Origin of the sequence: Sporosarcina sp. P1 (assembly GCF_002743155.1) — a bacterium.
Classification (GTDB): domain Bacteria; phylum Bacillota; class Bacilli; order Bacillales_A; family Planococcaceae; genus Sporosarcina; species Sporosarcina ureae_B.
The window spans coordinates 461247-570547 of sequence record NZ_PDYS01000001.1 but is presented as its reverse complement, the minus strand read 5'-3'; the positions used below and the strand labels follow the sequence as shown (position 1 = coordinate 570547).

Below are 109301 nucleotides of genomic sequence, written 5' to 3'. Positions count from 1 at the left end.
ATCATAGCACTCGTGATAACTCCTACAACTAATGAAAATAGTAGTAAACCCAACATACCCAACACTCTTTTCCAGTTACTAGATTTTGTTACATACTATGTATACGGATAGGGTAGGAAATCGTTTCATATTTATTGAAATTGTAAAAAAAGTACCTTTGCACGAAACCTTCATGGATGTTTATACATTCACGTAAGTTTCTCACATAGGCACTCATTTTTAATATATATCTGAGAATTCATATTTTATTATCTCAACTCGATCAATATCAGTCGTATCTTCTTGGTTACTAGTTGTAGTATCTATTGTCTTAATAGGAAGTTCAATAGTAAATGTACTCCCTTTATCGAGAATGCTTTCTACGGTTAGACTCCCTCCATGAAGTTCAGCCATAGACTTAGCTAGAGGCAAACCAAGCCCAGTGCCTTCAGATATACGATTTAAATTTCTGTTTAATTGTATAAACTTTCCGAATATAGCACCCATACTCTCCTGAGCTATACCAATGCCTTCGTCTGTTACAGAAATTCTTACTGTTTGATAATCTGTTACCTCTAGCTTTATAAATATAACTTTACCCGTAATAGAGAATTTTATTGCATTTGAAATAAGATTGAGTAAAATTCTATCAAATTTATACACATCCAATGCGATGAAGAGTTCTTCCACATCTGGGTCAAATATAATTTGAATATCTTTAGACTTGGTGTACTCTGAAACTGATTGTACAATGCTATCTATGATCTCCACAATATTGTAATTGCATAAGTGTAATTCATTTAGTCCCGATTCTATTTTTGAAATATCTAATATATTATTTATGAGTTTGATTAGTCTAAAACAATTCCCTATTGTTGTCTTATTAATATTCAAAATATCGTCTCTACATTCTTCCAGGGAATCGTTTTCCAAATATAAATTCAGTAATTGGGCTCCACTAAATATTACACTTAATGGTGTCTTTAGTTCATGAGATGTGTTGATGAATAATTCTTCTTGGGCTGTAAGAAGTTTTTCCATTCTTTTGTTAGCTAATTCTTCATCGGAAATATCTAACCCCAAGGCAATAATCTTTTCTACTTCATTATTTTGATTGAACATAGGTTGAAAAATGGTTTTTGTATAGTGAGGAGTCCCATCTACACAAAAACTAAGTTTATGTGTATACGAGGATTTGTTTTCAATAGATTTATAGATTTCTTTTATCAATTCATCCACATCATCAGTTTTATAAAAATCAAAAAAACTTTTCCCGTATACATCTAATTCTGTATGGACTTCCGGTATTTCCCTTTTAAAGATTTCAAATGCATAATCATTAATATAAGTTATTTTGAAGTCTTTGTTAGAGAATGACGCATAGTAAAGTGAAATATCTTCTACATTTTCCTGCAAGGCTTTATATTCTTTCGTCTTATAAATATTTTCTATATTTTTATAGATGGGAATATCACTGTCTACATTTCCTTGCCCAGTATAGTTAGGCGTTCCATCACATCCAAAATAAGTAGTGAAAAATTCACTTTTCACATATGCCATTTCACTAGTTACTGAGTGTATATCCGGAACCTGCTCTGGGATAGGTTGGGATAGGTTTTGCCTGCCGACTTTATTTATATCGGTAGCTCGTCCGTCTCTATCTATGCCAGGTATAATAGTTGACATATTATCTACTCTATCTACAGTACGTGCAATATCTGGTGTATGGCTAACTAATAGTTCCATTTCGCCTCTTTGTTTAGTAGTAAGTTTTCTTTCACGGGTCCTGTCTGTCACATCGTAAATAGAGAATAGTACATACTTGTTGTGATCTCCACATATCATTTTTACATTTATATCCCAATACGTCGGTACTCCATTTGAACTTATTGATTCTACCCCAAATTCATGCAGAGAAATGCCTTGTTTTAATAAATCTATAATATTATTCGAAAACGAAGGATGTTTACCTAGTGGATTTTCCGAAATCATGTTCATTAAGGATAATGTATGAATATAGTTCTCATCATGTTGTAGAAGAATACCCTCCGGATAGCTAAATATTGCTACAGATCCATGTTTATAAGTATCAGTACAAATAAAGTTATCTAATGTGAATTTTAATGCTGAATCTTTTATCTCTTTAAAGGAATAGATTTTAACGTCTTCTTTATTGATGATTTCAATACTTATTTCAACTTCCATTGGCAAATTATTACTAGTGAAAATATATAAATAATCTGTCGCTTTAATCTCCTGAATAGATATTTGGTGTTCAGATCGTAATAATGCGTCTATATCAGTAAGGGATTTTCCTACTACATCACACTCTTCATATCCAGTTAACTCGAGGAATCCATTGCTCACGTAATGAATTATATGGTCTTTAGTATATAGATGTGGGTTTTTAACTACTCTCTCTACGTCATTTTTCATAACCTCTCACCTCCATGTTTTATATTTTACTGCTATTTGGTAATATTTTGAAGTATTCAAATTAAGTTTACTTATTATACCATTAAACGAGATGAAAAGGTACCAGATCCCTTCATTTGCGGGATGCTGATACCTTTTATTTTTACATATTTGCTGTTGCCAGGCTCACGTACTTTATTAAAAAATACACATTACTAAAGCCATGCTCTTTTATACTTCCTTAGTAGGAGTTTCTTTCTTGCAAAAAGTAGCCAACACAGGCTTCACTTCCAACTCCGTCTCATCATCCACTGCATGCGCGTTCATTCGAATTGTCAGCAAGAACGCCAAAGCGAGTAATACACTGCACATAATTAGCCCGAGAGGAATTTGCTCGAAGCGGTCGATGATCCAACCACCGATACCCGGTCCAAGCAACTGTCCTGCCGCGAAGAAGAACGTTACATAGCCGAGAGCAACGGGTGCATACGTCGGATGTACTTGTTCTGTAGATAACGCTTGGCAGAGCGACAGCATCCCGACAATTGTCGCACCCCAAAGGAATTGACTGACGATGAGCCCGCTATATACGGGGAAAATAACCGGAATGATAAGTGACACTGCACCAATTCCAAGTGTCGCGAGCAACGCAGATTTTCGCCCGATACGATCAGAAACTTCGCCCCATAACGGACCACTGAAAATCGCCATGATTCCGCTGATCGCCATGATCTGCCCTGCTTGGAATGTAGACAGCCCGACTTCGAGAATATAGCTAAACAAGAAACTTTGTGGTACCAAATACGCAAATCCAACCAATCCATAGATGATTGCGACTCGAAGTACACGTGTATTGAAGTAGACTTTCTTCCAAAATGAATGTTCCTGCGTTTCCTTAGCTAGTAACGGTATCGGTGGATCACGTAAAATAATCAGCGCGATTATGATAGATACGATCGACACAACACCATAGAAGAACCATAAATAGCGCCAGCCCATATCGCCAAACCATGTGGTGAAAAACGGAATTAACGCGCTGGAAATCAGCGTTCCTAGCCCCATGCCGCTAACGAGAAAGCCGATCAGCATGCCGCGCTTCCTCGGAAACCAGCCGACGAGTATCGTAATGAGCGGCGTATAGGTGAATGCAGTTCCTATTCCGAGCAGAAGCATGGCGAAAAGTGTCCAGTTATAGCCTGCGACGAACGATAACATAAACAGTCCAAATGAAACGAGTCCCGTTCCAAAAATCACAAGCTTTTTCGCCCCGTATTTGGTCACGAGCAATCCTACAAAAATCACCATCAGCAAATAGCCAATTGACACCGTTGTGGCGAGCAGTCCTGCTTGTTTATAAGACATCGCGAGGTTCTCTTTCATGAAAGGCATAATGATTCCATATGACATCCGTCCAAAGCCGAGAGAACTGACCGTGACGGCGACGCTTGCAAATGCGTATTTCCAAATGTTTTGATCATGTTCTTTAGCTAGCATACAAATCCCACCCTTTTTAGCGTTCATTATAAATTTTCTAGTAATGGTATTTGCTCAGAGTGATGTCAGGGTGTTAAATCGTAGTAGGTTTGGTAACATTTCTGAGGCCTTTCATTTATGTCTAATGTGTGAACTCTATCATTCACACTATAGCATTTCTGATAGAATATTCCAACTTCTTTATAAAGTAGTTTATTCTATTTTACATAATATTATTATTTGTGGATCTAGGTGAAAAGTAAGTGGGTTGGCACCGTTGATCGACGTTCCAGGCGGACGCTTTCCCGAGGGCGTGGCTTGAGCCGCTTCCTTCGCTTCGCTACGTCCAGGGTCTCAAGGCGCACGCTGATCCTCTGGGAGTCGCCTTCCACTTACGATCAACTACTTTATTATTCTATCGATAAATACATGTAAAGAATGTTGCCAGAATCAAACGTCGGCCATTTTCCAGCATCATAGTGAGTCCTATTACGTAACGTATTTTTATTTCCCATTTCAAAAAACACTGCCGCCACAAGTCGTATCATAACGACTTGTAGCAACAGCGCTCTCCATACAATCTTACTTTTTATAGAAAAACGGTTTCCCGATGGTTTCGACTACGCTAGGTGCCAATGCGTAGAGTCTACTTGTCAGACCGGTGATTTTTGGCAAGTTCACTTCACGTCTAGGTCGCTCGATTGTTTCCATAACGGCACGCACAACTGTATCAACCGACAGCAACTGGCTGCCCATCGCTTGCTTGTAGCCGCCCGTGACGTCTGCTAGCTCGATGAACGGTGTATCGATCGGTCCTGGATGGATGACGGATACATTGACGTCATAAGGCGCCACTTCCATACGCACAGCATTCGTATAGCCAATTAGCGCGTGTTTTGTTGCGGCATAGACCGATGTTTTGGGTGTCGCAACCTTCCCTGCTTGTGAACCGATATAGACGAGATGACCGTGCTTGCGCTCGATCATAGAAGGTACCACACGAGCGGTCAGTTGCATGGGTACGAGTACATTCGTTTCAAGCATCGCATACGTGTCTTCATCGGTCGTTTCATGCGCCAAGTGAAACTTCCCGACCCCAGCTGAAAATACGATGAGGTCAGGTGTTCCTACGCAAGATACAAGCCAATCGAGTTGCTTCGTATCTCGTAGATCGGCACAATATCCTTCTGCACCGAGTACGCGTAACTCTTCTAACGCCTTCGCATTGCGACCTGTCGCGATGACGCGGTAATTGTTCAACACTGTCATGCGCTTCGCCAGTTCAAACCCAATTCCGCTCGTCGCTCCCGTGATCAGCACGGTTTTAGATGCGGACATAGTGATGAACTCCCGCTGAATCGGCCGTTTCTGAGATTAATTCTGCTGCCACTAGGTAATCCAGCTGCCCGATGGTTTCAGACAGCGTCAGCCCCAACTCTTTCTCATATACTGCTGGGAATAGGAGCTTCGTCACGTCAAAGACTGTTTTAGATTCGTCTAACATAGCGAGAACTTTCATGGCGCGGTCGTGCTGCTTCCCCAAGCGTTCGGTTATCAGCTCATGGGCTTGGGTAATCTCACTGCCATGACCTCCGTAAACGAGTGACACCGGTAAATCCAACAAACGTTTTAGTGACGCATTGTATTGAAGCAACGACTTCGGACGTCCTTGTTCTTTCTTAAAGGGTGGCTCAATTAATGGATTGGATGACACTTTCTCTAACAATAAATCGCCACCGATCAGAATACCTTCTTTTTCATTGAATAATGATAAATGACTTTGTGCGTGACCTAAAGACTCTTGGACTTTCCACCCTGGATGTCCTGGCAGCTCGTCACCTTCATTCATCATGCGATCGACGGGACGCCCTCCCATCAAGTCGACGGATCGACGGAATCGTTTCACCCATTTCAAATATTGTTCCGGCACACCTTCTTCTACTAATGATTGTTCATAGAAACGGTCATGACGATCCAAAAACTCTTTATCGCGTGTTAGCCAATAGTTTAAATACGGATGACCGAGAATTTCTGCACGATCAAACATCTCGACCAATCCACAGTGATCGGGATGGTGATGCGTGACAAATACTTGCTCTATATCTTGGAATGTATAGCCCATTTCTTTTAATTTCATCTGCAACACTTCACGTGCTTCCGGCGTTTTCGTCGCCGCATCTACTAACGTCAGTGTGTCGCCTTTTAGTAAAAAGCAGTTCACGTCACCTACCGCAAATGGTGTAGGTGTACTAATTTTTGTGATCATATACTGTTCCCCCTATTAAATGAATGACTGTTCAGTCTATTGTACTCTTTCTTTCGATGTACGTCACGTTTTGATTGTTCATTTACCGAAAGATATTTCGCGCAAAATGAAACCATTTTGCCTATTCTTCGTATGGTATACTACATGAAATCGCATGATTTACATAATGACGTCGAGTTGGAGGGATTACAGTGGGATTTTTTAATATGTTCAAAAACCAATTTATCGAAGTAATCGAGTGGCAAGCACAGGATGCCAATACGTTAGTTTATCAGTTCCCCGTGCATAATAATGAAATTAAAATGGGGGCAGAGCTGACGGTCAGGGAATCACAAGTCGCGGTCTTCGTCAATGAAGGGGAAATTGCGGACGTATTTGGACCAGGACGTCATATTTTGTATACACAAAACATGCCCATCCTGACGAAGTTGAAATCTTGGAAATACGGCTTTGATTCGCCGTTTAAAGCGGAAGTATATTTCATTAATACGAAACAATTCGTCAATCAAAAATGGGGCACATCGAATCCCATTATGATGCGTGATCCGGATTTCGGCATGATACGGCTTCGGGGTTATGGGATTTATTCATATCGGGTATCTGAGCCGACCATTTTCTTGCGCGAGTTGTTTGGAACGAACAGTTCGTATGATACGAATTCTATTGAAGGTCATCTAAAGAAAATGATTATTTCTGGATTATCCGATTTATTCGCAGAATCTCAACTACCTGCGCTCGATCTATCTATGCATTACGACGAATTAAGTGAAAAAGGCAAAGAGAAGATGATGTCTCGTTTCGCTGCATTCGGTTTCGAGATCACATCACTCTATATCGAAAACCTATCGTTACCAAAAGAAGTAGAACAAGCGATGGACAAGCGGACCTCTATGGGTGTACTCGGCAATATGCAGCAATACCAGCAATATCAGGCGGCTGAAGCGATGCGGGATGCCGCTCAGAATGAAGGTGGCATGGCAGGCGCAGGTGTCGGGATGGGGGCTGGTATGGGCATGGGTCAAGTCATGGCAAATGCGATGAATCAAAACCAACAGCAACCTCAAGCACAAGCCGCGACAAAATCCTGTCCGCATTGTCAGGCTACGATCAACGCCGATGCCAAGTTCTGTGGTCAGTGCGGAAAATCTGTTGAAACCGATAAAGTACCTTGCGTGAAGTGTGAGACCATGATTCCAAAAGACGCGAAGTTCTGTAGCGTTTGCGGTACATCTCAAGCCACAGAGAAAATTTGTCCTGCATGCTCACATGCCAATCTGCCGGGTGCGAAATTCTGCGCAGAATGTGGTGAGACGTTAGACGAAAAGTGAGGGATGGACGTTGACTTCATTTGATGAACAACACACAGTAGTAGAAGATACTGAAAATATCAAATGCCCTTCTTGTGGCGGCAACACAGAATATAATCCGGAAACACGGGGCTTGAAATGTCCTTTCTGTAGTCATGAAATGCCGATTGAAGCAACGTTCGACCATCATGTGGAACTGGATTTCAAGGAAGCGGGAAATAATCTTCAACATCTATGGAATGAAGAGAAACGTGTTTTTTCCTGTGATAACTGCGGAGCGGAATCCGTACTGGACGCACATATCGTTGCGGATTTCTGCTCATTTTGCGGATCTTCTCACATATCCGTCACGAATCACGACGCCGGCATACAACCGGGGTTATTGATTCCGTTTCAAGTTTCCGAGGAACAAGCACAGGCGAAGTTCAAGGACTGGATCAAAGGGCACTTCTTCGCACCGAACGCATTAAAAAAAACGTATCGAATGAATAAAATATCTGGTGCCTATTTGCCTTACTGGACGTATGATAGTCAAACACAGTCACACTATGTCGTACGTGTCGGAAATTACTATTATGTCACCGAAACACGGACCGTCTATGAGGATGGTAAGGCGAGACAAGTAACCGAGCAAGTACAAAAAATTCGTTGGCATCAGGAAAGCGGCAATTACCGTGAATTCTTTGATGATATTCTAATCAAAGCGTCTAACACTGTCGACCCGAAATTATTGCAGAAAGTACAGCCTTTCCAATTAACGAGTCTGACCGATTATAAAGTGGAATATATGTCTGGTTTCCTTGCTGAGCGCTATTCCGTTTCATTACAACAAGGATTTTCGCAAGCAAAGGACGTGATGACTAAAGGAATCGTCAACGGGATCGAACACAGCGTTGCCGGAGATATCGTACAAGTGGTCAATGTCTCGACAGATTATACCGCTATTACATATAAACATATTTTATTGCCGATTTGGATTTCCTCTTTTCATTTCAAAGAAAAAGTCTATCAATTTATCGTCAATGGACAAACGGGGAAAGTGTCCGGAAATTATCCGCTAAGCACGATGAAGATCGTTTCGTTGGTCATCTCGATTCTGATCGTTTTATTCATCATCTACTTGTTCGCCAGTAGCTAATGGCAGTTTGACATTTCAATTAGTACATGACATAATCATGGAAATAGTATGAAACGGGCATTGAGGAAGATCAGTAGACGGGTGATGGATAGAAGAGAGCATGGCCGAGGCTGCAAGTCATGTATCCCACTCCCCTTTGAACCTCCTTCCGAGCTGTCGTGGAAACACGACCGTACCTTCTGCGATAAAGAAGACTTGAAGTTGTGCTGTCGTAAACAGCAAATTTAGGTGGCACCGCGGAAACCGAGCGTTTTCGTCCTGAAACACAGGACGGGAGCGTTTTTTTATTTTGGGAGGATGTTAGACATGGAAAAGATTTTATTTGTAGGCGCCGGTCAAATGGCAGAAGCAATTATTGCGGGGATTATTAAGAAACGTGTCATATATGAAGATAATGTCTATGTCATGAATCGTTCAGATGCAGAACGTTTAGATGAACTGGAGTCGCGTTATGGTATTACGAAAGTGTGCGAAGACCGAGATTTCATTAAAAAAGTCGACTTAGTCGTGCTCGCAACGAAGCCGAAAGATGTAGCGAAAGTGATGGAGGATATTGCACCCTACCTTGGAGAAGATACGACAGTCCTCTCTGTCATCGCAGGTATTTCCATCGATACATTTGAAAAAGGCCTCGGCAAACGTCCGATTGCACGCTCGATGCCGAATACGTCCGCAACAATTGGAAAATCAGCAAGCGGAATTGCGTTTAATGACGCAGTTTCAGAAAGAATGCAACAATCTATTTTGAGCTTGTTGAGTGCAATCGGTGTCGTCAAAGTCGTCGAAGAAGATCATCTGCACGCAGTCACAGCCCTTTCAGGTAGCGGGCCAGCGTATATCTACTATTTAGTAGAAGCAATGGAAGAAGCAGCGGTAGCGCAAGGCTTAAAGGCGGAGGATGCACGCGAATTAATCGTTCAAACGATCTACGGTGCTGCCTCCATGTTGAAGAAAACTGGCGAAGAGCCTAGTATACTGCGGGAAAATGTAACGAGCCCTGGCGGTACAACAGCGGCAGGTTTACGATCGCTAGAAGATCACAACTTCAAGACCATTATTTCGGACTGCTTGATCAGTGCAGAAAACCGTTCACGTCAATTGGGCGCTGTGAAATAATATAGGAATACGACACTCGAGGAAAATGATTTCTTTGAGTGTCTTTTTTAATGAGCGGGACACGGGCCGTTATGAGCGGTTGCGGGGCTGTATAGAGCGTATAGGTTGCCCGATAGAGCACTCAAGCTGCTTGATAGAGCGCATAGGCTGCCCGATAGAGCGCTCAAGCTGCTTGATAGAGCGCATAGGCTGCCTGATAGAGCGCCAAGGCTTTCTGATAGAGCACTTAGACTTCCGGATAGAGCGCATACGCATCCCCATAGAGCGCTCACACTGCACGATAGAGCGCATACGCATCCCGATAGAGCACTCACCCTGCCCAATAGAGCGCTCCACCGGCTTTATAGAGCGAATACGCGGCAACATAGAGCACTTCATCCCCTTTAACACAATCACAACAATCAAAAAAAGCTGATCACAAAAAGTCACTGGCATTACGACTTCTTGGATAGCTCTTTAATTTTTTGCAAGCTTTATTAATTCTCCGTGTTTCCACTGATAACGCGTAAAATCATCTGCAATCGAAATAGCCTCGAATACAGCGGTTCCTTCTGCTATGAAAGCTGGCATTTCACTTGGCATGAACCGTGCGCTAATATGGTTGGCAATAAGGTTTTTCGCATTCGCTTCCTTCGCGATGGTTGCTGCTTCGACAATCGTTGAATGACCGAATTCCTTGGCACCTGCTGCATACTCATCGGTGAACGTCGCTTCATGGATCAAAATATCGGCGTCTCGTGCCAGTTCAACTGACGCTTGGCAGTACGACGTATCCCCAATAACGGTAATGACGAAGCCTTTTTTCTTATCTGTCGTAACGTCTTGACTGTATACGGTCTGTCCATTCTCAAGTGCCACATCAAAACCATCTTTCAATCGCTGCAACAAAGGTCCTTTCGGAACGCCTTGCTCGATCGCTTTGTCGATCAATAATGTACCGGGTAACTCTTTTTGTTCAATACGGAAGCCAAAACTCTGAATGACATGTTGAACTTCTTTGGCATAGACTTTGAATTCATCCGTTTCGAGAATCATGCCGTCATGAATTTCATGCACATTCAACTTGTAAGGCAAGTACGTTCCCGTTAATTGATACGTATGTTGTAGCCACTCTTTCAAGCCCGCAGGACCGTAAATATCAACCGGATCATCTCCACCTAAAAATGCGCGTGAGCTAAGAAATCCTGGTAATCCAAAAATATGGTCGCCGTGCAAATGCGTGATGAAGATTTTCGTAATCTTCTTCGGCTTGATCGCGCTATGTAGCAATTGATGCTGCGTCGCTTCGCCACAATCGAATAACCAGTTTTCCTTATTCTCATCTGTCAAATCTAGAACGAGTGCTGACGTATTGCGCTGTTTTGATGGCATCCCTGCACCTGTCCCTAGAAATTCTATATCCACATACATGGCCTCCTTGCTATTTCTTCGTATATCCTTTTTTAATAATACCATTTCCGAAACGCTGCGTCAGACTTGACATCAACTGATCCACTTCGTATTCCTTTTGTTGTTGCTCAAAGTTTTCGAATGTCAGTTGCTTGACCATTTCAGATCGTTCGATGACATTCGCCACCGTAATACCTAGCAAGCGGATGGGCTCATAGTTCCAATGTTGCCGAAATAATTGAATGGCTACTTCTGTAATGTCTTCCTCCAGATAGATAGCTTGTTGGAGCGTTCTACTTCTTGTGGTATTTTGCCAGTCGGCATAGCGCATTTGAATGCTGATTGTTATTCCGGCTAGCCGTTTGGTTTCCAGTCGTGCCGCCACTTTTTTCGCAAGCCGTTCAAAAATCGGAATACAATCTTCTAGTTCCGTTAGATCAACAGGCAATGTAGTGGAACTGCCAATACTTTTACGTTCTTCTGCACTTTCGGGGTCGATAGGTCGTGTGTCAATTCCGTTTGCCCGTTGTTTAAGGCGCAAACCATTTTTACCAAGCAACGCTTCCAACGTAATTTTTTCAGCAGTGGCCAAGTCGCCTATCGTTTTAATAGCTGCACTATGCAATTTTTCTTCCGTCCGTTTACCGATTCCGTGCATTTCAATGACTGGTAGCGGCCACAGCATTTTCGACACTTCTCGTTTACGTAAAATGGTAATACCCATCGGTTTTTTAAAATCAGATGCTGTTTTCGCAAGGAATTTATTCGGCGCAATTCCAATCGAACAAGGTAGATCCAGTTCTGCTAAAATACGCATTTGGATTTCCCGCGCCAAGTCGTATGCACGCGTCAATCCGCCAATATCGGTCGTATCGATATAAGCTTCATCAATGGAAACAGGTTCAACCCATTCGGTATAGCTTCGCAAAATATCAAAAACCGACTCGGACATTTGTCGATACAGATCATGCCGTGGCGGAACGATCGTTAAATTCGGACAGAGTCGTTTAGCTTCTCCTACCGTCATCGTCGTGTGCACACCAAATGCCCTTGCCTCATATGAACAGGTGACGAGAATCCCTCTGCGTTCTTTCGGGTTGCCCGCGACTGCTAGAGGAATACCTTTTAATTTAGGATTCGCAGCTTGTTCAACTGAGGCAAAGAAGCTGTTCATGTCAAGGTGCATAATGACTCGTGGATTAGAGATGATCGGACCCGCCATGTCAACACCTATCTTTCCTCGGAATTAATTATGTAATAGGAAAAAGCGGCAAACTGACTTCAGTCTGCCACTCTTTCCATTTTATCAAATGTATGTTCTTTTTGCCTACTAATTTGATTGCTGCTGTTCTTTCATGTAACTGGATATTTCATCCATACCATGGAGTGAATCTGCCATACTATTTGGATCGATAACCGTCACTACACGGTCTTCTAGATTTGCTACTGTTACGAAGTAAGGTGTCTTGGAATACGCTTTTAGTGCAGTAGATGTTAACCGATCTTCTGGCAAGTCAAGGATTTCTTTTGCATCTAGCACTAATAAACCAACTTCCAACTGATCCGTTTTCACGACGACTACGTGAGATTCAATATCCCGCGGTGTTGCCTGATGATAGAGAATCTCACTTAAATCAAGAATTGGCACCAGTTCGCCACGCGATTTCATCAATCCGAGTAAATACGATGGAAGATGAGGGATCGGCGTGACGTACTCCAATTTCTCGATAGATATCACCGATTCTACTGGAAGTGCGTATTCTTCATTGCCTGTCCGCACAATCACAGTTTGCATAATTATACCTTCTTTCAAGGCTCTTTGTTGAGACTGTTACACTGTGTGGATTGCTTGACCGACAATCTCAAGTACTAATTCCGTCAGCTTTTCCAACTCTTTCACCGGCATGCGTTCGTTTTTCGTATGAATCTCTTCATACCCAACAGATAATGTCACAGTAGGAACACCCATCCCGTTGAAGACATTACCGTCACTTCCGCCGCCACTCGTCATAATCTTCGGTTCACGTCCTACGTTGCGGATGGACTTCATCGCGACTTGCACGACTTCTTCGTCATCTCCGATTGAGAAACCAGGATACATGAGTTCTGTTGTCGTTTCAGCTTTGCCGCCGAGCGTTTCAGAAGTCGTGGCAAATTTCTCGACCATTAAGTCGATTTGTTTCTTCATTTTATCGGGATTGATTGACCGAACTTCCGATAAAATGAAAGCCTCTTCACAAACGATATTCGTTGCTTTTCCACCTTCAAAACGACCTATATTGGCAGTCGTCTCTTCATCTATCCGGCCAAGTTTCATGCCCGCAATCGATTTAGCAGCGAGTGAAATCGCAGAAATTCCTTTTTCAGGGGCTACACCAGCGTGAGCTGTTTTCCCATAGATGGTCGTCCATAATTTTGACTGGTAAGGGGCCGCTGTAACAATACCGCCTACTTCTCCGTCACTATCGATCGCGAAGCCATATTTCGCTTGTAAGTAGTCCGGATTCATCGCTTTTGCGCCTACTAATCCGCTTTCTTCACCCGCTGTAATAATGAACTGGATCGGACCATGCGGCTTGTTTGACTCTTGGATTACTTTCGCCATCTCGAGTAAAGCGGCAATTCCAGCTTTGTCGTCGGCACCTAAAATCGTCGTTCCGTCACTGTAAATATAGCCATCTTCTTTGACGATTGGCTGAATGGATTGTCCTGGAACTACCGTATCCATATGGCATGTGAAGAAAATCGGATCCGCATCAGCAACTGTACTTGGCAAGTTGGCAATTAAATTACCCGCACCATGACCTGTCTTTTCCGCTGTATCATCTTCCGTTACGTCAAAGCCCAGTTCTTGCAATTTTTTTGTAAGAATATCTGCAATATTTCGTTCGTTTTTAGTTTCAGAATCAATTTTTACTAACTCCAAAAATTCTTGAAGTAATCGTTGTTTATTCAAGATGAAAGACTCCTTTGATTATAGAGGTATGTTGCCGTGCTTTTTCTTCGGACGGTCTTCGTGCTTATTGCGCATCATTTCAAGTCCTTGAAGCAATTTAATTCGTGTTTCGCGTGGATCGATTACATCGTCGATCATGCCATGTGAAGCTGCAACATATGGATTCGCAAACTTTTCACGGTATTCTTCGATTTTCGCAGCACGAGTTGCTTCCGGATCGTCACTGCTTGCGATATCGCGTGCGAAGATAATGTTCGCTGCCCCTTCAGCACCCATTACGGCTACTTCTGCATTTGGCCAAGCGAAGACTAAGTCTGCACCGATTGATTTAGAGTTCAAGGCGACATATGCGCCACCGAAAGCTTTACGCAAGATCAAAGTAATTTTTGGCACAGTTGCTTCCGAGTATGCATACAGAATCTTCGCTCCGTGACGAATGATTCCGCCGTGCTCTTGCTTAATACCTGGGAAGAAGCCTGTCACATCTTCAAATGTGATCAATGGAATATTGAATGAGTCACATGTACGAATGAAACGTGCAATTTTATCAGATGAGTCAATATCAAGTCCGCCCGCCATCACTTTCGGCTGGTTACAGACAAATCCAACTGTCTCACCTTTCATGCGTGCATAGCCTACTACTGCGTTCTTTGCAAACTCAGGCTGAATTTCGAAGAATGATCCTTCATCCACTACTTGTTCCAACACTTTTCGTACGTCATATGGACGAATCGTTTCGTAAGGTACCGTATCCGCCAAATCTTCACGATAATCATCTTGTTCTTCAACTGGCTGAATGGGTGTCTTTTCCGTGTTGTTCTGTGGCAAATAGGTCAATAATTCGCGTGTTTTTTCCAATACTTCCTCTTCACTTGCCCCACGAAGATGCGCGTTACCGCTGATCGTGTTGTGAACTTTCGCTCCACCCAGATCTTCAGAAGTAATTTTCTCGCCTGTCACCGTTTCAATAACTTTTGGTCCTGTGATGAACATCTGGCTTGTTTTATCCGTCATAATAACGAAATCTGTAATCGCAGGTGAATACACCGCGCCACCCGCACAAGGCCCGAGGATAACAGAAATCTGTGGAATCACTCCGGAATAGATCGCGTTACGGTAGAAAATTTCACCGTATCCATCAAGAGACAATACGCCTTCCTGAATACGTGCGCCACCAGAATCGTTAAGACCGATGAATGGTGCACCATTTTTTGCAGCCAAATCCATAACATTGGCAATTTTCATTGCGTGCATTTCACCGAGCGCTCCACCAAATACTGTGAAGTCTTGGGAGAATAAATAGACAGGACGTCCGTGGATTTTACCGTAACCTGTTACGACACCGTCGCCAGGTCCTTCCAGCTTGTCCATGCCAAAATCACGTGTACGATGAACAACAAATGGATTCAACTCTACGAAAGTACCTTCATCAAGTAGTATTTCGATACGTTCACGCGCAGTAAGTTTACCTTTTTCGTGCTGCTTCATAATTCGCTCATCGCCGCCACCCAACTCGATTTCGCGTTTTTTGTCGTAAAGTTCATTAATTTTGTCGTAAATGTTCATCTATTATTCCCCCTTAGTCTTTTCACATAATTCATAGAGCACGCCATACGATGATTTAGGATGCAAAAATGCTACTTCTGCTCCGCCAGCACCTGGTTTGGGTTCATCTGAAAGTAGTTGAACGCCCTTTTCTTCCAATTCCCTCATTCTTGAACGAATATCCGTTACACCAAATGCGATATGGTGAACCCCTTCACCGCGTTTTTCAATAAACTTCGCAATGGGACTAGTCTCCGTCATCGGTTCAAGTAACTCAATCTTGACGTTATGTGCATCAATGAACGCTACTTTAACCCCTTGGCTAGCAACTTCTTCAATAGCAATGACTGTCAATCCGAGTGTATCTATGTAATAGTTAACTGATTCATCTATACTTTTTACAGCAATCCCTATATGATCTACTTTGTTCATAGCACATTCCCCTTTTACTACGATTCTACTACCTGAACATATAACAGCCATTCTAGTTGTGAAAATCCTTATTTCTGTTAAAATAGAAAGAAACCAATTCCAACGCGTAAGGAGTTTGACTGCATGAGTAATAAAAAAATCCAAAAAACAGTTGTCTACTTGATGATTATCGCCATGATTGCATCTACCATGGTCATGGGTCTCAGCATGTTCTTATAATCTTAATGACAGTTCGCATATTTGCATATGCGAACTGTTTTTTATTACCTTTCAGCGTCTGTCGAGACTAAACGGCGCATTCCGCTTTCGTTTATTACAGTTCCTCGCAGTGTTCTTCAAATTGTTCTTGAAGATTGACAACGACTGACATCGGATCATGTCCTTCGATTTCAAAACGTCCTACTTCACCGATCAATTTGCCGTCTTTTAGCAAAGCGAATGAAGGAGAAGATGGAATGTGATCTACACCGAAGTGCATACGTGCCTGTGCAGTTGCTTCTTTGTCTTGTCCAGCAAATACTGTTACCAAGTGATCAGGGCGCTTGTCGTAATGCACTGCGTGTGCAGCTGCTGGACGAGCGATTCCGCCGGCGCATCCACAAACGGAGTTCACCATGACTAATGTCGTACCAGGTTGCTTGAATGCTTCCTCTACGTCCTCAGGTGTTTTCAATTGCTTGTAGCCGCTCGCTTCCATTTCGGATCTCGCTTGGTTTGTCATATCGTTCATGTAAAAATCAAAGTTCATAGTCATTTTACAGTATCTCCTCTCTTGTACTCTATAATTGTGACAGCCTCTTCAGTTTCGCTTTAACACATCGCTGATAATAAATAGACTATCCTCTTCAATCATAGCATATCCTTGCAGAAATTAAGAAGAAAACAATCGGTCAATTGCTCCAGTTACCGTTAAATGACCGTCGAGCAATTCTTCCTCAAGTGCCTTCACCTGCGTTTTTCGTCCTTGCTCTGAGAAAAATGAATCAATCAAGTGATCTCGGATCATCGCATGGAACCAATCGCGTGTTTGATGCTGACGTCTTGTGTCCCAATGATTCTTTTCTTTCATTTCCTTTTCAAATTCCAAAACCGTTTCCCATACCGCTTCCAAGCCGGTCTTTTCTATAGACGAAACCGGTTGTACTTTCGACGTCCATTCAGGAGAAGCAGGTTGCAGCATATGCATGATTCGTGTATATTCACGCACCGTTTTTTTGACTAACGGCTTATTGGCACCATCATTCTTATGCACGACAATACCATCCGTCAGCTCCATGATCCCCTTTTTCATTCCTTGGAGTTCGTCACCAGCACCAGTCAGCACAAGCAATAAGAAATAATCGACCATTCCGCGGACAATCGTTTCACCTTGACCAACCCCTACAGTTTCAATCAAAATGACGTCATATCCCGCCGCTTCACAAAGCAGCATCGTTTCGCGAGATTTCTTATGTACACCACCCAGTGTACCGGCTGATGGAGAAGGTCGGATAAAAGCATTCTTATGCCGTGCCAACTCTTCCATACGCGTCTTGTCACCCAAGATACTTCCGCCAGTCAGTGTAGAACTCGGATCAATCGCAAGCACCGCCACTTTATGGCCCATATCTGCAAGCATTAGACCGAACGCTTCGATGAATGTACTTTTCCCTGCACCCGGCACACCTGTAATCCCAATACGTATACAATTGCCCGTTTTGGGTAGAAGGCTAGTCAACACTTCCTGACCGACCTTCTTATCGCTAGGCTTCGTACTTTCAAGCAACGTAATACCCCGTGCTAAATACAAACGAGAGCCATTTTCTATTTCCTGTTGCAATACATCCAAGTTTTTATGAGATGGATCTTTCTTAACAAAGCGTTTACGTGAAGAGGCAACAAATCCATCATGTGTGGATTCTATTCCGCGCATCACATGCATTGCTGATTCATCTCGTCCGTTTTGTTTTTCTGTCAATCCGTCACTTCCTCATAGCCAAGCTGTCGGTAAATTTCCTCGATGACTTTTTGAGCCGCCACTGGAATGACTGTACCCGGACCAAAGATTGCCGCTGCGCCATTCTTGCGCAAGAAATCGTAATCCTGTGCCGGAATCACGCCACCTACTACGACTAAAATATCTTCACGGTTGATTTTCTTTAGTTCTTCACGCAATGTTGGCACCAATGTTTTATGACCTGCTGCCAGTGAACTGACACCGATGACATGCACATCATTTTCCGCCGCCTGCAAAGCTGTCTCTTCTGGTGTCTGGAATAAAGGACCGATATCCACGTCGAAGCCTAAATCGGCGAATGAAGACGCGATAACTTTCGCTCCACGGTCATGTCCGTCCTGACCCATTTTCGCAACCAAAATACGTGGACGACGTCCTTCATTTTCCAGGAACTCATCTGTCATATCTTTCACTTCTTGGATTTCTTCTTCATTTGAGAAGTTGGCGCTATATACACCGCTCACTGATCGGATCACCGCCTTATGTCTGCCGGATACCGATTCAATCGCATCCGAAATTTCACCGATTGTTGCGCGCGCTCTTGCTGCGTCTACAGCCAGTGCAAGGAGGTTTCCTTCACCGCTCTTAGCTGCCTCCGTGATCGCCGTAAGAGTAGCTTGAACTACTTTCTCATCGCGCTTGTCCTTCATATCGTTGATGCGGTCAATTTGCTTCTGACGTACCATCGTATTGTCGATGTCCAAAATATCAATCGCATCTTCCGTATCCAAACGATACTTATTGACGCCGACAATCGTTTCCGCTTTCGAATCGATTTTCGCCTGGCGCTTCGCCGCTGCTTCTTCAATTTTCATTTTCGGCAAGCCTGTTTCAATCGCTTCCGCCATGCCACCGAGTGACTCAATTTCACCGATTAATTCCCATGCTTTGTCCATTAACTCTTCCGTTAATTTCTCCACATAGTATGAACCGCCCCAAGGATCGATGACTTTTGTCATCATCGTCTCTTCTTGTAAAAATAACTGCGTGTTACGAGCAATACGAGCCGAGAAGTCTGTCGGTAACGCGATGGCTTCATCCAATGCGTTGGTGTGCAGTGACTGCGTGTGACCCATAGATGAGGCATTTGCTTCAACTAACGTACGGGTTACGTTATTGAATGGATCTTGCTCCGTCAAACTCCAGCCTGAAGTTTGGGAGTGTGTACGCAATGCCAGTGTCTTTGGGTTCTTCGGTTCAAACGACTGCATCATCTGCGCCCAGATCTTGCGTGCCGCTCTCATTTTCGCTATTTCCATATAGTAGTTCATGCCGATCGCCCAGAAGAATGACAAACGAGGTGCGAATGAATCGATATCGATACCCGCCTTCAAACCTGTACGAACATATTCCAAGCCGTCTGCAAGTGTATACGCAAGCTCGATATCCGCAGTCGCGCCTGCTTCTTGCATATGGTAGCCCGAGATTGAAATCGAGTTGAATTTCGGCATATTTTCAGATGTATACGAGAAAATATCCGCAATGATTCGCATCGACATGGCCGGCGGGAAGATATACGTGTTCCGTACCATATACTCTTTCAAAATATCATTCTGTATCGTACCAGAAAGTTTCTCAGAACTTACACCGGACTCTTCAGCCGCTACGATATAAAATGCCATAATCGGCAATACCGCACCGTTCATTGTCATCGATACCGACATTTGATCAAGAGGAATACCCGCGAATAAAATCTTCATATCTTCAATGGAGTCGATGGCAACACCCGCTTTACCTACGTCTCCCGTTACACGAGGATGATCGGAGTCATAGCCGCGGTGAGTCGCAAGGTCGAACGCTACAGAAAGTCCTTTTTGCCCCATCGCCAAGTTTCTACGGTAAAACGCGTTACTTTCTTCCGCGGTAGAAAACCCAGCGTATTGACGAACTGTCCAAGGACGCGCAACATACATCGTTGGATACGGTCCACGCGTGTTCGGTGCAATGCCTGGGAAGTCTTTCAAATGCTCCGTGTTTTCAATGTCTGTTGCTGTATAGACAGGCGCTACATTGATTCCTTCATTCGTTAAAAAATTCTCTTTTGACAATGCTTGCTGTGAGAGTTCATTGAGTGATTGCTCTATATTCACTTTATGAAAATCAGGTTTACTCAACGGAAAGACCTCCTTTAGTTTGCATAATAATAGTATTTAGCTTTTCGATCTTATCCTGTCCTGCGAAAATGAAACCATTCAGTCCATTGGCAATCCACTGATCCGCTGTTTCTGATGGATATTTACCTGCTGTATCGATTGAACAGTTTCCTTTATAGGAAGCTAAGAAGTTGGTTACGGCTTCTTCTGTATCGGCAGCCGATGCACAAATTACTGCATAATCTGGCTGTTGCTGGTCGATCCAACTGAGCGCTTGATCGTTTGACTCGAAAGAAGGACTCCATGTCGCTTCGATACCGCCAACTGCCAAGAATCCACTGACGAAATCTGCACGAGGTTTATAATCTTTCAACGCACCGAAGTTGAGCAATACAGTTTTCGGCAACTCGTCTTTTTGCTTGGAACGAATATGTTCAAATGGCTCTGCCAATCGTTTTGCTACAGTCACGGTCGATTCATCCGCATAATTCACGTCTGTCAACTCCGCGTAGACATTCGTACCAATCAATGTCTTCTTACCCGTGGCCATTTCTTTCTGGCGTTGCGCATAAAGTTTGCTTAATTCACCAGACTGCAAGAAGGCTTGATACCCGCCATTCTCTTCAATCTCTAGGAACTTTGCCCATGATTTGCGAATTAATTCAGTCGTTAACGATTCAATGAAATAGGAACCGCCCGCCGGATCAAGTACTTGATCGATATGCGTTTCTTCCTTCAAAATCAATTGAATATTTCGGGCGTAACGATTCGAGCTTGGAGACGTTCCAGTCAATACATCATGCGGTAATACGGTCAGCCAATCCGCTCCACCTAAAACAGCCGCGAATGCTGAATTTCCACCACGTAATAAGTTTACATACGGATCGAGTTTCGAGTATGAGCGCAGTGAAGTAATCCCGAGCAAAGGCACTTGCTTCGCGTTTTCCACACCATATGCTTCATTGAATAATTTCCATAACACGCGAAACGCACGGAACTTCGCGATTTCCATGAAGAAGTGTGTGTCAGCAGCAAATCGTGCATAGAAGTCGTTTGTAAATTCTTCAAATGAAGCAGCTTCCTCTGCCAGTTCAGCAGCAATTGAAAGTGATAGCGCGAGTTCTGTTACCGCGTCTGCTCCTTCATGATGCACACTCCATAAATCGGCGCCCTTTGTACGGACTCCCGGGAATCCTTCTAGCACTAACGGAATCGCGCTAATACAAATTCCTGTAACGTCCTTACGCTTTGTTTCTTCTATATAATTGAAAGCTTGCAATATCGGATCATCGCTTTGTATTTCAGTGAATAAAATCGGATAGTGTGTAATCAGTTCAGCTACTTGCTTAATGTCTTGTTCCGCCCAGACTAAAGGCTTCAGTCCATTGTAAGCGATTGCTTCATTGCCCCGGGCCAAAGATTCTTTCATCTGCTCTACGAATTGTTCCCCATTTGTTGCACTGACAGGTTGTGCGACAGTCCAGCCGAATGCAGGCTTCGTGACGCGTGAAAGTTCCAATTGGTCCAGATCCTCTTTAGTGTAAAGTGGCTTGAGGTCAATGCCTTCAATCGTTTTCGTGTATAACGATTCAAAAGGCTTTCCTTTTAGAGATAAAACAGCCGCTTCTTTCCATTCAGTAAAGTTGGGGGCTGTAAAAGTAAATGTTTTCATATCATGTATAGGCATACTGGTGCTCCTTCCCCTCTTAAAAACCATTAATAGTTCTAGTGTATCGCAGAGTACGTTATGAAGGAAGAGGAAAATCAGAAGTTTCCGTCTAATTTTATTATACTCATACGAATTGATGACTTTTTATGCGCGGCTATAGACTTTCGCTTAGCAAGTGGTTAAAGGAAACGCGACGCTGATCAACAGTGTATCGTTTTTTAATTGGAAAGGTGAATAATGAATGAATGCCAATTCGTTAGCGCTCATTAATTCGTGTAAGCGATCATTCTTTCTCCGTAACCGCTCTTACCTTCCAACAAGCGCTCATACCTCATCCAAACCCGCTCTATATTCATCTCTAAGCGCTCATAAAGCTTCTCCAACCGCTCATACCACAATAATTCCTCACGTCATCTTGGACATACTCTGCACTTGAACTTACATTAGCAAAAAACACAGCAATCATTCACACACTTCCACAAGTAATTGATCTGCATCCAACCACTAATTTCCCTTTACCATCCAAAAACAACCTCCAAAACAATTTTGGAGGTTGTCGAATTTTAATATAAAGAAGTTTTATCTTTAGCCATACCTTCCAACAACTCTTTCACACGTGCAAGGAAACGTCCACAGACGAGTCCGTCAAGCACACGGTGATCAAGCGATAAACAAAGGTTGACCATATCCCGTGCAGCCATCATGCCATTGTCCATAATAACTGGACGCTTGACGATCGACTCCACTTGCAAAATAGCAGCCTGCGGATAATTGATAATCCCCATCGACTGAACAGATCCAAATGAGCCAGTATTGTTGACCGTGAACGTACCGCCTTGCATCTCTGTTGATTTCAGTTTGCCGTTGCGTACTTTTCCAGCCAACTCATGTATTTCGCGACCAATACCTTTAATGGTCTTTTCATCCGTCCCTTTGATGACAGGAACGTATAACGCATCGTCCGTTGCTACCGCAATCGAAATGTTAATGTCTTTTTTCATGACGATCGTATCGCCTGCCCACATCGAGTTCATTTCCGGATATTCCTTCAATGCTTGCGAAATGGCTTTGATGAAGAAGGCGAAGTACGTCAAATTGAATCCTTCTTTTTCTTTGAATTCCTTTTTGACGCTATCACGCAGCAAGACAAGTTCCGTTACGTCCACTTCTATCATCATCCAAGCATGTGGCGCTTCGGTAACAGAACGCACCATATTGTTTGCAATTGCGCGTCGTACACTCGTTACCGGAATTTCAATATCACCATTTTCAAGTTTCACATTTGACGAGACAGATTGTTCAGGAGCTGACTGTTTCTCCGTAGATGCCACTTGTTGTGGCGACTCTTCTTGAACAGCAACTTCTTGTATGGTTGGTCGCGATTGTACTCCGCCACTTTCAATGAACGCTTGAATATCTTTTCGCGTAATACGTCCTTCGCGTCCCGTGCCACTTACTTGAGACAAGTCAATGCCATTTTCTTGAGACATCTTCAGCACAGCAGGAGAAAATCGGCCTGCTGCCTTGCCTCCCGCTGCGGGTTGTGACTTCGTTTTCGGTGTTTGTTGCAGTGCAGGTTTTTCAGCTGGTGCTTCTGCTTTAGGTGCTGAAACTTGTACAGGTTCTTCGACGTCGCCTTCAATTTCAATCAAACAAACCGTCTCGCCCACTTCAATCGTATCGCCTTCATTTGCGATAATTTCTTTGATCGTCCCCGAGAATGAAGAAGGGACTTCAGCTGTGACTTTATCGGTTGTCACTTCCGCAAGCGAATCATATTTTGATACCGTATCACCGGGAGCGACAAGCCATTTTTCGATAGTTCCTTCTGTTACACTCTCACCCAGTTTCGGCATAGTAATCTTTTCAATGCCCATATCCTTACGCCTCCTTAGTTAAAATTCCGCTAAATCCCTTGCTGCTTTTTCGACCTTTTCAGGATTCATCATAAAGAACTTTTCCATAGAAGGGGCATATGGCATGGCAGGTACGTCGGGTCCTGCTAATCGCTTGATTGGCGCATCCAATTCAAATAAACAATTTTCTGCAATAATCGCAGAAACTTCACTCATGATGCTGCCTTCTAGGTTATCTTCTGTCACCAATAGAACTTTGCCTGTTTTCGAAGCGGCCTCAATGATCGCTTCTTTATCTAATGGATAGACTGTACGTAGGTCCAAAATATGAACAGAAATATCATCTTCAGCTAAACGTTCTGCAGCCTGCAGTGCGAAATGAACACATAGTCCATACGTGATAATCGTTACATCTTCTCCTTCACGCTTCACATCTGCTTTCCCGATCGGCAATACATAATCATCATCCGGAACTTCGCCTTTGATCAACCGATACGCGCGCTTATGCTCGAAGAATAGCACGGGATCTTCATCGCGCACTGCCGCTTTTAGCAAACCTTTCGCATCGTAAGGAGTGGATGGAATGACAATTTTCAAGCCAGGTGTTGAAGCAAACATTGATTCAACGGACTGTGAATGATATAAAGCTCCGTGAACGCCACCACCAAAAGGAGCGCGAATGACGATAGGACAAGTAAAATCATTATTCGAGCGATAACGGATTTTCGCTGCTTCAGAGACGATCTGATTGACCGCTGGCATAATAAAATCAGCAAACTGCATTTCGGCAATCGGACGCATACCATACATTGCAGCACCAATCGCAACTCCTGCGATTGCTGACTCAGCGAGAGGTGTATCAAGCGAACGGTATTCACCGAATTGATCGTATAGACCAGTTGTTGCTTTAAACACACCACCTTTACGGCCAACATCTTCTCCAAGTACGAATACTTGGTCGTCGCGTTCCATTTCTTCTTTCATCGCCAGGTTGATCGCATCTATAAATGAACGAACGGCCATTATGCTTCGCCTCCCTTTTCTTCATAGACATAGCGCAGTGCATGTTCTGGCTTCGCGTATTCCGCCAGTTCCGCATACTCTGTCGCTTCATCGACCTGCAGTTTCACTCGTTCTTCAATCTCATCATACTTTTCATCCGTCAAGACGTTAACTTCTTTCAGATACTGAATGAATGACAATAACGGATCTTGTTTTCTTTCGTCTTCCAACTCTTCTGCATCTCGGTATTGACGTTGATCATCATCTGAAGAGTGTGCAGTCAGTCGATAACATACCGCTTCGACTAATGTCGGACCTTCTCCGTTTCTAGCTCGGTCTGCCGCTTTTTTTACTACTTCATACACTGTCAGCGGATCTCTTCCATCTACAGTGTAGCCTGGCATACCGTAACCAATTGCACGATCGGAGACATTCTCACAAGCTATTTGTTTACTTATAGGTACGGAGATTGCATATTTATTATTTTCCACCATAATCACTGTAGGTAACTTATGCACACCAGCAAAGTTCATACCTTCATGGAAGTCTCCCTGATTGGAAGAACCTTCACCAAGAGTCACGAACGTAATGAAGTCTTCTTTATTCATCTTTGCGGCGAGTGCTACACCGACAGCATGTGGTAATTGCGTTGTAACAGGTGAAGATCCTGTCAAAATACGATTCTTGCGTTGACCAAAGTGACCTGGCATCTGCCGTCCACCGGAGTTCGGGTCTTCCGCCTTGGCGAAAGCCGATAACATCAAATCTTTCGGCGTCATACCAAAATGTAAGACAACTCCCATATCACGGTAGTACGGTGCAATCCAGTCCTTTTCATTATTCAAAGCGAATGAAGCCCCTACCTGTGCCGCCTCTTGTCCTTGACAAGAGATGACGAACGGAATCTTCCCCGCACGGTTTAGCAACCACATTCTCTCATCTAAACGACGGGCCATCAGCATCGTCTCATACATTTGCAACACGTCTTCATCTGTCAAACCCAATTCAATATGCCGATTACTCATTCCATTTCCTCCTTTACATGTGAATGGCTAGCCCTTCAACTGCTAATGCCGCTTCACTGAACGCTTCAGATAATGTCGGGTGAGGATGAATTGCCGAGGATATTTCCCAAGGAATTGCATTCATCACCATCGCTAAGCCTGCTTCAGAAATTAGATCCGTTACATGCGAGCCCATCATATGAACACCGATAATATCATCCGTCTGCTGATCTACGATGAGTTTCACAAAACCATCCGCATGACCGTTAACCAACGCTTTGCCGTTTGCTTTGAACGGGAATTTTCCGATCTTCACCTCAAACCCTCGATCTTTCGCTTGTTGCTCGGTCAAGCCAACTGCCGCAGTTTCCGGGTAGGAGTAGACACAACGTGGTACTAGATCGTAATCAATCGGATCTAGCTGTTTTCCTGCTATATGTTCGATCGCATGCAATCCTTCATGTTCCGCTACATGCGCCAATTGAAGGCCGCCAATTACATCACCGATTGCATAAATATGATCGTCTTTTGTTTGATAATGCGCATTCGTTTGAATCGAACCCTTTTCGACTTGAATATCGGTGTTTTGTAAACCGATGTCATTGATAACTGGAGCGCGTCCAACAGACACCAACATCTTCTCGCTCGTGATGGACTGTTCATCATCACCTAACTTATAAGAAATCGTGACCTCATTGTCATTTTTCTGCAACGACTGCGTCAAAATTTCTGCACCTAATATGAACTTTACACCGCGTTTTTTGAGTGCTTTATACATGGCAACAGCAACTTCATGATCTTCTGTTGCCAATATCTGCTCTAGACGATCCATGACTGTTACATCCACACCGAAATCTACTAGCATAGAAGCCCACTCGATACCAATTACACCGCCACCAATAATCGTAATCGAAGATGGAAGCGCATTCATTAATAAAGCTCCGTCGGATGTCATTACAGACGACTCATCTACTTCGAGTCCAGGTAATGATCTCGGTTTTGATCCAGTAGCAATCACGAGATTTTTTAGAATCAATATTTCATTTTCATTACCATTATCCATTTCCACGGAAATAGTTCCAGGCATTGGAGAGAAAATAGAAGCTCCTAGTATTCTACCTGTCCCCTGATAGACATCGATTTTACCTTTTTTCATCAACCCTTCAATACCTGCATGTAATTGATCGACGATTTTCCCTTTACGTTTTTGTACTTGTGAGAAATCCAATGTGACATCTCCCGTATTCACGCCGAACTCATTCGCTTCTTGACGTGTTACACGATAGACTTCCGCACTTTTTAGCATCGCTTTACTCGGGATACACCCGCTATGCAAACATGTACCGCCAAGTTTGGATTTTTCTACAATTGCTGTTGTCAAACCTAATTGAGCCGCGCGAATGGCTGCTACATATCCACCAGTTCCGCCACCTAATATCACTACGTCATATTCTTTACTCAACGTAAAGGACTCCCTTCGCTTACAGTATTCAAATAATTTTAGACAGGCGAGTGTAGCGGTGGACAGATGACCCTGCCTACCGCTATGACTCATCTACTAAATTATTTATTTGATATAATACTTTTTTCATTACGCAAGAATGTACTTCTCGTTGCACCAACTCTTGCAATTCGCTCTTCTGCCAAACGGTCTGCAGCTTGGTAGGATGGAATGCCGTCTCGTTTTGAGATAGCGAAAATCTTTAGGATCGTATCGTAAATGCCTTCTACTCGCTTCAGTGCACGCTCTTTATTGTAACCAATCAATTCGTCCGCCACATTGATGACTCCACCTGAGTTGATCACGTAGTCTGGAGCGTAGACGATACCCATTTCATGCAAGCGATCGCCATGTTCTGGTTCCTTCAATTGGTTATTAGCAGAACCCGCAACGACTTTTACTTTCAATTGTGGAATCGTTTCATCGTTGATCACTGCACCTAGAGCACATGGAGCAAAGATGTCTGCTTCTTGTGAGTAAATTGCATCCGTCGCAACAGCCGTTGCCCCGAACGCTTCTACTGCACGTTCTACTGCTGCTTCATTGATATCCGTAACAATCAATTTTGCGCCTTCTTCATGCAAGTATTCGCAAAGTGTATAGGCAACATTTCCAACACCTTGAACCGCAACGGTTTTACCGTCAAGTGAATCATCACCGAATGCTTCTTTCGCAGCCGCTTTCATTCCTTTATAAATACCGAGTGCAGTAACCGGGGAAGGGTTTCCTGACGTACCTTCTCCTGAAGAGATACCTGTAACAAAATTTGTTTCCAAATGGATTAAGTCCATATCATATTCAGTAGTCCCAACATCTTCCGCTGTAATATAACGTCCGTTTAGCCCTTCTATGTAACGACCCAAGGCGCGGAACAGTTCATCGTTCTTATCCGTTTTCGGATCTCCGATTATAACTGTCTTGCCGCCACCAAGATTCAAACCTGCTGCAGCGTTCTTGTACGTCATTCCTTTAGCTAGTCTCAATGCATCTTCAATCGCATTTTCTTCGCTAGCATACGTCCACATGCGGGCGCCACCAAGTGCCGGTCCTAGTGTCGTGTCGTGAATTGCGATAACCGCTTTCAATCCAGATGTCTTGTCATAACAAAGCACCAGTTGCTCATAGTCGTGATCTTCCATGTACGTAAACAATTCCATAAGTATCCCTCCAGGCTAGTAAAAGATTATAAAGATTCATGCGTATGGTACTGATTCTAAATTTCTCACGACGAAAATGCAAATTTGACACATTTTGGCTATTGCTTTCGCTGCGAGTTTTGTAAACAATCTACCTATATCGTACATGATGGCAGAGTCCTTGACAATCCATGACCACACGGTAAAATTAAATTGGTAAGGGGTTGAAGGATATGGTACGTCTTGCTGCGTTTATTGTACTGTTGATTCCAGGGATTGCAGCGGCCCTAGGAATAAAATTAATGCGAGATTCATTGTTTGGGCATCTTTTTTCGCCATTCCCATTCATTTGGATGCAATTTTTAGGCGGTTTCATACTTTTCGCCGGAGGTCTGGGATTCTTTGCAGGCTTTTTATTACGCCGAGACCGCCGATCTGGACGGGCAGCTGACAGATTTAAAAAAGACTTGAAATAAAAGGGCCAAGGTACACTACCTTGATCCTTTTATTTTTTTGCGTACACGCTTCGGATAATCCGTAATCCAACCTGTCACTTCGGGGGTATCAGATAAAAAAGATTCCGCCCCAGTTACCCCGTACATTCGTAATATCTTACCACTTTCGAGCAATTGACGTTTAAACGGATCTTTCCACAATCGCTTATGAAAATGAAAGGCATCGACGTCATATACATCAAGATTTTGCCAATCAATCGTTTTTTTTCTAAGCAATAATGCGGTTTCCATATCCGAGTCCAGCTCTTTTACCATCCGCATCGTCTCATAATCAAACGAAGAAAGATGTACGGTAGATAGCGGTTCAACGTAATGTAAAATTTGCTCAAGCGCAGCAACTTGCCCATACACCGTTTCTTTTAATTCGACATTAAGCGCCAAATTATGTTCAGAACAGAAAGAAACCACATCAAATAAAACAGGTATGGTATGACCAAACATTCGCCTGTAACTGTTCTTACCAATTTTGATGTGCTGCAGTTCCTTTGATGTCAATTGATCAATATGCTGATCAATTCCGGCGAGACGTGCTAATTCATTGTCGTGAATAACAACTAACTGTCCGTCGCTCGTTTGTTGCACGTCTAATTCGATTCCATCCGCACCTTTTTGCACAGCCCCTAAAAAAGCACGCATCGTATTTTCAAAATAATGTCCAGACGCACCACGGTGGGCAAATATTTTACTCTCAGACATTTAATACTCCTTCGCTCGTTAGTTCGAAAACACCTTTTGTCACACGACTCAACATACTAGTTTTATTGCCTATTACAAGATGGACACCCGGATGGGCTTCGCGCGTGATTTCAATTGTAGGTGCGCTAGCCACTTGCACAAGTTGCAATTTTTTTTTGATCGTCTGATCAAGCGATACAATTCCTTGCTGTTTAGCAAGCAATGTCTTTTCTAGCATATTCAACTGTCCAGCGGGAAGACTTGCATTGACGCTCTTCAATTTATCTAGCGTCTGCTCAATTTTCTTCAGTTCCGCATGCTCCGCTTTAAGTTTTTCCGCAAGGCGTTGAATTTCTTCGAGCTCCAGTTCTTTATTTACTCCTTTGACGATCAGTTTCGTCAAACGTTCGTGGCTATTGCCAACTGTTGCACATTCGATGGAAAACATCGCTTCCGCCACGCCACCGATGATTCGACCTTTATGTTTATCGATACAAATATGATCACCGTATAATTCAGATCCAAGTGAATAGAGACCGATATTGACTCGTTCCCCGTAGATTTTACAGTTATTCGCATGTTTTACGAAAACGTTTTTCTTCGCTTTAATAATGGTTTCTCCTCCACCAAACACGCCGCCTTTAATATAGACATCGCCTTCTTCAGAGTAGATTTCTTTAGCATTTGTTATACCTTCTTTTCCTTCGATAGAAATATCCCCTGTCGCATTGACAGAAAAGCCGGCAGAAACTGTTCCCATCACACGCACTGAACCATCAAACGTAATCGATCCCGTTTTCGTACCTACGTCGTCCGGAATGATCAATTGCTTGCCGACACTGATGGCGCCGTTCAGTTCTTCGAGTGCACCGCCATGCAAAGCGCGTAAGACCATTTTGCCATCTTCCTCAAACTCCCCGACCGATTTTCGATCATAGACCAGTTTAATGTCCTCACCTTTTTTAGCCGCTATCGGTTCACCAAAGACATTATAGCCTTCGAGCCCCTCTTGAGCAGGCGTTTTTTCACCCAACCATTCATCTTTCACAATCGGCGTCACGAAATTCAACTCATAATGGTCGACAGAGCCGTCATCTCGAAGAATAGGTTTGCGATCTGGCATCGCAATATACTCGACCCGTGCACTTTCCCCTTGAATAGGTTCTTTACCTACCGCAATAATAATTGGATTACTTGGGAGATAGGCCAAATTCAATAGACTTTCTTTGTCGTAGCGAATTTCTCGCTGATCGAGCATTTCTTCCGCCTGTTTCAGAAACTGCTCTTTATTAGCAAGAAACTCTTCGTTTGTTGCATGAATATACAATTCTACCTTCATTTTACTAGGTGATATATATACTTCACAAGGAGCGGAGTACGACCCAATATCATGCTGGCCTTCCGTTTGAAGAGCTTTCATCAGCTCCTTGAATGAATTCAGTTTCAATCTAGGAATATCAGAAGCCAGCGCGTCAAATGACTTTAGCGGATATCCTACTTTTTTCGTGTTCATGATAATTTTATTATTTTCTTCTCGAAGTTCAAAATATTCATTTTCAACTAACAACGAAATCCCTCCCTCTTTAATTACTAGTATAGAAGATTGCAAAGCACTAGAGGTAGCTCTTTTTGTGATTACAACGCGTAAATAAGCATTTTCTCACAGCATTCTCCGATTTTCATATCGTGCAAAGTAAAAACTGACTTTATCCCTATGGTATGTCTATTGCATTGTTTATACATACATCGTTAGCGCAAAGTATGTCCAACAACACATGAGGTAAAGTGATGGAATGAGCGGTTATACAACCTGTATGAGCGCTTGGAGTTGAATATAGAGCGGACGCCAATGAAGTATGAGCGCTTACGGGAAGTTAAGAGCGGTGGCAGAAAAAGTATGATCACTTACACGAATTAATGAGCGCAAATGAATTAGCATTCACATTATTCACTTTTCCAACTAATAAACGAAACAACCAGAACGCGTCCGCCAAGACCGTGCTCCTTAACGTATCCTACTTTACCTATGTACAAACGAAAACCAACTAATACACCCGATTAGTTGGTTTGCATACACTCTTTATCCTTTTATCACGTCAATCAGCTCACCATATGCTCTAAACGGATCTTGTCCGCGATCATGGCGATGAACTCGCTATTCGTCGGCTTGCTTTTTAGATGATGGACTGTATAGCCGAACGTCTTCGAAATCAAATCGTAATTCCCACGGTTCCACGCCACCTCGATCGCATGGCGAATTGCACGTTCCACACGGGATGGAGTGGTATTATACTTTTTCGCAATATCCGGATACAGAATCTTCGTAACCGATCCAAGCAACTCTACATCACTATAGACCATCTGAATTCCTTCGCGTAAAAACGCATAGCCTTTAATATGAGCAGGCACGCCGATTTCTTTGATCATCGATGTAATTGCCGTATCAAGTACTTTCTGAGTAACAACGCCTGTCTGTTGGGCTGACTCCTGCACGACAAAAGAAGGCGCCGTATTTTTTGGTTTTCCGGCTGCTTTAAAGATTTGCCCGATCAAGCGGTCAAATTCAAATGGCTTCAACATGAAGTACGAAGCGCCAAGGTTTGCGGCTTGCGACATAACGTTTTCCTGTCCAAAAGCCGTCAACATCATGATTTGCATATTCCCCATATTATTCGTTTCATTCAGGGTCTCTAATACTCCAATACCATCAAGATGCGGCATAATAATATCCAACAATAAAATATCTGGACGCTCTTCTTCTAACATCGTCAAGCACACTTGCCCATTATTCGCTGTCCAAATCACTTCTATTTCATCGTGCTTCTCAAAATATGACACCATCGTTTTCACTAGTTCTTTATTATCGTCAACTATTGCTACTTTTACATTTTCCATTACACATTCCCCCTGATTTAAGATCGGACATCGATTTCTTTCTCCCGCTGTTTCTCTCCTATTATCGTAAGTCATATATTTGGTGATTTCTACATTTACTTAAAGATTCACGCAAAATGATACTTCTGAACGATGCTTTCTACCTATTTCGACTTTATTCCCTTTTCTTTGTATCGAACACCTATACGAAAAAGCAGCCTGTGCACTTTACACAGGCTGCTTTTTCACTTCTCATTCGTTCTCATCGTCTTTAGGAAAAGCGCGGCCCCTTTTTCCGGCTCATCCACGAACATATGCGTGATAGCACCGACGAACTTGCCATTCTGGATCACAGGACTACCACTCATACCTTGCAGGATCCCGCCCGTCTTACTCAGCAGTTTCTGGTCAGTCAATAGGATGTGGAATTGTTCTTCTTCTATCTTCGTAATTTGGATGGTGAATTTCTCTACAGTGGACCCTTCCACTGTAGTATAAATTTCTGCAGGTCCGATCATCAATTCAAACGGCTGCATAATTTCGAGCGGTTCGGCCAACACTTTATTATAAGCGTTTTTCCAATGACCAAATATTCCATACACATTATTGATTTGAATATTTCCAAGAAATTTATTCTGATCAATAATAGAGGAGATTTTATAACCCGGAATCCCTGGAGAACTCTTCTTGATCTGGCTGATTTCAGATAAATAAATCGCGCCTTTTTCAAAAGATGGAGCAGATTGTAACGTACTATCAATAATTTGATGCCCTAACGCACCATACGTGCCACTTTCCGGGTCGACATATGTCAAAGTCCCAGTACCTTCCGTTCGATCCTTCAGAAAGGGCGTGACGCGCTTAATGAGCGACTTATCTGCTTCAATGGTTTCTTGCTTCCCATTACGCAAAACGTCAAGTATCATCGTAGCGCTGTCTTTTTGCAAAGCCCGTTCGAATTGAACGAGTTGCTTCGTATCCGTACCGTTCAACTGGCGAATTATATCACCTTTTTTTAACCATTCCTGCTGACCTACCTTGACGTCACTCGTTACATAAATACCACTTAAATCCATTTGTATTCCAATGGAGTCACCCATCGGAATGAGCGTTTCTTCATTTGCTAATGATATTCCAGGCACAAGGCAGAGCATCAGGACGAGTGCTAAAAGCGTCTTGAAAGATTTATTCCATCCCATGTTTCACCTCCTCAACGAAAGATACCTTTGGTATGTCCTTTCGAAGAGAAAGTATGAAAGGGTAAAATAAACAGTACCCTTTCCCATGGAAAACGTTGTGAATTCATACTTTATTTACGGAATTCCTTTTTGCGTTGATCAGCTAAAACCAAAAGTTCTTCAGCATGCTGAAGAGTCAACGTCGTAATTTCTGCACCCGAAAGCATGCGTGATAATTCTTCCGTACGTTCTGTTTTCATCACATCATGAATCGCCGTAGTTGTACGGCCATCATGCACTTCTTTTTTGATGAGGTAATGATGATCTGCCATTGCGGCCACTTGAGGTAAATGCGAAATACATAGTACTTGAGAGTGGCTGGAGATCATAGAAATTTTTTCCGCAATAGACTGTGCTACGCGCCCACTAACTCCGGTATCGACTTCATCGAAAATAATTGATGTGACACCTTGATGTTGAGAAAAAATCGTTTTTAGTGCCAGCATCATTCGAGATAATTCGCCACCAGACGCCACTCGTACTAAAGGTTTAAGCGGTTCACCCAAGTTTGTGGAAATCATAAATACCACTTCATCAAATCCGTTGGCATCGAATTGACGAGGTTGTTTTTGGTGAATTTGCACTTTGAAGGTGGCCTTTTCCATGTACAACTGCTTCAACTGCTCTTCAATTCCTTTTTCAAGAGAAAGAGCCGCTTTTTTTCGGATAATTGATAATTCATTTGCTTCTATTTCAAGGTCTTCTACGTATTGTGCCAATAATTCTTGGTTTTGATGCAATCTTTCGTCACGATTGACCAATTGATCAAGTGCGTCAGCAATTTTATCGCGATAAATCAAAATATCTTCTAGTGATTTCCCATACTTTCGCTTCAATGTTAAAAACAAGGCTAATCGATCCTCGACAAATTCCAAACGATCTGGTTGGAATTCCATACCATCAATCATCCTTTTTAAATCATGTGAAACGTCTTGAAGCGCGTAAAACGAAGAATTAACTGTTTCAGACATCGTTTTAAGATCTTCATCGATCGAAGCTGCTTCTTCGAGATCACTCATCGAATTACCAACCCAATCGAGTCCATGCGACTCTAAAGACAATGCTTCATATGAAGTATTCAAGCGATCAAATAACCGATTAAAATGCTGCAGCTTTACAAGTTCAGACTCCAATTCCTCTTCTTCACCGATCCGTAAATTCGCTGCATCGATTTCTTCTAATTGGAATTTGTACAAATCGATTTTCTGCGCAATTTGCTGTTCATCTTGCGTTTTAGCCGCAATGAGTTGTTGGAGTTTTTTATATTTATCATATAACTCGGTATATGTTGCCATCGCACGTTCAATCGGCTCACCAATAAAGAAATCAAGCAAATGAATATGACGCTTTTCATTCATTAATTCTTGGTTTTCGTGTTGTCCATGGATATCGATCAACAATGCGCCGATCTCACGCAATATAGCAATTGTTACGAGTTTCCCATTGACGCGACAAACGGATTTCCCGCTGGCACTAATATCCCGGCGTAAAATCACAATACCTTCTTCTGTATCAATGCCAAATTCAGTCAACTTCCCCATCACATTTTCAATATTTTTATCGATCGTGAAAAGTCCCTGAAGCTCAGCTTTTTTCGCACCGTGGCGAATGAATTCCTGTGAACCACGGCCGCCAGCGAGTAGCTGGACAGCATCAATAATAATGGACTTCCCAGCACCCGTTTCGCCAGTCAGCACCGTTAGACCATCGTCAAACGCGATTTCAAGTTGTTCAATAATAGCAAAGTTTTTAATAGAAAGTTCGCTTAACAAAGAAATCCTCACCTCGCTTATAGCATTGATAATAATTTATCTTTTACGTATTCTGTTTGAGATTCTTCACGACAAATGATCAAACATGTATCGTCACCACAAATCGTTCCAAGCATTTCATCCCAGTCCAAGTTGTCAACTAGTGATCCAACCGCTTGCGCATTACCGGGAAGCGTTTTCAACATAATAAAATGACTGGCACTATCGATGCCAACGAACGCATCTTCTAACATCCGCTTCAATTTTTCTTCCGTATTATAGCGATGAATAGGAGGGAGACTGTATTTATAATTACCTGAAGGTGAAGGTACTTTAATCAAGTGCATTTCTTTAATATCACGCGAAACCGTTGCTTGCGTGACATCGGCCCCAGCAGCTTTCAAACTTTCGACCAGCTGATCTTGTGTTTCTATTTCACTATTCGTAATGATCTCTCTAATTCGTAGATGTCGTTGTCCTTTATTCAATTTTATTCACTCCGATTCTGTTGAGTCCATAAACAAAATTATACTAATCATCTAAAAAACGCGCAACTCATTGCGCGTTATGTTAAATCAGTATGTGCCTGTTTGACTAATTGTTTGAAATCTTCCGTTGTAAAATCAGTGATCGCTCCGTCTTCAGCTACTAAGTAATACAAGAACTCAATATTGCCTTCTCCACCTGTAACAGGCGAGTACGTAGCACCTTTAACGGAAAATCCTTCCGCCACTGCCATCGCAGCGATTTTTTCCAACACTTCTAGATGTATTGCTGGATCTCGAACAATACCTTTTTTACCGACTTTATCTTTTCCCGCTTCAAATTGAGGCTTCACTAGCGCCACCACTTGACCACCCGGTACGATGATGTTTTTTAATGCGGGTAAAATCAACGCTAACGAGATGAATGAAACGTCGATCGTAGCGACTTCCGGTAATCCTTCAGTAAACAAATCGACAGTCGCATGACGGAAATTCTGTCGCTCCATCACGGTCACTTGTTCATGCTGACGAATTTTCCAAGCGAGTTGATTATAGCCAACATCCAATGCGTAGCAATGTTTCGCGCTGTTTTGCAATGCACAATCCGTAAAGCCACCCGTCGAAGCGCCAATATCTAGAACAATCTTTTCTTTCACAGAAATAGGAAAAGACCCTAACGCCTTTTCCAGTTTCAAGCCACCACGACTTACATATTTAATCGCAGGGCCTTTTACAGTCAATGGGGCATCTACTGCAATTTTTTCTCCTGCCTTTTCAATTCTTGCAGTATCGGAGTAAACAAGCCCCGCCATGATGGATCGTTTTGCTTGTTCACGGGATTCAGTCAATCCACGCTCTACCAGCAACAAATCCACTCTTTCTTTTTTCACAGATGTACTCATACTTTCGCTCTTTCTGCCGCTTGCTGAATAGCCGCTGCTGTCACTTCCGCCACGTGATCAGGTGTCATATGGATTTCGACAAGTAGTTTATCGACACTACCGTGTTCAATGAATTCATCCGGAATACCGATTCTTTCGAAAATCGTGCCCGTATGACCTACTTGTTCTGCATACTCCAATACTCCACTGCCGAAGCCTCCTGCCAGAACAGCTTCTTCGATCGTAATAATCGGTTTACCTTTAGCAAATAGCTCATCCAATAAATTCGTATCCATCGGTTTAATGAAACGCGCATTGACAATCGCGACATTTTTGCCTTGTGATTTCAATTGTTCAGCAGCCGAAAATGCCATGGGAATCGTCGTCCCGAACGTCAAAATCGTTGCATCTTCACCTTCTTGCAATACTTCCCATGTACCGATCGGAATCGTATGAAGCGCTTCGTCCATTGGAACGCCATAGCCATTGCCACGTGGGAATCGAAGTGCAATCGGACCTTCATCATAATCGATGGCTGTCTTCACCATATGTTGGCCTTCATTCTCATCTTTCGGCATCATAATGACTAAGTTCGGCAAATGACGCAGGAATGCGATATCAAATACACCATGATGTGTTTCTCCATCTGCTCCTACAAGTCCTGAACGGTCAATGCCGATAAAGACATTGAGCTTCTGGCGCGTAATATCATGCAACATCTGATCGTATGCACGTTGCAAGAATGTCGAATAAATTGCAAGGAATGGTTTCATTCCAGTTGCTGCAAGTCCCGCAGCCATAGTGGTCGCATGTTGTTCCGCAATTCCAACATCGAAGAAACGATCTGGGAATTCCGCTGCAAATGATTCAAGTTTCGACCCTACAGGCATAGCAGGTGTGATCGCGACAATACGTCGATCCTCTCGCGCAAGCTTGCGTACCGTTTCAGAAACCAAAGCACTCCAAGCAGGGCCATCTACAGGGGATTTCACAAAATCTCCAGTTTCAATCTTATAAGGTCCTGTACCATGCCATGTACCGATTTTATCTAACTCCGCAGGGCTATAGCCTTTTCCTTTTTTCGTAATCACATGAAGTAATACCGGCCCTTCCATTTTCTTCGCATATTGAAGAGAACGCTCCAATTCCACAAAGTCATGGCCGTCAACCGGTCCTAAGTACGTGAAGCCAAGCTCCTCAAAGAAGACCCCGTTTACCACTAAATATTTCAAACTGTCTTTGACACGTTCGGCAGCCGTTGCGACTCTACCGCCTACAGCTGGAATTTTACGTAAAATGAATTCCAGTTCATCTTTTACGTTATTGTACTTGCCAGCTGTACGTAATTTCCCGAGAATCGAGTGCAATGCCCCAACATTTGGTGCAATAGACATTTCATTATCATTTAGAATGACTGTCAGATTCGTCTTCTCATGTCCGATATGGTTCAATGCCTCTAGTGCCATACCGCCCGTCAACGCACCATCGCCAATAATCGGGATGACAAAACTTTTTTCTTTTTTAATATCTCGCGCAACAGCCATTCCCATAGCCGCTGACAAAGATGTCGAACTATGGCCGGTTTCCCATACATCGTGTATGCTCTCCGCCATCTTCGGAAATCCGCTCAATCCTTTATATTTTCTAAGAGTATCAAACTCGCCAGCTCGGCCTGTAAGAATTTTATGGACATATGACTGATGTCCTACATCCCATAAAAATTTGTCGGTTGGACTGTCGAAAATTTTATGCAACGCAATCGTCAATTCGACAACACCCAGATTCGGTCCGATATGCCCGCCAGTAACCGATAAATTTTCAATTAGAAAATGACGAATATCTGCCGCCAGTGATTCTAACTGTTCTTTATCGAGCTCTTTTATAAAAGATGGATTGGTAATCTTTGTTAGATCCATCATGATCACACACCTTCATCAAGTAAGTAGGTCTTTCTATTTGCACGTTCGCACTATTTCTTGTTCATTAGCCCAAGTAGTTGCTGTTTGTTTTCTACATTATAACAGTAACAACGTGCGACACAAATATAACGGTTCCAAATTACATATTTCGCTCAATAATGTAATCTGCTAACAATTGCAACATAGACTCCCCTAAGCCGATGGACTGCAACGCATGTAAAGCTTCTTCATGTCGTGCTTTTAATTGCTCACGAGCCCCATCTAACCCTAGCAATGAAGGATACGTCGACTTTTCGCTTGAAGTATCACTGTTCGCTGTCTTGCCTAGCTGTTCAGTAGTTGCTGTCACATCCAAAATATCATCTTGAATTTGGAACGCCAAGCCAATATTGTGGGAGAATCGGCGGAGTTGCTCTCGCTGCTCATCAGTAGCCTGTGCTAACACAGCACCTGCTTCAATACAGTATGAGAGTAATGCCCCCGTTTTATGAATATGGACTTCTTCCAATTCTGCTAAAGGCAATAATTGCTGTTCGCCTTTCATATCGAGTACTTGTCCCTTGACCATCCCTTGTGCGCCAGAAGCCTTCGCCAATAATCCGACAAGTTCAATAGCTGCCGCGGGTGGTGTCTCCCGAAGATCTGCAAGCGCTTGAAATGCCATTGCCTGCATCGCATCTCCCGAAAGCGTCGCTACATCCTCACCGTACACTTTATGATTAGTAGGTTTTCCTCGTCTAAAATCATCATTATCCATGCACGGTAAATCGTCATGGATCAATGAATATGTATGTATCAATTCAACAGATGACGCCACTTTTACTGCATCGACCGAATCCTTTTTCATATCAAATAAAACAGCCATAACCAATAACGGACGAATTCGTTTGCCCCCTGCTTCTACGGAATACATCATGGATTCGTGTAAAACGTCAGGAATGTCAGACTTCGCTAGTTGGTTCGTCAATTCGCGTTCAATTTCAGGAATCATTTCATCGACAAATGCTTGTAGTTTTTCATTCATTCGGCTCACCTACCGTTGGATCAAATTGGGATTCGTTACCTTCTTGGTCAATCATCCGAATCAATTGTTTTTCTGCATTTTGCAATTTCTTCTGGCAATAAGCTGAGAGCTCCATTCCTTGTTTATACAACGTGATTGTATCATCCAAAGGCGCTTCACCAGCCTCCAACTTCTGTACAATTTCTTCTAATTGGTGCATTGCTTGCTCGAATTGCATATTTTTATCTTCTGCCATTCTTACTCGACCTCCTTTGGAATGATTTCTTCTACTATAGTGGAAATAGATCCGTCCGCTAGTTGAAGCGTCACGTGATCTCCGTTCGCTACATCTTTGATCGATTTAATGACTTCATGATTTTTATAACCGATTGAAAAACCTCTTTCCATTACTTGTAACGGATTCAAGGCTTGCATCATGCGCATCAGTGCCACAAAATGTTGCTGCCGCTGTTGAATAGTGTGTTCTGCAGCACGATTTAAACGCATTTCCAATTGCTTCGTCTGTTGCTGTTCGAGCTGGATGCGTCGAATCGGTGTGTAGTACTGAAAACCTGCAAATAAGCGATCGTAGTTCATCCGTTTTCCCTGAACGACTGCCTCACTGCTACGTTGCAGGCGATCTTCGAGGTTGTCGAGCTTCTCGATGAAAGGCCGATATAACCTTTCCGGATATTGTAGCGGATAGGCAGCTTGAGCTGTTTCTAAACGCTTGTTCAACTGTTTAATTACGGTCTGGACCGCCAGATAAATCGAACGTTGCTGATTTTTCAAGTGTTGGAATAATTGAAGCTGATCCGGCACAGCCATTTCTGCTGCTGCCGTCGGAGTCGGTGCACGTAAATCCGCCACAAAATCTGCAATTGTCGTATCGGTTTCATGTCCGACTGCACTGATGATCGGAATCCGACTTGTGAAAATAGCACGTGCTACGTCTTCTTCATTAAATGCCCACAGATCTTCAATGGAACCTCCGCCTCGACCCACTATCAATACATCGACATTCGCCATATGGTTCGCTTGTTCAATCGCTTTGACAATCGAAGGAACTGCTGTGCGACCTTGTACGAGAGCCGGGAAAAGATACATCTCTGCCATTGGAAATCGTCTATTGATCGTAGAGTACATATCACGCAGCGCAGCACCAGATTCGGCTGTAATCAGGCCGATTCGTTGAGGTACTTGCGGAATAGATTGCTTGAATCTTTCTTCAAACAATCCTTCTTGCTGAAGCTTCTTTTTCAACTGTTCAAAAGCTAGATACAGCGCCCCGATACCGTCCGGCTCCATTGTTTGTACATAAAGCTGGTACGATCCTGCCGTTTCAAACACCGTCACATCCCCTGTGATCAGTACATTCATACCATTTTCAGGCTTAAATTGAAGTGTATTGGAACGGGAACGGAACATGGCCGCCTGAATTCTCGTTTTATCGTCTTTCAATGTAAAATAAATATGTCCCGACGGATGCAGCTTAACGTTCGACAATTCCCCTTTTACATAAACGTTTCGTAAATGTGGATCTGCATCAAATTTTCGTTTGACATATTTCGTCAGCGCTTGAACGGTTAAAAAAGTTGGATTGGACATGTTTCCATCACCTGCCCTTTTATGTATAAAGAGGCGCTCATGATGAGCGTCTCTCGTTTAGAATTACTTATTTTCCGTACGTGCTTTTAATTTTTTCTCCGCACTTTCGACGGTATTTTTCAATAACATCGTAATCGTCATGGGACCTACTCCACCTGGCACCGGGGTGATAGCACTAGCCTGCTTCTCCGCTGATTCATAATCAACGTCTCCACATAGCTTACCGTTTTCATCACGGTTCATACCGACATCAATGACTACTGCGCCTTCTTTGATGTAATCCCCTGTGATGAATTTAGCTATACCAATTGCGACGATTAAGATATCCGCTTGTTGCGTGAATTTCTTCAAATCTTTTGTACGGGAATGACAATACGTTACCGTTGCATCTTTTTGCAAAAGAAGTTGCCCCATCGGTTTTCCTACGATATTACTTCTACCGATAATCACTGCGTGTTTGCCTGCGATATCTACGTTGGAACGTTCAAGCAACTGCATGATACCGTATGGTGTACATGGCAAGAAAGTTTCTTGACCGATCAACATTTTCCCGACATTCATCGGATGGAATCCATCGACGTCTTTCTCAGGGCTAATCGCGCGGATGACTTTGTTTTCATCAATATGTTTTGGCAAAGGCAATTGCACCAAAATACCGTCGATCGTATCGTCTTCATTGAGTTTCTCCACTTCAGCTAGAAGATCTTCTTCCGATACTGTTTCCGGCAATTTGGTAAGCACAGATTTCATCCCCGCTTCCTTGCTGGACTTCTCTTTGTTTTTCACATACGTCTCAGATGCTGGATTTTCTCCAACTAAAATAACAGCCAGTCCAGGTTGAACTCCTTGTGCGACTAAAGAAGCGACTTCTTCTTTTAATTCATTCCGGATTTCCCGTCCTATTGCTTTGCCATCAATCTTTTTACTAGACATGATTTTCCCACCAAACTTTTTTTATTTGTAATGAAAGTTTATCGAGCTCAAACTTGCTACTAGTAGGGACGATTTCAGTTATTGGAATTTAGAAAGTACTCCATTAACAAACCGGCCTGACTTTTCGTCACCAAACGTCTTACATAGCTCAATCGCTTCGTTCATGATGACCCGATTCGGAACTTCTTCGTTATGAAGTAGTTCATAGACAGCCAATCGCAATACTGTTCTATCGATCTTTGGCAATCTGTCGATGGTCCAGTTTTCCAATTTATTTGTGATTTCACTGTCGATTTCTGTCAGGTGTTCCGCTGTGCCTCGAACTAGTTGTTCATAGAATGAATCCAGTGGTGCTTCCACAATATAACCGATCGCTTCGTCCACATTCATCTCACTATTGTCCAGCTGAAACAGTGTTTGAATTGCTTTTTCACGTGCTTCTCGTCGTTTCATAATTGTTATCTCCTCTACCGCTCATCTTCAAAACCTAATGATAGCACAAAACGCAGGAAAACAACTAGTGGAATCCGGCGATTTTATGTCATCAGTTTGCATTTTCGGTCAATAAGTTCATAAATATTTAAACAAGGGGTAGTTGATAAAGTTGGAAGCATCGTTATCCATGTTTTAGAAGAACACTTTCTTATAGACTTTTGCACTGTCAATCACTTTTTTATTGAAGTGTAAATTGTTAATAACTGGTGAAGGCAATGTCCGTTTCGCTCATAAATCCGTCCAAGCGCTCATAGTCCATGCGAATCCGCTCTATCACCTCTTCCAACCGCTCTATCAAAGCCCGCACCCGCTCATAACTTTACATCAAGCGCTCTATCACTACCTGTATCCGCTCATTACCCACCGCATCCGAATTCATCTTAACCTATATCTCAAAATAAAATCCAACACCACTATCAAATTCATTTCCACTACAAAAAAACCGAAGACCCACCTATTAGTAGGCGGGTCTTCGGCTATAATGTCATTCACTAAGTCCTGCTCAGTCTTCGAAATGAATGCCAGTTATATGGACATTCACTTCATGCGTTTGAAGCGAAGTCATATTCAAAATCGCTTGGCGAATTTCATTTTGAATTTTCGCTGCAATCGTAGGAATGGAATGGCCATACTCGATAATGCAATACACATCGATTTTCAATCCTTCGTCTGCCCATTCGGTTTTTACACCTTTTCCGTACATCACTTTTCCCAATTTCTCCGCAACACCTGATGCGAAGTTCCCTTGGGTAGCAATCACTCCGTGTACTTCTGACGTGGCGATACCAATGATGACTTCGAGTACTTCAGGTGCCAGTTGAACTCGTCCGAGTGCGACATCTCCAGACGGTGTCATTCCGACAAACGATGCATTTGTTTTATCAGCCATTACACTTCTCCTCCAATTATTTCATGACGTCGTACTTTTCTAAGAACTTTGTATCAAAATCTCCAGACTGGAATATTTCGTCATTCATTAAGTTCGCGTGGAAAGGAATCGTCGTATGGACACCTTCGACTACGAACTCGTCTAATGCACGTTTCATCCGAGCGACCGCTTGCTCACGCGTATCCGCATGAACGATCAGCTTTGCGACCATCGAATCGTAAAACGGTGGAATCGTATAGCCTGGGTACACTGCTGAGTCAACACGTACACCAAAGCCGCCTGGTGGTAGATACATAGTTACTTTACCGGGTGAAGGCATGAAATTCTTTTCAGGATTTTCTGCATTGATCCGACATTCAATAGACCAACCATTGAACTGAATATCCTCTTGTTTAAACGCTAATTCTTCGCCTGCAGCTACTTTTAGCTGTTGTTGAATCAAGTCAATTCCTGTGATCATTTCTGTTACAGGGTGTTCAACTTGAATTCGTGTATTCATTTCCATGAAATAGAATTTTTGATTGATATGATCAAAAATAAATTCTACAGTACCTGCACCGCGATAGTTACACGCTTGAGCTGCTTTTACAGCCGCTTCACCCATTTCTGCGCGTAGTTCAGGAGTCAATGCAGGAGATGGAGCTTCCTCAACCAGTTTTTGCATACGGCGTTGAATAGAACAATCACGCTCACCTAAGTGAACCGTGTTACCGTATTTATCCGCTAGCACTTGAACTTCTACGTGACGGAATACTTCGATATACTTCTCAATATACACGCCCGGGTTACCGAATGCCGCAGCAGCTTCTTTTTGTGTGATTTTAACACCTTTTACTAGCTCATCTTCATCACGTGCTACACGAATTCCTTTACCGCCACCACCAGCTGTTGCTTTGATGATAACCGGGAACCCAAGTTCTTTTGCAATTTCGAGTGCATGATCTGCGTCATCCACAATGCCGTCAGAACCAGGAACGATTGGAACTCCTGCAGATGCCATTGTATTACGCGCAACATCTTTTGTACCCATTTTAGAAATAGCCGCCGCTGTGGGTCCGATGAATTCGATATTTACTTCTTCACAAAGTTCAGCAAAGCTCGCGTTCTCTGCAAGGAAACCATAACCAGGATGGATCCCGTCACAGTCAGTTGCTTTCGCGGCACTGATGACGTTTGAGAAGTTCAGATAACTGTCTGTCGATAGACGTGGACCGATGCAAACTGATTCATCTGCTAGTTGCACATGTAACGCCTCTGCATCTGCTTCAGAATAGACCGCTACTGTTTTAATACCCATTTCTTTGCATGCACGAATAATGCGCACAGCAATTTCTCCACGGTTTGCAATTAATACTTTTTTCATTGGTTACTCCCCCTTAGTTTTCTCTAACAAGGAATAAAGGCTGTCCGTATTCCACAAGTTGACCGTCTTGCACTAAGATTTCAACGATTTCACCATTTACTTCTGATTCAATTTCGTTGAATAATTTCATTGCTTCTACGATACAAACGATGGATTCAGCCGTTACTTTATCACCAGTTTTAACGTACGCTTCTGCGTCTGGCGACGAAGCCTGATAGTATGTCCCAACCATAGGGGAAGTGATTTTGTGTAGTGTTTCGTCAGTTGCTACTTCAGCTACTGGCGCTGCTTGTGCTTCTGGTGCTGGTGCTGGTGTTACCGCAACAGGCGCTACTGGAGCTTGAACTGGAGCCGGCGCTGCTTGTGGTGTTTGCGGTGCTTCTGTAACCGTTGTCACGGCTTGTCCACCATTTTTCTCTAGTTTAATCTTCCCTCCATCTGATTCTAATGAGAACTTCTGGATGGATGATTGATCGATAAGCTTAATAATTTCTCGGATTTCTTGGATTTTCAACATATCTGATTCTCCTAACTAAATTTTCTTGCTATCGTATACTATGATAGTCGTTTTACAGTAAATATGGAATAGCAAAGACACAAATTATTCTATTATTCTTGAAAAATGCCCACTAGTTGCAAATTTTGTGACAATTTATTTGAAAAAACGACGATGTGTTATCCCATACCTTTAATAGGTTTACCTATAAGCGTGAAATTCACATTACACGCTGCACCTATTTCAAAACTTTAGTTATTCTATGTAAAAAAGGAAGCCACATGGACTTCCTTTTGTTGTTATTCTTTTGTTTCTGCAAAATCGACTTTGACAGTTTGCGCGCCATCCCAACTCGACATGACATACTGTGTAATTTCGTCCGCCATTTTCGGTGAGTGGCTTTCATTCGATAATACCGTTACGTTGACTCGATCGCCCTCTCCACGTACAAACACTTCTGGATAGCCAAGTGCTGCGATTTGCATCTCCATCAACGCTTCTGTCGAACTGACTTTTCGTAACTCAGCAATTTCGTTAAAAATTTCATTTTTCTCTTCAGCAGTAAAATCAGAAGATGTCATTTTCTCTGTCAACTGTTGCACTGTCTCACTGCGTTCATTACGTACTTCCATGCGCATATCCTGGAAAATATACGATTCAGCGAAGACCGGTTTCACTTCCTCCGACTTGCCTTCCTTTTCAAGTAGATTCGTTGCGTCCTTTGTTTCTTTCGTGAAGATCGCAATTCCATCAAATGGCATCGGCGCTTCCTTCTTCACGTAGTAGATTGAAATCACTGCGACTAGACTGAGTAATGTTAAAAACCAAACTGTTCGTTTATTGGCTTTCATGTTGATTCCCCCTTTTCTTCATTTCCACGATGACGATACGATGTTCAGGCAATTGTAGGACGTTGGCTAGGAGTTGTGAAAGTCCGTTTCGTATAGCCGGATTTTCTGCCCCTTCCGCTACGACGAGCAACCCTTGCAAAGGTGATTGGCTTTTCACAGCGGACGTGGCAGAGAAATAATTTGCTAACGGACTCTCTTCTTCTTTTTCATCGTAATGAAAATAAACTTTCACATCCCCTAACCCTTCCATTTGTTCAAGTGTTTCTTCAAGTGTTGACAGCATGCGCTTCTCTTCTTTTTTCTGTTTCTCCCCTCCTACATTCGCCGTACTGGTGATGTATAAAACGCTACACACCATAACCATCAAACCGATCATGATCAATCGGGGTTTCCCTGTGGGCTTTTCCAAGTTCCATCACCATCTCAACGTGAATTGACTAAAATGAATTCTACAGTTGCATAATATGTAGCGTCACAGTAACTTATGACTTGCGAATTGTAGAATATATTGCAAAATCCAAATGCCGATTGCCACTTTACACAAAGGAATGATCATTCTTTCCATTTCACGCCCCGCCAGTAACTGAATAATTAAGACTAGGACTACCAAGTTTGCTAACCCTACTAAAAATACTTCCATACATTCGCCTCATTTCCCGAACGTCATTAGTTTAATGAACGTCACAATGAAAATCGTTGTATAGATGAAAGCGAATGTCAGCAAAAATGAAATGGCGCATAAAACAAACAACGTACGACCGATATCATCCAGTAAACCGCACACTTCTTTTTGCGAAAATGGTTCAATGATTGCCGCTGTCCATCTAAATAAAAAGGCCATACAAAGAATCCTAACTGCCGGCAATAGCGCGATCGTCCAGATTGATACGAGCAGCCAAATACTCATATAAGCCGTGGCACCGGAAGAATAACGACCAATTGATCCAAGCGTATCCGTCAATAATGAACCGATGACAGGAATATTATTCTTGATCAGCTCTTTTAACGGCTCGTTCAAAGCGCCGTTCATCGTCCAAGACAACGCGCCACCCGCTGTAATAAAAATGGAATACGCTGCAACCATGGCAGAAACAAACGCAAGCAATGACGTACGCAATAAATCCGCCATCCGCGTGAAGGCAATTTCCGGCACCAATCGCGTAAAGATATCGAACAACAGCGCCGTTAATAACACCGGCAACAGGAACTTATCCGCAAACACGACAGCTCCTTGCGCAAATAACAGCATAGCGGGTTGGAAATTCAAGACGCCGAACGTGGCACCGGATGCCAAAATCATCGCAGCCATTAGTGGATACATTCCAAGGAATAATGAAGCAATCGTGTGCGTGATGACTTGGATTTGCTCGAAACTTTCCCTAGCCGGCTCAATCAGCAATACTAAAATAAGGATCAGTAACAGAAACCTCGTCCACTTTTGAAACGTCGGAAGAAAGAAATCGACAAGAGAAGCGATAAGCAACATGATGAGCAACAAGAAAAATGGTCCGATGATACCCGCGATACTTTCCTGCAGAAAATTCAGCATAGATGTCTCGTCCATTCATTTTTGTTAGGATTCGTTCACCAGGGAATGAACGTGTGGATCGTCTCGATCAATTGCGTGATATACGGCAACCACAATGTCATGATGACTACTTTCATGCCGGTCTGAAACAACTGCCCGAATGCCCCGTACCCCTCATCTTTCATCTGAAGCGACAGAACCTCCGCTACATAATACAGACCCGCACTGACCACTAGTAGCGTTGCGTAAGGCGACGGTAACTTCTTCGTCAACTCCAACAATGTCGATCCGAAAGGTACAAGGACCGTAAATAATACATACACTGTGACCAGTAAGAATAGCGCGGTATGAAGAATGGGACGCAGGGCAGGTGCAGCAAATGAAAGCAAAAGCAGCAAGAGATACACGACAAATAATTGAAAGAGAATCGCCATTTACATCGCCATGGATAGCCAGCTAAAGAATTCCGTGATCTCCGTAAAGAATATTCTGAGGAACATCAGCAGCTCAATCGAGATGTACAGATATGCTAAGAAAAATAGGAAAAATGAGAACTCCTTCTTGCCTGTTTGCTCGAAAAACACGTGAAGTACCCCAATCACCAATCCAACGCCGGCGATGCGCAATAAATCATTCAGTTCCATCCCGCTACGCCTCCTCCATAGTCCACTCTATGAAGCAAGCTTCTTAAATATGCAAAAGTATCAAAGTATCACGGACATTGCGGATTGAAAAAGATAGGGAATAGTTTGTATCGGTGTGGGGATTTGCGCTCTAGGCGGACGCTTTCCCGTGGCCCCGCGGTGAGCGAGCTATATCAATCCCCTTGTACTCTCTAATTTACTTATTATACTTTCTACGTTTCGCTTCAATTTAAGAACTCATTTCCACGCAAAAAAAGGATGCCCCATCACTGGGACATCCTTGATACATATTTACTTATGCGCGGGAAACGTATTCCGCTTCTTCTGTGTTGATGATCAACATATCACCTTGGTTAACGAAGAATGGCACTTGTACAACAACGCCAGTTTCCATCTTAGCTGGCTTTGAACCGCCACTCGCTGTGTCACCTTTGATTCCAGGCTCTGTTTCCGCTACTTCAAGCGTAACGGTTATTGGTAATTCAACGCCAAGCACTTCTTCTTTATACGTGATGACGTGAACTTCCATGTTCTCTTTCAAGAACTTTAATTCATATTCAAGTTGCTTATCAGATAGTTCGATCTGCTCGTACGATTCGTTATCCATGAATACGTGCATATCTCCGTCAGCATATAAATACTGCATTTTACGGTTGTCAATTTGTGCTTTTTCTACTTTTTCTCCCGCACGGAATGTTTTTTCATTCACGTTTCCTGAGCGAAGATTACGCAGTTTCGAACGAACGAACGCTGCCCCTTTACCTGGTTTTACGTGTTGGAAATCCATTACGCGCCAAATGTCACCATCAACTTCAATTGTTAATCCTGTACGAAATTCGTTTACTGAAATCATTCGTATTCCTCCATTTTCAACCGATTATAAAATAAGCAGTTCTTTAGTAGACTTTGTCAAACGTTCATTACCTGTTTCTGTGATCAGTATATCATCTTCGATCCGCACTCCGCCAATACCAGGAAGGTAGATTCCTGGTTCCACTGTTACCGCCATATTCGGTACAAGCACCGTTTCGGAGCGGAATGATAAGGCTGGTGCTTCGTGAACTTCCATGCCAATGCCATGACCGGTTGAATGACCGAATGCCTCTCCATACCCTTTGGACTTGATGTAGTCGCGTGTAATTGCGTCGGCTTCGATACCTGTCATGCCGGGCTTAATCTTTTCTACACCCAGTTCTTGGGCGCGTAACGTGACTTCATAGATTTCACGAAGTTTAGCAGAAGGCTCACCGATCGCAACTGTTCTCGTAATATCAGATATATACCCATTATAAAGGGCGCCGTAATCCATTGTAACTAAATCACCTGTCTCAATCACTTTATCAGATGCTACCCCATGTGGTAAAGCCCCTCTTTCACCAGAAGCAACAATTATGTCAAATGAAGACGAAGTCGCGCCTTGTTTCCGCATGAAAAACTCCAATTCATTGGCGATTTCCAACTCCGTTTTCCCTGCTTGGATGACTGAACAAATATAGACGAATGCCGCATCCGCAATGGCTGCCGCTTGCTTTAACACTTCGATTTCTTCCGGGGTCTTAATTAAACGTAGTTTCTCTATTAAACCAGCGACAGGCACTAGTTTTGCTTTTACATGTTCGTTATACACTTCAAACTGACTATAGCTCAGATCCTCTTTTTCGAAGCCTAGTGTATCAATCTTCATTTCTTTTACTTGGTTCGCAACTTCTTGAATCATCGTGCCCGTATGCTGGACAATGCGATAGCCTGTTAGTTGGTCATTCGCTTGCTCCATATAACGGAAATCTGTAATGAATACTGCATCAACTTGTGAAACAATTGCAGTCCCTGCAGATCCCGTGAAGTTTGTCATGTAGCGACGATTGTACGGATTTGTGATTACTAATGCATCGAGTTGCTGTTCTTTCAATAATTTTCTTAATTGCTCTATTTTCAAGATAGTCTCTCCTCTCGTTTTAACAAAAACGCTTGGAAGGCAAGATCATAGCCCGCTGTTCCAAAACCGCATAATTGTCCTGCCGCTACAGGAGCAATGACAGACGTGTGTCGGAACTCTTCACGAGTATGTATATTTGAGATGTGGACTTCAATTACAGGAACAGAAATAGAAGCGATTGCGTCGCGAAGCGCAATGCTGTAGTGTGTAAATGCGCCTGGATTGAAGATGATGCCATCAATTTCTCGATCCCCTGCATCATGAATCTTGTTAATGAGCTCACCCTCTATATTGGATTGAAAACACGACAACGCGATATCTGATTCATTCGCTAAACGCCGAATTCGACTTTCAATATCTGCAAGTGTCTCTGCCCCGTATATATCCGGTTCTCTTTTGCCTAGCCTGTTCAAGTTTGGGCCATTTAAGAGTAACAGTTCCATTTAATCCCCCCCACTCATTTTTCTTCCCTATTTTAGCACAATGAGTAAGCGGGACATACTAATACTGTTCTAGCCTATTGTTTTTTTCATGTAAACAGAAGTTCCGATGACGAAACGGAAAATCATCGCAAACAAACAAGCAAACGGTATCGATATTTTTTTTATGAATTGTGTCATGGTCAAATCTGCTTTGACGTGGATCATCCATTCAATGAAGATAATCACGATAATTGTGACGATCAATGAAGAAACAGTGGGTGGAATCTTAAACGTCAGACGAGCAATAAAGTACAGGATAAAAAATAGCAAAAAACAAATGACTCCTAATAGCACCCACTTAAGCCAGCCGGGAAAAGTCGTAAGCATATGAAGTTTTTTCGTCCAGCCGATTGGTGACCATTTAATAAATTTAAAAACGTGTAGGAATTTTAGTGAAATTATAGATAGTACCGCAGCCATAACAGCTGTCCAGAAATGTGTTGAAGTAATTTTCATGACAATACCTCCCATTCCAGTGTCGGGCAATTTACACTTTTTTAAACATCTCAATGGTGCAATTTCACTTTTTTTAGTACAATGGGGATATCGTTTCTTACGACAGAAAGTGTGGGTATGTTATGAGCCAACAGAAAACTCCTCCAGCATACGGAGGTCAAGCACTTATAGAAGGTGTAATGTTCGGTGGAAAGAAGGATACGGTGACAGCCATTCGCCGGAAAGATGATACGATCGAATACTACCATGTACCGAGAGAATCACATCCTATACGCACTAAATTAAAAAAAATTCCTTTCATTCGGGGTATTGTCGCGTTAATTGAATCGGCTGGTAATGGTTCTAAGCATTTGACGTTTGCAAGTGACCGCTACGATGTGATGCCTGGCGAAGAAGAAGAACATGCAAAAGAAGAAGAGACGTCGAAACTAGTAATGGTTCTTGGAGTGGCGGCAGTCGGAGTATTATCGTTCATTTTTGGTAAGTTCGTCTTTACACTCGTTCCCGTTTTCTTAGCGGAGTTATTTCAATCGGTAGCACCTAGCAAAACGGCACAAATTATGATCGAAAGCTTCTTTAAACTCTTCTTGTTACTGACGTATATTGGATTGATTTCTATGACACCGCTAATCAAGCGGGTTTTCCAATATCATGGCGCAGAGCATAAAGTCATCAATAACTACGAAAGTAATATGGAAATGACAGTGGAAAACGTACAGTCGCAATCTCGATTGCATTATCGATGCGGTAGCAGTTTCATTTTGTTCACAGTCATCGTCGGAATGTTCATCTACTTCTTAGTTCCAACCGATCCACTTTGGTTACGCGTCCTCAATCGGATTTTGTTAATTCCGGTAGTGCTCGGCATATCATTTGAAGTATTACAGTTGACGAATGCGGTGCGCAACGTACCGGTACTTCGTTATCTAGGCTACCCTGGGCTTTGGTTGCAATTACTAACAACAAAAGAGCCAGACGACAAGCAAGTAGAAGTTGCAATTGCTTCTTTCGAAAAATTATTAGATGTGGAACAACATGGAGTTGGTGTGTTGCATCCTCAAGTTGCAGCAGAAACAGAAGAAACCAATGAGCCGAAACCTCTTCTGTCATAAAATTAAACAAAGAGCCTCGAATGTGTTTTTACATATTCGAGGCTCTTACCTTTTCTACAAAATTTTGCACACCAGTAAAAAGGTCCTTAGCACATTCGCTAAGGACCTTTTCACTATTGTTCGCTTACAATCGCCGGGACTTGTTTTGATTGAATGACTTTCAGTATGTAAAACACACCGATCGCAGCTGAAACTGCAATTCCCGTGCCTACAGATACGGCATAGTCGAGATGCAGACCTTCAGGAGCATACATCCAGTACGTCACGACAACAGCGGTCATGAACATTGCAGGAATGCCCGCAATCCAATGGGCTCGTTTTTCTCTGATTAAGAAAGATGTTGCCGTCCAAAGCATGACCGCTGCTACTAATTGATTCGTACCGCCAACATAACGCCACAAGAACGAGTAGTCGATTGTCGATAGATAGAACATCGGTACGCCTAATAGCAATGTAGTAGCCAAAACCACCCACTTTTTATTGGGATTCAACCACTTGGAAGTCGCTTCAGTAAAAATCATACGTGCTGAACGAAGAGCTGTATCGCCTGTTGTAATCGGTAAAATAATAACACCTAAAATAGCTAACATTCCACCAAACGAACCAAGTAATGTGCTCGAAATTTCATTTACTGCACCTGCTGGACCACCCGCAGCCAGAGCGCCTTGTAATCCTGCCGTACCACCAAAGAATGTCATGCCCGCTGCAGCCCATACCATTGCGATGATACCTTCCGCAATCATTGCGCCATAAAATACTTTCCGGCCCTCCGACTCTTTTTTCATCGTTCTAGAAACAATTGGACTTTGTGTACAATGGAATCCAGAAATAGCTCCACAAGAAATCGTCACCATTAACAACGGCCAAATTGGCAACTCTCCAGGATGTAAGTTCTGTAAAGTTAAATTCGGGATTTTCTCAGGTCCAAATAATAAAGCCCCACCAATCCCAACTGCCATAACGATCAACACTACTCCAAACACCGGGTATAAACGACCTATAATTTTATTGATTGGCAAAATAGCTGCCAACACGAAGTAACCAAATATAATAATTAATGACACGATAAATGAGAGCGGTGTAATGGATGAAATAAGTTGCGCCGGCCCCGCAGTGAAGGCAGCCGCTACAAGAACCATTAAAACAATTGAAATCACATTGATGAAACGTCTGGCGATATCACCTAAATACTCTCCCACAATTTTAGGGAATTGAGCACCACCGTGTTTCAGTGACAACATTCCAGAAAAATAATCATGGACAGCTCCTGCAAAAATACTACCGAACACAATCCAAATGAATGCAACAGGTCCATATAACGCACCTGCAATCGCCCCGAATATCGGACCTAAACCTGCGATGTTCAGTAATTGGATGAGCCAGCCTTTCCACCAGCTCATCGGCACGTAATCCATCCCATCAGCCTGTGTATAGGCGGGCGTTTTCCTTGCATCGTCAATCACAAATACCTTTTCGACCACTTTTGAATACGTTAGATAACCTATAACTAGCAAGACGATGGATGATAAAAATGTCAGCATGCAACCCCTACTTTCCCGTCTTTTAATATATTTGTCTGATTGATTAATAATGAATCAAACAATTTTTTCTAGTATATAATAGTTTGAAAATTATATCAACATAGACTTTTAGAATAATTTAACTTTTTTTCCTACTACATTTACTTCTAAAAGAAGATTGTGAAATTTTACCTATGAAAGCACGAAACCCCAAATGCATAAGCATTCGGGGTTTCGTTAGTATTAAATTATAATCCGCACTTCAATTGCGCTTGGCAATTGGTACACGTGTTACATCCACCTATTTCTTCTACTGTACCTTGTCGGCAAACTGGACATGTGTCGCCCACTTCTGAACCGATCGTGACGTTTGTCGAACGCAATGCTTGGATCGTATTTACGAGCACAACTTTCGGCTGATCTGTCACTTCAACTACTTCTTCTGTATCCGGAATATTATCTTCCGCTTTCAGAGTCAGTACTTGTGCATCGCGGCTACCGTCGACGTATACTGTACCGCCTTTCGCCCCGCCTTTATACAATCTCTCATACACACTTTCAACTTGTTCCACTGTATAGCCGCGTGGTGCGTTAACTGTTTTAGAGATCGAACTGTCGATCCAGCGCTGAATGATACATTGCACGTCCGCATGCGCTTCCGGTGCTAATTCCATTGAAGAAATAAACCAATCAGGCAATTGATTTGGATCAGCATCAGGATTAGCCTGCAAATACTCTTCTACAATCGCCGCTTTTACTTCGATGAATTTACCTAAGCGTCCGCTACGGTAATATGTGAATGAGAAATAAGGCTCTAATCCAGTTGAAACCCCTACCATGGTTCCAGTGGATCCAGTTGGCGCAACAGTCAATAAGTGAGAGTTTCTGATTCCATGTTCCAAAATCGATTCGCGGATATCTTCCGGCATGCGCTTCATAAAGCCAGAATTAATGAAAGCCTGACGTAATGCTTTCGTTTCTTCATCCGTTTGACCAATAAGGAATGGGAAACTTCCTTTTTCTTTCGCCAATTCAATCGATTCGCGGTAAGCAGTTGTCGCAATTGCTTCAAATACTTCATCCACTAATTGATTTCCTTCAGGCGAGCCGTATTCTTTTTCACAGTAGATGTGAAGATCAGCAAGCCCCATCACACCCAGACCTACACGGCGTTCTCCAAGGGCTTGTACTTTATTATCTTCAAGGAAGTACGGTGTAGCGTCGATGACGTTATCTTGCATACGTACACCAGTCCGTACCGTCTCTCTCAACTTTTCAAAGTTAACCGTCTTCGTATTTTTGTCTGCCATCTCAGCAAGATTGACAGCAGCCAAATTACAGACAGAATATGGTGCAAGTGGTTGTTCACCACACGGATTTGTTGCTACAACTTGCTGTCCGTACGCTTTTGCATTCGTGTCGTCATTTGCATTATCAATGAAGAAAATGCCTGGTTCCGCTGAATACGTTGCACAAATATTAATTAAATCCCATAGAGCGCGGGCTTTAATCGTACGATACACACGAACTTCGTGACCTAGACGTTCCCATTCGCGTACATCGCCAACTTCATGCCACTGTTCATTATAATACTTCATCTGTTCAGGGGAATAATTTTCGACTGCCGGGAAACGCAAATCGTAATTCGCGTCTTCTTCCACCGCTTTCATGAAGTCATCCGTTAAGGTTACGGAAATATTCGCTCCTGTCAGGAATTCTGGATTATGAACGGTGTACGTTCCGCCATCCTGCAGCTTCAGCTCAGCGTCACGGATAATCGCTGCGTTAAAACCACCTTGACCTGGAATTTGTTTATAGTTTGTGATGCCTTGATACATCGCTTCTTCTTGTGCTGTCAACGGTTTGAAATTCAATTTCTCATCGGCCAGCTTCTTGATCATTTCATCTTCTGTGTTTTCTATCAAATAGCGCAAAATTCGCGGATTCTGCATTTTGGAGATGATGAATTCATAAATGTCCGGGTGCCAGTTTGATAACATAATCATCTGTGCCCCACGTCTTGATCCGCCCTGCTCGACCAAATGAGTCAATTTTGCAATATCATCCAACCAAGAAACCGATCCGGATGACTTACCGTTGACACCACGCGCCAATGTGTTGCGTGGACGCAATGTCGAACCGTTCGTTCCTACACCGCCACCACGACTCATGATCTCCATCACTTGCTTACGGTGATCGGATATCCCTTCACGGGAATCGGGCACAAACGGCATTACATAACAGTTAAAGAACGTGACATCCGTGTCTGATCCTGCGCCATACAGCACGCGACCAGCCGGAATGAAGTTCAATGCCTTCAACTGATCATAAAACATGTTATACGACTGCGTTCTTCTATCTTCCGTCTTTTCAACAGAAGCAAGTCCGGTCGCATTACGTTTTGCGATCTGCTCGTAGAACACTTCTAGTGGCTTCTCAAGCACTTCAAGGGGACGTGTAATAACACCTTTTTGCTGCTCATCCATATCGTCGATTGATGAACGATATTCTGGTTCGATCCAGATCTCCGCTTTCCCGTTCGCTTGATCAAGTTTCGTAATATACCCTAACCCACGAGCGGGGAACTTTGGATCTTCTCTCACTGTTAGAACGACAAAATCGCCTTCTTTCAGTGTCTTCTTTTCCATATCTTTAAATGAATATCGATCGATCATTACTAGACGCGATACTCCACTATGTGTTAGCTTCATATCCTCCGTAACCGGGTGAACTTGAGGGAACTTCGCAATATCCTCATTCAATTGTTGTTTATCGAGCATCGGTTCGCCTTGCTTCGACATCGTAACCATATAACATCCTCCTCATAACGCTACAAACACTATATATAGTGTTTGTCTTATTAAATAATCTACTACATATTGAATAGTATATCAATCGACATTTATTCTTCAAAAACATAAAATCATTGATATCACGACATTTCGACAAAAAAAATAAAACCAAAGTACCAATTTTATTTTTTAAAATTCCAGTCATCATTCGCATATTTATCTTTCTCGATTTGGCGGACTAAAGCGAGCTGTTCATGCGTTAATTCTAGAGGTTCCAATGAAATATCGAGCGACGTTTCAAACCCTTTAGAAAAGGCTTGTTTGCATTCCTCCACTGAAATCTCTCGGTCCGTCAATCGGTCAATCGCAATTGCACGGTCTGGTAATGTTTTACGTACACGTTCTTTCAATGCGGGTGATGAATACGTGAAAATAGACGTCAATTTATCGACATCTAAGCTCATCAAAATTGCTCCATGTTGCAAAATCACGCCTTTTTGACGCGTTTGTGCACTACCCGCAACCTTTTTACCTTCGACAACGAGTTCATACCAGCTCGGTGCATCAAAACAAACACCGCTCTTTGGGCTACGCAATTGCTCCGTAACGTCTTGATCTGGAATCGAGAACTCTGCCTGAAGTCCGAGATTACGGAAGCCTTGCAGCAATCCACCAGAAATCACACGGTATGCTTCGGTTACTGTTTCCGGCATATCGGGATACTGCTCGCTCACAATGACACTGTATGTAAGCTCATGTTCATGCAAGACACCGCGGCCACCTGTTGGTCTTCGGACAAATCCGAGCCCTAGTTCTTTTACTTTTTCCATATCGATATCTTTTTCAATACGTTGGAAGTACCCGATAGATAATGTAGCGGGTTCCCACTCATAAAAACGTAGAACTGGCCCGATTTCTCCTCGGCTATGTAAGTCAAGAAGCGCTTCATCGAGCGCCATATTGAAGGAAGGACTACATTTCCCAGAGTCTACATAATGCCATACGGCTTTTGTCATAATCTATTCTCCTTCGTGTTAATACTCCACCTATAGTATAGGAAGTCATCAATGAAAAAAACAATAACGCATTTCATTTTATCATTAGGATTGAACTGATGCCAGATAATCTTTATAATAGAGATATTGATGAAGGGGGAAGTTTTTTTGAGTTATTATATTTTAGGAGCAGCTGTGCTCGCGGTCATTTTGTATTTCGTCATCACATACATACGTGTCGGAAAAGCATTGACTACATTAACGCAAGAAGAGTTTATTAAAGGATATCGCAAAGCACAATTGATCGACGTGCGCGAACCAAAAGATTTCGATGCTGGACATATTTTAGGTGCGCGTAATATTCCATTTACACAGTTCTCACAGCGCTATAAGGAAATCCGCCCCGACAAACCCGTTTATCTTTATGACCAAAACACAAGCCGTACAGGCCGTGCTGCGTTATTCTTGAAGAAAAAAGGTTGTACAGAAATCTACCAGCTACGCGGTGGATTTAAAAAGTGGTCAGGTAAAATCAAAACAAAATAATCATTGCGGATCCTCCTTTTTAAGGAGGATCTACTTATTTATAGGGAGAGTGTTAAATTAATGAAATCATCTTTTTTAATTCCACTACAGTCCGCACAATACGAGAAGCTGACACATTATCAATATTATGGCGTCGTCATTGAAGCGATTCTAGACGCACTTCAACAACGTTCACCGGCTGATTGGAAAATTATCCAAGTGGATGAGTTTTCCTCTTATACAGAAACCATGCTTCCTGAGTTGATTCATCGTAAACAATTGCCTTACGAATCACTTAGTCATATTTACGCCACATTGCCGACACAAAAAATTCAACAAGACGTATCAACTGATGCTTTTTCCTTACAAGGTGCTGAAACAATCGACAATCAGTTGCTATTCTTTCCTGAACATCAAATTGCCATCGCCAACATTAGCTATTATGTCGCAACCGGCTCTACTTGGTCAGAACATACTGTATTCGCGCCATCGGCCAGTCACGTCAAAGATTTCATCGAAGTGCTCAATCAACTTCAACGAGACGCGATGAAAACGAATATTACGTACTTAGTGGATACCGAAGAAGGCATGGAAAAAAAGACGTATGGCGCCGGCGCACAAATTGAGCGCAGTGACGTTCTGCTGGATGAAAGTTTGAAGAATGATCTATTTCGTTCTATCGATGAATTCTTCCGAGATGGCGGGGCTTTCTTTAAAGAATACGGACTACCATATAAAAGAGGAATCTTGCTGTATGGATCTCCCGGTAACGGTAAAACGACACTCGTACGTTCCATTACCGGAACAACTGACGCACCTGTTGTCTATTGGCAAATCACGGAATTCACAGGGAGTCATTCCGTACAAGAAGTGTTCAATATAGTCGAACGGCTCGCACCCGCTATCCTTGTAATCGAAGACATCGATTCCATGCCGGAACATATGAGAAGCACATTTCTAAACATCCTAGATGGCGTACATGTCCGTGATGGTTTATTCATCATCGGGACGACTAATTACCCTGAACGCATCGACCCTGCCCTCATCAACCGTGCAGGCCGCTTTGACAGCACATATGAAATCAAGTCTCCGACACTGGAAGTCCGTAGGTTATACATGGAAAAACTGGATCGCAAAAAGATACTTTCTCTAGAACAAGTGGAGGAAATAGCCAAGCAGACAAAAGGCCTTTCTGTATCACAGTTGAATGAATTATATATGTCAATTGCGCTCACCTACCATTATGAGGCGAATATTCAATATGAAGAACGAATCCGTCAGTTGCAGAAGCAACATAGACAAACTACTCGACATGACTGGGAAACCGATTCAACAATTGGTTATTAAGACGCAAAAGAGGTTGCCTTGAATCTTTCAAGGCAACCTTTTTTGCTTGATTGTGAATAGGTTTACGCAAAGTCACTCATTCTAGTTATTGATTTTTATCCAGCTACTTCTAGCTTTCGTCAGGGCTACTATTATTTTGTTATAAGCCCCTACCTTCGCGCCAAATAGAAGCTCATTGCCTTTAAGGACTGTCATAATTTGTATATTAAGCAATTATTTATTATGACAAATATCTAATAGTACGTTTCTTTTATTCACGAAGATTTAAAAATAAAACAACACACGTGTCGATTCAAGGATTATTTTATCCTACCCAATGTAATTGAATTTTCAATCATTATACACATTTATGCCATAATCTATAAACAATATAGGAGTCAGTCAAAAAGCGACACACTTTTCAATTCGCTTTATATATGATAAGAAAGTTGCTTCCAACCTAGCAAGTTAACCGCTACATGACGTGAAGCGTAATATATATTACGGAGGAAAAAATGATTAAAACTATTGAAAGAAACTTACTATTGTTTAGAATTGAAGTAAAAAGAATTATCATGTATAAGAAAGCTGAATTCTTAGGAATCGCACATCCGAGCGTTGTAAGAAGCAGCCAACGACTAGATAGCTTATTGAACAGAGTACAAGGAATTTATTCTTAACTATTGAAGTTACATCTATAGTATCAATAATAGTTCCAAAGAAAAGACAGTTCCCGTTTTGGAACTGTCTTTTTGTATTGTCTGAAACATTGTCATTCAACACTTCTATAAAATCCGACATTCACGATCACTTGATTTTTTGGAAATCGCTAGGCTGCCCATTGCGTGAAGGAAAATAGTTTAGTAAATACCAGTTATATTCGCTTTACTACCTTTCTATAATCCATATGGAGTGCAAAGCTTAATAGCAATAATACACCTACCATTGAGAGAGGAATCATCCATAGATTGTCTGCCGTTGTATAAAGGCCTAAAAACATTATGCCGATCGCAATCATTGGAGCCGATATATAATAAGGTTTTGCATTATAAAACCATCCGTACGTAAAAAAGTGCGCCCCTGTAATAATGGCAAATATCATAATTGCATCCTGCGGACTTTTTAACATACTCCAAAAAAGTATCGGAAAATAGAGAATCTGTGCTAGATTCAAATATAACCCTAGACTACCTAAGGCGTTATTTTTAAATTTCCAATCGGCCTTTAGTATATATGAAATACCAACTGAGAGAGGGAACATTAAACCTGTCGAAAAAAGCATCCCGATATTTTTCTGCGTTATTTCTAATGACTGCATAAATATAATGGTAATAATCAACCAAATCACACTAGCAGATAGGATAAATGAGATCCCATTTCTCCCTTTAATCGATAAATCATTTTTCATCTCATATATCGTCAAAGAAATCTTCCACCTTTCCTCTTCTTTTGTAAAACAGTATTGCTAAATTAGGCAAAGTATATCTAGTACACGTACTCCGCTCTATAGTTTTTCTGTATTTGGATAGATTTCTTTAATAAAGTCCGCAGATTGTTCTATTAATTTCTTTAGTATCTCTATTTCAATATCCGCGATTTTGTTGATATATATACAAGATTTACCTGTTGTGTGTTTCCCAAAATCTTTTAACAGTTTCTCTCGCTGTTCATTTTCAAGCGTTACATATAAACTGATTTTAGCTTTTCGTGGGGAAAAACCTACGATTGGCGCGTCCCCTTCATGACCAGAACTATATTTGTAATGATATTTGCCAAAACCTATAATACTCGGTCCCCACATTTTCGCTTTATACCCCGTCGTCTCGGTGAAGATATCCAGTAAACTAAAAGCATCTTCACGCTTTCTAAGTTGATCAATGTTCTCAATAAATTCAATAACACTACTATCGGTTTCTTTAGTTTTTAATTCGTACATTGAATTATCTCCATTCTACTATTTTTTGGTTTGCGCGAAATTCATATTGATTTCTAGATCATAATGCCAGAAAGGACGACTGATTACAGCACTGGTATCGTCTATTGATTTTATGGAAACGTCATCGCACTGTCGTCCCGTTGACGTTAGTATCACACATATGCCTTTGTATTATTTAAATACCAGAAAAATTAATCTTTTTTACAAGCACTTTCCTAATCGTCGCGTCTATAAACAGATTATCTAACATGAATAATGTTTCATCTTTCATTATGTTTTATTAAAGATACCAGTAACAGGTAGCATTCTCAATCCGCTTGTGGAAAGGACGATTAAAGTGTATATTTTAACTACTAATAATCATAGCTGTCTTAGGAATATATAACTAAGCCACTTCGATTATTGCAGAGGGTTCGTAACCATCCCCTCTAAAAACAAAACTATGGAGGAATGTAGAGTGAGTAAAGCAGTTATAGTATTTAGTGGCGGACAAGATTCTACCACTTGCCTGTTATGGGCAATGGAAGAATTCGACGAAGTAGAAACCGTCACATTTTTGTATGGGCAAAGACATAAGTCAGAAGTTGATTGCGCTACAAAAATCGCGAAAGACTTAGGTGTTAAACAAAAAATTATTCAAATGGACGTTCTCAATCAGTTAACTTCGAACGCATTGACCCGAGATGGTATGCAAATCGAAGTAGAAGAAGGAAGTGTACCCAATACATTTGTAGAGGGACGGAATCACATATTTCTTTCATTTGCGGCAATCTATGCCAAAACTGTTGGGGCAAAAGCGATTATTACCGGTGTAAGTGAGACAGATTTCAGTGGATACCCTGATTGCCGAGATGAGTTTATTCGTTCATTGAATACGACTTTGAATTTAGCAATGGACTATCCATTTGATTTGATCACTCCTTTAATGTGGAAAGACAAAGCAGAAGTTTGGGCAATGGCCGATCAAATGGGACGGCTGAAATATATTCGAGAGAACACGCTAACTTGCTATAATGGGGTTATTGCAGATGGTTGCAAGGAATGCCCCGCTTGCCAGTTGAGAAATGATGGGTTAGCGAAATACTTACAAGGACAGCACGTCTCATGATCCGAATTACGATTTATTTACTATCTATCATTCTTGCCAATGTAATTACAGCACGATTTGCTCCACTTGAACTTGGTCCATTAATTATCCCCTACGGTACTTTGTTCATTGGATTAACACTTGTCATGAGAGATATGGTCCAAAACAGATTCGGAAGACGTCAAACATACATATTGATTGCAGTCGCACTCTTATTATCCGCTGTTACCAGTCATTTATTAGGAGATCAATTATGGATCGTCTTTGCAAGTACGCTTAGTTTTATTGTTTCAGAAACAGCAGATACTGAAATTTATACCCGCTTTAAATTACCTTTTGTAAAAAGAGTACTGTTCTCGGGTGTGGTAGCTGGCTTTTTAGACTCAAGTTTATTTGTAATTATTGGAATTGGTCCACTAGGGCTTAACTTCGTCCCATGGGAGTTAGTTCCATATGCAATACTCGGACAATGGATAGCGAAAGTGTTGATGCAGTTGATCGTTGCCGGCGGGATTAGACAAGTTGTGATTAAGTTAAATATATATGAACCAAATATTTCAGAAGCACATTAAAAGGAGTTTGGAAAATGCCAGAAAACAGTAAAAACAGCCTTACATTACTCGGAAATCAAGAGACAACATATAACTATGAATATGATCCAGACGTTTTAGAAACGTTTGAGAATCAACATCAAAGCAATGATTACTTTGTTAAATTTAACATTCCTGAATTCACTAGCCTTTGTCCAATCACTGGCCAACCTGACTTTGCTACCATATATATATCCTATATTCCTGATGTAAAAATGGTAGAAAGTAAATCATTAAAGCTATACATGTTCAGTTTCAGAAACCATCCAGGTTTTCATGAAGATTGCGCAAATCTGATTATGAAAGACTTAATTCATTTAATGGAACCACGATATATTGAAGTGTGGGCCAAGTTCACTCCGCGTGGCGGAATCTCCATTGATCCGTATTGTAATTACGGAAAACCTGGAACGTATTTCGAACAAATGGCTAAAGAAAGACTTTTTCAACATGATATATATCCCGAGAAGATAGATAATAGATAATTTTTTATGCCAGGCACAGAGACAATTTGAAAATGTCTCCATGCCTGGCATTTTACTATACTAACCGAATCACATGTCAAAAAAGCTATACTACTATAAATCCTTTCTGAGCCCTTCCACTAAAATGTATTCTTTTTTATTCCTTAATGTAAATGAGCGGGCTTTTTATCATCACTTATACATACAGTATAAGTGAGATGTGAAGTTTTCATCATCATATACTAATAAACGGAGGGAATTTCTTGAAAGATGAATCGGCAAACGAAAATATGAATAGAGAAAAGAATCGAAAAGTTCAGCAGTTGGAACAATTTAAAGTTGACAATAGAGGGAAAAAGCTTACGACCAATCAAGGAGTGAAAGTGTCCAATGATGAAGAGTCATTGAAAGCAGGAGTACGTGGGCCTACATTAATGGAAGGAATTCATTTAAAAGAAAAACTCATGCACTTTGACCGTGAACGGATTCCTGAGCGGGTTGTTCATGCGAGAGGATATGCAGCACACGGTGAGTTTGAGTTATATGAATCAATGAAAGACTATACAACAGCTGCCTTTCTCCAGAAAGCAGGACAGAAGACACCTGTTTTCACACGCTTTTCTAACGTAGCAGGAAATTTAGGATCTGTTGATACAGCAAGGGATGTCCGAGGTTTTGCGGTGAAGTTTTATACAGAAGAAGGAAATTACGACTTGGTGGGAAATAATTTACCTGTGTTTTTTGTTCAAGACAGCATGAAATTTCCCGATCTTGTTCATGCAGTAAAACCTGAACCGGACACAGATATGCCCCAAGCGGCTTCAGCTCACGATACGTTTTGGGATTTCATAGCTAACAATCAAGAATCCGCCCATATGGTGATGTGGCAAATGTCAGACCGGACCATTCCTAGAAGTTGGCGAATGATGGAAGGCTTTGGTGTCCATACATTCCGGCTGATTAATAGTGAAGGTCAAGCTAGTTTCGTAAAATTTCATTGGAAACCAATACTCGGCGTGCATTCATTAGTATGGGATGAAGCGCAGAAAATCGCTGGAAAAAATGCAGATTTCCAGCGCAAAGATCTATGGGAATGTATTGATAAAGGATATTTTGCTGAATATGAATTCGGCGTTCAATTGATTGCAGAAGAAGATGAATTCATGTTTGATTTTGATATTCTCGATGCAACAAAACTGTGGCCCGAAGAGATCGTGCCTGTTAAAATCATTGGGAAAATGACGTTAAATCAAAACGTAACAAACGTCTTTGCTGAAACCGAACAAGCCGCTTTCCATCCTGGTAACGTAGTGCCCGGAATAGATTTCACTAATGATCCACTTTTACAGGGCAGACTTTTATCCTACCTCGATACCCAACTATACCGTCTCGGTGGACCAAACTTTACAGAAATACCGATTAATCGTGCAGTCTGTCCATTCCATAACAATCAGAGAAATGGATTCAACCGACAGCGCATTGATGTCGGCAAAGTAAGTTATCATAAAAATTCTTTGGCTGATAATACGCCTGCCACTTCCACAGCAAAAGAAGGCGGATTTGTTCACTATGCTGAAAAAGTGGAAGGGCGCATCATTCAAGCACGGAGCGAATCATTCAAGGATCACTTTTCTCAAGCCCGACTTTTCTGGAATAGTATGTCACCGCCCGAAAAACAACATATTATTAACGCGTTTAGTTTTGAAATTGGAAAAGTGAATAGTATAAGTATTAGACAACAAGTAGTGGATATGTTCGCTAACGTTGATCAGAAAATGGCTACCATAATCGCAAACAATGTAGGAGTTAATAAACCAACTGGTGAACAAGTCAAAGTTACAGCGTCATCCCCTGCGCTGAGCCAGGAAAATACTCCCCGCTACCCATACAGTTTGAAGGTCGGTATTCTCATTGGTGACGGATTTTCTGACGAGGAAGTGAAATCGACAATTGAACATCTAGCAAAGTATGGAGTTTGGGTATATACAATTGGTGAAAAACTTGGTACGGTGAGAGGAAAGAACGGCCTGGAGATTCATGTCAATGAAACGTTTTTGACTACAGCCCCCGTTTTATTCGATTCTCTTTATGTAGTAGGCGGAAACGCAGCGGATCAAGCAAAGTTCAATTCGGATAGCGTCTATTTCATCAATGAGGCATTCAGACATTATAAACCGATTAGCGTTGCCAAAAGCGGAAACGCTATTTTCACAGCATCTGACGCAAAAAAGGGACCTGGTATTGTGTTTGCGGAAAATAACGCTACTTTTAACGATGATTTTATACTCGCTATTACCCAGCAACGTTTTTGGAAACGAGATATTTACTAATTCTTCCTGGAAAGAAGCGTCACTCTGAATGATGAGTGACGCTTCTTTATATTCTAATCCCTTATTATTTCTTTCAAAATACAACATATTAATAAGATTACGTTGTCATTTACGAAAAGATAGAAACCTTAAGCCTTTTGCGCTTACATATGTCGTGCTTTTCATTACCTGGGAAATTAAGAGTCTAGATGAACTATATATTTGATTCGTTAGGTCTTTATTTTATAGTCCGATCGAAAACAGAATGACTGCTAAGGCTGCGCCTAGTATTGGTACAACGACAGACAAAGCTCCAAATGCCGGATATGCGTCTTTATGTGTTTCGCCAGCAATAGATCGAATTGTTGTTACAACATATCCCCCTTGAGGAAGTGAATCCAACGATCCTGAAGAGATGGATACCGTTCTATGCAATGCTTCGGGATCTACGCCTAGATCTAAATAGTGTGGTGCTAATAGTGGCAAAGCAATTGCTTGTCCACCTGACGATGATCCGGTTAATCCAGCAATGACTGCTACCGCAAGCGCTCCACCGATTAAGGGACTTCCCGGAATATCTGTCATGACATTTACTGCTGCATCAAAAGCCGGTGTCGCCTTGACTACCCCGCCAAAACCAACGACTGCAGCTGTATTAGCAATAGCAATAACTGCACCCATCGCACCTTCTCCTACTGCATGACCAAAATTTTGGAAGTACTTTTTATTCAAAATAAATGTTGCTAATATACCGCCACTTAAAGAGATAATTAGTGCCGAGGTTCCGAGAGATTTGTGCAATAATAACGTGATTCCAAGAACTACTACTAATGGAATCATACTCAGTATTGGATTCGGAAGAGCTCTTTGCATATCTACTTCCTTATCCGTATCTCTTGCAACAAACCTTTCCCCTTTGGATACAGCTTTGGAAATCATTCGCTTCAGCCACCAATAGCCGAACAAGAACATGAAGACTGCTACGAGAATACTGACTTCCCATCCCGCATATGGACTCGTGCCAAGGAACTCAATTGGAATCCAGTTTTGAATTTCAGGAGATCCTGCAGATGTCATCGTAAATGTTGTAGAACCAAATGCTAGTGCAGCTGGAATGAATCTTCTTGGCAAATCAGCTTGTTTAAACAGACTTAACGCCATCGGATAGACCGAGAACGCAACAACAAACAAACTTACCCCGCCATACGTTAACACTGCACAAGCGATAACGACCGCCAAGGCTGCTCTTTTCATACCAATTTTACTGACAATCCACTTTGAAATACTATCGGCACCACCACTATCTTCCATAACTTTACCGAATATAGCTCCAGTTAAGAACATTAAATACCAGGAAGCAATAAATCCTGTGAATCCACCCATATAGTTGGTTAAGAAATTAACCGCGCCTTCTTCTGCCAACTGTGGGAAAAGCGGGATGCCATTCATAATTGCGATCAACAGTGCGGTAATGGGTGCCGCAATGAGAAGGTTCATACCTCTCATTGTTAAATAAATCAAGATCGCAAGTCCCCCAAAAAGGCCGATCATTCCTAACATACTCATTCCTCCTAATTACCTTGTTCCTTTATTACGTACTTTATTATTTGCTATAACGATCTACACGTAGTTGCGCTTGTCTAGCATGTCCTTCAAAGTTCTCTAGAAGACAAAGGCGTGCTGCGTACTCACCGATATATGCAGAGGCTTCAGGAGTTACCTTCTGATAAGTGACCGTTTTGATGAATTTTCCAACCCACAATCCGCCTGTGTAACGAGCAGCTCCCTTAGTCGGCAAAGTATGGTTTGTTCCAATTACTTTATCTCCGTATGCTACATTCGTCTCCGGTCCCAAGAACAAGCAGCCGTAGTTCGTCATGTGCTCTAGGAAGTAATCGGGATTCTCTGTTAAAATCTCCACATGTTCGAATGCTAGGCGATCTGCTTCGATCCGTGCCTCTTCAATAGAATCCACAACCAATATTTGACCATAATCTTCCCAAGACACACTTGCTACGTCTGCTGTTGGAAGTGTTTCCAACTGACGTTCAATTTCTTTAATTGTTTCGTGTGCAAGTTCTTCTGAAGTCGTAATCAACGCTCCAGGAGAAGTAGGTCCATGCTCTCCTTGACCAAGAAGATCAATTGCAATCATTTCTGCATCTGCTGTATGGTCTGCTACAACCAGTGTCTCTGTTGGGCCTGCAAACAAATCAATTCCTACGCGACCGTATAATTGTCGCTTCGCTTCAGCAACAAATGCATTACCCGGTCCGACAATCATATCGACAGATTCAATTGTTTCTGTCCCGATAGCCATTGCCCCCATCGCTTGAATGCCACCAAGTAAATAAATTTCGTCTGCACCTGCTAAATACATTGCCGCAATGGTCGCTTTTGGAATTTCGCCATTGATTGGTGGTGTACAGGCAATGACCCGCTTCACTCCTGCAACTTTTGCAGTCAATACACTCATATGTGCAGATGCAACCATCGGATAGCGTCCACCCGGTATATAACAACCTACGCTGTTTACTGGAATATTTTTATGTCCTAGAATAACACCAGGAATATTTTCCACTTCCACATTGTGCAAAGAAGCAAGCTGCGCTTCTGCAAACGCTTTTATATTAGTTTGAGCAAATTTAATGTCTTCGATTACACTGTCAGGCACTTGCGCAACAATTTCTTTAATTTCTGATTCACTAAGTCTGAAGGATTCTGGGGACCATTTATCAAATTTCTCCGAAAGTTCACGTACCGCTTGATCTCCACGATTTTCCACTGCTTTTAACGCCTCAGAAACTATTTCAGATACCTTCGTATCATTTGCTACTACTTCTTCTTGTGTTTTACCCGCTTTGATTACTTTTACCATGATTTTGCCTCCTATTTTTAAACGCTTACATTTTGTTTGATCTACACACTAACTTGGGTAATATTTAGAATGCGTATGCGAATTCCGTTTTGCATACGTATGCAAATAACTCTACGTTAAAATAATAGTCTAAATATTCGTCAAAGTCAACAACTTTATGTAGTTTTTCTTTCTATCAATTTGCCATCCACTTCTATCGTTTGCACAGATCCTGTATAAGATGTCACTTCTTCCAGCAAATACGTTACGGTTGCTTCAATCATTTCTTCAATAGGCTGTTCCCATGTCGTCAATTCGTATGCAGGCCAAGAAGCCATACCGATATTATCAAATCCAACTACCCTTGTGTATTCAGGTACTCGGATTTCATGTTTGCGAAGTGCATCTAATACCCCTAGTGCCATAATATCATTCGCCACGAATATAGCAGATGGTAATTGATTCTCTTCAATCAGAGTGGTAGCTGTGTTATATCCCCCTTCATACGTATAGTCCGAACTATACGTGCGATACACAATATTTTGCTGATCCAAGACTTCGCAAAAACCTTTTTTACGTTCTATACTTGTAGAGGTATCTTCATTTCCCGTGATCAATACTAGTTCCATGGACCCTTTTGCAATTAAAAAGTAAGCAATAGAACGTCCAGCTTCTAAATTATTGCAACTTACTGAATGAAAAACTTCAGTCTTAGGCTTTCTATTAAAAAAAACAAGAGGTATGTGATTCTTTTTGAATTCATTTCCAACTGTTTCTGATATCGTAGCATCTGTTACAACTACGCCCGCTACATTATAGTTAAGTAATGTTTCCACATCTTCCTCTTGAATTTCATCATTATTAGTGGAGACAAATAAGATGCTATAACCTTGCTGTTTGAAGATTGAACTAAATCGTTTTAATACGTGTGTATAGAATGGATTGTGAACACTTTTCATCACAAGTCCAATAATTTTAGACTGGTTTGTTATTAGACTTCTGGCATATACGTTGGGACGATAGCCGAGCTCTGCCGCTGCCTCAAGAACCCGTTTTCTAGTTTTAGCCGAAACAGAAGCACCTTCAAAATATACTCTTGAAACCGACGATTGTGAAACGCCCGCTAGCTTAGCAACATCCATCGCCGTTACCGTTTCTCTCATTTAATTCAATCCTTTGCAATGATTTTAATTTTATGTGTTATTCTCAATACTGTTTTTTATTTTATTCAATTTAGTAAATTATATAGTATATATTCAAAGATTTAAAATGAAACTTTTTAGTGGCTAGTTCACACTAACAATTCGTTTACTTTTTATAGAAATTGTATGGTACTGAAAATGATGATCCGCAATGTATTCGCTTATAGCCACTTTTTATTCTATACACTGTAAGTTTCTAATCACTTGAAACGTTCTCGTTAGCCTGTTAAATGCTATATCAACAGAATAATTGAAAGATGAAAAACTGCCAGGTACCAACACAGTCCTCATGTGCTCGTACCTGGCAGTTTTATGTGTAATTTTCTAAAGCACTTCGGCTAAAGTGACTTTACTTGTTAACGTAAAGAGCCTTCTGCTTCCGGAATATTATTCATGTCAATAGCGTTCAATTTACAGAAATAGCTCATAAACTCTTGCGCTTCTTTGATTTGCTCTTCATCCGTTTTTAATGCAATAATATCGTTTAAAATTTGAGCAGTCCAAATATTATCAAAATAACGGAATGTACCTGAATTCCATGAAGTACGATCAGGATAGTTCTTATTTTTATAGTAATTCCAGAAAAGCATTTTCTCAGCTTCTTCTTCAGTAAGTTGAATTCTATATTCAGGGTGGGTAGGCACCAAACCATCCTCACCGATACTTCCAGTAAACGTATCACCAACCATGAAGAGACCAATAATAGTTCTTTCAGTTTCTGCTTGATCTGCGGTTCTAACAGTTAGAACACCTGCACTGTTCGGACGCAAACGAGTCACCGGGTTAGGTAATCCTTTATTCTTCCCACTTTGTATACTTCCAGTCGATATCTCCCAGTCGCCAAGTACTTCTGACTGTCTTTCTTTATCTAACCAGAAAACAATTTGTGAACTTTCATGAATTTTATGGTTCTTTAATATTTCTCTACGCTGCTGCTCAAGCACCTGGATAGCCTTTTCTTCTTTACGCTTCTTTTCCAATATTTTTTCTTCTGCTTTTCGTTCCACAAAGACCTTCTCTAAAGACTCTGCCATACTTCGATTGTTTAACGTAATAAAATTCTCGAATGCATCGGGATAGACAAATCTTTTAAGATCCTTATTAAAATCAACAGTGATGAATGACTCCTCGTGTTCCACAATATTTCCCTCACCAAACACGTTATGAGTAATTTCTTCATTAATTAAATTCACTAGCCAATCTCCTCCTATAAATTCCTTGATAAATACTTTACAGCAAATCTAATTAAAACATTCTGTGTTTTCACACTTTATTTCATTGAAATGGAACAACCCATTTTTCGAATTCAAAAAAATGCGCCCTTCATTCCTTGCTGGAATAAGTTGCGCAGGATTGTTACAGCCGTCCTGATTACTTGTACATATACAGTATAACACATTGTTAGAAATTTCTCAAATTTACGGTTGACACGGATCATTTGTTTATCGTATAATATACGATTTTGATTTTACAAGACTGTGTTTAGAACTAGTTTTAGTCTTAATAGTATTGATATGTAGGCTTCACATATTGCAGGATATCTCCATGATTCATGAAGTTTATCACATATATAAATCGAATCATTAATTCTCCTTCAACTAACTATGCACTCTTAATATAGTATTCTTCAAACGGAACATGTATAACAGAAGAGTTATTAAATGGTTAAATTATTTGCAATTCAAAGAGCACCGCTAACTTTTAGCGGCGCTCCATTCAATCTATTTTATTATTGTACCGTTTCTTCTACTGGTGATTGTTCTTTTATATAACGCAACACCGGCTTACGTGCTGCCTTTGTTTCATCTAGGCGGCCGATGACTGTTGTATGTGGTGCTTCTTGAACGATTTCAGGATTTTCTTCTACTTCTTTGGCGATTTGAATCATCGCTTCAATGAAGTTATCCAACGTTTCTTTTGATTCTGTTTCTGTCGGCTCGATCATCATGGCTTCTTCCACGTTCAAAGGGAAATAGATTGTTGGCGGATGATAACCAAAGTCTAGCAAACGCTTCGCCATATCGAGTGTACGTGCGCCAAGTTTCTTCTGACGACGACCGGATAAAACAAATTCGTGTTTACAGTGCTGTGTATAGGGAAGATCAAAGTATGGTTCTAGGCGACGCATCATATAGTTGGCATTAAGCACTGCGTATTCCGTAACCGCTTTTAAGCCGTCTGGACCCATTGAACGAATATACGTATATGCACGTAGGTAAATACCGAAGTTTCCGTAGTACGGCTTCACACGACCAATGGATTGTGGCACGTCATAGTTCAATATGAAGCGATCATCTACTTTTTCAACAACAGGTTTTGGCATGAAAGCAGCCAATTCCTCCGTTACTCCAACTGGACCTGAACCTGGTCCGCCACCACCGTGAGGGCCTGTGAACGTCTTATGCAAGTTCAAGTGAACCGCATCAAAGCCCATGTCGCCAGGGCGTGCTTTAGACATAACCGCATTCAAGTTCGCTCCGTCATAATACAGCTTTCCGCCCACTCCATGAACCACTGCCGCCATTTCTAAGATATCTTCTTCGAAAAGACCAAGCGTGTTCGGATTCGTCAACATCAACGCTGCCGTGTCAGGACCTACTTTTGATTTCAAATCTTCAAGATCTACTAAGCCTTTTTCATTCGACTTCACTGTCACGGTATCAAAGCCAGCAACCGTTGCAGAAGCCGGGTTTGTTCCATGAGCGGAGTCGGGTACAAGTACTTTCGTACGCTGCGTATCACCATTCGCTTCATGGAAAGCACGAATCATCATCAATGCTGTCCACTCTCCGTGCGCGCCTGCTGCAGGTTGTAATGTAACTTGTGGCATACCCGTGATTTCAGCCAAGTGTTCTTGCAAATCGTACACTACTTCAAGTGCACCTTGTACAGTAGATTCGTCTTGCAGCGGGTGAACGCGTGCGAATCCTGGGAAACGTGCTACTGCTTCGTTGATCTTCGGATTGTATTTCATCGTACAAGAACCTAATGGATAGAATCCTGTGTCGACACCGTGATTACGATTGGACAATGCAGTATAGTGACGCATGATGTCCAACTCAGATACTTCGGGCAGTTCTGCTTCTTCCGTACGAATTACACCTTGAGATAAAATGGATGTAACATCTACTTCAGGTACATCTAATTCAGGTAAGCTATAACCGATTCGGCCAGGTTGGGATAGTTCAAAAATGAGTGATTGATTGTCCTTATGCATGGATAGCCTCCAGTTCTTGCACGTATGCATCGATTTCTTCTTTCGTACGTTGTTCTGTAACAGCGATCAGTGCGTGATTCGCTAGACTTTCATCTACTAGACTTAGATCATATCCACCAATAATTCCTTGTTCAAGCAGGCGTTTATTGACATCTTTAATAGGTGATTTACAATCCACTACAAGTTCATTAAAATGCGCAGAACCAAATTTCACTTCGAATCCAGCTTTTTCAAATGCTTGTTTCGCGTAGGCCGTTTTCGCGATGTTCTGATATGCGATTTCTTTAATTCCTTCCTTACCAAGAGCTGTCATCGCAACAGATGCCGCAAGAGCGTTCAGAGCTTGGTTCGAACAAATATTGGATGTTGCTTTGTCACGACGAATATGTTGCTCACGCGCCTGCAATGTCAGTACGTATCCTCTACGCCCTTGATCGTCATTCGTCTCACCAACTAGACGGCCAGGAACTTTACGCATCAACTTTTTCGATACTGCGAAATATCCACAATGTGGTCCACCGAATGATTCTGCGATTCCGAATGGTTGTGCATCTCCAACTGTAATATCCGCTCCAAGCGCTCCAGGCGGTGTCAATAGCCCCAGTGCAAGTGGATTTGCTGAGACGATCGATAGTGCACCATTGTCATGTGCAATATCGCTGATTGCCTGAAGGTCCTCTACTTGTCCGTAGAAGTTCGGATATTGAACGAGTACTGCTGCAGTCTCATCATCAATCAGTTCTTTTAGCTTATCGATATCCGTTACACCGTTTGTATGTGGGATCGTTACGACTTCAATGTATTGTCCGTCAGCGTATGATTTCACGACTGCGTGTGATTCATTGTGAACAGTAGCGGACACAAGTAACTTCTTACGGCGCGTATGCCCTGCAGCAAGTGTTCCTGCTTCTGCAAGTGCCGTTCCTCCGTCGTACATGGAAGAGTTCGCTAGTTCCATCCCTGTCAATTCACAGATCATCGTCTGGAATTCGAAAATCGCCTGTAACTCACCTTGTGAAATTTCGGGCTGGTATGGTGTGTACGCTGTATAAAACTCAGAACGTGAAATGACATGATCTACGATAATCGGACGATAGTGATCATAAACTCCCGCTCCTAGGAACGATGCATACTCTTGAGCGTTGACATTTTTCGCAGCCAAACGCCCCAGTTCTTTTAGAAGAGATGTTTCGGATTTGGCTGGTTTAATTTGATATTCGCCTTTAAAACGTACCTTTTCCGGAATATCCGAGAAAAGTTCATCAATGGAAGAAACGCCGATTGTTTCGAGCATATCTTTCTGGTCTTGCTCCGTCATAGGTAGATAACGATGCTTCATAATTTTTTACCCCTTTTCACTTATGATCTTTTATAGAAAGGTGTTGCAATGACTTTTGCTTTCAGACGTTTTGCGCGGATTTCGACTTCTACTTCCGTGCCAAGTTCCGCAAATTCTGTAGATAGAAGCGCAAAACCGATGTTCTTTTTTAATGTAGGAGATTGCGTACCAGTTGTGACTTCGCCAATCTCTCGGTCACCCTCAAACACTTTATAACCAGTACGCGGAATTCCTTTATCGATCATTTCAAGTCCGACAAGCTTACGTTCTATCCCTTGTTCTTTTTGCTTCACAAGAATATCTTTACCAATGAAATCCTCTTCTTTCTTCACTTTTACGACGAAACCAAGGCCTGCTTCTAATGGAGAAATATCCTCTCTCAGTTCTTGACCGTAAAGAGGGAGTCCCGCTTCAAAGCGCAATGTGTCTCGTGCACCAAGGCCTGCAGGTACCACACCGTCTTCTTTGCCTTCTTGTAAAATTTTTGACCACAGGTTCTGGATTGCTTCAGGTGTACCGTAGATTTCAAACCCATTTTCTCCTGTATAACCCGTACGTGAAACAAGTACATCTTCTCCGCCCACTTGAACATGTTCTTTAAAACGGAAAAATTTGATTTCTTTAAGCGACTCATCCGTCAGTTTCTGTAATACCGACTCCGCCACCGGTCCTTGCAGTGCAAGTAAAGCGTAATTGGAAGATTGGTTATCAATGACGACATTGTCAATTTGTTGTTTTTCCATCCAAGCTACATCTTTTTCAATATTCGATGCATTGACTACCAATAAATAGCGCTCTTCCTCTAATTTATAAATTAAAAAGTCATCGATCGTTCCACCTTGCTCATTACACATCACTGTATACTGTGCTTGGCCAATCGTTAGTTTGGATACGTCATTCGTCACGAGCTTCTGCAAATAGTCGAGTGCTCCGCTACCACTAACAAACACTTCTCCCATATGCGAGACATCAAACAAACCTGCTTTTGTCCGAACGGCTTCATGTTCTGCTTTAATACTAGAAAACTGCACAGGCAACTCCCAGCCGCCAAAATCGATTGTTTTACCTCCGTACTCTTTATAACTTTCAAATAACGGCGTGCGCAATAATTGATTCGTCAAACTGTTTCCTCCTTTTTGTTCTGATCAAAGAACGATCAGTATGTATTTCATCAAAAAAAGGACAGGGGTCTCCTATAAAAGAGAACCCCTGTCCTTTTGCCTGAAAGCTTTACAGTTTCCATACTTTCTTCGGCCGCTGATTGCTCAGCACTCTCCAGAGATGCGTCATGTATGCGTTTTGTTACCTGAGAGATTCATAACATTCGTTACTTGCTCCTTCGGCGGCGCCTAATGCGCGCTCTCCCCATACAATCATTCGCATTATTGAGTTAATTTTTTCTTCACTGATATCTTAACATTTCATAGAAGTAAGCGCAATCTATTTATTAAGAAGGCATAAAAACGAATGATATTTTGATTATAAACCAAATCATTCGCTTTTTCAACGAATTATTGATATCTCTCAATTTGAAAGATAATATATTCTGCAATGTCCGTTAAAGATTTGCCCGTAGTCTCCACAGTGAAATGAGCAGACTGTAAATACTTCGACTTACGTTTTTTATAGAGCGCTTCTAATTCTTGCCGCGAAGATTGTTGTACAATAGGGCGATTGACATCAGTCGAGATTCTGCGCCAAATATCGCGGAATGATGCATTGAGGAAAAATACGATGCCCGTTTCACGCATCAATTGTATATTTTCTTCCTTTACCGCCACGCCTCCACCAGTGGCTACAATACAAAATTCTTCTGGAAATTTTTCGAGGAATTCCGTCTCCAACTGCCGGAAATACAACTCTCCGTACTGATCGAATATCTCAGGAATCGTCATTTGCATTTGTTCTGAAATTTCATGATCCATATCAAAGAACGGAATGCCTGTTAACGTATGCAGCCGTTTACCGATTGCGCTTTTTCCACATCCCATGAATCCCACTAAATAAATCCTTTTCATTTTCATCCATCCCGTTTCATTAATTCAACTGCTTTACGCTCATAATAGATTTCGAGCCAGTCGTATATTCTGTAGATACTATCATGCCATGAAACGAGGGAGAAAAGAAAGAGACTTACCAAAAATAATAAAACAATCGCGAAAATAAATGATCCTCCCTTCTCATTCTTGATATAATCCAATAGCAAACGTCCTTTCTTTACGCATACCATCCTTCATTTCGACAGCAAGCTTCAATTCGCTATCCTTCACAGTAAATTTACTGGATTTCACATTCATCAACAAAGGGACATGACCTGTTCCATTCACAACCTTACGAAGCATTTTATCGTATTGCTGTATAGTAATGCTTCCTTTTTGGGTATGGAACGTAATGAGCGTAGATTTCACTTCCTCCACTACAGTTACTTTTTCCAATAATTCCTGTAATTCCAAAGAAAATAACTCCCACTCGCCAAGCAGATCTCCGTGGTAAACATTATCTACGGGTGCTTTCCAGTAGAAAAATAAAACTGTTAATTGAATTAGCATCATGAATATAAGTAGATGAATGATACTCTCAACTAGTGAATATCCCTTTTCATTCAACTGCATCATAGACTCACACATTTATGATTTGCGACTTGTTGTATTTCATAGCCCACACAAATTCGACTATCGCTAACGATCCAATCATACTGTAGATCTTCGTGAAATCTGCTCCCTGTCACTTGTCCCGATGCTTTGTTTAGAATAGCTGCTTGGTAGGCTGTTTGACTGGCAATCATCGCTTGTTTTTTTCCGGTGGCGGACGATGTCAATATGTTGGCCATCGGTATTAGAGATCCAAATATCACCATGGCAACGAGTAACGACAACATAGCTTCCGGCCACGATTGCCCTTTTTCATTCATTGACTATCATCCTTCCTCTCTCAAACTGAAACGAGATAAAAATTTCACCTTTGCTTTGTGTAGAAAAATACATCTTTCCTGTTTTCACCATGTATCCTGTTTCAGAAAACTCTATTCTTTTAAGCGGAGAATGTTTAGTCCTGTACATGCCTTCAGGAAATATTCCACGTATTAGCGTTTCTTTCATATCAATTTTTTCCGCCTTATAAGTTGCTCCACTTTCACCAAATGTCAAAGCAACACTTTCTTTATGTGTCATTGCATATAGCTGCATCTCATGAACAGACGCAATGAATTGCTTCAGTGCATCCTTTTCGGATTCTTTTTCCAGGTGTTTTTCACTAAAAGGAAGAATGATGGCTGTCAATATCGTCATGATGGATAGGACCAACAAGAGTTCCAAAAAGGTGAATCCATGTTGATCATTGAAAATACGCTTAACCTCCACTATTTGCAGCCTTTACTTTTCCTTCCATATCGATCGAAATTGCACTGCCATTCGGACACGCAGGTTCAGCTGGTAAATACCCTTCTGTAGTTAGTGATGAAATCGTTGGAATCGTTTTTTTATCCATCTTGTATGCCTGCACTTGGCCTTCTACCATTTTGACATACGCTTCACAGCCCTTTTCATCAATCGATTTAGAATGCTTCGTAACATTCGGGATTGCAATCAAGATTAAAACAGTAATTATTAGCAACACGATCATCATTTCAATCAACGTAAAACCTTTTTCATTCTTCAGCAACACTTTCCCTCCTTTTAAATGTTGTCGATCATTTTATAAACAGGCAATAAAATAGATAAATAGGACAATAAAATACAAACCGCCAAAACACCAAATAAGGCAGGCTGTAAAATCGTTATCCATTGATTAACCTTCTCCTCCAATTGTTCACTCGTATGTTCGCTATATAGCATAAGTTCTTTCGGTAAGTATCCCGTATCAGCCCCGTGTTTTGCAAAATCTGCGAGACGTGGCGATAGACCATCTGTTAAACGGATTGCTTCGTGCAATGATTCACCATAAATGACATGTTCACTTAATTCGTTTGTGATGACCGCTAATATAGGATCCTCTGTCTGCTCCGCTAGAACAGCTAATGCGCTTTGCATAGAAAGTCCAGACTGCAACAAACTTCCGAGCTCACTGGCGAAATCTCTAGTTTTCATTTCACCGTAGAATGTTTTGATTCCAGGTATTTTTAATATATGGCGTAAAATTTCAGACGGGGACAATCTAGTTAACCACATTCGAACTAAAAGAAAACCAACAGCACATATAATAGCCATGGACAATAAGAGATCTGGTATAGATGAAACGAGTTTTGGTAATAAGTGAACGATTCCTCCATTGTCATCCGCCCGCATTACAGTCAATGCTTCAAAATTCGGTAAGAAAAATTGCCGAAAAGCGACTAACAAAATCAATAAGAAGGAAAACAGGACACTTGGGTACGCCAACAGTTTACGAACTTGTTTTTGCTTCTCCGTCTTTCGATTGACACGATCCGCTACTTCTTTCAAGGCGCGTATCAAATTGCCATCCACTTCCGCAATAACGATCGGCAACATCGTACTTTTGCCAAAACCTAAACTCTTCAAAATATGTGAAACACCATACCCCATCTTCAACTCTTCTTCTACTTGTCGAAGTTTTTCCTCATACTCTTTCGTATGATAGGGCAATATTAGAATGAGACCTTCATGAAAGGTATATCCTTCTTGTAATAACACCGAAAGTCGTACTAGAAACTCCGCTGGCTTTATAATTTTTTTATTGGAGGATGGACCGAAAAATTTAATCCGTTCCATATAGCACCTTTTCATACAAAGCTTGCTGCACTTCGATTTTCTTATTAACAGGAATCGTAAACCGTAGGCCATTCACCATTGATTCCGTAGCTAATTGTAGATCCGACTCCTGCAATATTTCAAAAACTGCTGCCGTCTCTCCTGACTGTTGTGTAATAAGACGCTGAGCAGATATCGCGATAATGGTCTGTCTTAGCTCTTCTACATGAATACCGAGGTCTAGTAAACGATACAAGCAACCCACAGGATCTTTCGCATGGATTGTGCTAAGAACTAAGTGTCCTGTCAACGCAGCTTCAACTGCAATTTTGGCTGTCTCAGCATCACGTATTTCACCAATCATGATGACATCGGGTGAATGTCGTAAAATCGCTTTTAATCCAGCAGAATAGGTAATACCAGAACGTTCATTCACTTGAATTTGTAGCAGATGACTATGATTATTCTCTACAGGATCTTCAAGTGAAATGACATGACGTTTGAGTTCGGATACACAATGAGAAGTCAATGAATATAATGTGGTCGTTTTACCAGAACCAGTTGGTCCGGTGACGAGAAACAGTCCTTGCTTATAAGCAGCAGCTTCAGCCAATTGCTGTGTCCAGTCAGGATCGAGACATAGCTGGTTGAGCGGAACGATTTTATCGTGTTTCTGAATGCGGATCGCGACACTTTCCTTTAATTGGATAGATGGGATTGTCGAGACGCGAAAAGAGAAGTTGCAGTCTAAGAAAGACCGGTGGAAGGAACCACTTTGCGGGCGTCGTTGTTCACTAATATCTAAAGAAGATAAAAATTTATAAAATGAAATTAACCGACCGCCTAATGTATGAGGATATTGACCGATTTTCGAAAAATAAGAGTGCTTGCGAATTGTCACGTCATATCCTTCTATCGTAGGTACAAAATGAATATCTGTCGCTTCAGAATGAATTGCTTTCTCAAGCAACTGTAAACACGTTTTTTCTATAGGGTTCTGTTCAATTTCCATAGTTCTCTCCTTTCTCTATTCGACAAAAGACCACTTTTTATCTTAGAAAGAAGTATATATGGGAATTAAATTGTTTAAAAATGCACTACATTTATGTTAATTCATTTTTTCATCATGATATTGGGTCAAAATTCAGTTCTTTACGTCAATTCAATATCAAAAATCAATTTTCATATTATTTTCATTGTAGGTTCTGTTATACTGTAATCAGCTACTATCTGAATCTGTTCGTACAAGTACACTCTTTTGACACAATGTGAAATCGATTGGAGTTTACTTTTAGGCTGACGTTCTATTATAATGGATAAGAGCTTATTGTAATGTTGTGAAGGAGGGATTCTTAGATGGATAATATGTTTAAACTTTTAGGATTCTGGTCAGGTATTTTTGCGGTAATGTTCTATGTTGGGAATATGGTTCCAGCTGCTTTACTTATGGTAGCAGGCACAATTTTCTTTGTTCTACTTGGATACTTGAAGCTTTCAGAGCGTATGTATGTTTACCTATTCGGAGCATACCTGATGATCTTCATGGTTGGTTTTAGTTACTATTCTATTTTCATTCATGTACCTGGTGGAGGACACTAATCCGCACAAACAAAAACAGCTTCCTCAACGGAAAGCTGTTTTTTGTTTGCTTGATTTTGATCAAAATCCGTGTAAGTACGGGTTTTGGTCTTTTTCGACTCCAGGTGTTGTCGCAGGCCCATGTCCGGGATAAAGTAACATCTCGTCGTCTAGCGTCAATAACTGTTCGTGAATCGCTTTGAGCAATGTTTCCGTATCACCGCCTGGCAAGTCGGTACGGCCTACGCTACCTTGGAACAATGTATCCCCTACAATTGCGAATCCTTCATCTTCAAAGATATAACAAACGCTTCCTGGCGAGTGTCCTGGCACATGACGCGTCTCCATCTTAAACGTCCCCACTTCCAAATGTTTTTCATCATGAAGTAGCACGTCAGCAGGGTTACAAATGACGTCAGGCAATACGGGGTATTTGGCTGAACCATTTAACTCAGGATTCGCAAGCCATTTCTTTTCCGCCACATGCAAGTACACAGGGATATCAAAAGCAGTTCGAATCTTTTCTACTGCCCCGATATGGTCAAAGTGTGCATGTGTCAGCAAAATGGCAACAGGCTTCAGAGATAACTTTCGCAATTCTGATAGTAACGCCTCTCCATCTTCGCCTGGATCGAATACTAAACAATTTTTCTTTTCATCTTCCACTATGTAGCAATTTGTCTGAATTGGACCTAATGGATGTATATGTATCCTCATTTACCTCACCTCTATGTCTAATATTAATGATTGTGGACACAAACTTCAAATAATCGTCATTATTTAATCTCGACAAAACGATTCATTAACAGTACAATAGAGGAGGAATATCGCTTTATGGCATTCATTTTTTCAATGTTGAAAGGAGTGTCTACTCAATGAATTTATTAGTCATCATTTTTGGATTGATTGCAATCTTAGCAGTCTTTGGAACGGTCCAAGCTTTTAAAGAGCGGAATCTGTTAAGTATAGTATTCAATGTGGTAACGGTTGTAGTTATCGGAGGATTTACGATCGCTACTGTCATATATTCTGGATACCCGCCACAACTACACAAATAAGTTCCAAAAAATAAGGACACCCTTTCACAGGGGATGTCCTTATTTTTTATTGTTTTCATCGATATACGTAGAATTGATACTTCGGCGGAACGCATTCCAGCTGGCGTTTCAAACTCCTCCTAGATAGTAATTCACCACTTATAAGTAAAGCTTATTCTAGCGGTTCAATTTCCAACCACTTTACCCTCTCGCCGGTTTCTATATTAATCCAAGTATCTAGACTATACCCTATTAAACACTTGTCGCCTTTGCAATCTAAAGAACCGCCTTCTGGTAACTTTTGGCGCTTTACTTCCTCACCGTCTTGTATCTTCACTAGAAAACTAGTTGGCTTCATCTCAGTTTGATCGGTAATAGTCATCATCAATGTATTCTCATCTAAAAATACAGCTTGTTCCATCACGAATGAATGATCTTCAACAAACCAAGAGTACTTCTCTTCTCCGATTGCATTTAATACTGTATATCGTATCCGCTCACCTTCAAATGATTCAATCAATACCTGATCTGTAGCTGAATGGAATTGGTTGGCATTATTCGCAAGCGTAGTCTTTTCCCCTGTAGAGAGTAATTGTTTTACTACATCTAGGTCTTCCATATATACCAATTCTTCTGCACCTAGCCAACTAGAAAATGGATCAGGGAGCATTACTGCTACCAATGTATCGTCATTCGCGTCATAGCGCATGATTTCGTAACTCCAATCATCAGAGAAAGCGGTGATTAGTAATTGTGAAGCGTCGATATCATTCCATTGAATTTCAAGTTCCGAGGATTCTATCGACACTTCATTTAGTAGAGTACCTGCATGATCAAGTATATGTATGATAGCCTCCGTTGAGTCGTCTGCTGTTTTGACTAGTAATTGCGAAGCGCTAGGATGAACTTGCACTTCAGAGATCGTTGCAGTGGACGTAAATAAGGTATGTATGTCTCCTGTCTTTAAATCAAACGACAGTAACCGATCTTCATCATCTTTGTGATCGACGAACAAAATTGCCGTTTCATTCAACCAACCTGCAACAAAACGAATATCTTCTTTAGAAGCTGTAAGGGTTTCTACTGGCTCTGTTTCATTTTCTACTCGTTGTTCTTCGTTTTCAACTTCTTCAGATGGCGTACATGCTATTAAAATACATGCGCATACTACTGGGATCAATATTCTCTTCACTTTTTCACTTCCTCTTCTTTTGGTTTTAAAAAAGCTGCGCGGCATAGGCAGCCGCGCAGCTCATCAACTTATTTGCTTTCTTTCATTTCAGGACTGCCATCTGGTCGTTCTTTGAATCGCAGCAAGTCACCATTGATGATTGTATCTGAATAATTCAATTCAGTATTAGCACGCTCAATATACGGCTCACATTGCGTTTCATCTTCTGACGGTTCCCCAGTTTCGATGTCATAGCAAACTTCTTGTGCATAAATGTTTTTGTCTGTGACGAGACGACCGTCACGGAAAATAACAAATGGTTCATGATCCGGTGAGAATAAATCCGAACCGAACTGCATATCTGCTTTCGTATCAATTCCCAGTAGGTGAAGAATAGTAGGACGGATATCTATCTGTCCGCCAAGCTCATGCATTTGCTTACCTTCACCAGACCCAGGCATATGAATGAACAATGGAACCTTTTGAAGTTCCGCATTATCAAATGGTGTAATTTCTTTGTCCATATACATACTCATTGCTTTATTGTGATTTTCGGAAATACCATAGTGATCTCCGTACATGACGATAATTGAGTTTTCATACAAACCACTTTCCTTTAAGTCGTCAAAGAATTCCTTAACCGCTTCGTCCATATATCGAACTGTTTGGAAATACTTATTCAACGTATTGGAATTTGATGTGTATTCAGGAATTAATTTATCCTGTTCATCCAAATCAAACGGATGATGGTTTGTTAGTGTAATCATTCGTGTAGCAAATGGTTGCTTCATATCTTTCATCAAATTAACAGATTGATGGAAATACGGGATATCTTTCATTCCCCAGTTAACTGCTTCATCTTCACCGATTGTGTAGCTATCTACATCATAGAACTTCTGCACATCAAGCGCTTTGTACATAATGTCGCGGTTCCAGAAGCTCTTACTGTTGGCGTGCATGACACTTGTAGCATAACCATTCTCACCTAGTCGTTCTGAAAGTGAGTTATATGTGTTACCGCTGTGTGTGAAGAATACTGCACTACCGTTACGTCCATATAATGAGTTCTCTACGATAAACTCGGAGTCGGACGTTTTCCCTAATCCAGTTTGTTGATAAAAATTGTCAAAGTAAAATGTATCTTTATCGTTTGTTAATTCATTCAAGAATGGGGTAATTTCATGTCCATTCATATCGTTATTAATAACAAAGTTTTGTAACGATTCAAGTGAAACGAGAATTACGTTTTTACCTTTTGCAGTACCGAACATTTTCGGATCCGGCTGCGCGTGGTTCGCTTTGACATAGTTCTCTATTTCGGTCAATTCCGTGCCATCAGCAAATGTACGCTGAGCATGGGATTTGGATTGGACAAATAAATCATATAGATGATAATTATACGTACCAATGTTTTTAACGAGCAATTCACGGTCGAAACTTCTTGTCAATAACTGTGGACGTTGAGCTTCTGCAAGCGCTAAGTTGAACATCATCAACGTAGCCGCCGCCGCAAAATACACTTTGCGTCCCATTTTATGGTTGGACTCTTGAACTGGTTCTTGCTTGAAGAAACGTATAGCCACTAAAATAATCAAAACATCGGAGAAAAAGAATAGATCAAGAAGTCTCAAATTCTCTGTAATTGAAGAACTTAAATCCGCAAAGTTACTTGTTTGGAACAATAGTGGCAGTGTAATAAAGTCTGTAAAGAAACGATAGAACACCGCATTGGCAAACATGACAAAAGATGTGATGAAACTAACCGCTAAAATATATCGGTTACGTGTTTTCGTCTTTTTAATAAATAGCGCAACCCCATAAACAAACAATATAAATGCTAGAGGGTTAATTAGTAAGATAAACTGTTGCATAGCATTATCGATCTTCATATTGAAACTGGTGAAATACCCGATGTAGGTAGTCAACCAAGTTGCGATTACGGCGATAATGAGTACGGAATGCTTAGGCCATGAAAATTTTCTCATTCCATCTCTTCCTTTCGTTTCGTTTAGATACTGTTTTTATAGTCATCATATATTTAGACGTTTGAATGCGTGAAAAGTTTCACATGAGTCGAGGAATGAGTAGTTCGTATAGTATTAACTAGTGGTTAGCTAGTTTGTTCCCTTCTCAAAACAAGCAATGCTTGAATATATGTTTGTTGGTCAATAAATTGATGGTCATACAGTTCTTTCACTTCGGACTCCATTACCATGCTGTCCTGTTTTTTATTTCCCGTATAAATGATTACACCAAAACGTTTAAGCAATTTCATCACGTCATAAAATTCATTCATTCGCTTCACGTGCTTTCTGACAATCTATAATATGTTCGTCTGTGTAAATATAGGACACCGGAATATCATGCGGCTCCCTAGCTATATTATGGCGGATTTGACAATCAAATGCCAGTGAAATCGTTTCAAATGGAAAATTTATCAAATAACGATCGTAATACCCACCACCGAATCCAATCCGGTATCCAGTCTCTGAATACACGACACCTGGTACGATTTGCAAGTCTATTTCTTGTGGATTTATAGACTCTGTTACTTCTATTTTCGGTTCTTTTAAATCCATATAGACTACTTCGGTCTGATCAAATGAATCAATCAAACGAAAATCCATTTCCCTCGTAGAAGAAATACATCGTGGAATCGCAACTCGCTTCCCGGATTGCCAAGCGATTTCTATCAAACGATGCGTATCCACTTCCGGAAATCTCGATAATGTGATTCCGATGGTCTTTGCATACTTAAATTCATCCGAAGCAAGAACTTTCTCTACTATAATAGCGGATTTCCGTTCGTGATCAGATGGAGTTAATTGATGTAATTGCTGTATAACCTGTTTTCGAAGATGCTGCTTTTCCACTGCACTACCTCCCGTAAGAAAAAACCAAAACCGAAGCAGGTTTTGGTTTTAATGATTATTTCGTTTCACGGTGCAAAGTTTGCTTTTTTTCACGTGAGCAATATTTCATCATTTCAATACGTTCTGGATTGTTACGCTTGTTTTTCTTAGTAATATAATTACGCTCTGCACATTCTGTACAAGCGAGTGTTACGTTTACGCGCATTACTGTCCCTCCCACTCAATAGCTATAGATATAAGTAAAACATGAGCATGATTTATACGACTAATATATTATACCATGGATTCATTCATTGTACAGCAAAAACTTTCAAATATCATTCATTATGTGCTTATGGTATTATGAAGGAAATTCTAGTTATTTTGGAGGGAAACAGTATGGATATCCCCTTAATTTTACTCAGTATTGGTGTACTGGCTGTCATTACTTCGTTTTTTGTAGGAAATAAGACGCGTGCTATGGATGATGAACTGGAAAATATTTCGATCAGTCTCCATCAGGAAACAAGTAATCTCAAGAAGAGAATTCGTTTGCTTGAAGAAGAATTGATGGTTGCATCCCCTTCTTCAGAGCCCCCTGCACCAGCACCACAAAAAACGATACACGCAATTATTGTCAATCAAATTACGTCACTTCACAAACAAGGCTACACGATCCCTGAGATTGCAAAGCGCGCTTCACTTAGTGAAAAAGAAGTAACGGAAGTGCTACATTCTAAAGGAGTGCGGTTGTCATGATCAAGGAAATATTGCGTGCTGTTGGAATTGGTTGTTTAATAGCTGGCGGCATTGTGTATTTTGTACAGCAACAGACATCCGAAGGGACTTTGCAAAAGCAATTAGCTGATTCAAAAGAAGATATAGCTATTCTTAAAAAAGAGCTGGCGATTGCACAGACATTGTCGCGGAAAGATGCTATTCGTCAACCAGAATCTGAACAAGATACGATTCCAGAGGAAAATGAAGCGGAAGAAATCGTCGCGAAGAGTTTCACAGTTAAAGCAGGCATTACACCTGCCGAGTTATCACGTGAATTAGAAAATGAAAAATTAATAAAAAGCGCCGAAGAATTTGAACTATATATAATTGAAAATGATTACACACGAAAAATCAAAACCGGTACATATGAATTACGCTCTGATATGCGTTTTCCTGAGATTGCTAAAATCTTTTTACGCCTATAATAAAAAAGACGAAAACCATATGGCTTTCGTCTTTTTTGTATTGATCAACCCGTGTTATTTCTGTATTTGCACGTCCGGAGACGCGTTGTCAGCCTTTGAGTTTCTCTGTCTTTTTTGTTCAAAGAATACATCAAGTGCTTCTTTAGCTATTTCACTTGCCGTGGCGGATGGATAGCGTTTCGTATTCGTTGAAATATATGGGATGATTACTGAATACGCAACTTCAGGTTTATCTGCAGGTGCATATCCTACATGAGACAAGTTGATCGTCGGAATAACAGGGTTGGATTTATTACCTGTATAATAAAACGACTCGGCAGTACCTGTCTTTCCAGCTCCTGTATATGGTGCACCTGCTAGTAATCCAGAAGCAGTGCCGTTCGCACCATAGTAAACATAATGCATACCTTTCTTCACTTGATCGATTTCCAATTGTGAGTTTTTCAAGCGATTCAACACTTTCACAGGTGTTTCCTCCACCAATTCACCAAGTACTTCCCCATCTGGAGAAGGTTCACGGATTTCTTTCAAAATTTTTGGTGCTATTCGATTACCGTCCGCTGCAATGGTTGCAACATATTGAGCCATTTGCAGAGGAGTATACGTATCAAACTGACCAATTGAAAAGTCGAGGAGTTTTCCGGGAATCGTTTCCGTACCCGTAACACCAGTATATTCGCCTGGTAAATCGATGCCTGTTTTGACACCTAATCCGAACGCCGCAAAGTTCTCTCGGAATGTATCAAAGGCTTTCTTGTCAATTGGTAATCCTTGGCCCGGTCGGTATGTTGCGTTTCCTAATCCCATTGCAATTCGGAACATATACACGTTGGAAGAACGACCGATAGCAGCAATATCGTTTAATGCCACCCGACCATTTGGATTAAACAATGATCGTTTGTATCTGCCGCCAATATTGATCGGTTGGTCAATCTTAACTTCACCGATTTTTGCGGCTCCTTCATTATAACCTGTAAGCATTGTCGCTAATTTGACTGTGGAGCCGACTTCATACGCTGAAGTAAACGTACCGAATGTGTAATCCTGTATTGCCCATCGTCCCGTCGTTTCGTCCTTTGCTACTTTCTTACCGACAAGCGATAGAATTTCTCCGTTATTCGGATCCAGCATAACCAGGAACGCTGATTCCAACGCGCCTGAATTCGGGCCTTGTTTTAAACGCAATAATTTATTGGACACGACATCTTCGAGCGCCTTCTGCAAATCGGTATCTGTAGTTAAGACCAGATCTTTACCTGGCTGTCCTTCTTTCACCGTTTTCGTTTCAACGACTTTTCCTGTGCGGTCTTTGACGTTTTTCACAATCGTCTTCTGACCTTTCAGTAAGTCTTCATAATACGATTCCAAATAACTTCTTCCTACACGATCATTACGCGAATAATCTCTTGCCAGGAAGTAGTCTAAGTGGGAACGCGGAATCCCTTCTACCGGACTTGTAGTAGAACCGAGAATCGCACTATCAGATTTTTTGACACGATCCCAATCTGTAGTCGTATTGACACCCGGTAGTTGATCCAATCTTTCAGATACAACAGCTAGTTCTTTATCGGTCACACCATCGCTTTTGATGATTTGTGGTGAGTAGGCATAACCTGCCATCATTTCTCTATAAATTGCGAGTACTTCCAAATCTTCCGCCGATAATGTAGCTAGCTCTTCGTCCGTGATCCGGTCGCGCGTCAGTTGGTTAATTTCTCGTTGAATATCTTTCTGAGATTTATTTTCATCTTTACTGAGTTCGGTTTGTTCTTTCTTGGGTACTTTATCAGCTGCTTTAACAGGATTCAATAAAATCCAGAAATCTCGTTTATCGCCCATCGTGACACGTTGTGTATCCTGTTCGATCAACTTCGCAATTTTCCTAGCAAGCGCAAGCATTTCTTTCGTCGTCGTGGAGGAAGTTTTCGTATACGTGATGGCATTTTTCGCTTCATTGTCTACGAGCACTTTCCCTGTACGGTCGAAAATCCTTCCCCGCGGTGTGCTCGTGTTGACTGCAATTTCCTCCGTTCGTTCAAGACTGCGTGCATAATCTTCCCCTTTGACGATTTGCATATAACCTAAACGGAATATGAGTAAGGAAAAAAGGACAAAAATCGCTACAAATAAAAAATTCATTCGAAATGCAATATGTTGACGTTGACCCGTTTTTGGCGGCTCCGTCTTTTTTTGGTTTCTCTTCAACAGGAATCTCCTTTCTCAGGAAGTTTATGTATAAGAATTATAGCATGAAAATAATAAAGAACACACATCTAGACGAACTAGATGTGTGTCAGGTTTCAATTACTTATTGTCTTGGTAACGCTTTTCAACTTCATCCCAGTTTACTACGTTCCAGAATGCTGAAATGTAGTCAGGACGACGGTTTTGGTAGTTTAAGTAGTATGCATGCTCCCAAACATCCAAACCTAGCAATGGTGTTTTACCATCCATGTAAGGTGAGTCTTGGTTAGGAGTTGATGTTACTTCAATTTCACCGTTGTTTACAACAAGCCAAGCCCAACCTGAACCGAAGCGCGTTGTTGCAGCTTTAGCAAACTCTTCTTTGAAAGCGTCAAAGCTACCGAACTTCTTGTCGATTGCTTGTGCAACTTCTCCAGTTGGGTTGCCGCCACCGTTTGGTGAAAGGATTGTCCAGAACAATGAGTGGTTAGAGTGCCCACCACCGTTATTGCGGACCGCTGTGCGCTTGTCCTCTGGAACTTTGTCCAAGTTTGCAACTAATTCGTCAACAGGCATGTTAAGAAGTTCTTCGTGACCTTCTAGTGCGTTGTTCACGTTCGTTACGTACGTGTTGTGGTGTTTCGTGTGATGGATGTTCATCGTTTCTTTGTCGATGTGTGGCTCCAACGCATCATATGCGTATGGTAGTTCTGGTAATGTATAAGCCATTTTCCATTCCTCCTCTAAATTATCTCTGTTTTGCCCTACCACTTCACATTATCAAAATATGAGTCAGCATTCAAAGAAAATGGACTGTTAACGGAGAAAAAATAGGAATATGACAATCATAACCAACATAATGGTACCTTTTACAACAACTGATGTCAGAAAACCAACAACAGAGCCGATTCCGGTGCGGAAAGCTTGTTTGATCCCAGATCGAGTAAAAATTAGTTCTGCAAGGATTGCACCAAGGAAAGGTCCGGCTAGAATACCCACGACCGGAATGACGAATGGACCAATGAGCAGTCCAATCGTACTTCCCCACATTCCTGCCTTGCTGCCACCGAAACGTTTGACACCGACGAGATTTGCGATCGTATCCGCTCCAAATAATAGTAAAACGAATAATACTTGGATTACCCAAAACAACCACGTTAACTCTTCAAATGAAACAAATGCACCGTAAAGCAGGAAGCCTACTAATAAAAACACAACGGATGGAATGATTGGATAGATCAATCCGACAAACGCGATCACAAACATGAGAATGGCCAATGTCCAACCTATCCATAACATAGTTGTCACTCCTTTAATTGATTATGCGTGCTTGCCTAAAATTGCTTCTGCAATATTCACTGCATGATCACCAATTCGCTCGAGGTTTGAAACGATATCGACGAATACCATACCAGCTTGTGCACTACAATGTCCTTCATTCAAACGGACGATATGATTTTTGCGGAATCTACGTTCCATATTATCGATTAAATCTTCTTTTTCTGAAACGATACGCGCTAGATCTGTATCATTTTGGTCTAACGATTCAATAGCTTTTTGTACAGTTTCGATTGTCAATGTGAACATTTCTGTTAAATCTTCCAACGCATCGTCTGTAAGCTTCAGTTTATTCGTTTCACGTAAATCTATCAGCTCGATAATGTTTTCGAAATGGTCGCCAATTCGCTCGATATCCCGAACAGAATCCATCAATAATACATGACGGCCGGATTCAGCTGGTGAAACGATTACTACAGATACTTCAACTAAATAGTCTGTAATTTTGCGGTCGAGATTATTGATGGCATCTTCAATCTGATACGCCGTTTCAGCATGTTTTTTCTGGCCTGTCTTCAAATACTCGAATGATTCCTGAAGACCACGGACACTGAAATCACCCATGCGGATAATTTCTTCTTTAGCTTGTCCTATCGCAACGGCTGGGGATTGCGTGATGAAACGACGATCTAAGTGTTTCGGTTTATATTCGATCGTCACATCTTCGCCCGGTATCATCTTCGTGACTAGATAAGCCCAAGCACCAATGAACGGAAATTGAATGATTGTATTGGCAACGTTGAACGAACCGTGCGCAAATGCAATTTGCATTTTACTTTCTAAGTTCAATACACCAGCAATCCATTCGACGTATGCCGTAAATGGTACGAGCAGGATCATAAAGATGATGGTTCCAACAACATTAAATAGTACGTGTACAGCTGCCGCTCGTCTTGCTGCAACAGATGCACCAAGTGCCGCAAGTACCGCAGTGATAGTCGTACCGATGTTATCACCGAAAAGAATTGGCAATGCGGCTTTCATTGTTACCAGATCTTCAGCAAAGAGACCTTGCAAGATTCCGACAGTCGCACTGGAACTTTGTACGATCAGTGTGAAAATTGTTCCTGCTATGACACCAAGCAGTGAATGTTCACTCATTGCGAGAGTGAAATCGGCAAATGCTTCTAATGAACGTAATGGTTTCATACCGTCACTCATTAATTCAAGCCCTAAGAACAATCCTCCGAAGCCGAAGATGACTTCTCCTAGGTTCTTGATTTTAGCTTTACGGACGAAGAAAATCAGGAAGGCACCAAATGCCATGATCGGTAATGCATATGCGCCTACATCTAGACCAATAATAAATGCAGTCACTGTCGTACCGATATTGGCGCCCATGATGACGCCAATCGCCTGACGAAGTGTCATGAATCCAGCACTTACTAGACCGACTGTAATAACAGTTGTTCCAGAACTAGATTGGATTAACACGGTTACGATAATACCAACTAGAACACCCATAAATGGATTAGTGGTAAAACGGTCTAAGATTTCACGAAGTCTGTCCCCTGCAGCCTTTTGCAATCCGTCTCCCATATACTTAATTGCAAATAGGAAAATTCCTAATCCCCCAAGAAATTGGAACACTACTTCCTGCCAGTTCACTTCCATTGAATTGTCAACCTCCATTAAACTTTTTATGTATGATTTTTAACAGCCCTTCACTACTTAAATTTGTTGTGAAGTTTCAACCTATTATGAGAGTTATATACGTCAATTGTAAAGTATCCTAATGCAATCTTTACATCACCTTAACAATGTAGCAATAAAATGTCATAAGAATGTCGAAATTTCTGCAAAGCAGTATGTTTTAAATAAATGGTAGACTGTATGGAGAAAGGGAGGCCGGCTTAGTGAAATTCCATCAAATTTTTAAAGCTTCTTTACATGAACCGAAAAAACTTGCGGCGTTTCGCATGTTATCAATCGGTAAAGTCATTCAATACATATTTGTGTTTATCTTTCTTTACACCAGTGTATCGTTTTTTCAATTTGTAATAGGTGATCATACACTGTTCCAATCATCTCCTGAATTAGCGGAAATTGGCGAAACGATCGGCTTTTTGATCTATCCAATCGCGTTTGTGTTGCAATTGGTCATTATTACGTCGTATTTATTTATTCGCATCAGTATTTTTGCTATCATAGGGGTATTGCTATTGAAACTATTGCGTCGCCGTGGCGAATTCCGTTTTATGTGGCGAACAGCAGCGATTGCTGCCACATTACCTATCTTGCTGACGATGGTATTTGAATTTGTTCCAGCCATGCAATCGTCTAGTTTGTGGATCGCATCTTTAGTCCATTTACTCTACGTATGGAGGGCAGCAGTCTATTATCCAAAACAACCACGATGAATAGACTTCCTCTTGTCTGCATAGTGTAGTGCAGGAGGGATGCATGATGAGAATTTTACTGATCGCACTTGCTGTATTCTGCACAGTTCATTTTGTTCGAATGGATTTAACGGAAGGGACAATCCCTCTTGCAGCCTTTTTTGAAGATGAATCGTCCTGTATAGAGGAAACTCCAAATCATTCAATTGTCATTCGAGTGGTTGAAGGTGATACAATAGAATCGTTATTCGCATTATATCCAGATTCAACACAAAACTTTCTTGAGAGGTTGGAGCAATTTTATTCCATGAACCCTCATCTCGAACGCCAACAATTTCTAGCTGGCGAACAAATTAAGTTGCCTATCGGTGAACAAGTAGAATCGGTTTGCGAAGAAAGCGAAAAAGGATAATTTTATATTCCATCGAATTTCGATGGTATTTACTCATTTGAAGGAGAGAGACATAATGACTGAAATGATTCATCGTTCCAATACCCGTCCCGTAAAAGTCGGTAATTTGACTATAGGGGGAAGCAATGAGTTGTTTATGCAAAGCATGACGACGACAAAAACACATGATGTCGAAGCAACAGTTGCAGAAATTAAACGTTTGGAGGATGCAGGCTGCCAAATCGTACGTGTAGCATGTCCCGATGAGCGTGCAGCGTATTCGATTGGTGAAATCAAAAAGCAGATCAATATTCCGCTAGTGGTGGATATTCACTTTGACTATAAATTAGCATTGATTGCAATTGAACAAGGTGCAGATAAAATCCGTATCAATCCAGGCAATATCGGCCGTAAGGAAAAAGTAGAAGCTGTTGTCAATGCCGCAAAGGCGAAAGGCATTCCAATTCGTATTGGTGTCAACGCAGGTTCATTAGAGAAAAAAATTCTTGAAAAGTACGGCTACCCTACAGCAGAAGGCATGGTCGAAAGTGCATTGCATCATATCAAAATCCTTGAAGACTTGGATTTTCACGATATTATCGTGTCACTTAAAGCATCTGATGTGAACTTAGCGATCGAAGCGTACAAGCTTGCAGCAGCAGCATTCGATTATCCATTGCACTTAGGCATTACAGAATCCGGTACGTTATTCGCGGGCTCGATTAAGAGTGCAGCAGGACTCGGTTCCCTTCTATCAGCTGGTATTGGTAACACGATGCGTGTATCGTTAAGTGCAGATCCAGTTCAGGAAATCAAAGTAGCGAAAGAGTTGCTGAAAGTATTCGGTTTATCATCTAACTCTGCAACATTAATTTCTTGTCCTACATGTGGCCGAATCGAAATTGACTTAATTTCGATTGCTAATGAAGTGGAAGAGTATATCTCCAACATTAAAGCACCGTTGAAAGTAGCTGTTCTTGGTTGTGCGGTAAACGGCCCAGGCGAAGCACGTGAAGCAGATATCGGTATCGCTGGAGCTCGTGGTGAAGGATTACTCTTCATGCATGGTAAAACAGTGCGAAAAGTTCCCGAAAAGACAATGGTCGAGGAATTGAAAAAAGAAATCGACATTTTGGCTGAAGAATATTTTGAGAAGAAAAGACAAGAAGAAGCACTTGCAGCACAAGGTAGCGTTTCTGAATGAGGAGTATTCGTTTCGGAATCGACATTGACGGAACGGTAACTACCCCGACAGCTCTTCTGCCCCATATCAACAAACATTTCGGCTCCAGTCTAACACTTGATGATATTAAAGAATATGACTTGACGAAGGCGTTTGATGTGGACCCTATTCAGTTTGGGCAATGGTACAAGGAAACGGAGGAATTGATCTATCAGACCTCCCCTGCTCAAGAGTTTGCAAAAGAAGTATTAACGAATTGGCAGAAGCAGTTCGAGTTGTATTATATTTCTGCACGTGGCCAGAATGTACTCGAATCTACAACGAACTGGTTCCACGAGCAACAAATACCTTACGACCACGTAGAGTTGATCGGCACGCATTATAAAATTGAGGCCGCTAAGCAATTTAACGTAGATGTATTTTTCGAGGACAAGCATGACAATGCGGTAGGAATCCACGAAGAGTTGGATATTCCCGTGTTCTTGTTTGATACACCTTATAACCAGGACCCGATTCCAGAAGGTGTTATACGTGTAGCGAATTGGAAACAAGCCGATCAGTATGTTAGGCAGTTGTTCCATGTCACGGAAATGATAAAGAATAAGTGATTGGTGAAGCATCGCATATTGCGGTGCTTTTTTACTTTGTGAATTAAAGGACGGGGCTAATGAGCGGTTGCGGAGGCTGATAGAGCGCTCACGCATCTCCTTAGAGCGATTAATGATGAAGATAGAGCTGAAACAACATACCATAGAGCAATTAGAGTAGTACTATGAGCACTCAACCAAATTAATGAGCGGCACGCGATTGATATAATATTTCCTTGCATTTGAATATTCCCCACAGCAAAGGCGGTACATCATTTTATTCATGATGTACCGCCCTCTTGATCTATTCAGACTACCCTATTTTACAACTCGGACATCTACCATACACCTCAAACTTATGCCCTTCTATCTCATACTCCGACAAATTTACGGTCACACTATCCATCGGGCAAATCGGAATTGATTTCGTGCCACCACATGTTGTACAAATAAAGTGATGGTGATGATGATCTGTTGCGCATTGCATCCGATAAAGTCGCTCACCATTCAATTCCGTCTCATCTAAAATTCCGAGCTTCGAGAACATTGCAAGATTCCGGTAGATCGTATCAAAACTAATGCCTGGATTGTCCTGTTCCACCGCCACGCGAACTTCCATAGCAGTTACATAGCGATCTGCTTGATCAAAAAACTGCAATAAGATCTCTCGATTTTTTGTTCGTTTATAATCATATTTCAATAGAATTCTCCATGCTTCATCTATCGACATATCATAACGCCACCTTTCCTGCTTCTCATGACCGTACTTTTTTCCAGAAAAGTACTAACAGTAAAATAAACACCGACGTAACTACAATGGTCCCACCAGGCGCGATATCTAAATAATACGCAGATATCAATCCAATGACTACCGCGATTTCCCCGAACACTATGGAGTACACGAGTGCCCCCTTATAACTTTTAGCTACTTGAATAGCCGCCGCCACAGGCAATGTCATCAACGAAGATACAAGCAAAATCCCGACGATCCGCATTGATGCACCGATGACTAGTGCTGTGATGATCATAAAAGCCGCCTGAATGACGCGTTCATTAATCCCAGATACCCTCGCATACTCAGGATCAAATGCCAATGAAAATAACTCTTTATATAAGAAATATATAAATGCGATCACAATAATAGCAATTAACATTACAATGTATAGATCTTGCCGACTCACAGCTGATACGGATCCAAATAAATAACCAACTAAATCTGTACCAAATCCTTTAGCAAGTGATATGAATATTGCTCCAAATCCAATTCCGGCAGATAAAATAATCGGAATCGCCAGTTCTTCAAAGCTTTTATACACTCTGCGCAATCGCTCGATCAATAACGAGCCGACTACCGCTGCGGCCATTCCTAAATATACGGGATTAAGCGCTGCAAAGAATAATACTTGCTGACTTAAATAGAGACTGCCTGCAATCCCTGCAAGCGCTACGTGACTAAGCGCATCTGAAATCATCGCCATACGGCGCACTACGATAAACAATCCGAGCATCGGAGCAATTAAGCCGATAATCAGCCCAGATAATACAGCATTTTGTAAAAACTCATAAGTGAAAATAGCTTCAATCATTTAACCGGCTCCGTTTCTTTTTGATGGAGCCGACGAATAGGATGACCGTACCAGCCCGACAATTCCGTGTCACTCATTTTTTCATAATCTGCATGGACGCCATGGAAATGGATGGAACGATTCAAGCACGCAATATGTGTTGCAAGCTTCGTCACGACATCAATTTCATGTGTCACGAGTAAAATCGCTATTCCGTACTCACGATTCAATTCGCTAAGCATAGAATAGAAGGATTCAACGTTTTGTCTGTCAATTCCGACTGTCGGCTCATCCATGATTAGCAAATCGGGATGGCTCACGAGAGCTCTCGCAATAAAGACACGCTGTTGCTGACCTCCAGACAAATCTCCTATACTCTCATCTTTACGGTCTGCCATTTTCACAACATGTAACGCGTCAATCGCCCGCTGTTCATCCTCTTTATCGAATCGCTTAAAGAGTCCTTTTTTACTCGTCAACCCGCTTTTCACGACTTCCAATACAGTAGCTGGGAACTTCGTCGTAAATGCATTGGACTTTTGAGAAACGTAGCCGATTCTTTGCTGTTGGTTAAAAGAGTCAATCGGCCCGCCAAATAGTTCAATCGTGCCTTGTGACGGTTTTAACAACCCTAATATGATCTTTAATAATGTGGATTTACCTGAACCATTTGGACCAATTAAAGCCCAAAACTCCCCTTGTTTCACTTCTAGACTAACATCAGAAAGCGCAACGGAATGGTTAAATTTATGCGTTATATGCTCTAGTTTAATAATGGAATTTGTCATATACATATCCCTTCCTTTAATTCGGAATCATTCCGATTACTTTATGAATTATATAGTAAGACGTGGAGGGATACAACCAATTGAAAGGAATTGATGAAGATGGATTTACTTCAGTTAATTCAGGAAATTAAACAATTGCCTGATCAGGAAGCTGTACGTTACGCGGCAAGTTATGGTGTAGAGTTATCTACTAAAGAAGTGAGGCAGTTACGTCCTTTACTGGATGAAGTTTCATTCACTTGGCTATTTACAGGGATCCCGTCCGCATTTATCGAAAAAATCACTATGATCATTGGATATGAGAAAACCATGCTGTATTTGGAGCACTATAAATTACAATAGAAAAAGCGTTGCGGCTGCGCAACGCTTAGATTTTTCAGTTATGCAATTCTTCCAATCGAGCAGGAGTAAATTGATGGTTTTTTAACATTTCAATTTCCACCGCATACGGTGCTTTTTTATTCGCTTTATCCGTCCCGATGAATGGCGTTTCCAAAATTTTTGGAATGTCTTTAAACACCGGATGATGAACGATATAAGCCAACGGTTCGAAACCGATATGTCCCATGCCGATATTTTCGTGGCGGTCTTTTCCAGCGCCACAAATGTTCTTACTGTCGTTCACATGAATGACCGAAATTCGGTCTAATCCGATTATGCTGTTAAATTGCTCCAAGACGCCTGAGAAGTCATTAACAATATCATAGCCTGCATCATGGACGTGGCATGTATCAAAACAAACGGATAGTCGTTCGTTATACTTCACGCCGTCGATGATCTTGGCAATTTCGTCAAAACTTCTCCCACACTCTGTTCCTTTACCGGCCATCGTTTCAAGTGCGATGCGAACATTTGCGTCTTCAGATAACACTTCATTCAAGCCCTCAATAATTTTTTCGATACCTGTTTCTGTTCCTGCACCCACATGCGCTCCTGGATGAAGGACTATTTGGTTGGCACCAAGCGCTTCAGTGCGTTGGATTTCCTGTTGCAAAAAGTCTACACCTAGGCGGAACGTTTCAGGCTTGGTGGTATTCGCAAGATTGATAATATACGGTGCATGGATGACGAGATTAGATTGACCGTTTGCCTCCATACTCTGTATACCATTTTCGATATTCAATTCTTCAATTGGTTTACGTCGTGTGTTCTGAGGTGCTCCCGTATAGATCATGAATGTATTGGCTCCATAACTAAGAGCCTCTTCACTTGAGCCAAGCAGCATCTTTTTACCACTCATGGATACGTGAGAACCTAGAAGGATATCATTTTGTGTCATGATTTCTTCTTTATTCTCCTTTGTCTCTTTTTAAAGTTTTCTTTTTGTTCTGCCATCTTCTTTTTATAGCCTGGCTTCACTTTATCTGGTTTGCGAATATAAGAATCTGCTTTTTTATCAATTTCATCTACTTCACGTACACGTTTCTTACGCGCTTGACGCTCTTTCACTTCAATCCATTCGCCATTTTTGACATCTTCGTGAACGAAAGGAATACCGAGCTTTTCAATTTGATTAATTGCATCTTCATCAGAAGGTTCATACAATGTAATCGCATGCCCTTGCATGCCTGCACGTGCTGTACGTCCTACGCGGTGAACGAAAAATTCCAGATCATCTGGTAACTCGAAGTTAATGACGTGACTGACACCAGGAATATCGATCCCTCTTGCTGCCAAATCAGTCGCCACGATGTATTGGTATTCTAGATCGCGCACTTGCTTCATAACACGTGTACGTTCACGAGGCGTTAAATCACCATGGATTTTACCAGGCTTATGCCCATGCTCCGCTAAATAAGTAGCGAGACGATCAGCGTTTTGCTTAGTGTTCGTGAAGATAATTGCAAGATACGGCTGAAGAGCATCCATCACGTGTAGTAATTTCTTATTTTTATCCATACTTCTGACAGGAACTAATGAATAATGCATATTCTCCGTCAATGGTTTCTTATCATCCATCCGCACGTGAACAGGTGAGTTCATATACTTCGCCAAGAATGGCTTTAGTTTTTCAGGAATCGTTGCAGAAAATACATACATGCTAATCTTTTCCGGCATTCTGGAAGCAAACTTATCAATGTCTTCAATGAAGCCCATATCAAACGCAAGATCCGCCTCATCAATGACAAGCTGAGTAGCCGTGTGGATCGGTAATGCGCCGGTTTCCGACATATCTTGGATACGTCCTGGTGTACCGACGATGATGTGCGGTGTGCTCTTCAATCGTTCAGCAGAGCGTTTTTTATCTGTACCGCCAATCAAGATTGCACTTTTAATATCCGTTCCTTCGATTAACTTTTTCAATTCATCATGAAGCTGAACTGCTAATTCACGTGTAGGTGCTGTAATAACCGTCTGCAGTTCGTCGCGCTCCGGTTTGAGTTTTTCAACAAGTGGAATTAGAAAACTGTGGGATTTTCCTGTTCCTGTATGGGCTTGTCCGATTGCACTTGTATTTTTCATGATCAATGGAATCATTTCTTTTTGAATCGGTGTTGGTTCTTCAAACCCTAATTTTTGAATGGCTTCCCTCAAAAATGGTTTGAATTGGTAATCAGTAAATTTAGACATATCGTTCCTCCTCTAGATAATTCTTATTGTACCATGATTCGGTGCCATCAGTGGTTTTTTTCGCATAGGATATAGGGGAAACTAAAAAATTAGAAAGGAGTTCGTGATGAGATATCAATCATTTTATCCGTTCAGCAATCAGCCACCTCAGCCTAGGATGACACCTGACACTCCGCCTATTCAACACAGAGCGCCCATGCCCTTTCCCCAAGGCATGCAAGGTAATCCCAGAGGTCCCCGGGAAATGCGCGGCGGTGCTCCTCAACAGCAAGCAGGCATGCAAGAAACCGGTCCTTCACGGGCTGATCAATACATGCAAACCGCCAATCGGTTTTTTAATACCGCCCAACAATTTGCACCATTAGTTCAGCAGTTTGCACCACTTGTCCAAAACTTACCTGCTATGTGGAGATTATATAAAGGGGTACAATCTATGCCGGACGCGCCGTCAGTCTCTTCTGCTCCACATCCAAGTGGCCCGCAAACACCTAGTCCTACATCTTCCCAAGCCACTAATCAGCCATCTATACCGCGAATTTTCCAACCTCCCTTCTGAACTCTTTGAATCGTTCACGAATCTCCGCTATAATGAAAGAGAAGTTAGTAGAGGAGTGGAGTGGAATAAATGAAAGTACTCAAAATATCACCAAGAGGTTATTGTTATGGTGTAGTTGATGCGATGGTCATTGCGAGGAATGCTGCGCTAGATCCTACCCTGCCGAGACCCATTTATATATTAGGCATGATCGTTCACAACAAACACGTTACAGATGCGTTTGAAGAAGATGGGATCATTACGTTGGATGGTGAAAACCGTCTGGAAATTTTACGTAAAGTAGATAAGGGAACTGTTATCTATACGGCACATGGTGTTTCACCTGAAGTTCGCCAATTAGCGAAAGAAAAAGGGCTGGTCGCAATCGATGCCACATGTCCTGACGTTTCCGTTACACACGACTTAATTGAAGAAAAAGTAGCTGAAGGCTATGACATTCTTTATATCGGCAAGAAGCACCACCCGGAACCTGAAGGCGCGATCGGTGTAGCCCCCGATTCTGTTCATTTAATTGAACGTCTTGAAGACATTGATAATCTAGAGATTACCAATGACAAACTATTGGTTACGAATCAAACAACGATGAGTCAATGGGATGTTGCACATCTCATGGAAGAGTTGGAACGTAAATTCCCTCATATCGAAGTTCATCAAGAAATTTGCCTGGCTACACAAGTTCGCCAAGAAGCTGTAGCAGAACAAGCCGGTGAGGCAGAGTTGCTAATTGTTGTTGGGGATCCAAAAAGTAATAACTCCAACCGTTTAACACAAGTATCTGTAGAAATCGCAAACACACCTTCCTACCGGGTCTCAGACGTCTCAGAAATCGATCCAGCATGGTTAATGGACATTGAGACAGTAGCGGTCACAGCAGGTGCTTCTACACCTACAATAATCGTTAGAGAAGTTATAGCGTTCCTAAACGAATTTGATCAAGAAGATCCTACAACACATCATCCGGAAAGAAAGTTTAAGCTTGAGAAAATCTTGCCGAAAGTCAAAAACCCGACTCCTGTGATCCGGATCGAACCATAAGTATAGGAAAAACCGTCGAGTACGCTCGACGGTTTTGTTTACGATAGGAATTGAAAAGGCTCTGTAATGACTTTGGATTCAATAAATTCAACAGGTAATTTATTTTCTTTACAAAGATTTGTCATTTTATTCGCAACACCAGCAATCATAATTTTTTCGATATTATGACCAGGATCTACAATGGCGAGATCGAGTGCCTGCGCGTCTTGCGCGACGTGATAATACATATCCCCTGTCACTAATACATCGGCTCCTTTTCTCTTTGCAGCCGTAATATATTTATTTCCGTCACCGCCAAGAACTGCCACTTTATGAATTTTCCTCTCCGGATCACCTACGAAACGTAATGCAGGAACTCCGAATACGTCTTTTACATGTTGTGCAAATTCCTTCAGCGTCATCTCTTCTGCGATTTGTCCGATACGCCCAATCCCTTGCTCATTCGTTTTTTGCTGCATTTTAACTATATCAAATGCTGGTTCTTCATAAGGATGCGCGGCAAACATTGCTTTGATGACTTTAACTTGCTGACTTTCCGCAAAAACGACTTCAATTCGCTCCTCGTCTACGAGCGTCGGCTCGCCTATCTCGCCGATTGTCGGATTCGCTCCAGCTACCGGTATGAATCGTCCGGTGCCTTGTGAGCTAAAACTGCATGCCCGATAATCACCAATCGCACCAGCTCCTGCAGTTGCCAATTTCTGACGTAATGCATCAGCATCTTCTAACGGACAGAATACCGCTAGTTTCATCAAATGTTCAGAGTTTGTAATATCGATCGGCTCCGTTTCTTGTATGCCGAGACGTTCCGCTAACATATCATTGACACCACCTGCTGCAATATCAAGATTGGTATGAGCAGCGTAGACCGCAATATTATGCTTGATACATTTCTCAATCATTTTCCCTTGTGGTGTATCAGTCATAATAGATTTAACAGGACGGAACAATGGCGGGTGGTGTGCAATCACTAGAGTTGCCCCATTTTCAATTGCTTCATCAATCACTTGTTCGTTGACGTCAAGCGTAACAAGAACTTTATCTACGGAACGATTCAATTGACCGATGTGCAGTCCGATTGGATCCCCTTCAAATGCAAGTCGCTTCGGTGACCACTTTTCAAATAGTTCAATGATCTGATGTCCATTACTTTTCTTCATGTGCTAACACCTTCCCGACTAATTCTATATTTTCTCGTATGTTTGCTCTTTTTTGTTTAATTTCTTCTGTTTGTTCTGCATGATCAAGAGCTTTTATGACCCGTTGCCATTCTAGCATTTCCCGCTCCCACTTCGCTCGAAACACAGAAGATAGTTTACGTCGTAAAACTGGACCAACGAGTAAATCCGTTTTCGAATAATCGGCCGTTCCTTTTTCTAACACTAGAACTTCATAAATTTTACTATCTTCTTGCAAAATCTCTTCGTCTATGATGCAAAAACCATTCGCTACGGCCCACTCTCGAATCGCGATCGCGTGCAAATTGGGTTGTACGATGATTCGCTGTACATACTTCAGACGATCCTTACCTGCTTCTAGGATGGATGTTATCAATGTACCACCCATTCCTGCGATCGTTACGGTTTCGACGTTATCTGCATCTTCTATCGCTTGTAAACCGTTTGCTAGACGCACTTCAATACGGTCCGCAAAGCCATGAAGATCTACATTGCGTGTCGCTGCTTCAAAGGGACCTTTCACTACTTCTCCTGCAATGGCCTTACGTATCTTGCCTTTGTTCATCAAATAGCATGGTAGATAGGCATGATCACTACCAATATCCGCAAGCACAGTATGATTCGGAACAAAACTGGCCACCATCGCCAGACGTTCCGATAATTGGTTGGTATTCATCTTTCCCCGCCTTTCATTCTTATCTATTGTATAATCGCCACTCATTTCATGCAATGCAAAAGAGCCAGTAAACCGAGAGTTACTCCGGCTTACTGGCTCTTTAAATTAAGTAGACAATCAGTCTAATGATAAAATGTAATCAACCATTTCATCTATGTTCTCATCAGGAACTAGTCCAGCTGGCATTGCAGTTCCAGCAACACCGTCTTTGATTGCATCATGTGCTACTTTTGCGTCAAGTGAGCTATTTAAAGCTGGCCCCATTCCGCCAGTCAAGCCGTCACCGTGACAACTAATACACTTCTGCTGAGCAACTGCTTCTGCATCAAATTCGCCAGTGTTTGCACTTTCTTCTTCAGTTCCTTGCTCAGTGCCTTCTTCGTTAGCTCCAGCAATTTCCTCTTTTTGATCTAGACCATAAAGCGACATGAAGAAAATCAGTCCAATTCCAAGTGCGAAAATTAGAAAAAATGGTACAACAGGATTTTTATTCATTGGATTACCCTCCTTCACCAGAATCTATTCTGTAAAAGATACAGTATACACTTAACATTGTACTGTATCTATAAGAAAACTGAAAGCGTTATTGAGTGACTTTTCGTCTTTTGTGACAGAATCGCCATAATTCGAGGTTAGCAACCTAGTTGTCTAGCGATGACCAGCCGCTGTACTTCTGAAGTACCTTCTCCAATTTCAAGAAGCTTGGCATCTCGTAAATAACGTTCGACTTCATATTCACGCATATAGCCATAGCCTCCATGGATTTGGATTGCTTCATTGGCAACTTCCATCGCAATTTCTGAAGCATATAATTTACACATCGAGGCTTCTTTTGTAAACTTTCTGCCTTGGTCTTTCAACCATGCTGCTTTATAAACCATAGTTCGTGCAAGTTCAATCTTCATCGCCATATCAGCGAGTTTAAATTGTGTAATTTGGAAAGAAGATAACGTCTTCCCAAATTGTTTACGTTCTTTTGAATACTTCAAAGCTCGCTCGTAAGCTGCCTGTGCAATACCTACTGCCATAGCACCGATACCGATTCGCCCCCCGTCAAGCGTTACAAGGAATTGCTGGAATCCTTTACCACTCTCGCCAAGTAGATTCTCTTCCGGAACTACTACATCTTCAAGCAATAATTCTGTTGTATTGGAAGCATGCAAGCCCATCTTTTCATAGTTATCCATAATTTTGAAGCCTTTTGAATCGGTCGGTACGACGATTGCGCTAATCTCTTTCTTACCGTCTGCACGCCCCGTCACAGCAGTCAATGCTAGATGTTTAGCGTAGCTGGCATTGGTAATATAGACCTTTGAGCCGTTGATCGTATACTGACCGTCAGAAAGCACAGCAGACGTCTCTGTTCCGCCAGCGTCAGATCCAGCATTAGGCTCTGTCAAACCGAAAGCACCCAATGATTCGCCGGCACAGATTGGCGTTAAGTACTTCTGTTTTTGCTTTTCCGTTCCAAATAAGTTTAGAGGTGCACCGCCTAGTGAAATATGAGCGGAATACGTAATGCCCGTTGAGGCACATGCACGGCTTAATTCTTCCGTAACAATTGCAAATGTGATCGTGTCTGCTCCACCTCCACCATATTTCTCGGGAAATGGTAAGCCCATCATGCCCATTTCTGAGAGCTTTTTAAAAATCTCCACTGGGAACTTTCCTGAGCGATCACGATCTACTGCACCTGGCGCTACTTCCTCATTCGCAAAATCTCTCATTAGTTTTTTCACCATATGCTGTTCTTGAGTTAAATCGAAGTTCATCATGATCATCCTCTCTGCACGTATACGATTCTATTTCCAATGAATTTGTAAGCCCTTACATGACAGTATATAGAAACCGGACGGAATGTAGCAACACATTCCGTCCGGTTATATAGATAATATTAAAAATGCGACTACTGTCAATAGACCTAGTGAGCCTGAAATAGTGAAGTATAGTAACTTTAATACTCTTCCAGTAAATAACCACAAACCGCAATTCAACACGAGGAGTCCGATTAATACTGTCGTGTCTCCATCGAAAAATGTAGTCCAAATCTTCAATGACATCATCAATAAAAGAAAAGCCATCGATATGTAGAGAAATGGTGCAAAACCTTTCTTAATGAACGTTTTTCCTGACACGAACGTTAGGAAAATTATAGCCAATCCAGTCGCAATAATCAATGTAGCGATTGGATATTCCGTTAGTACAAACATAGCCACTGATGCTATACCTGCAAGCAATAAGCTAATAAGCAAAATCATAAATTGTTTGGCACGTAACTTTCTGCGTTCACTTTGAAGTGTGGAAGATTCTTTCTCTGCCACTTCATCGGGATCTTCCCCTTGCGCATACAAAGTAATTAGAAAATCGCAATAATGTTCGGGAAGAAGTTTATTGGCTTTCCAATATCGGATTTCAGAAATGATGATCTGTTTCTTATCTATAGCCATCCTTTCTCCTCCAATAGTATCAATCTTCTTTTTTAAAATAAAGAATAAAAAGCATCGGCTATTTCCAGCCGATGCACCTATTATTCTAAGAAGTCTTTGAGTCGTTTGCTGCGTGATGGGTGGCGTAACTTTCTAAGTGCTTTTGCTTCGATCTGACGAATACGCTCACGCGTAACACCAAATACTTTGCCCACTTCTTCAAGCGTACGTGTGCGGCCATCATCTAGACCAAAACGTAAACGTAATACATTTTCTTCACGATCTGTTAACGTATCTAAAACATCTTCAAGTTGTTCCTTTAACAATTCATAAGCTGCATGGTCTGAAGGAGACTGCGCTTCTGAGTCTTCAATGAAATCGCCAAGATGGGAGTCGTCTTCTTCACCAATTGGTGTTTCCAATGATACCGGCTCTTGGGCAATCTTCAAGATTTCACGAACTTTTTCTGGAGTCAAGTCCATTTCTTCACCGATTTCTTCAGGTGAAGGCTCTCGTCCTAAGTCTTGAAGCAATTGACGCTGAACACGAATCAATTTATTGATCGTTTCCACCATATGCACAGGAATTCGGATGGTACGCGCCTGATCCGCAATTGCGCGTGTGATTGCCTGACGGATCCACCAAGTTGCGTACGTACTGAATTTAAAGCCTTTCGTATGGTCAAATTTCTCAACAGCTTTAATCAGGCCCATATTTCCTTCTTGAATCAAATCTAGGAATAGCATACCGCGACCGACATAGCGTTTTGCGATACTGACAACTAAACGCAAGTTCGCTTCAGCCAATTTCTTTTTGGCATTCTCACCACGAATAATAGTTGTCTCTAATTTAGGTGTCATTTTTCCTGTTTCCTCAAGCTCAGCTTCAGCAGCTAAACCATCAATAATCCGAATCGCCAATTCTACTTCTTCTTTACCTGTCAATAAATCCACCCGTCCAATTTCCTTTAAATACATACGGACTGGATCGTTGATTCTGACGCCAGGTGGTACACTTAAATCATTTAAGTCGAATTGCTCTTCTTTTTCAGCCTTGGGATCAACTTCTTCTTTTCTATCCATTTCGATTTCTTGCGCTTCAATCTGATCTAAAAACTCTTCAAATTGTTCTGGTTCCATTTCAAAGGATGCCAGTTTCTCTGTTACATCCTCTAGTGTTAGTTCACCTGTTTTTTTACCTGCTTCAATAATAGCTGCTTTTGCTTCTTCAAGAGTCAATTCTACTTCTCCCGTTTGTTCTTCTTTTGTCATAGTGACTATACCTCCTTACAGAACCTTTAACGATCTCACAAGCTGGATTACTTCCGAGGCCAACTCCATTGCTTTCAGTAGGTCGTTCCTTTTTTCTGCTTCTTTTGATTCATGTCGTTTTTGATCAATTAGACGTTTAATTTGATTTTTTTTCAAATGACGGATACAGTCATTCACTTCTTGTGTAATATGCTCCTGTGAACGTTCAGTTAAGATGGCTTCCATGACTACTTTCTTTAGTTGCCGGTCTTCCAACGTTTCTGCAAATCGCTGATAGTTTGGCAAATCATATTGTTCATAAAACGCTGCTAACTTAAAGAATATTTTGATGATATCATCTCGCACAAATAAATCTTGAAGTTCCAGTCGTTTTTCCTCGAATAGATCAGCGTCCATCAGCAGATGCGCAAGAAGTAATTGTTCCGCACGATCTGTTTCCGCACGATTCACCGGGGCTCTCGTAACTTGTACAGTTCTGCCTTCATCAGGACTTGTATCTCGTGATTGTTTCGCTTTCTTAGCAATCGACTTGGTGAATTCTTGACCAAGTGACTCTTTTGAAGCATGTGTTTCATTGTGGAGTTGCTGGATCAATAAATCCTTCTCGATAGGAGAACAACGGTGAGCCAGTTCGTCAAATACTTCGTGTACATATTGCTTGATATCATGATCAACGGATAAATTCTTATCTCTTCTATAGTAGGCCGCTACGAAAGAAATATAAGATAACGCTTGATCAAGCACCTTTTCTGAAAATACTTCTGAACCATGCTGACTGATATAATCATCAGGATCCATTTTATCAGGTAAGGTGGCAATCAGTACATCCATTCCGCTATCCATTAATTGGTCAGCAAATCGTCTGGCAGCCCCCCAGCCAGCTGAGTCACCATCGCAGCAAATGACTATCTTTTTTGCCATTCGCTTCAATTTCACGATATGATGCGCGGACAATGCAGTACCCATAACAGCCACTGTATTTCCTATTCCGCCACGATCTGCTGCAATCGTATCCATGAAACCTTCGAATAATACTACTTTACCCGTTTTTCGAACATTAAGACGTGCACGGTGAAAATTAAACAAAACCTTACTCTTTTCAAAGACGGGAGTTTCTGGACTATTGATATATTTAGCGTCAGAAGAAGAATCCTCCAACCTTCTGCCGGAGAATGCGATTGTTGCACCATTATCATCCTGAATAGGAAACATGATCCTTCCTCTGAAACGGTCAAAATAACCTGAGCCATCTTCTTTATGGAAACAAAGACCTGCCGTTTCCATTTCCTTCATATCAAAACCTTGTCTCTTTAGCAGTGCCGATAAGGCATCTGATTGAATGGGAGACCATCCTATTTCATACTGTTCTATCTCGTCACGCGTAAATCCTCTTTTTTCTAGATATTCTAATGCTTTTTCGCCTTCTATGGTGTTTAAGAGCAGATGGCTATAAAAATTAGCAGCCAGTGTGTAGGCTTTCAGCATTTTTTGATTAGACGAGGATTTTGACGCTTGGTTGTCTGTTTGGGAACTTTCCAATTCTAATCCCATTCGGCTGCCTAGTTTGACGATGGAGTCGATGAATGACCGGTTTTCCATATCCATCATGAACGTGATGGCATTCCCGCTTGCACCACAACCAAAACAATGGAAAAGCTGCTTGTCTTCGGAAACAGAGAAAGACGGACTGCCTTCTTCATGGAACGGGCAAAGTCCAAACCAGTTTTTACCTCTTTTTGCTAATTGGACATATTCGCTGATCAAATCGACGATGTCGGTTCCTGAACGGATTTCCTCAATTGTATCATCAGATATTCTTGTCATTCTATCACCATTTCCACTCTATATACATAAATTCTAGACGCCTCACAAAAATCCTTCTTTATCGACATTTTTTGCTATAAATATTTTCAGTATCTGCATTTATGTCACATTTATGACATGTTAGTCGAGTGGAGACAGACAGAAAAAAGAAGACCCAACTGGTTCTTTCAGTTGGCCTTCCTTGCTAAAAATGCTTTAAGAATCGTATTGGCTGTCTCTTCTACCGCGCGATTCGTCACATCGATGACTTCACAACCGACACGTGTAGTAATTT

Annotated in this window: 111 protein-coding genes and 1 riboswitch (1 of these 112 only partly in view); of the genes, 24 read left to right on the top strand and 87 right to left on the bottom strand. The window is 41.6% G+C overall.

Annotated elements, in window-relative coordinates:
- Nucleotides 1-219 precede the first annotated feature (219 nt).
- The 4 genes from CSV73_RS02855 to CSV73_RS02840 form a co-directional block, all read right to left on the bottom strand.
- Nucleotides 220-2415: a sensor histidine kinase gene (locus tag CSV73_RS02855; RefSeq protein WP_099626567.1), complete on the bottom strand. Its 2196-nt coding sequence runs from the start codon at nt 2413-2415 to the stop codon at nt 220-222.
- A 210-nt stretch (nt 2416-2625) separates the two neighbouring features.
- Entirely contained in the window at nt 2626-3888 is a 1263-nt protein-coding gene (locus CSV73_RS02850; protein WP_158232274.1) for a YbfB/YjiJ family MFS transporter, read from the bottom strand.
- Between the two features lie 561 nt (nt 3889-4449).
- Entirely contained in the window at nt 4450-5205 is a 756-nt protein-coding gene (locus tag CSV73_RS02845) for an SDR family NAD(P)-dependent oxidoreductase (protein ID WP_099626565.1), read from the bottom strand.
- The gene (locus tag CSV73_RS02840) at nt 5192-6133 is read right to left on the bottom strand and encodes an MBL fold metallo-hydrolase (protein ID WP_099626564.1); all 942 of its coding nucleotides are present in this window, start codon (nt 6131-6133) and stop codon (nt 5192-5194) included. Before CSV73_RS02840 ends, CSV73_RS02845 begins: the two co-directional genes overlap by 14 nt.
- A 191-nt stretch (nt 6134-6324) precedes the next feature.
- Here CSV73_RS02840 and CSV73_RS02835 point away from each other — a divergent pair, with 191 nt between their 5' ends.
- The 3 genes from CSV73_RS02835 (at nt 6325) to proC (ending at nt 9694) form a co-directional block, all read left to right on the top strand.
- A complete protein-coding gene (locus CSV73_RS02835; RefSeq protein WP_099626563.1) occupies nt 6325-7461 on the top strand; it encodes an SPFH domain-containing protein in 1137 nt (378 codons plus the stop codon).
- Between the two features lie 10 nt (nt 7462-7471).
- The gene (locus tag CSV73_RS02830; RefSeq protein ID WP_099626562.1) at nt 7472-8578 is read left to right on the top strand and encodes a TFIIB-type zinc ribbon-containing protein; all 1107 of its coding nucleotides are present in this window, start codon (nt 7472-7474) and stop codon (nt 8576-8578) included.
- Nucleotides 8579-8884: 306 nt separating this feature from the next.
- Nucleotides 8885-9694, top strand: a complete 810-nt coding sequence (gene proC / locus CSV73_RS02825; RefSeq protein WP_099626561.1) for a pyrroline-5-carboxylate reductase — start codon at nt 8885-8887, stop codon at nt 9692-9694.
- A gap of 456 nt (nt 9695-10150) precedes the next feature.
- On the opposite strand, the gene rnz is transcribed toward proC, so the two are convergent.
- The 6 genes from rnz to mce all read right to left on the bottom strand — a co-directional run bounded on the left by rnz (nt 10151) and on the right by mce (nt 16016).
- Complete coding sequence (gene rnz / locus CSV73_RS02820; RefSeq protein WP_099626560.1) at nt 10151-11098, bottom strand: ribonuclease Z; 948 nt, start codon at nt 11096-11098, stop codon at nt 10151-10153.
- Between the two features lie 16 nt (nt 11099-11114).
- A complete protein-coding gene (locus CSV73_RS02815; RefSeq protein WP_099626559.1) occupies nt 11115-12305 on the bottom strand; it encodes a DNA polymerase IV in 1191 nt (396 codons plus the stop codon).
- Nucleotides 12306-12413: 108 nt separating this feature from the next.
- Entirely contained in the window at nt 12414-12878 is a 465-nt protein-coding gene (locus CSV73_RS02810) for a chemotaxis protein CheW (protein WP_085130538.1), read from the bottom strand.
- A gap of 36 nt (nt 12879-12914) precedes the next feature.
- Nucleotides 12915-14039, bottom strand: coding sequence for a M20/M25/M40 family metallo-hydrolase (locus CSV73_RS02805; protein WP_099626558.1), 1125 nt, complete (start codon nt 14037-14039; stop codon nt 12915-12917).
- An 18-nt stretch (nt 14040-14057) separates the two neighbouring features.
- A complete protein-coding gene (locus tag CSV73_RS02800; RefSeq protein ID WP_085130534.1) occupies nt 14058-15605 on the bottom strand; it encodes an acyl-CoA carboxylase subunit beta in 1548 nt (515 codons plus the stop codon).
- Nucleotides 15606-15608: 3 nt separating this feature from the next.
- Entirely contained in the window at nt 15609-16016 is a 408-nt protein-coding gene (gene mce, locus CSV73_RS02795; protein WP_085130532.1) for a methylmalonyl-CoA epimerase, read from the bottom strand.
- A gap of 123 nt (nt 16017-16139) precedes the next feature.
- On the opposite strand from mce, the gene prli42 reads away from it, so the two are divergent.
- Entirely contained in the window at nt 16140-16235 is a 96-nt protein-coding gene (prli42, locus tag CSV73_RS16410) for a stressosome-associated protein Prli42 (RefSeq protein WP_157111209.1), read from the top strand.
- A gap of 94 nt (nt 16236-16329) precedes the next feature.
- On the opposite strand, the gene CSV73_RS02790 is transcribed toward prli42, so the two are convergent.
- The 9 genes from CSV73_RS02790 to CSV73_RS02750 all read right to left on the bottom strand — a co-directional run bounded on the left by CSV73_RS02790 (nt 16330) and on the right by CSV73_RS02750 (nt 28294).
- Complete coding sequence (locus CSV73_RS02790) at nt 16330-16770, bottom strand: BrxA/BrxB family bacilliredoxin (protein WP_099626557.1); 441 nt, start codon at nt 16768-16770, stop codon at nt 16330-16332.
- Between the two features lie 117 nt (nt 16771-16887).
- Entirely contained in the window at nt 16888-17937 is a 1050-nt protein-coding gene (meaB, locus tag CSV73_RS02785) for a methylmalonyl Co-A mutase-associated GTPase MeaB (protein ID WP_085133512.1), read from the bottom strand.
- 32 nt (nt 17938-17969) lie between these two features.
- Complete coding sequence (gene scpA / locus CSV73_RS02780; protein ID WP_085130528.1) at nt 17970-20126, bottom strand: methylmalonyl-CoA mutase; 2157 nt, start codon at nt 20124-20126, stop codon at nt 17970-17972.
- Nucleotides 20119-21792 carry a methylmalonyl-CoA mutase family protein gene (locus CSV73_RS02775; RefSeq protein WP_158232273.1) on the bottom strand — a complete coding sequence of 558 codons (1674 nt, stop codon included), beginning with the start codon at nt 21790-21792 and terminating at the stop codon, nt 20119-20121. Before CSV73_RS02775 ends, scpA begins: the two co-directional genes overlap by 8 nt.
- 545 nt (nt 21793-22337) lie before the next feature.
- Complete coding sequence (locus tag CSV73_RS02770) at nt 22338-23651, bottom strand: dihydrolipoamide acetyltransferase family protein (protein ID WP_099626555.1); 1314 nt, start codon at nt 23649-23651, stop codon at nt 22338-22340.
- 18 nt (nt 23652-23669) lie between these two features.
- Nucleotides 23670-24653 (bottom strand): alpha-ketoacid dehydrogenase subunit beta, encoded by a 984-nt coding sequence (locus CSV73_RS02765; RefSeq protein ID WP_085130522.1) that lies wholly within the window; start codon nt 24651-24653, stop codon nt 23670-23672.
- Nucleotides 24653-25657 (bottom strand): thiamine pyrophosphate-dependent dehydrogenase E1 component subunit alpha, encoded by a 1005-nt coding sequence (locus CSV73_RS02760; protein ID WP_099626554.1) that lies wholly within the window; start codon nt 25655-25657, stop codon nt 24653-24655. The genes CSV73_RS02765 and CSV73_RS02760 overlap by 1 nt, the downstream gene beginning before the upstream one ends.
- A gap of 13 nt (nt 25658-25670) precedes the next feature.
- Nucleotides 25671-27098, bottom strand: a complete 1428-nt coding sequence (gene lpdA, locus CSV73_RS02755) for a dihydrolipoyl dehydrogenase (protein ID WP_099626553.1) — start codon at nt 27096-27098, stop codon at nt 25671-25673.
- Nucleotides 27099-27199: 101 nt separating this feature from the next.
- A complete protein-coding gene (locus CSV73_RS02750) occupies nt 27200-28294 on the bottom strand; it encodes a Leu/Phe/Val dehydrogenase (protein ID WP_085130516.1) in 1095 nt (364 codons plus the stop codon).
- A gap of 212 nt (nt 28295-28506) precedes the next feature.
- Here CSV73_RS02750 and CSV73_RS02745 point away from each other — a divergent pair, with 212 nt between their 5' ends.
- Entirely contained in the window at nt 28507-28749 is a 243-nt protein-coding gene (locus CSV73_RS02745; protein WP_085130514.1) for a DUF2627 domain-containing protein, read from the top strand.
- Nucleotides 28750-28764: 15 nt separating this feature from the next.
- On the opposite strand, the gene CSV73_RS02740 is transcribed toward CSV73_RS02745, so the two are convergent.
- The 26 genes from CSV73_RS02740 to CSV73_RS02620 all read right to left on the bottom strand — a co-directional run bounded on the left by CSV73_RS02740 (nt 28765) and on the right by CSV73_RS02620 (nt 51295).
- Complete coding sequence (locus CSV73_RS02740; RefSeq protein WP_099626552.1) at nt 28765-29484, bottom strand: glycerophosphodiester phosphodiesterase; 720 nt, start codon at nt 29482-29484, stop codon at nt 28765-28767.
- Nucleotides 29477-31030, bottom strand: a complete 1554-nt coding sequence (locus CSV73_RS02735; RefSeq protein ID WP_085130510.1) for a flagellar assembly protein A — start codon at nt 31028-31030, stop codon at nt 29477-29479. The genes CSV73_RS02740 and CSV73_RS02735 overlap by 8 nt, the downstream gene beginning before the upstream one ends.
- A gap of 533 nt (nt 31031-31563) precedes the next feature.
- Nucleotides 31564-32358: a sporulation transcription factor Spo0A gene (gene spo0A, locus CSV73_RS02730; RefSeq protein ID WP_085130508.1), complete on the bottom strand. Its 795-nt coding sequence runs from the start codon at nt 32356-32358 to the stop codon at nt 31564-31566.
- A gap of 224 nt (nt 32359-32582) precedes the next feature.
- Entirely contained in the window at nt 32583-33536 is a 954-nt protein-coding gene (locus CSV73_RS02725; protein ID WP_085130506.1) for a SpoIVB peptidase S55 domain-containing protein, read from the bottom strand.
- 110 nt (nt 33537-33646) lie between these two features.
- Nucleotides 33647-35347: a DNA repair protein RecN gene (gene recN, locus CSV73_RS02720; protein WP_099626551.1), complete on the bottom strand. Its 1701-nt coding sequence runs from the start codon at nt 35345-35347 to the stop codon at nt 33647-33649.
- Nucleotides 35348-35364: 17 nt separating this feature from the next.
- On the bottom strand, nt 35365-35814 hold the full coding sequence (ahrC, locus tag CSV73_RS02715) for a transcriptional regulator AhrC/ArgR (RefSeq protein ID WP_085130502.1): 450 nt from the start codon (nt 35812-35814) through the stop codon (nt 35365-35367).
- A 77-nt stretch (nt 35815-35891) separates the two neighbouring features.
- Entirely contained in the window at nt 35892-36713 is an 822-nt protein-coding gene (locus tag CSV73_RS02710) for a TlyA family RNA methyltransferase (RefSeq protein WP_099626550.1), read from the bottom strand.
- On the bottom strand, nt 36710-38608 hold the full coding sequence (gene dxs, locus CSV73_RS02705) for a 1-deoxy-D-xylulose-5-phosphate synthase (RefSeq protein WP_085133511.1): 1899 nt from the start codon (nt 38606-38608) through the stop codon (nt 36710-36712). The genes CSV73_RS02710 and dxs overlap by 4 nt, the downstream gene beginning before the upstream one ends.
- Nucleotides 38609-38750: 142 nt before the next feature.
- Complete coding sequence (locus tag CSV73_RS02700) at nt 38751-39635, bottom strand: polyprenyl synthetase family protein (RefSeq protein ID WP_099626549.1); 885 nt, start codon at nt 39633-39635, stop codon at nt 38751-38753.
- Nucleotides 39628-39870: an exodeoxyribonuclease VII small subunit gene (locus CSV73_RS02695; RefSeq protein ID WP_085130496.1), complete on the bottom strand. Its 243-nt coding sequence runs from the start codon at nt 39868-39870 to the stop codon at nt 39628-39630. Before CSV73_RS02695 ends, CSV73_RS02700 begins: the two co-directional genes overlap by 8 nt.
- Before the next feature lie 2 nt (nt 39871-39872).
- Nucleotides 39873-41222: an exodeoxyribonuclease VII large subunit gene (gene xseA, locus CSV73_RS02690; RefSeq protein ID WP_085130494.1), complete on the bottom strand. Its 1350-nt coding sequence runs from the start codon at nt 41220-41222 to the stop codon at nt 39873-39875.
- A 63-nt stretch (nt 41223-41285) separates the two neighbouring features.
- On the bottom strand, nt 41286-42155 hold the full coding sequence (folD, locus tag CSV73_RS02685) for a bifunctional methylenetetrahydrofolate dehydrogenase/methenyltetrahydrofolate cyclohydrolase FolD (protein WP_099626548.1): 870 nt from the start codon (nt 42153-42155) through the stop codon (nt 41286-41288).
- A gap of 78 nt (nt 42156-42233) precedes the next feature.
- Nucleotides 42234-42608, bottom strand: a complete 375-nt coding sequence (gene nusB / locus CSV73_RS02680; protein ID WP_099626547.1) for a transcription antitermination factor NusB — start codon at nt 42606-42608, stop codon at nt 42234-42236.
- Between the two features lie 544 nt (nt 42609-43152).
- Nucleotides 43153-43539, bottom strand: a complete 387-nt coding sequence (locus CSV73_RS02675; protein WP_085130488.1) for an Asp23/Gls24 family envelope stress response protein — start codon at nt 43537-43539, stop codon at nt 43153-43155.
- A gap of 16 nt (nt 43540-43555) precedes the next feature.
- Nucleotides 43556-44902: an acetyl-CoA carboxylase biotin carboxylase subunit gene (gene accC / locus CSV73_RS02670; protein WP_085130486.1), complete on the bottom strand. Its 1347-nt coding sequence runs from the start codon at nt 44900-44902 to the stop codon at nt 43556-43558.
- Nucleotides 44903-44915: 13 nt separating this feature from the next.
- Nucleotides 44916-45419 carry an acetyl-CoA carboxylase biotin carboxyl carrier protein gene (accB, locus tag CSV73_RS02665; RefSeq protein WP_085130484.1) on the bottom strand — a complete coding sequence of 168 codons (504 nt, stop codon included), beginning with the start codon at nt 45417-45419 and terminating at the stop codon, nt 44916-44918.
- A 278-nt stretch (nt 45420-45697) separates the two neighbouring features.
- Nucleotides 45698-46249 carry a SpoIIIAH-like family protein gene (locus tag CSV73_RS02660; RefSeq protein WP_099626546.1) on the bottom strand — a complete coding sequence of 184 codons (552 nt, stop codon included), beginning with the start codon at nt 46247-46249 and terminating at the stop codon, nt 45698-45700.
- Nucleotides 46236-46658, bottom strand: a complete 423-nt coding sequence (locus CSV73_RS02655) for a hypothetical protein (RefSeq protein WP_099626545.1) — start codon at nt 46656-46658, stop codon at nt 46236-46238. The genes CSV73_RS02660 and CSV73_RS02655 overlap by 14 nt, the downstream gene beginning before the upstream one ends.
- A 63-nt stretch (nt 46659-46721) precedes the next feature.
- Complete coding sequence (locus CSV73_RS16405) at nt 46722-46889, bottom strand: hypothetical protein (protein WP_157111208.1); 168 nt, start codon at nt 46887-46889, stop codon at nt 46722-46724.
- A gap of 9 nt (nt 46890-46898) precedes the next feature.
- Complete coding sequence (locus tag CSV73_RS02650; RefSeq protein WP_158232272.1) at nt 46899-47798, bottom strand: stage III sporulation protein AE; 900 nt, start codon at nt 47796-47798, stop codon at nt 46899-46901.
- A gap of 35 nt (nt 47799-47833) precedes the next feature.
- Nucleotides 47834-48211: a stage III sporulation AC/AD family protein gene (locus CSV73_RS02645; RefSeq protein ID WP_099626543.1), complete on the bottom strand. Its 378-nt coding sequence runs from the start codon at nt 48209-48211 to the stop codon at nt 47834-47836.
- Nucleotides 48212-48421, bottom strand: coding sequence for a hypothetical protein (locus tag CSV73_RS02640; protein ID WP_029054553.1), 210 nt, complete (start codon nt 48419-48421; stop codon nt 48212-48214).
- Nucleotides 48422-48716: 295 nt separating this feature from the next.
- On the bottom strand, nt 48717-49274 hold the full coding sequence (gene efp / locus CSV73_RS02635) for an elongation factor P (RefSeq protein ID WP_085130474.1): 558 nt from the start codon (nt 49272-49274) through the stop codon (nt 48717-48719).
- A gap of 24 nt (nt 49275-49298) precedes the next feature.
- Nucleotides 49299-50360, bottom strand: a complete 1062-nt coding sequence (locus CSV73_RS02630) for a M24 family metallopeptidase (RefSeq protein WP_198166101.1) — start codon at nt 50358-50360, stop codon at nt 49299-49301.
- Nucleotides 50354-50800 (bottom strand): type II 3-dehydroquinate dehydratase, encoded by a 447-nt coding sequence (gene aroQ / locus CSV73_RS02625; protein ID WP_085130469.1) that lies wholly within the window; start codon nt 50798-50800, stop codon nt 50354-50356. The genes CSV73_RS02630 and aroQ overlap by 7 nt, the downstream gene beginning before the upstream one ends.
- Nucleotides 50801-50869: 69 nt before the next feature.
- Entirely contained in the window at nt 50870-51295 is a 426-nt protein-coding gene (locus CSV73_RS02620; protein ID WP_085130467.1) for a hypothetical protein, read from the bottom strand.
- Nucleotides 51296-51417: 122 nt separating this feature from the next.
- Here CSV73_RS02620 and CSV73_RS02615 point away from each other — a divergent pair, with 122 nt between their 5' ends.
- On the top strand, nt 51418-52407 hold the full coding sequence (locus CSV73_RS02615) for a DUF1385 domain-containing protein (protein ID WP_085130465.1): 990 nt from the start codon (nt 51418-51420) through the stop codon (nt 52405-52407).
- 113 nt (nt 52408-52520) lie between these two features.
- On the opposite strand, the gene CSV73_RS02610 is transcribed toward CSV73_RS02615, so the two are convergent.
- From CSV73_RS02610 to CSV73_RS02600, 3 genes are all read right to left on the bottom strand, one after another.
- Entirely contained in the window at nt 52521-53948 is a 1428-nt protein-coding gene (locus CSV73_RS02610; protein ID WP_085130463.1) for a carbon starvation CstA family protein, read from the bottom strand.
- A 227-nt stretch (nt 53949-54175) separates the two neighbouring features.
- On the bottom strand, nt 54176-56737 hold the full coding sequence (locus CSV73_RS02605; protein ID WP_085130461.1) for a vitamin B12-dependent ribonucleotide reductase: 2562 nt from the start codon (nt 56735-56737) through the stop codon (nt 54176-54178).
- Between the two features lie 164 nt (nt 56738-56901).
- On the bottom strand, nt 56902-57735 hold the full coding sequence (locus CSV73_RS02600) for a lipoate--protein ligase family protein (protein WP_085130459.1): 834 nt from the start codon (nt 57733-57735) through the stop codon (nt 56902-56904).
- 129 nt (nt 57736-57864) lie between these two features.
- On the opposite strand from CSV73_RS02600, the gene CSV73_RS02595 reads away from it, so the two are divergent.
- From CSV73_RS02595 to CSV73_RS02585, 3 genes are all read left to right on the top strand, one after another.
- Nucleotides 57865-58260 carry a rhodanese-like domain-containing protein gene (locus CSV73_RS02595; RefSeq protein WP_085130457.1) on the top strand — a complete coding sequence of 132 codons (396 nt, stop codon included), beginning with the start codon at nt 57865-57867 and terminating at the stop codon, nt 58258-58260.
- Nucleotides 58261-58320: 60 nt separating this feature from the next.
- The gene (locus CSV73_RS02590; protein ID WP_099626542.1) at nt 58321-59586 is read left to right on the top strand and encodes an AAA family ATPase; all 1266 of its coding nucleotides are present in this window, start codon (nt 58321-58323) and stop codon (nt 59584-59586) included.
- Nucleotides 59587-60080: 494 nt separating this feature from the next.
- A complete protein-coding gene (locus tag CSV73_RS02585; protein ID WP_099626541.1) occupies nt 60081-60245 on the top strand; it encodes an aspartyl-phosphate phosphatase Spo0E family protein in 165 nt (54 codons plus the stop codon).
- Between the two features lie 194 nt (nt 60246-60439).
- On the opposite strand, the gene CSV73_RS02580 is transcribed toward CSV73_RS02585, so the two are convergent.
- Nucleotides 60440-60988 carry a DUF7010 family protein gene (locus CSV73_RS02580; protein ID WP_099626540.1) on the bottom strand — a complete coding sequence of 183 codons (549 nt, stop codon included), beginning with the start codon at nt 60986-60988 and terminating at the stop codon, nt 60440-60442.
- Nucleotides 60989-61069: 81 nt separating this feature from the next.
- On the bottom strand, nt 61070-61501 hold the full coding sequence (locus CSV73_RS02575) for a DUF1801 domain-containing protein (RefSeq protein ID WP_099626539.1): 432 nt from the start codon (nt 61499-61501) through the stop codon (nt 61070-61072).
- Nucleotides 61502-61943: 442 nt separating this feature from the next.
- On the opposite strand from CSV73_RS02575, the gene queC reads away from it, so the two are divergent.
- The 4 genes from queC (at nt 61944) to CSV73_RS02555 (ending at nt 65972) form a co-directional block, all read left to right on the top strand.
- Complete coding sequence (queC, locus tag CSV73_RS02570) at nt 61944-62609, top strand: 7-cyano-7-deazaguanine synthase QueC (protein WP_099626538.1); 666 nt, start codon at nt 61944-61946, stop codon at nt 62607-62609.
- Nucleotides 62609-63160, top strand: a complete 552-nt coding sequence (locus CSV73_RS02565; protein ID WP_085133510.1) for a VUT family protein — start codon at nt 62609-62611, stop codon at nt 63158-63160. The genes queC and CSV73_RS02565 overlap by 1 nt, the downstream gene beginning before the upstream one ends.
- Nucleotides 63161-63174: 14 nt before the next feature.
- Nucleotides 63175-63663, top strand: coding sequence for a preQ(1) synthase (gene queF, locus CSV73_RS02560; protein WP_085130444.1), 489 nt, complete (start codon nt 63175-63177; stop codon nt 63661-63663).
- A 269-nt stretch (nt 63664-63932) separates the two neighbouring features.
- The gene (locus CSV73_RS02555) at nt 63933-65972 is read left to right on the top strand and encodes a catalase (RefSeq protein ID WP_199092922.1); all 2040 of its coding nucleotides are present in this window, start codon (nt 63933-63935) and stop codon (nt 65970-65972) included.
- Nucleotides 65973-66194: 222 nt separating this feature from the next.
- Here the strand turns inward: CSV73_RS02555 and CSV73_RS02550 are convergent, their stop codons facing one another.
- The 14 genes from CSV73_RS02550 to comGA all read right to left on the bottom strand — a co-directional run bounded on the left by CSV73_RS02550 (nt 66195) and on the right by comGA (nt 80284).
- Entirely contained in the window at nt 66195-67511 is a 1317-nt protein-coding gene (locus tag CSV73_RS02550; protein WP_085130440.1) for a GntP family permease, read from the bottom strand.
- A gap of 43 nt (nt 67512-67554) precedes the next feature.
- A complete protein-coding gene (gene hisD, locus CSV73_RS02545) occupies nt 67555-68829 on the bottom strand; it encodes a histidinol dehydrogenase (RefSeq protein ID WP_099626536.1) in 1275 nt (424 codons plus the stop codon).
- A gap of 155 nt (nt 68830-68984) precedes the next feature.
- Nucleotides 68985-69971: a LacI family DNA-binding transcriptional regulator gene (locus CSV73_RS02540; protein WP_099626535.1), complete on the bottom strand. Its 987-nt coding sequence runs from the start codon at nt 69969-69971 to the stop codon at nt 68985-68987.
- Between the two features lie 395 nt (nt 69972-70366).
- Nucleotides 70367-71203: a malate synthase gene (locus tag CSV73_RS02535; RefSeq protein WP_099626534.1), complete on the bottom strand. Its 837-nt coding sequence runs from the start codon at nt 71201-71203 to the stop codon at nt 70367-70369.
- A 536-nt stretch (nt 71204-71739) separates the two neighbouring features.
- Nucleotides 71740-73227 (bottom strand): aminomethyl-transferring glycine dehydrogenase subunit GcvPB, encoded by a 1488-nt coding sequence (gene gcvPB / locus CSV73_RS02530; protein ID WP_099626533.1) that lies wholly within the window; start codon nt 73225-73227, stop codon nt 71740-71742.
- Nucleotides 73220-74566 (bottom strand): aminomethyl-transferring glycine dehydrogenase subunit GcvPA, encoded by a 1347-nt coding sequence (gene gcvPA / locus CSV73_RS02525; RefSeq protein ID WP_099626532.1) that lies wholly within the window; start codon nt 74564-74566, stop codon nt 73220-73222. Before gcvPA ends, gcvPB begins: the two co-directional genes overlap by 8 nt.
- A 20-nt stretch (nt 74567-74586) precedes the next feature.
- Nucleotides 74587-75687 carry a glycine cleavage system aminomethyltransferase GcvT gene (gene gcvT, locus CSV73_RS02520; protein WP_099626531.1) on the bottom strand — a complete coding sequence of 367 codons (1101 nt, stop codon included), beginning with the start codon at nt 75685-75687 and terminating at the stop codon, nt 74587-74589.
- 163 nt (nt 75688-75850) lie between these two features.
- Nucleotides 75851-75943: riboswitch (glycine riboswitch) on the bottom strand.
- 134 nt (nt 75944-76077) lie between these two features.
- The gene (locus tag CSV73_RS02515) at nt 76078-76584 is read right to left on the bottom strand and encodes a shikimate kinase (protein WP_085130426.1); all 507 of its coding nucleotides are present in this window, start codon (nt 76582-76584) and stop codon (nt 76078-76080) included.
- A gap of 162 nt (nt 76585-76746) precedes the next feature.
- Nucleotides 76747-77181 carry a competence type IV pilus minor pilin ComGF gene (gene comGF / locus CSV73_RS02505; protein WP_158232271.1) on the bottom strand — a complete coding sequence of 145 codons (435 nt, stop codon included), beginning with the start codon at nt 77179-77181 and terminating at the stop codon, nt 76747-76749.
- Nucleotides 77178-77477, bottom strand: coding sequence for a hypothetical protein (locus CSV73_RS02500; protein WP_085130420.1), 300 nt, complete (start codon nt 77475-77477; stop codon nt 77178-77180). The genes comGF and CSV73_RS02500 overlap by 4 nt, the downstream gene beginning before the upstream one ends.
- Nucleotides 77470-77925: a type II secretion system protein gene (locus tag CSV73_RS02495; protein WP_198166043.1), complete on the bottom strand. Its 456-nt coding sequence runs from the start codon at nt 77923-77925 to the stop codon at nt 77470-77472. The genes CSV73_RS02500 and CSV73_RS02495 overlap by 8 nt, the downstream gene beginning before the upstream one ends.
- On the bottom strand, nt 77915-78226 hold the full coding sequence (gene comGC / locus CSV73_RS02490; RefSeq protein ID WP_099626530.1) for a competence type IV pilus major pilin ComGC: 312 nt from the start codon (nt 78224-78226) through the stop codon (nt 77915-77917). Before comGC ends, CSV73_RS02495 begins: the two co-directional genes overlap by 11 nt.
- 14 nt (nt 78227-78240) lie before the next feature.
- Nucleotides 78241-79293, bottom strand: coding sequence for a competence type IV pilus assembly protein ComGB (gene comGB, locus CSV73_RS02485; protein ID WP_158232269.1), 1053 nt, complete (start codon nt 79291-79293; stop codon nt 78241-78243).
- Complete coding sequence (gene comGA, locus CSV73_RS02480; protein WP_099626528.1) at nt 79280-80284, bottom strand: competence type IV pilus ATPase ComGA; 1005 nt, start codon at nt 80282-80284, stop codon at nt 79280-79282. The genes comGB and comGA overlap by 14 nt, the downstream gene beginning before the upstream one ends.
- Nucleotides 80285-80628: 344 nt before the next feature.
- On the opposite strand from comGA, the gene CSV73_RS02475 reads away from it, so the two are divergent.
- Nucleotides 80629-80871, top strand: coding sequence for a DUF2626 domain-containing protein (locus tag CSV73_RS02475; protein ID WP_085130409.1), 243 nt, complete (start codon nt 80629-80631; stop codon nt 80869-80871).
- A 60-nt stretch (nt 80872-80931) separates the two neighbouring features.
- On the opposite strand, the gene CSV73_RS02470 is transcribed toward CSV73_RS02475, so the two are convergent.
- Nucleotides 80932-81567 (bottom strand): MBL fold metallo-hydrolase, encoded by a 636-nt coding sequence (locus CSV73_RS02470; protein WP_085130407.1) that lies wholly within the window; start codon nt 81565-81567, stop codon nt 80932-80934.
- Between the two features lie 158 nt (nt 81568-81725).
- Here CSV73_RS02470 and CSV73_RS02465 point away from each other — a divergent pair, with 158 nt between their 5' ends.
- Nucleotides 81726-81908: a DUF2759 family protein gene (locus CSV73_RS02465; RefSeq protein WP_029054522.1), complete on the top strand. Its 183-nt coding sequence runs from the start codon at nt 81726-81728 to the stop codon at nt 81906-81908.
- 151 nt (nt 81909-82059) lie between these two features.
- Here CSV73_RS02465 and CSV73_RS02460 read toward each other — a convergent pair whose 3' ends face one another.
- The 5 genes from CSV73_RS02460 to rpmG all read right to left on the bottom strand — a co-directional run bounded on the left by CSV73_RS02460 (nt 82060) and on the right by rpmG (nt 86136).
- Nucleotides 82060-83079, bottom strand: a complete 1020-nt coding sequence (locus tag CSV73_RS02460) for a YqgU-like beta propeller domain-containing protein (protein ID WP_099626527.1) — start codon at nt 83077-83079, stop codon at nt 82060-82062.
- A 68-nt stretch (nt 83080-83147) separates the two neighbouring features.
- Nucleotides 83148-85043, bottom strand: a complete 1896-nt coding sequence (locus tag CSV73_RS02455) for an LTA synthase family protein (RefSeq protein ID WP_085130403.1) — start codon at nt 85041-85043, stop codon at nt 83148-83150.
- Nucleotides 85044-85168: 125 nt separating this feature from the next.
- Complete coding sequence (locus CSV73_RS02450) at nt 85169-85354, bottom strand: YqgQ family protein (RefSeq protein ID WP_085130401.1); 186 nt, start codon at nt 85352-85354, stop codon at nt 85169-85171.
- Nucleotides 85347-85931 carry a 5-formyltetrahydrofolate cyclo-ligase gene (locus CSV73_RS02445; protein ID WP_085130399.1) on the bottom strand — a complete coding sequence of 195 codons (585 nt, stop codon included), beginning with the start codon at nt 85929-85931 and terminating at the stop codon, nt 85347-85349. Before CSV73_RS02445 ends, CSV73_RS02450 begins: the two co-directional genes overlap by 8 nt.
- 55 nt (nt 85932-85986) lie before the next feature.
- The gene (gene rpmG, locus CSV73_RS02440) at nt 85987-86136 is read right to left on the bottom strand and encodes a 50S ribosomal protein L33 (RefSeq protein ID WP_029054517.1); all 150 of its coding nucleotides are present in this window, start codon (nt 86134-86136) and stop codon (nt 85987-85989) included.
- Nucleotides 86137-86309: 173 nt separating this feature from the next.
- On the opposite strand from rpmG, the gene CSV73_RS02435 reads away from it, so the two are divergent.
- Nucleotides 86310-86669: a hypothetical protein gene (locus tag CSV73_RS02435; protein WP_085130397.1), complete on the top strand. Its 360-nt coding sequence runs from the start codon at nt 86310-86312 to the stop codon at nt 86667-86669.
- Complete coding sequence (locus CSV73_RS02430; RefSeq protein WP_085130395.1) at nt 86666-87115, top strand: hypothetical protein; 450 nt, start codon at nt 86666-86668, stop codon at nt 87113-87115. The genes CSV73_RS02435 and CSV73_RS02430 overlap by 4 nt, the downstream gene beginning before the upstream one ends.
- A gap of 54 nt (nt 87116-87169) precedes the next feature.
- Here CSV73_RS02430 and CSV73_RS02425 read toward each other — a convergent pair whose 3' ends face one another.
- From CSV73_RS02425 to CSV73_RS02410, 4 genes are all read right to left on the bottom strand, one after another.
- The gene (locus CSV73_RS02425; RefSeq protein ID WP_233202829.1) at nt 87170-89320 is read right to left on the bottom strand and encodes a peptidoglycan D,D-transpeptidase FtsI family protein; all 2151 of its coding nucleotides are present in this window, start codon (nt 89318-89320) and stop codon (nt 87170-87172) included.
- Between the two features lie 99 nt (nt 89321-89419).
- Nucleotides 89420-90028 carry a superoxide dismutase gene (locus tag CSV73_RS02420; RefSeq protein WP_085130391.1) on the bottom strand — a complete coding sequence of 203 codons (609 nt, stop codon included), beginning with the start codon at nt 90026-90028 and terminating at the stop codon, nt 89420-89422.
- An 87-nt stretch (nt 90029-90115) separates the two neighbouring features.
- Nucleotides 90116-90598: a DUF456 domain-containing protein gene (locus CSV73_RS02415; protein WP_085130389.1), complete on the bottom strand. Its 483-nt coding sequence runs from the start codon at nt 90596-90598 to the stop codon at nt 90116-90118.
- Nucleotides 90599-90619: 21 nt separating this feature from the next.
- On the bottom strand, nt 90620-92251 hold the full coding sequence (locus tag CSV73_RS02410) for a Na/Pi cotransporter family protein (protein WP_085130387.1): 1632 nt from the start codon (nt 92249-92251) through the stop codon (nt 90620-90622).
- A gap of 242 nt (nt 92252-92493) precedes the next feature.
- Between CSV73_RS02410 and CSV73_RS02405 the strand changes: the two genes are divergently transcribed.
- From CSV73_RS02405 to CSV73_RS02390, 4 genes are read left to right on the top strand one after another with little or no spacing between them, the layout of a single operon-like run.
- Entirely contained in the window at nt 92494-92997 is a 504-nt protein-coding gene (locus CSV73_RS02405; protein ID WP_099626526.1) for a DUF1189 family protein, read from the top strand.
- 43 nt (nt 92998-93040) lie between these two features.
- The gene (locus CSV73_RS02400) at nt 93041-93388 is read left to right on the top strand and encodes a hypothetical protein (RefSeq protein WP_143560924.1); all 348 of its coding nucleotides are present in this window, start codon (nt 93041-93043) and stop codon (nt 93386-93388) included.
- A 55-nt stretch (nt 93389-93443) separates the two neighbouring features.
- On the top strand, nt 93444-94571 hold the full coding sequence (gene ispG / locus CSV73_RS02395; protein ID WP_099626525.1) for a flavodoxin-dependent (E)-4-hydroxy-3-methylbut-2-enyl-diphosphate synthase: 1128 nt from the start codon (nt 93444-93446) through the stop codon (nt 94569-94571).
- Nucleotides 94568-95158, top strand: a complete 591-nt coding sequence (locus CSV73_RS02390; RefSeq protein WP_099626524.1) for a 5' nucleotidase, NT5C type — start codon at nt 94568-94570, stop codon at nt 95156-95158. Before ispG ends, CSV73_RS02390 begins: the two co-directional genes overlap by 4 nt.
- Nucleotides 95159-95450: 292 nt before the next feature.
- On the opposite strand, the gene CSV73_RS02385 is transcribed toward CSV73_RS02390, so the two are convergent.
- From CSV73_RS02385 to CSV73_RS02375, 3 genes are read right to left on the bottom strand one after another with little or no spacing between them, the layout of a single operon-like run.
- Nucleotides 95451-95867: a Fur family transcriptional regulator gene (locus CSV73_RS02385; RefSeq protein WP_085130377.1), complete on the bottom strand. Its 417-nt coding sequence runs from the start codon at nt 95865-95867 to the stop codon at nt 95451-95453.
- A 25-nt stretch (nt 95868-95892) separates the two neighbouring features.
- A complete protein-coding gene (locus CSV73_RS02380) occupies nt 95893-96723 on the bottom strand; it encodes a metal ABC transporter permease (RefSeq protein ID WP_085130375.1) in 831 nt (276 codons plus the stop codon).
- Nucleotides 96720-97490: a metal ABC transporter ATP-binding protein gene (locus tag CSV73_RS02375; RefSeq protein WP_099626523.1), complete on the bottom strand. Its 771-nt coding sequence runs from the start codon at nt 97488-97490 to the stop codon at nt 96720-96722. Before CSV73_RS02375 ends, CSV73_RS02380 begins: the two co-directional genes overlap by 4 nt.
- Nucleotides 97491-97589: 99 nt before the next feature.
- Between CSV73_RS02375 and CSV73_RS02370 the strand changes: the two genes are divergently transcribed.
- Nucleotides 97590-97832, top strand: coding sequence for a hypothetical protein (locus CSV73_RS02370; protein ID WP_099626522.1), 243 nt, complete (start codon nt 97590-97592; stop codon nt 97830-97832).
- Between the two features lie 34 nt (nt 97833-97866).
- On the opposite strand, the gene CSV73_RS02365 is transcribed toward CSV73_RS02370, so the two are convergent.
- The gene (locus CSV73_RS02365) at nt 97867-98769 is read right to left on the bottom strand and encodes a deoxyribonuclease IV (RefSeq protein WP_199092914.1); all 903 of its coding nucleotides are present in this window, start codon (nt 98767-98769) and stop codon (nt 97867-97869) included.
- Entirely contained in the window at nt 98766-100061 is a 1296-nt protein-coding gene (locus CSV73_RS02360) for a DEAD/DEAH box helicase (RefSeq protein WP_085130369.1), read from the bottom strand. Before CSV73_RS02360 ends, CSV73_RS02365 begins: the two co-directional genes overlap by 4 nt.
- A gap of 106 nt (nt 100062-100167) precedes the next feature.
- On the opposite strand from CSV73_RS02360, the gene vrrA reads away from it, so the two are divergent.
- Both vrrA and CSV73_RS02350 read left to right on the top strand, forming a co-directional pair.
- Complete coding sequence (gene vrrA, locus CSV73_RS02355) at nt 100168-100617, top strand: VrrA/YqfQ family protein (RefSeq protein WP_099626521.1); 450 nt, start codon at nt 100168-100170, stop codon at nt 100615-100617.
- A 69-nt stretch (nt 100618-100686) separates the two neighbouring features.
- Nucleotides 100687-101652 carry a 4-hydroxy-3-methylbut-2-enyl diphosphate reductase gene (locus CSV73_RS02350; protein ID WP_085130365.1) on the top strand — a complete coding sequence of 322 codons (966 nt, stop codon included), beginning with the start codon at nt 100687-100689 and terminating at the stop codon, nt 101650-101652.
- Between the two features lie 38 nt (nt 101653-101690).
- Here CSV73_RS02350 and CSV73_RS02345 read toward each other — a convergent pair whose 3' ends face one another.
- The 8 genes from CSV73_RS02345 to CSV73_RS02310 form a co-directional block, all read right to left on the bottom strand.
- On the bottom strand, nt 101691-102812 hold the full coding sequence (locus CSV73_RS02345) for a Nif3-like dinuclear metal center hexameric protein (protein ID WP_099626520.1): 1122 nt from the start codon (nt 102810-102812) through the stop codon (nt 101691-101693).
- Complete coding sequence (locus CSV73_RS02340) at nt 102799-103506, bottom strand: tRNA (adenine(22)-N(1))-methyltransferase (protein WP_099626519.1); 708 nt, start codon at nt 103504-103506, stop codon at nt 102799-102801. The genes CSV73_RS02345 and CSV73_RS02340 overlap by 14 nt, the downstream gene beginning before the upstream one ends.
- A 117-nt stretch (nt 103507-103623) precedes the next feature.
- Nucleotides 103624-104001, bottom strand: a complete 378-nt coding sequence (locus CSV73_RS02335; protein WP_199092911.1) for a c-type cytochrome — start codon at nt 103999-104001, stop codon at nt 103624-103626.
- 137 nt (nt 104002-104138) lie between these two features.
- Complete coding sequence (locus CSV73_RS02330; protein ID WP_099626586.1) at nt 104139-105278, bottom strand: acyl-CoA dehydrogenase family protein; 1140 nt, start codon at nt 105276-105278, stop codon at nt 104139-104141.
- Between the two features lie 108 nt (nt 105279-105386).
- On the bottom strand, nt 105387-105953 hold the full coding sequence (locus CSV73_RS02325; RefSeq protein ID WP_099626517.1) for a hypothetical protein: 567 nt from the start codon (nt 105951-105953) through the stop codon (nt 105387-105389).
- 80 nt (nt 105954-106033) lie between these two features.
- Complete coding sequence (gene rpoD, locus CSV73_RS02320; RefSeq protein WP_099626516.1) at nt 106034-107203, bottom strand: RNA polymerase sigma factor RpoD; 1170 nt, start codon at nt 107201-107203, stop codon at nt 106034-106036.
- Between the two features lie 15 nt (nt 107204-107218).
- Nucleotides 107219-109027, bottom strand: coding sequence for a DNA primase (dnaG, locus tag CSV73_RS02315; protein WP_099626515.1), 1809 nt, complete (start codon nt 109025-109027; stop codon nt 107219-107221).
- Between the two features lie 167 nt (nt 109028-109194).
- A protein-coding gene (locus CSV73_RS02310; protein WP_099626514.1) for a pyruvate, water dikinase regulatory protein crosses the window boundary here: on the bottom strand, nt 109195-109301 show its final stretch. The gene runs 712 nt beyond the window's last position; only the last 107 of its 819 coding nucleotides appear in the window; the start codon falls outside the window, past its right edge; the stop codon is at nt 109195-109197.

Excerpts from the sequence above, each read along its gene's own strand:
- folD (WP_099626548.1), bottom strand. The coding sequence starts at position 42,155 with ATGTCTAGTAAAAAGATTGATGGCAAAGCAATAGGACGGGAAATCCGG.
- CSV73_RS02555 (WP_199092922.1), top strand. The coding sequence starts at position 63,933 with ATGAATAGAGAAAAGAATCGAAAAGTTCAGCAGTTGGAACAATTTAAA.
- comGA (WP_099626528.1), bottom strand. The coding sequence starts at position 80,284 with ATGGAAATTGAACAGAACCCTATAGAAAAAACGTGTTTACAGTTGCTT.
- CSV73_RS02840 (WP_099626564.1), bottom strand. The coding sequence starts at position 6,133 with ATGATCACAAAAATTAGTACACCTACACCATTTGCGGTAGGTGACGTG.
- efp (WP_085130474.1), bottom strand. The coding sequence starts at position 49,274 with ATGATTTCAGTAAACGAATTTCGTACAGGATTAACAATTGAAGTTGAT.
- CSV73_RS02365 (WP_199092914.1), bottom strand. The coding sequence starts at position 98,769 with ATGACACAAAATGATATCCTTCTAGGTTCTCACGTATCCATGAGTGGT.
- CSV73_RS02770 (WP_099626555.1), bottom strand. The coding sequence starts at position 23,651 with ATGGGCATTGAAAAGATTACTATGCCGAAACTGGGTGAGAGTGTAACA.
- accC (WP_085130486.1), bottom strand. The coding sequence starts at position 44,902 with ATGAAAAAAGTATTAATTGCAAACCGTGGAGAAATTGCTGTGCGCATT.
- CSV73_RS02415 (WP_085130389.1), bottom strand. The coding sequence starts at position 90,598 with ATGTTATGGATAGGTTGGACATTGGCCATTCTCATGTTTGTGATCGCG.
- CSV73_RS02400 (WP_143560924.1), top strand. The coding sequence starts at position 93,041 with ATGATGAGAATTTTACTGATCGCACTTGCTGTATTCTGCACAGTTCAT.
- CSV73_RS02775 (WP_158232273.1), bottom strand. The coding sequence starts at position 21,792 with ATGCCTATACATGATATGAAAACATTTACTTTTACAGCCCCCAACTTT.
- CSV73_RS02540 (WP_099626535.1), bottom strand. The coding sequence starts at position 69,971 with ATGAGAGAAACGGTAACGGCGATGGATGTTGCTAAGCTAGCGGGCGTT.
- CSV73_RS02800 (WP_085130534.1), bottom strand. The coding sequence starts at position 15,605 with ATGAACATTTACGACAAAATTAATGAACTTTACGACAAAAAACGCGAA.
- CSV73_RS02420 (WP_085130391.1), bottom strand. The coding sequence starts at position 90,028 with ATGGCTTATACATTACCAGAACTACCATACGCATATGATGCGTTGGAG.
- CSV73_RS16405 (WP_157111208.1), bottom strand. The coding sequence starts at position 46,889 with ATGGAAGTATTTTTAGTAGGGTTAGCAAACTTGGTAGTCCTAGTCTTA.
- CSV73_RS02850 (WP_158232274.1), bottom strand. The coding sequence starts at position 3,888 with ATGCTAGCTAAAGAACATGATCAAAACATTTGGAAATACGCATTTGCA.
- CSV73_RS02815 (WP_099626559.1), bottom strand. The coding sequence starts at position 12,305 with ATGGCGGGTCCGATCATCTCTAATCCACGAGTCATTATGCACCTTGAC.
- CSV73_RS02550 (WP_085130440.1), bottom strand. The coding sequence starts at position 67,511 with ATGTTAGGAATGATCGGCCTTTTTGGGGGACTTGCGATCTTGATTTAT.
- CSV73_RS02340 (WP_099626519.1), bottom strand. The coding sequence starts at position 103,506 with ATGAATACCAACCAATTATCGGAACGTCTGGCGATGGTGGCCAGTTTT.
- CSV73_RS02475 (WP_085130409.1), top strand. The coding sequence starts at position 80,629 with ATGGATAATATGTTTAAACTTTTAGGATTCTGGTCAGGTATTTTTGCG.
- CSV73_RS02390 (WP_099626524.1), top strand. The coding sequence starts at position 94,568 with ATGAGGAGTATTCGTTTCGGAATCGACATTGACGGAACGGTAACTACC.
- CSV73_RS02710 (WP_099626550.1), bottom strand. The coding sequence starts at position 36,713 with ATGAGTACATCTGTGAAAAAAGAAAGAGTGGATTTGTTGCTGGTAGAG.
- CSV73_RS02620 (WP_085130467.1), bottom strand. The coding sequence starts at position 51,295 with ATGAAAATTACTTCAACACATTTCTGGACAGCTGTTATGGCTGCGGTA.
- CSV73_RS02765 (WP_085130522.1), bottom strand. The coding sequence starts at position 24,653 with ATGGCCGTTCGTTCATTTATAGATGCGATCAACCTGGCGATGAAAGAA.
- CSV73_RS02605 (WP_085130461.1), bottom strand. The coding sequence starts at position 56,737 with ATGGTTACGATGTCGAAGCAAGGCGAACCGATGCTCGATAAACAACAA.
- CSV73_RS02455 (WP_085130403.1), bottom strand. The coding sequence starts at position 85,043 with ATGAGAAAATTTTCATGGCCTAAGCATTCCGTACTCATTATCGCCGTA.
- CSV73_RS02375 (WP_099626523.1), bottom strand. The coding sequence starts at position 97,490 with ATGACAAATTCCATTATTAAACTAGAGCATATAACGCATAAATTTAAC.
- CSV73_RS02640 (WP_029054553.1), bottom strand. The coding sequence starts at position 48,421 with ATGGAACTGAATGATTTATTGCGCATCGCCGGCGTTGGATTGGTGATT.
- CSV73_RS02330 (WP_099626586.1), bottom strand. The coding sequence starts at position 105,278 with ATGAACTTCGATTTAACTCAAGAACAGCATATGGTGAAAAAACTAATG.
- mce (WP_085130532.1), bottom strand. The coding sequence starts at position 16,016 with ATGAACAAAGTAGATCATATAGGGATTGCTGTAAAAAGTATAGATGAA.
- gcvPA (WP_099626532.1), bottom strand. The coding sequence starts at position 74,566 with ATGAAGCATCGTTATCTACCTATGACGGAGCAAGACCAGAAAGATATG.
- dnaG (WP_099626515.1), bottom strand. The coding sequence starts at position 109,027 with ATGACAAGAATATCTGATGATACAATTGAGGAAATCCGTTCAGGAACC.
- prli42 (WP_157111209.1), top strand. The coding sequence starts at position 16,140 with ATGAGTAATAAAAAAATCCAAAAAACAGTTGTCTACTTGATGATTATC.
- rpoD (WP_099626516.1), bottom strand. The coding sequence starts at position 107,203 with ATGACAAAAGAAGAACAAACGGGAGAAGTAGAATTGACTCTTGAAGAA.
- CSV73_RS02435 (WP_085130397.1), top strand. The coding sequence starts at position 86,310 with ATGGATATCCCCTTAATTTTACTCAGTATTGGTGTACTGGCTGTCATT.
- CSV73_RS02740 (WP_099626552.1), bottom strand. The coding sequence starts at position 29,484 with ATGTCTGAGAGTAAAATATTTGCCCACCGTGGTGCGTCTGGACATTAT.
- dxs (WP_085133511.1), bottom strand. The coding sequence starts at position 38,608 with ATGGATCTAACAAAGATTACCAATCCATCTTTTATAAAAGAGCTCGAT.
- hisD (WP_099626536.1), bottom strand. The coding sequence starts at position 68,829 with ATGGTAAAAGTAATCAAAGCGGGTAAAACACAAGAAGAAGTAGTAGCA.
- CSV73_RS02750 (WP_085130516.1), bottom strand. The coding sequence starts at position 28,294 with ATGGAATTGTTTACGTACATGGAAGATCACGACTATGAGCAACTGGTG.
- CSV73_RS02470 (WP_085130407.1), bottom strand. The coding sequence starts at position 81,567 with ATGAGGATACATATACATCCATTAGGTCCAATTCAGACAAATTGCTAC.
- CSV73_RS02600 (WP_085130459.1), bottom strand. The coding sequence starts at position 57,735 with ATGACAAAAGCCGTATGGCATTATGTAGACTCTGGGAAATGTAGTCCT.
- CSV73_RS02335 (WP_199092911.1), bottom strand. The coding sequence starts at position 104,001 with ATGAATAAAAATCCTGTTGTACCATTTTTTCTAATTTTCGCACTTGGA.
- CSV73_RS02465 (WP_029054522.1), top strand. The coding sequence starts at position 81,726 with ATGAATTTATTAGTCATCATTTTTGGATTGATTGCAATCTTAGCAGTC.
- proC (WP_099626561.1), top strand. The coding sequence starts at position 8,885 with ATGGAAAAGATTTTATTTGTAGGCGCCGGTCAAATGGCAGAAGCAATT.
- gcvPB (WP_099626533.1), bottom strand. The coding sequence starts at position 73,227 with ATGCATAAGGACAATCAATCACTCATTTTTGAACTATCCCAACCTGGC.
- CSV73_RS02790 (WP_099626557.1), bottom strand. The coding sequence starts at position 16,770 with ATGACTATGAACTTTGATTTTTACATGAACGATATGACAAACCAAGCG.
- CSV73_RS02385 (WP_085130377.1), bottom strand. The coding sequence starts at position 95,867 with ATGTCGATAGATGAAGCATGGAGAATTCTATTGAAATATGATTATAAA.
- CSV73_RS02660 (WP_099626546.1), bottom strand. The coding sequence starts at position 46,249 with ATGAAAGCCAATAAACGAACAGTTTGGTTTTTAACATTACTCAGTCTA.
- queF (WP_085130444.1), top strand. The coding sequence starts at position 63,175 with ATGCCAGAAAACAGTAAAAACAGCCTTACATTACTCGGAAATCAAGAG.
- accB (WP_085130484.1), bottom strand. The coding sequence starts at position 45,419 with ATGTTGAAAATCCAAGAAATCCGAGAAATTATTAAGCTTATCGATCAA.
- CSV73_RS02725 (WP_085130506.1), bottom strand. The coding sequence starts at position 33,536 with ATGGGATGGAATAAATCTTTCAAGACGCTTTTAGCACTCGTCCTGATG.
- CSV73_RS02745 (WP_085130514.1), top strand. The coding sequence starts at position 28,507 with ATGGTACGTCTTGCTGCGTTTATTGTACTGTTGATTCCAGGGATTGCA.
- CSV73_RS02370 (WP_099626522.1), top strand. The coding sequence starts at position 97,590 with ATGGATTTACTTCAGTTAATTCAGGAAATTAAACAATTGCCTGATCAG.
- ispG (WP_099626525.1), top strand. The coding sequence starts at position 93,444 with ATGACTGAAATGATTCATCGTTCCAATACCCGTCCCGTAAAAGTCGGT.
- spo0A (WP_085130508.1), bottom strand. The coding sequence starts at position 32,358 with ATGGAAAATGTAAAAGTAGCAATAGTTGACGATAATAAAGAACTAGTG.
- CSV73_RS02700 (WP_099626549.1), bottom strand. The coding sequence starts at position 39,635 with ATGAATGAAAAACTACAAGCATTTGTCGATGAAATGATTCCTGAAATT.
- CSV73_RS02575 (WP_099626539.1), bottom strand. The coding sequence starts at position 61,501 with ATGTACGAATTAAAAACTAAAGAAACCGATAGTAGTGTTATTGAATTT.
- meaB (WP_085133512.1), bottom strand. The coding sequence starts at position 17,937 with ATGCATGTGATGCGCGGAATAGAATCCACACATGATGGATTTGTTGCC.
- CSV73_RS02590 (WP_099626542.1), top strand. The coding sequence starts at position 58,321 with ATGAAATCATCTTTTTTAATTCCACTACAGTCCGCACAATACGAGAAG.
- CSV73_RS02500 (WP_085130420.1), bottom strand. The coding sequence starts at position 77,477 with ATGAATGAAAAAGGGCAATCGTGGCCGGAAGCTATGTTGTCGTTACTC.
- CSV73_RS02585 (WP_099626541.1), top strand. The coding sequence starts at position 60,081 with ATGATTAAAACTATTGAAAGAAACTTACTATTGTTTAGAATTGAAGTA.
- CSV73_RS02450 (WP_085130401.1), bottom strand. The coding sequence starts at position 85,354 with ATGAATGAATTTTATGACGTGATGAAATTGCTTAAACGTTTTGGTGTA.
- aroQ (WP_085130469.1), bottom strand. The coding sequence starts at position 50,800 with ATGGAACTGTTACTCTTAAATGGCCCAAACTTGAACAGGCTAGGCAAA.
- CSV73_RS02695 (WP_085130496.1), bottom strand. The coding sequence starts at position 39,870 with ATGGCAGAAGATAAAAATATGCAATTCGAGCAAGCAATGCACCAATTA.
- comGF (WP_158232271.1), bottom strand. The coding sequence starts at position 77,181 with ATGATGCAGTTGAATGAAAAGGGATATTCACTAGTTGAGAGTATCATT.
- queC (WP_099626538.1), top strand. The coding sequence starts at position 61,944 with ATGGAGGAATGTAGAGTGAGTAAAGCAGTTATAGTATTTAGTGGCGGA.
- CSV73_RS02810 (WP_085130538.1), bottom strand. The coding sequence starts at position 12,878 with ATGCAAACTGTGATTGTGCGGACAGGCAATGAAGAATACGCACTTCCA.
- CSV73_RS02350 (WP_085130365.1), top strand. The coding sequence starts at position 100,687 with ATGAAAGTACTCAAAATATCACCAAGAGGTTATTGTTATGGTGTAGTT.
- CSV73_RS02845 (WP_099626565.1), bottom strand. The coding sequence starts at position 5,205 with ATGTCCGCATCTAAAACCGTGCTGATCACGGGAGCGACGAGCGGAATT.
- CSV73_RS02360 (WP_085130369.1), bottom strand. The coding sequence starts at position 100,061 with ATGTCTAAATTTACTGATTACCAATTCAAACCATTTTTGAGGGAAGCC.
- comGB (WP_158232269.1), bottom strand. The coding sequence starts at position 79,293 with ATGGAACGGATTAAATTTTTCGGTCCATCCTCCAATAAAAAAATTATA.
- CSV73_RS02760 (WP_099626554.1), bottom strand. The coding sequence starts at position 25,657 with ATGAGTAATCGGCATATTGAATTGGGTTTGACAGATGAAGACGTGTTG.
- CSV73_RS02855 (WP_099626567.1), bottom strand. The coding sequence starts at position 2,415 with ATGAAAAATGACGTAGAGAGAGTAGTTAAAAACCCACATCTATATACT.
- CSV73_RS02380 (WP_085130375.1), bottom strand. The coding sequence starts at position 96,723 with ATGATTGAAGCTATTTTCACTTATGAGTTTTTACAAAATGCTGTATTA.
- xseA (WP_085130494.1), bottom strand. The coding sequence starts at position 41,222 with ATGTCCAATCCAACTTTTTTAACCGTTCAAGCGCTGACGAAATATGTC.
- vrrA (WP_099626521.1), top strand. The coding sequence starts at position 100,168 with ATGAGATATCAATCATTTTATCCGTTCAGCAATCAGCCACCTCAGCCT.
- nusB (WP_099626547.1), bottom strand. The coding sequence starts at position 42,608 with ATGAAACGACGAGAAGCACGTGAAAAAGCAATTCAAACACTGTTTCAG.
- CSV73_RS02410 (WP_085130387.1), bottom strand. The coding sequence starts at position 92,251 with ATGGAAGTGAACTGGCAGGAAGTAGTGTTCCAATTTCTTGGGGGATTA.
- CSV73_RS02610 (WP_085130463.1), bottom strand. The coding sequence starts at position 53,948 with ATGCTGACATTTTTATCATCCATCGTCTTGCTAGTTATAGGTTATCTA.
- CSV73_RS02645 (WP_099626543.1), bottom strand. The coding sequence starts at position 48,211 with ATGGCGATTCTCTTTCAATTATTTGTCGTGTATCTCTTGCTGCTTTTG.
- CSV73_RS02650 (WP_158232272.1), bottom strand. The coding sequence starts at position 47,798 with ATGCTGAATTTTCTGCAGGAAAGTATCGCGGGTATCATCGGACCATTT.
- rpmG (WP_029054517.1), bottom strand. The coding sequence starts at position 86,136 with ATGCGCGTAAACGTAACACTCGCTTGTACAGAATGTGCAGAGCGTAAT.
- CSV73_RS02345 (WP_099626520.1), bottom strand. The coding sequence starts at position 102,812 with ATGAAGAAAAGTAATGGACATCAGATCATTGAACTATTTGAAAAGTGG.
- CSV73_RS02515 (WP_085130426.1), bottom strand. The coding sequence starts at position 76,584 with ATGAAAAGGATTTATTTAGTGGGATTCATGGGATGTGGAAAAAGCGCA.
- CSV73_RS02595 (WP_085130457.1), top strand. The coding sequence starts at position 57,865 with ATGAAGGGGGAAGTTTTTTTGAGTTATTATATTTTAGGAGCAGCTGTG.
- CSV73_RS02430 (WP_085130395.1), top strand. The coding sequence starts at position 86,666 with ATGATCAAGGAAATATTGCGTGCTGTTGGAATTGGTTGTTTAATAGCT.
- CSV73_RS02675 (WP_085130488.1), bottom strand. The coding sequence starts at position 43,539 with ATGGCTGATAAAACAAATGCATCGTTTGTCGGAATGACACCGTCTGGA.
- CSV73_RS02325 (WP_099626517.1), bottom strand. The coding sequence starts at position 105,953 with ATGGCTATAGATAAGAAACAGATCATCATTTCTGAAATCCGATATTGG.
- CSV73_RS02615 (WP_085130465.1), top strand. The coding sequence starts at position 51,418 with ATGAGCCAACAGAAAACTCCTCCAGCATACGGAGGTCAAGCACTTATA.